The sequence below is a fragment of the Burkholderia sp. BCC1208 genome (genome assembly GCF_902833095.1).
GTDB lineage: Bacteria > Pseudomonadota > Gammaproteobacteria > Burkholderiales > Burkholderiaceae > Burkholderia.
The window spans coordinates 685325-800667 of record NZ_CADFDY010000001.1; the positions used below are offsets into that span (position 1 = coordinate 685325).

Here is a 115343-nt window from a genome sequence, read left to right on the forward strand (position 1 = left end):
TTTTGAGGGAAGTCCGTCCGCACGATGCTGGCCGGCGCCTCGATCGAAATGCATCCACAGGAAAGCCCGCCCGACAGGCCCGCTTTTCTCGTTTCGTTGCCCCTCCGGGGCGTTGCCGGAACGCCGGACCCTCGTCCGCACCGGCATCTGCCGCCTGCATCACGCGGCCCATTCTTCATGAGCGCACTGTCGCGACGGCCCATCGGGCCCGCGTCGAAGCAGCCCCTCGGCCCTTTGCTGCCCCTTGCGCAGTAAGTGCTTGATGGTCTGCCCCGACGCGCCGCACGCGACCCCGCGCTCGCCGGCAAACCGTGTCGGACGGCCTGCCCGTTCCGGCGCTGTCAAAGGAGTGCATGACCTTGACCGCAACACACGTCAGCCCGACCGCTGTCTCTTCCTCCGCTTCGTCGTCCGCCGAAGCCCCGCTCGCCGTGGACGACATCACCGTCGTCGACCAGAGTCTGCTCAAGCGCGCCGTCAGCGCGATGGCCATCGGCAATGCGATGGAATGGTTCGACTTCGGCGTCTACAGCTATATCGCCGTCACGCTCGGCAAGGTGTTCTTCCCGTCCAGCAGCCCGTCCGCGCAGTTGCTCGCCACCTTCGGCACGTTCGCGGCCGCATTCCTCGTGCGCCCGCTCGGCGGCATGGTGTTCGGCCCGCTCGGCGATCGCATCGGCCGCCAGCGCGTGCTCGCCGCCACGATGATCATGATGGCCGCCGGCACCTTCGCGATCGGCCTGATCCCGAGCTATGCGTCGATCGGCATCATGGCGCCCGTGCTGCTGCTCGTCGCCCGCCTCGTGCAGGGCTTCTCGACCGGCGGCGAATACGGCGGCGCGGCCACCTTCATCGCCGAGTTCTCGACCGACAAGCGCCGCGGCTTCATGGGCAGCTTCCTCGAATTCGGCACGCTGATCGGCTATGTGCTGGGCGCGGGCGTCGTCGCGCTGCTCACCGCGTCGCTGTCGCAGGAAGCGCTGCTGTCGTGGGGCTGGCGCGTGCCGTTCCTGATCGCCGGCCCGCTCGGCCTGATCGGTCTCTACATCCGGATGAAGCTCGAGGAAACGCCCGCGTTCAAGCGCCAGGCCGAAGAGCGCGAAGCGCAGGACAAGGCCGTGCCGAAGGCGCGCTTCCGTGAAACGCTGTTGCGCAACTGGCGTGCGCTGCTGCTGTGCGTCGGCCTCGTGCTGATCTTCAACGTGACCGACTACATGGTGCTGTCGTACCTGCCGAGCTTCATGTCGTCGACGCTGCATTTCGACGAATCGCACAGCCTCGTGCTCGTGCTGATCGTGATGGTGCTGATGATGCCGATGACGCTGTACGCCGGCCGCCTGTCGGACAAGGTCGGCCGCAAGCCGGTGATGCTCGCCGGCTGCGTCGGCCTGCTGGTGCTGTCGGTTCCGTCGCTGATGCTGATCCATGCGGGCACCACGGCGTCGGTGTTCGGCGGCCTGCTGATTCTCGGCGTGCTGCTGTCGTGCTTCACCGGCGTGATGCCGTCGGCGCTGCCCGCGCTGTTCCCGACCGAGATCCGTTACGGCGCCCTCGCGATCGGCTTCAACGTGTCGGTGTCGCTGTTCGGCGGCACGACGCCGCTCGTCACCGCGTGGCTCGTCGAGGTCACGCACAACCTGATGATGCCGGCGTACTACATGATGGGCGCCGCGTTGATCGGCGTCGTGTCGGTCGTCGCGCTCGCCGAAACCGCGCGCCAGCCGCTGAAGGGCTCGCCGCCGGCCGTCGCGACGCGCCGCGAAGCGCACCAGCTCGTGCGCCAATTGCGCGAAGACGACGACGAGTCGGAAATCTACGGCGTCGCGACTCCCGCACGCGCGTGAGCGTCGCCCAATGAAAAAGCCCCGGCCGAAGCCGGGGCCCGATCGAATCCGATCCGCCCGACCGGCTTGCGCCGGCCGGGCTTTTTTTCATCCGCGTGCCGCGAACGTGCTCATGCGTGCGCTTCGCAGTGACGGCAGAAGATCAGTGCGCGCGACCGCGACACGGCCGCCTGCGCACCGCGCGCCGCGACGATCAGCCCGACCTGGCCGAGATTGAAATCGCGCTCGACCATCAACTGCGTCAGCGCGGCAAGCGGCAACAACACGGACGGGTGGTACAGGCTCGATTCGATCAGGGCTTTCATCATCGGCTCCATCTGGCAATGCGTGATTCGATGGAGTGGATTCTAGGGATCGGTCGCCTCCGGATAAACAGCGCGAATGCGAAGTCACTTGTCAGCCGTCGAGAACAATCGGCAGCGGCTTGCCGGACAAGGGCGAGCGGCGTCCGACATCGATGTGCGACGGCCCGGCGGGCCGCCGCGAAGCCCAGGGCCCGTTCACGCTGATAACGGACGTGCGCTGGCCCTAGCCAAGCGGCGTTTCGGCGAAGGCCGGCAGCGCTTCCGCCCGCGCGGAATGCGCGGCGAGCGCCGGATAACGGGCCGGATCGATCCGGGCGAGCGCCGGGTAATCGGCGGCCATGAACTGCGTGAAGCGCCACGCCACCGCGACCGTCACGTCGGACTGCAGCAGCCGCGCGCCGCCGAACCAGCCGTTCGCGGCCGCGACCAGCGGCTCCAGTGCGCCGTATGCGGCTTCGAGCTGGCTCAGCACGCGGTCGACCCACGGTTCGTGCTGCTTGTCCGACGGCCGCAGCGCATGCTCGTAGACGACCTGCACGGTTTTCTCGGCAGCGGCCAGCGCGAATCCGATCGGCACCAGCGCGCGCAGCCGGGCATCGACGGCGGCGGGCAACAGGCGCCGCTCCGGCGCGGCCAGGTGGTCGAGATAGTCGACGATCAGCGACGAATCGATCAGGGTCGCGCCGCCGTCGGTCACGAGTGTCGGCGCCTTGACGACCGGGTTGACCGCCCTGAACCGCTCGACCTGACGAAACACCGAGATCGACTCGTGTTCGAACGGCAGGTCGAGCAGCTTCGCCGAAATGGCGACGCGGCGCACGAACGGGGAATCCAGCATGCCGATCAGTTTCATCGCAAACGCTCCGCTTCGAGGGAATGGAACCGACGACTGTAGCAGCGTCGCGCGGCAGCGCCTAGCGTGCCCGTGCGCCTGACGCGCATCGGCCAGCCGCGCATCGGGCTCGCACTGCCCGTCCACTGTGACCATAATGCAGATTCACGCTCGTTCCGCCCCAGGGTCCGCCATGTGGTATGCCGTCGTCGAGCAGCAGCGGGAATGGATGCGCGCATGGCGCGCGGCGACGCGATACGCGTTCGATGCGTGGCCCGCGGCGTCGCTGCCGCATGCCGCATCGTCGTGCTACGACGACCTGTTCGAACCGCTGCTCGGGCCGCAGACCGCGCCGCCGGGCTTCGACCTCGCGTGGCCGGGCGTCAGCGAGCAGGTCGTCACGCACACGCCGTTTTGCGACTTGCGGCGCTTCGCGCATGCCGACGCGCGCCGCACGGTGCTGCTGTGCGCGCCGCTCGTCGGGCATGCGGCCGTGATGATGCGGGAAACCGTCGAAACGCTGCTCGCCGATGGCGACGTCTGTGTGACCGACTGGTGCAATGCGCGCGACGTGCCGCTCGCGGCCGGCCGTTTCGGGCTCGACGAATACGTCGCGATGCTCGACGGCTTCGTCGACACCCTCCAGCGCGACGATCGGCCGCTGCACGTCGTCGCCGTGTGCCAGGCCACCGTACCGGCGCTCGGCGCACTCGCGCTGCGTGCCGCGCGCGGCCTCGCGCCGCCCGCGAGTATCACGCTGATCGGCGGCCCGCTCGACGCGCGGCTGAATCCGAGCGCACTCGGCACCGCGGCAGCCGCCCATTCGCTCGACTGGTGCCGGCGCCACCTGATCGACATCGTGCCGCCCGGCTTCGCGGGGCATGGCCGCCACGTGTTCCCGACCTATCTGCAACAGGGCGAGATCGCGCTCCTGTATCCGCAGCGCTTCCTGACGCTGGTCGAAACCTATGCGCTGGCCGCATCGCGCTTCGACATGACCGGGCTCGCCGACGCCCGGCGGGCACTGCGCGAATACACGGCGCTGCTCGACATGCCGGCCGACTATTTTCTCGACACGGTCGACGTCGTGTTCCAGCGCATGCTGCTCGCGACCGGCGCGTGGCACGTGCACGGCCGGCGCGTCGAACCCGCCGCGCTGCGCGACGTCGCGCTGCTGACCGTCGAAGGCGCCCGCGACACGGTCACGGGCGCCGGGCAGACCCATGCGGCGCTCGGCCTGTGCAGCGGGCTCGCGGCCGACGAGCGCCATCGCGTCGACATCGACGATTGCGATCACTACGGGTTGTTTACGGGGCCACGCTGGCACGGCAACGTCCATCCGGCGCTGCAGCGCGTGTTCGCGCTGGCGGAAGCCCGCCGACCGCGCTCGCGCCGGATCCGTCGGACGTGACGCCGCGTCACGAGCACGCCGCATCGAGCAGCGCACGCACTTCAGCATCGCTCGTCTGCTCGAAGCGCGCGTAGAACTGGCTGATCCCGAAGAACCGGGACGGCTGCGACACCGTGACGAACGCGTCCGCCAGGCCGTCGAACGCGTGCGCGGCGCCCGCCGGCGCGACCGGCACCGCCGCGACGATGCGCGCCGGGTGGCGCTCGCGCAGCGCCTGCAGCGCGACGCGCATCGACGCGCCGGTCGCGACACCGTCGTCGACGACGATCGCGATGCGTCCGTCCACCGCGCGCGGCGGCACCGCGCCGCGGTACAGCGCTTCGCGGCGTTGCAGTTCGGCCGTCTCGCGCGCGATCACGTCGGCGAGCTGCGCATCGGATACGTCCATCGCGCGGATCACCGAACGTTGCAGATGAATCACGCCGCCCGTCGCGATCGCGCCCATCGCGAGTTCGGGGTCGAACGGCACACCGAGCTTGCGCACGACCAGCACGTCGAGCGGCGCGCGCAGCGCGCACGCGACCGGATACGCGACGGGCACGCCGCCGCGCGGCAACGCGAGCACGACTACATCGCTTCGCCCCGCGTATTCGCGCAACGCGTCGGCCAGTTGGCGGCCGGCATCGGCGCGATCGGCAAAACTGCTTTCGGTCACGATCGGCTCCCTGCCGTTGCGCCGGGTGCGCAACCCGCGCCGGCGCCTGTCAACGAGGATGGTTCATCGTTCGCGCCGATGCAAGCAGGGTCACACCGGCGCGCACCGCGCCGTAGGAAGGGTCAGAGGCCGCCGGCCTGCCGGTACAGCCGCCAGAACGACTGCGCGTAGGACTGCGCGAGTTCGGGCGCGCGCCGGAACACGTTCATCGTGTCGGCCTGCTCGGCCGCGCCGTCGGACAGGGTCGTCAACGCGACGCTGTCGTCGACGATCGCGAAGCGCGACGCGGGGCCGCCGTGCCGGGAATCGATCGCGACGTCGATCCCCGCGGATTTCAGATAGCCGGCGCCGCTGTACCTGCCCGCACGCGGCGGGCGCACCAGCACGACGCGCACTTCGATCCCGCGCGCGCGGGCCGAGCGCAGCGCGCTCGCGACAGCCGGCGGCACCTGCGTATAGCCGGCCAGCAGCACGCGGCGCTGCGCCTGTTCGATCAGATCGACGGTCGCGTCGGCCGCTGCGTTGTCATACGAAAAGTACGTGCCGACCGAGGCGGCGTCGGACGGAATCTGGCTGGCGTGGACGCTCGTCGCGCAGCAGAACGCGGCGAGCAGGAAGGCGGCTGGTCTCATGGCGGGCGCCATTGTAGCGACGCCAATTCGCGTGGCAAGGGGCGGCTGCGACGCTGCTGCGCCGGCGCAACACCCGGTGCGAAACCGGTGCCCGGCGACCGTGTTTTCAGCCGAGTTTCAGCCCCGCCGATCAGCCGGCCGCGACGCGCGCGAGCCAGCTCGTCACGCCTTCGACGGAACGGAAATCCGCAAGGCTGCGCGCCGGCAGCGCGGGATACGCGCCAGCGGCCATCTCGGCCAGCGCGCGTCCGGGGCCGAGCTCGAGAAACGCGGTTGCGCCGGCCTCCACGCACGCGGCGAGACAGGCCGCCCACTCGACCGGCTCGGCGATCTGCCGCGCGAGCTTGTCGAGGCCCGTGTCGACATCGAGCACCGACGCGCCGTCGATCCCCGAAAACAGCCGCGTGCCGGGCAACGGCCGGCGCACGGGCGTCGCGGCCAACGTCGCGCGGAACGCCGGCACGGCCGCCGCGAGCCGGCGCGTGTGCGATGCGATCCGCACGCAGACGGGCGCGACACGCAGCGCGCCGGCGCGCGTCGCCTCATCCGCCACGGCATCGACATCGGCGTGCCGCCCCGCGACCACGAACGCATCGCCGGGGTTCGCGATCGCGATGGCCGCGTCGCGACCGTCGCACAGCTGCGCGAGCTGCGGGCGCGTCAGGCCGCGCACGAACACCATCCGCTCGTCGCCGCCGCTCGCGGCGTCCATCTCGCGTGCCCGCGCGGCGGCCAGATCGAGCGCATCGTGCGGGTCGATCATCCCCGCGACGCTCCACGAGCCGACCTCGCCGACGCTGTAGCCCGCGACGCAGCGCCGGCGCGGCCACACCGCATCGAGCAGCGCCGCCGCCGCGAGCGCCTGGACCGTGCAGAGGATCTGCGCGGCACGGTTTTCCTGCAGCGCGTCGGGCCCAGCCTGCCGGACCCACGCGCGCGGATCGTCGCCGAGCAGCCGGCCCGCATGCACGAACAGTGCGTCGGCCTGCGGCGCCGCCCCGGTCAGTTCGAACATGTCGGCGCGTTGCGCGCCCTGCCCCGAGCACAGGATGGCCAGCGTCATCGCGCGTCCCCTTCGGCTTCGAGCGCATCGACGAATACGCTCATCGCGAGCAGGTCGGCCGCGCCGCCCGGGCTCAGCCGGCGCGCGACGAACGCACGATGCGCGGCCGCCGCGCGCAGCCGCCAGTCGCGCGCCCGAACGCCGCCGCGCGCGACGAACGCGCGGGCCGTCGCGCGGGCGAAATCGAGGCCGTCCTGCCCGCCCCGATGCAGCAGATTCGTGTCGTCGAGCGCGGCGATCAGCGCGAAGCACGCGGCGACCCGCGCGGCTTCCGGATCGTCCGGCCGGTCGCGGCGGGCGCGGCGCAGCGCGGGCAGCCCGACCGCGTACACGGACGGGAAGCCGTCGGCCGCCTCGCGACGCGCCCCGCCGACACCGTAGCGGCGGCTGGCGCGCTCGCCGTGGCTGTCCGGCAAACGCGGGCCGCCGAGGATCTCGACGCCCCAGCGACCGGACACGAACGCACCGAGCGTGGTCCCGTCCGGCATCGCGCCCGGCAGCGCGCGCCGGCCGGCGGCCGCGCACAGCAGCCCGAGCCCGAAGATCGCGCCGCGATGCGTATTGACGCCGCCGGTCGCGGCGAGCATCGCGTGTTCGGCACGCAGGCCGATCTTGCGCAGCACGGCCATGTCGGCGTCGCGCGCGCCCGCGTCGGCGAGTTCCGCGAAGTACGGCCGCAGCACGGCGGCGCTGCGCGCGAACGTCGCGGCGTCCATGTCCGCGTGACTGCCGGTGTCGACGTGACTGACGAGGCCCGGCTTCGGATAGGTGTCGATCTCGAGCACGAGACTGCGCTCGGCCAGCGCGGCGATGCATTCGGCATCGGACGGCGCGGCGACGCGGCAGGCAGCCCGGGCGTTCATCGCGCGCCTCCGGTGAATGCGTCGGCGCGCATCAATTCGACGGTCATCGCGGTCTTCACCGCGACGTCGGGCGAGCGCGCGTGCAGTTCGCGCCAATTGACGCCCGCGCCGTCCTCGCGCAGCAGTTCGCCGTCGATGCGCATCGGCGCGCGCGCGTCGATCGCCGCGAGACCGTCGAGCAACGGCGCGAGCGATGCGGGATCGGGCAGCGGGAATACGATGTCGAGATCGGACGATGCGCTCAGGTAAGCCTCGCCGGTCAGCGCCTGCCACGCGAGGCTGCCGAACACGCGGCCCTGCACGCCGCAACGCGCGCCGAGCGCATCGAGCTCGTGCAGCGGCGCCTGCCATGCCGCCGGTGCGGCGGCGAGCACATCGGTCAATGTCGGCAGCGGACCGACCGTCGCGAGCGCGTCGGCGGCCGCGTTCAGCGCGATGCGCCGCTTGCCCGCCGACGGCGGCAGCGGCAGGCCGAGCGGCACGCGGCCGGCATCGGCTTCATCCGGCGACGCGCGACGCACGATCAGCGGCCAGCCGCGTCCGGCCCATGCGCGTACGAGCGGGTCGGCCGCGAGCGCGGGGTCGCGGGCGAATGCCGCGCCCCACCCGGCCGCCGTCAGCGTGACGAGCGTGTGGCGGCGCAGCGGCAGCTCAGCGTGCGGCACGCGCGAGCGCCTCGACGCGACCGGCGACGTCGGTCGCGACCGGCCGGCCGCGCGCCGCGCGCCCGTCGATGCGGTCGGCCGGCTTGCCGAGCCATTCGCCGACCTGTGCGTCGAGCGCGCGGGACGGATCGAGCACGGCGTCGACGGCGCCCATCTTCACGAGGTTGTCGAGCCCCGGCGCGAACACCGGTGTCGAACGCGCCATCTCCTTCAGCACGTCGATCGGGAGCTTGGTCACCCGCGACATCGACGGCAGGTCCATCACCTCCGGCTCGGCGCCCGGCACCGCGAGCAGCGTGCGCGTCGCGAGCGCGGTCGCGATGAATGCGCCAGCAGCCGTGTGGCCGTACAGCACGCCGATCGTCCGGTGCCCGGCGAGATCCGCGTGCATCAGGCACTTCGCGAGATGCGACAGCCCTTCGTTCAGGCCGAGCAATTCGTCGCGCTTGCTCATCCGCTGGCTGTCGCTGTCGACCAGCACGAGGATCGGCGTGTCGCCGCCGCGCGCGACCGTGTCGAGCACGCGCGACGCGAGCGTCAGCGCCTCGTCGATGCCGAACGGCAAGCGATCGGCAACGCCGATCACGTCGACGCGCGCGCCGGCCAGTTCCGCGTGGCCCGTCAGCAGCCCGCCATCACGCGCAATCGAATGGCCCGCGGGAAACAGCGAGTTCAGTACTTCATCGAGCGTCATGCTGGGACTCCTGCAGTTGATCGGCGAGCGTCGCGAATGCATCGTCGGACATGCCCGGAATCGCTTCCGGCGTGTCGGCCCCGAGCGTGCGCCACATGTCGAGCGCGTCCTTGCAGGCGCCGAACCGTTCGACCCGCGCTTCGAGGCGCGCCTGTTCGGCGCGCAGCATCGCCGCATCGAATGCCGGCGCGCGGCCGATCAGCTCGAGCGCGGCCGCGCGGAACGCGTCCGGCGTATCGGCCACGTAACGATCGGCGCCGCCGATCAGGCGTCGGTGCTTGCCGCCCATCGTGCGCCAGATCAGCGCGCGATCCTTCGAGTCGAATTCCTCGACGCCGCGATTGGTCTCGATCACTTCGGGGCCCGACACGCTGATGCGCCCCTGCTCCGACACCGCGAGCGCCGAACAGCACGCGGCGAGCAGGCCGCCGCCGCCGTAGCAGCCCGCGCGCCCGCCGATCAGCCCGATCACCGGCACGCCGGCCGCACGCGCTTCGACGAGTGCACGCATGATCTCGGCGATCGCGAGCTCGCCCGCGTTCGCTTCCTGCAGCCGCACGCCGCCCGTATCGAACAGGATCAGCACCGGCTTGCCGACTTCGCGCGCGGCGCGCAGCAACCCGGTGAGCTTCGCGCCGTGCACTTCGCCGAACGCACCGCCCATGAAGCGGCCCTCCTGCGCGGCGACCAGCACCGGCCGGCCGTCGAGCCGGCCGTGGCCGACCACCATCCCGTCGTCGAACTGCCGCGGCAGATCGAACAGCGGCAGGTGCGGGCTCGTCACGCGCTCGGCCGGCCCCAGGAATTCGCTGAAACTGCCCGCGTCGAGCAGCCCGTCGATGCGCTGCCGCGCCGATGCTTCATACCAGCTCGCCGCGTTCGCGACGAACGCCGGCGCGTCGTGGATCGCGTCGCTCATCATGCGTCTCCCTCGATCGCGCGCACGGCCTGGGCGAGCCGCAGCGACACCATGTCGGGGCGCGCGCCGCCGTCGTTGATCGACAGCCTCAGGCCGCCCGGCGTGCGCCGTTCGACGAAATCCGACACGACCGCCTGCCAGACCGCGCCGAAACCGACGGCCGCGGTGCGGACGTCGATCTCGCATTCGTTGCCCGGCAGCACGCGCTCGACCAGCACCTCGAGATTGCCGGACGCGACCACGCCGACGAGTGCCGCGGCCAGCTCGCCCTTCGCGCGTTCGCGCGCGGTGAAGCGATAGTTCAACTGTTCCATGCCGTCTTCCTCACCAGTTGCGGAACCGGGCCGGCGGCGCATAGAGCCCGCCCGACCAGTGCACGAGATCCTTGATCGAACGCGCGGCGAGCCAGCGGCGGTCGGCGTCGAGCGGATCGATGCCGAGATCCTCCGGCCGGCGGATCACGCCGCGCTCGCGCAGCCGCTCGACCATCTTCCGGTCCCGGCCGCGACCGACGTCCGTATAGCCGGCGACGCCGCGGATCGCGTGCTCGCGTTCGTCCTTGTCGCGGCACATCAGCAGGTTCGCGATTCCTTCCTCGGTGACGATGTGCGTGACGTCGTCGCCGTAGACCATGATCGGCGCGAGGTCGAGTTGCAGCTTGTCGGCGAGCTTCAGCGCGTCGAGCTTCTCGACGAACATCGGCACGTTCTTGTCGCCGAACGTCTCGCCGATCTGGACGACCAGCTTGCGGCCGCGCCGCAGCGCCGCCGGCGTGTCGGGGTCGGCTTGCGCGCCGGCCTTCAGCCACGGCTCGCTCGGATGGCGGCGGCCGCGCGCGTCGCTGCCCATGTTCGGCGCGCCGCCGAAGCCGGCGATCCGCTCGGCCGTGACCGTCGACGAATGGCCCGCCAGATCGATCTGCAACGTCGAGCCGATGAACATGTCGCACGCATAGAGGCCGGCCGTCTGACAGAACGCGCGGTTCGAGCGCAGCGAGCCGTCGGGGCCCGTGAACCACACGTCGGAGCGCGCGCGGATGTAGTCGTCCATCCCGACTTCGGAGCCGAAGCAATGGATCTGCTCGACCCAGCCCGATTCGATCGCGGGAATCAGCGTCGGGTGCGGATTGAGCGCCCAGTGCGTGCAGACCTTGCCCTTCAGCCCGAGCTTCTCGCCGTAGGTCGGCAGCAGCAGCTCGATCGCGGCCGTGTTGAAGCCGATCCCGTGGTTCAGGCGCTTGATCCCGTACGGCTCGTAGATGCCCTTGATCGCGAGCATCGCGGTCAGGATTTGCGTTTCGGTGATCGCGGCCGGATCGCGCGTGAACAGCGGCTCGACGTAGAACGGCCGGCCGGCCTCGACGACGAAATGCACGCGGTCGCCCGGGATGTCGACGCGCGGCACCTTGTCGACGATGCGGTCGACCTGAGCGATCACGACGCCGTCCTTGAACGCGGTGGCCTCGACGACGGTCGGCGTGTCCTCGGTGTTCGGACCCGTGTACAGGTTGCCGTCGCGATCGGCGCTCACGGCCGCGATCAGCGCGACCTGCGGCGTGAGGTCGATGAAGTAGCGGGCGAACAGTTCGAGATAGGTATGCACCGCGCCGAGCGCGATCTTGCCGCCGAACAGCAGCTTCGCGATCCGCTGCGACTGCGGGCCCGAATACGCGAAATCGAGACGCTTCGCGATCCCGCGCTCGAACACGTCAAGATGCTCGGGCAGCACGACACCCGACTGCACCATGTGCAGGTCGTGGATCCTCGCGCTGTCGACGTCGGCGAGCGCCGTCGCGAGCAGGTCGGCCTGCTTCTGGTTGTCGCCTTCGAGGCAGACGCGGTCGCCGGGCCGCAGCACGGCTTCGAGCAACGCGACGGTGTCGCGCGCATCGATCCGCTTGCCCTGCGCGTAAGCCGCGCCGGCCGCGAGGCGTGCATCGCGCGCCTGCCGCGCGTGATTCCATCCCGTCATGAATAGTTCTCCGCTTCGATGGTTCAGCGGCATTCTAAGCCTGGCGCCGCCGCCGATTGATGATGTTGCAGAATGCGACTCAGAGGACGCCGCGATGGATGCGGCCCGCGCGCGGGCCCCATCCATCGTCCTAGGGCCTGTTCACGCTGATAACGGGCTTGCGAACGTGCCTTTCCGCCCGCAGGGCAACAAGAGAGGAGGCGCAATAGCCGTCGCTATTGCAACGACGAACGACGCCGCCATGCGGGCGGAAAGGCACGTTCCCCTGTTTGAAAAAATTCGTTCGCGGGGCTGGCCCCCAGAAGGGCCGATCGCCGCGTCATGCTCCTCGCGAATACGTCGAGTATTCGCTTCGTCGCAATCCTTGCGCTCGGCCCTTCTGGGGGCCAGCGCAAGCCCGTTATTAGCGTGAACAGGCCCTAGGCACCGACCAGCGCGCGCGTCGTGAAGAACAGCAGCGAGGGACCGAGCAGGCAGCCGACGCCGGTATGGAACGTCGCGACCAGCGCGCCGTACGGGACGAGCCGGCGGTCGGTCGCGGCGAGCCCCGCGCTCACGCCGCTGACGGTGCCGGCCAGCCCGCCGAAGATCATCGCGGAGCGCGGCGTCTTCAGGCCCATGAAGTTGGCCGCGACCGGCGTGCCGACCATCACGATGATCGCCTTGACGAGCCCCGTCGCGATGCTGAGCGCGATCACGTCGGAGCTCGCGCCGATCGCCGCACCCGTGACGGGCCCGACGATGTAGGTGACGGCGCCCGCGCCGATGGTCGTCATGCTGACCGCGTCGGTATAGCCGAACGCGCGCGCGATGCACGCACCGACGATGAACGGCAGCACGGTGCCGAGCAGCAGCGACACGACGCCGACGAGCCCGGCCTTGCGCGCCTCGGTCGGCTGCACTTCGAACGCGGTCGCGACGATCGCGAAATCGCGCAGCATCGCGCCGCCCATCAGGCCGATGCCGGCGAACAGCTTGACGTCGGCCAACCCCTTCTCGCCACCGGTGAATGCGCCGCCGACGTACGCGAGCACGAGACCGATGACGATCGCGATCGCCGAGCCGTGCACGCGGCCGAACGTGAGCTTGCGCGACGCGATCGACGACAGCCACATGATCAGGCCGACCAGCGCGAACGACGCGACGAGCCCGTTGTGGGCGACGGTTTTTTCGAGCATTTGCAGCATGGCGGCCTCCGTTATTGTTCTTCGAATTGCGGCACGCCCGCGAAGGCCGTGTCGTCGCGCCCCGTGCGAGCGAGTACCGCGATGCAGCATGCGCAGATCGCGACCGCGCCGACGGCGGCCAGCAGCGCGACCGGGCCGCCCTTCAGCGCGGCGACGACGTTCTGGTTCGCGGCCATCGCGACGACGACCGGGATGTACATCGCGCCCCAGAAACCGACGCCGGCCTCGGTCTCCTTCGGCAGCCAGCCGCGCCGGTGCAGCCACAGGCGCAGGCAGATCAGCAGCAGCATCGCGATGCCGACGCCGCCGACGTTGGTCTTCACGCCGATCGCACTGCCGAGCAGGTCGCCGAGAAACAGTCCGGCCAGGTGGCAGAACGCCAGCAGCGCGGTTCCGTAGATGATCATGAGTCGTCTCCAGTCTCTTCGTGACGGGCGCCTGACGCGTGCGGGAGCCAGGCCCGCACGCCGAACCCGGGCGGACTGCGTGTCTCCTGCGGCGGTGCGCCGCGGCCCGGCGGCTCGTCGTGCGAGCGCGTTCTCGGGGTCGATGGGATGATGCGGTTTCGGGCCGGACGCCGGATGGCTTAGACTGACCGATGCAACCGGCGGCGCGACACGGGCTACGCGTCCGGTGCCCCTCGTTCGCGGAGGCCGCACTGGCGCGTGATCCGATACTAGCGCCGCAAAATCCGGCCATTTATGAAGTTGTCGAAATCGATTCAGTGGATTTAGCAATGCGTCCGTTACCGCCCGAGTTGCTGCGCAGCTTCGTCGCCGTCGCCCAGTCCGGCAGCTTCACCGCCGCGTCCGAGCGCGTGAACCTGTCGCAGTCGACCGTCAGCCAGCATATCCGCCGCCTGGAGGAGCTGCTCGACCGGCCGCTGTTCGAGCGCGACACGCGCAACGTGCGCCTGTCGCAGCACGGCGACGCGCTGTTCCGCTACGCGGTGCGCATCCTCGAACTGATGGACGAGGCCGTCACGTCGGTATGCGGGCCGCCGCTGTCGGGCAAGGTGCGGCTCGCGATGTCGGAGGATTTCGCGTCGGCGCACCTGACGGCCGCGCTCGCGAGCTTCGTGCAGCGCAACCCGGACGTCGAACTCGCGATCTCGACCGGGCTGTCGGGCGATCTGTTCGATGCGCTGGACGAAGGCCGGCACGATCTCGTGTTCGCGAAACGCATTGCCGGCAGCCGGCGCGGCCGCGTGATCCGCAGCGAACCGCTGTACTGGTGCACCGGCCCCGATTCCCGGATCACCGGCCACGAAGCCGTGCTGCCCCTCGCGATGCATCCGGAACCGAGCGTGTCGCGCCGCCGCGTGCTCGAATCGCTGGAGGCCGTCGGACGCCCTTACCGGATCGCCGTCGTGAGCAGCAGCATCGCCGTGTTGCGTGCGGCCGCGAGCGCGGGGCTCGGCGTCAGCGCATTTGCCGGCTACGTGATCCCGGCCGGGCTCGCGCGGCTCGAGGCGGGGCTGCCGGAACTCGGCGAACTCGAATACGTGATCGATCGGCCGGCGGCCGCGTCGCGCTCGACGCTCGCGCTGGAAGCCACGCTGATCGCGGCGGCAGCCGAGTTGTAACGGCGTCGCGCGCAGTGCGCGCGGTCGCGCCCGTACCTGACGGCTTTGCCCGGCACGCGTCATCGTCCGCGCAGCACCCGCTCGCGACAATGGGACCCATCGGAACGCGCCGCGCATCGCCGCGCGCCTCCGGTACCCCGTCCCCTTGATCGGAGCCCGCCATGAAGAACGTCCTGCGATTCGCCGTCGCGACCGCTGCAGCCGTGCTGCTGTCCCCCGCCTTTGCCCAGACCGACGCGTCGGCCCCCGCACAGGGCCTGACACGCGCGGAAGTCGTCGACCAGCTCAGGCAGGCCTATCTCGACGGCGAACTGCCGACGAACGACGGCAACTACCCGCCGAACGCCGCGACCCGCGCGCGCAACCGCGAACTCGTGCAGGCCGTGAACCCCGCGTGGCTGGCCCATGTGCCGCCCGCCGGCCAGGCGACGTCGCAGCAGTGAGCGGCGCCGCCGCCGCGCGCGATCGGATCGGGATCAGGGCAGGAAACTGCGGCGCCGCGCGTCGATCAGTTCGACGAGCAACCGGTCGCGCTCCGCCGCAAGTTCCTGCATCGAGCGCTCGCCCTGGATCGCGCGCAACTCGTCGTTCAGCTTGCGATCGACTTCCGGATCGAACGACGGCGTGCCGAGGTCGTCCCACCAGCTCGTGATCGGCCCCGACAGGTGTTCGAGAAAGTGCGCGATCCCGCCCGCGCCGCCGCCGAGGTGATAGGTCAGGCACTGCCCCATCAGCCCCCAGCGCAAGCCGGGGCCCCACGCGACGGCCTTGTCCGCATCGGCGACGCTCACGACGCCTTCGCCGACGAGGTGATACACCTCGCGAAACAGCGCGGCCGCGAGCCGATTCGCGACGTGGCCGGTCATCTCCTTGTTCAGGACGATCGTCTGCTTGCCGAGCCCGTCGTAGAAATGCTTCACGCGCGCGATCACGTCCTGGTCGGTCGCGTCGCCGCCGACCAGTTCGACGAGCGGGATCAGGTGCGGCGGATTGAACGGATGCGCGATCAGGCAGCGCTCCGGATGCTTCGCGCACGCGGTCTGGATATCGGACATCTTCAGGCCCGACGAACTCGACGCGATCGGCACGTGCGCGGGCAACACGTCGTCCATCTGGCGATAGAGCGCGCGCTTCAGGTCGAGTCGCTCGGGGCCGTTCTCCTGCACGAAGTCGACGCCGTCCAGCGCGCGCACGAGATCGGCGTCGAACGACAGCCGCGCGGCAAGTTCGGCGGCCCGTTCGCCGAGAAACGCGGCGAGCGCGTCGCGCAGCCGCGCATCGGCCTGCGGGGCCGGGTCGGTGGCGACGACGTCGAAGCCCTGCGTCAGGTAGAAAGCGGCCCAGCTCGCGCCGATCACGCCGGCGCCGACGATCGCGATACGTCGAATGTCCATGATTGTCCCGTGTGGTTGGTCTGCGGATATGCCGCGGCGATTGTCGCATCGAATCCCGCGCGCATGCGTCGATGCAGATTGCGCGATCCCTCTTGAAATGCGTGGCGGCGACCACTAATTAAGCGTCGTCGGGCAGTGACTCACGCAACACACCGCCCCCGTATCGACCCAGTGGAGCCACCCGTCGCGCCCGCCGCAGGCGTCGCGCCGTCACGTCTCCCGCGTTCCCTGTTCAGGAGGACCAACATGAGCGGTATCCATCACGGCTATGACCTGTTCGACGAATTCGCCCGCGTGCAACGGCAGGTGGCGAGCCTGCTCGGCGAACGCCCATCCGGCATCCGGGCGGGGCGCCCCGGCGCCTTTCCCGCACTCAACGTCGGCGCCACCGACGATGCGATCGAGATCGTCGCATTCGCGCCCGGCATGGCCGCGACCGACTTCGACGTATCGATCGACAAGGATCTGCTGACGATCAGCGGCGAGCGCAAACCGGCGCCGCGCGAAGGCGACGACGTGCGCACGTATGCGCAGGAGCGCTTTCACGGCGCGTTCCGCCGCGTGGTCGAATTGCCGCGCGATGCGGACCCCGATCAGGTCAGCGCCCGTTACGAAAACGGCTGCCTGCTGATTCGCGTCGGGCGGCGCGAAGCATCGAAGCCGCGTGCGATCACCATTCAGTAACCTTCAGGATACCGACATGAACACGAATCCGACCCTGGCCGAACGCCATCCGAGCACCGTTCACGCTGCCGCCGCCGAAGCCGCCCGCCGGCCGGCGATCACCCCGTCCGTCGACATCGTCGAGGACCGGAGCGGCGTCACGCTGCGCGCCGACCTGCCCGGCGTGCCGCGCGAGAACCTCGACGTGAAGGTGCACGACAATACGCTGACGATCGAAGCCGCGACGCACATCGACACGCCGGACGACCTGCGCATCCGGCACGCTGAAGTGCGCGCGACGCGCTATGCGCGATCCTTCGTGCTGAGCGCCGACCTCGACACGTCGCGGATCGACGCGAACCTGCGCGACGGCGTGCTGACGCTGACGATTCCGCGCCGCGAGGAAATGCGTCCGCGCCGCATCGACGTGACGGCCGGCAATGCGTAAATGTCGATGCGCGTCCTGACGCGACGCGCATGAAAAAGCCCCGCACCGGCGCGCTGCCGGGCGGGGCTTTCTTGCATCGGGCCGCGCGCATTCAGGCGCGCAGACTGCAGGTTCAATCGAAATCGAACAGGTCGAACACCGACTTCTTGCGACGCTGGCCGTCGTGCCGGTAACGCTCGTCGTGCGAGCGGCCGTCGCGCCCCCAACCGTCGTCGCGGCCGCGCGGCGCGGGCGCATCGCGTTGCGCCGGTGCGGGGTCGCGGCGAGCCGGCGCGTCGCCGGTTTCGCGGGCGATCAGTTTGTCGAGTTCGCCGCGATCGAGCCACACGCCGCGGCAGGTCGGACAGTAGTCGATCTCGATCGACTGGCGCTCGGCCATCAGCAGGTCGGGCGTCTTGCAGACAGGACATTTCATCGCATTGCTCCTTTCCGTTCGAATTTCATTCGGATTCCACATGAGGCGCGCGAGCCGGCCGCCGCTGCGGCCGGCGTCACGCGTGCCGCATCAGTCGCGTGCCACGTGCGCCGCTCGCTTCGCCTTCGCGCGCCGCGCCAGCATGTTCATGCCCTCGACGAACGCCGAGAACGCCATCGCCGCATAGATGTAACCCTTCGGCACGTGCGAACCGAACCCTTCGGCGATCAGCGTCATGCCGATCACGACCAGGAACGACAGCGCGAGCATCACGATCGTCGGGTTGCGGTCGATGAAGCGTGCGAGCGGCTGCGCGGCGAACAGCATCACGGTCACGGCGACGATCACGGCGACGAACATGATCGGGATGTGTTCGGTCATGCCGATCGCGGTCACGATGCTGTCGATCGAGAACACGATGTCGAGCATCACGATCTGGCCGATCGCGGCCCACACCGTCAGGCCGGCCGCGCCGGCGGCCCCGCCCGCGCCGTCGCCGTCGTGCGCCACGTGGTGATGGATCTCGGTGGTCGCCTTCCACACGAGGAACAGGCCGCCCGCCAGCAGGATCATGTCGCGCCACGAGAATGCATGGTCGAACAGCGTGAACACGGGTTCGGTCAGGCTCGCGATCCACGCGACGCTTCCGAGCAACGCGAGGCGCATCACCAGCGCGAGCGCGATGCCGAGGCGCTGGGTACGCGCGCGCTGCGCTTCGGGCAGCTTGTTGCTGAGGATCGAGATGAAGATCAGGTTGTCGATGCCGAGCACGACTTCCATCACGACGAGCGTCAGAAGCGCGGCCCAGACGGCAGGGTCGGCGGCAAGCGTCAGCAGGTAGTCCATGGGATGGGCCGATACGAAAGTGGAAAGCCAGATGATATGCCGCCCCATACTTCGAAAAAATCAGAGAGAATCTGACTTTAGGTTCGGTTTTTACGATATATCCCACTCCGATGCTGAATTTTCGACATCTGTACTATTTCTGGGTCGTCGTGAAGGAAGGCGGTTTCGCGCGGGCGGCCGGCCGGCTCGACATGGCCGTGCAGACGATCAGCGCCCAGGTGCGCGAGCTCGAGAAATCGCTCGGGCACCAGTTGCTGCGACCGGCCGGACGCGGCGTGACGATGACCGACGCCGGGCAGGCCGCCTTCGCACGCGCGGAAGTCATCTTCGAGATGGGCCGGCTGATCCCCGACGACGTGCGCGCGGCGGCCAGCCGGCCGACCGTGCGGCTCGCGGTCGGCCTCGCGGACGGCATCTCCAAACTCGCCGCGCACGCGATCCTGGCCCCGGTGCTCGACACGCCCACGCTGCGGCTGCTGTGCCACGAGGGCGAGCACGACGCGCTGCTCGCGGAACTCGCGCTGCATCATCTGGATCTCGTGCTGGCCGGCCAAGGCGCGCCGTCCGGGTCGAACCTGCGCGTGACGAGCGAGCGCCTCGTCGCGTCGCCGGTCGACTGGTACGGGCCCGCGGCGCTCGTCACGCCGGCCGCGCGGCAGCGCTTTCCGCAGTGCCTGGCCGACCTGCCGGTGCTGCTGCCGACCGCGCATTCGGCCTTGCGCGCGCGCCTCGACGTGTGGCTGGAAAGCGAACGGATCGTGCCGCGCGTGGCCGGCGAGTTCGAGGACAGCGCGCTGATGGCCGTGTTCGCGGCGCGCGGCCTCGGCGTGTTTCCGCTGAGCGAACTCGGCGCGAACGATGCGTCGCTGCTGCGCGGGCTCAGGCGGCTCGGGCGCGCGGGCGACGTGACCGAGGAGATCCACGCGATCCGCTCGCGGCGCGGCGAACATCATCCGCTGACGTCGCGATTGCTGGCCGCGGCGCGCGGCGCGCCGGCCGTCTGAAGCGAGCGCGACATCAAACGAAACTATAATGACGCCCCGGCCATACGAGATGCGCGCGCGCCGATCCTGGCACCGCCCTTGCGCCGCCTCTCGCCGAGCCTTCTGAAAGACGCCATGCACAACCGATTTCGCCTGTTTTCCGTTTCGTGCGCGCTCGCGGCCGCGGCCGTGCTGACGGCATGCTCGTCGCCGCCCAAGCCGATCTACCAGCAGGAACAGTTCGACGCGACCAGCAGCCCGTATGCGCATACGTTCCACTCGAAAGCCGACGCAGCCTGCGAGGCCGCGCGGCGCGCCTTGCTGAGCCAGGGCTACGTGGTGTCGTCGTCGCGCAACGACGCGGTCGACGGCAGCAAGAATTTCCAGCCGAGCAACGACATGCACGTCGTGATCGAGTTTCACGTCGTGTGCGCGGATGCGAATGCGGACGGCTCGTCGAGCATCGCGTACGTGAACGCGGTGCAGGATCGCTATACGCTGAAGAAATCGAATACGTCGGCCAGCGTCGGCCTCAGCGTGTTCGGCTCGCTGTCGCTGCCGATCGGGTCGAGCGACGATGCGCTCGTCAAGACCGCGAGCGAGACGATTCCCGCCGGCGTGTTCTATGAGCGCTTCTTCAATCTCGTCGACCATTTCCTGAAGATCGACCCGGCGCGCCGCGACCGCGCGACCGTGAAGGCCGCCGAGAAGGAGCACGTCGCGCCGCTGCCCGAGCCCGCGCCGACGCCGCAGGGCGAACCACTGAAGATGACGACGCCGGTCGTGCCGACGCCGCCCGCGGCGCCGGTGCCGCTTTCGGCGCCGGGTGTCGCGCCGGGGTCGGGCGCGAATGCCGTGCCTGCTGCGGCGGCGTCGGCCGTCGCGGCACCGGCCGCGATGCGCGCTGCCGCGCCGGCGGGGGCGTCCGGGTCGGGGTCGGCTTCGGGTGCGGCGCCCGCGGCTGCGTCCGCACCTACGCCGGCTTCGGCGGCCGGTCCGGCACCCGCGTCGGCGCCCGCTCCCGCGTCGGCGCCCGTGCCGGCACCTTCGTCGACCTCCGGTTCGACGGCAGCGCCGGTCTCCGCGCCCGCGTCTGCTTCGGGTCCGGCAGCAGCGCCGACCACCGCCGCTCCGTCATCGACCGTCCCCGCGCCTTCGTCAGCGGCATCGGCACCCGCGTCGGCATCGGCGCCGTCAAGCGCATCGCCTGCGCCGGCGGCTGCCGCCGCCCCGGTCGCATCGTCCGCGTCGTCCGCGTCGTCCACCGCGAGCGCACCAGCCGCGCACTGATTGCGCAACCGTATGCGTCGCGCGCGGCCGAATGCGCCGCAACGCGACGGTACGCCCCCCTTCCGCGTCATTCCCGGAAGCCGTTCACGCCCATGCGGCTGTACGCCGGCCGCGCGTCGCCGCGCGAGATTGACCGAAAGGCTGACGGAAAGGCAACGTCGACGCGTCGCGATTGGCCACACGCGACCCAAGCCCGCAGTCACCACACGCGACAATCGCGGGCGCCCTGCCATCTCGCGACTGCGCTGCCTGCCGGCGCCCTCGCCTACCGCAACGTCGCGTGCAGCGTCTGCAGATGCTCGACGGTGGTGGTCACGCCACCGCAGACGATCACCGCGATGTCCGCTGCCGACGCGAGCACCGGCACCGGCCGCTCCAGCGCGGCCAGCGCAGCGCCGCACGCAGGCTCGACGACGATCCTGTGTTCGTCGAGAAACCGCAGCGACGCAGCCACCGCGTCGGCATCGGACACGACGACCGGATGAATCGCGTGGCGTGTCGCCCATTCGACTGCCGCGTCGCACGGCCGCTTCGCGCCGAGCGTCGTCGCGATGCTCGCGATTGCCGCCAGTTCGACCGGACGCCCCTGCGCGAGCGAGCGCGCATAGCAGTCGGCGCCCTCCGTCTCGGCCGCGACGACCGGCACGTCGTGCCAGCCGTTGCGCGCGAGCCCTTCGAGCACGCCGCACAGCAGACCGCCGCCGCCGACCGCAAGCACGATCGCATCGGGCTTCGGGCCCACCGTCGCCATCTCGTCGATCATCGTCGCGTGGCCCTGCCACAGCGCGTGGTCGTCGAACGGATGCACGAACGCGTCGTGCTCGCCGAGCGCCGACTGCGCGAACGCATTCGCCTCCGCCCAGCTCGCGCCGTGCACCACGAGTTCCGCACCTTCGACGCGAATCAGCTCGCGCGCCCGGGCCGAGGTGCTTTCCGGCACGACGACGCGCACCGGCACGCCAAGCTCGCGGCCGCAATACGCGACCGCGATGCCCGCGTTGCCGCCCGACGACGACACGAACCGCCGGGCCCCCGCCGCATGGCGTGCTTCGCAGACGGCGCCGATGCCGCGCAGCTTGAACGAGCCGGACGGCTGCAGCGCTTCGAGCTTCAGCCGGATGGTCCTGCCGAGCCGACGGGACGCGATCGGCGAGTGGATATAAGGGGTCGGGATATGCAGCGGCATGGGACGGAACGCAAGGAGGACGGAGGAAACGCACGCGACTCGCGACGACGCGCATGCGGCAATGACGGTCATCGTACGGCAGGCCCGTCATGCTTTCCAATACCATCGAATGGCGTTTGCTATGCTTCGCAGGCATATCCATCTACCGGACCGGACACCGCATGCGCCAGATCGAACTGCGTCACCTGCGCTACTTCCTCGCCGTCGCACAGGCCGGCAGCGTGATGGCCGGCGCCCGCGCGGCCGGCATCGTGCAGCCCGCGCTGTCGCGGCAGATCCGCGAGCTCGAGGACGCGATCGGCACGCCACTGCTGATCCGTCGCGCGACGGGCGTCACGCTCACGGCGGCCGGCACGAGCTTCCTGCACGATGCGACCGGCCTGCTCGCCATGCTGCAGGACAGCCGCGAGCGCGCGTTGCGCAGCGCGGCCGGCCAGCTCGGCGAACTGCGGCTCGGCGCGCTGCCGAACTGCCTGCCGTTGCCGGTCGTCGCGAACGTTCTCAAGGCGTTTCGCGATGCGTGCCCGGACGTGAAACTGTCGATCGCGCCGATGTTGTCGGCCGAACAGGCGAGCGCGCTGATGCGCGGCCAGCTCGACGCCGGGATCATGGCGTGGCGTCGCGAGGAAGCGCCGCACCTGACGGGCGTACGGCTGTTGAGCGACCGTTTCGTGCTGGCGATGCCCGCGCCGCCGGGCGGCCGCTTCGTCGCGCCGCGCACGCTGGCCGAAGTCGGGATGTCGCTGCCGACCTGCGCGATGCGCAGCGCTCGGCCGCGCACCACCGGTTCCTGATGACGCAGTGCCAGCAGGCCGGCTTCACGCCGCGCATCGCGCAGGTCGGCAGCGACATCCCGACGCTGATCGGTCTCGTCGCGGCCGGGATGGGCTGCGCGTTCGTGCCTGAAAGCGCGTCGCCGACCTGCCCGCGCACGGTCCGGCTCGTCGCGCTCGACGAACTCGCGAGCCGCTTCGACATCGAGTTCGTGTTCGACGGCGCGGCGGCGGCACCGTCGCCCGTCGTCGCGCGGTTTCTCGCGGCGGTCCGCGATGCGGCGGGCGAATCGGGCTGAACGGATGCGGACGCATCGGCGCGGTCGGACGATGCGACTTGCAGCGCCGGCTGTCGGACGGGATTCCCGTTTCCGTCATCCCGGCGTTTCCGCGGTTGTTGCGCACTAAACGACACCGTCGTGCCACCGAAAAATCTTTCAGAACGCCGACGGACGGCACCACGACATCGCAATTTTCAAATTGACACCAAAAACGGCCGTTTAACGCCGATTCGAATCGTCATGGCCCGAAATATACTGCGCCCGCATCCAACCCCTCGTGCCAAAGAGAGGATGCGTTTCCGCCCCGGCCACGGTCCCCCTGTGGTCGGGGCTTTTTTGCTGTCGGGCCTTGCAGAGAAAGGCTTTCCAGCCATTGCGCGACGCCGGCCGCAGGCGCTCGCCCATCGCCGGCCGATGCGCCCTGACAGGCCACTCGCGTGTCGTCTCACGGCCGCCGGACGAATTTGCGAGCGTCGCGCAGGACGACCACGCATCGGCCGCGAAGCGTCAGTGAGCCGCGACTATCTGCCCGAAAGCCGCGATTTCACTCATGACGGAAAGCTTTCGAACCCTCCCCGTCGTTCGCCTGTCCCGCCGAAGCACTGCTCATGGGTCGCGCCACACGTCGCCCGCGCGCTGCATTGTTGACATGAAATCAAGATAATTTCGTCCGGATGCGGCTTTTTCCGCAAAAGTAATGCAGGCACACTTCGCGCTGTCCTCAACGGCTTCGTGCCGTTGTCCCCGATTACAGGAGCTCACCGCGTGAACCCCCCGACTTCCTCCCCGTCCCGCGGCGGCGCCGCGCTGCCGCTGCTCGCGCTCGCCGCCAGCGCATTCGGCATCGGCACGACCGAGTTCTCGCCGATGGGTCTGCTGCCCGTGATCGCCGACGGCGTGCACGTGTCGATCCCGCAAGCCGGCATGCTGATCAGCGCGTATGCGATTGGCGTGATGGTCGGCGCGCCGCTGATGACACTGCTGCTCGCGCGCTGGTCGCGCCGCTCCGCGCTGATCGCGCTGATGTCGATCTTCACGATCGGCAATCTGCTCTCGGCCGTGGCACCGGACTACACGACGCTGCTGCTCGCGCGTCTCGTGACGAGTCTGAACCACGGCGCGTTCTTCGGGCTCGGCTCGGTGGTCGCGGCAAGCCTCGTGCCGCGCGAAAAGCAGGCCAGCGCGGTCGCGACGATGTTCATGGGCCTGACGATCGCGAACGTCGGCGGCGTGCCGGCCGCGACCTGGCTCGGCCACATCATCGGCTGGCGCATGTCGTTCGCGGCGACCGCGGGCCTCGGCCTGATCGCGATCGCCGGCCTGTTCGCCGCGCTGCCGAAGGGGGAAGCCGGCACGATGCCCGACCTGCGTGCCGAACTCTCCGTGCTGACGCGGCCCGTCGTGCTCGGCGCGCTCGGGACGACGGTGCTCGGCGCCGGCGCGATGTTCACGCTCTATACGTACGTCGCACCGACGCTCGAACACCTGACGGGCGCAACGCCCGGCTTCGTGACCGCGATGCTCGTGCTGATCGGCGTCGGCTTCTCGATCGGCAACATCGCGGGCGGCCGGCTGGCCGACCGCTCGCTCGACGGCACGCTGATCGGCTTCCTGTTGCTGCTGATCGCGACGATGGCCGCGTTCCCGCTGCTCGCCGCCACGCATGCGGGGGCCGGCGTCACGCTGCTGGTCTGGGGGATCGCGACGTTCGCGGTCGTGCCGCCGCTGCAGATGCGGGTGATGCGCGCGGCCCATGAGGCGCCGGGCCTCGCGTCGGCCGTCAACATCGGCGCGTTCAACCTCGGCAACGCGGTGGGCGCCGCCGCCGGCGGCGCGGCGATCTCGGCCGGGTTCGGCTACGCGGCGGTGCCGATCGTCGGCGCGCTGATCGCCGCTGCCGGACTCGCGCTCGTCATGCTGCAGGTCACGCAGCGCCGCCGCACGCCGGCCGCCGCGAATTCGTGAGCGCGGACGAGCCCGGACTGCCCGGGCTCGTTGCGCATGCATTTTTACGGCCGCGCAATGCGGCCGCTTTCTTTTTCGACCGACTATCAGAATTCCCTTTCCCAGTCAGGGAAAATCCGGAATATCCCGCTCTCCGTACGCCATTCAAATCGAATCGATTCTATCCATCCAAATGATTCACTCCATCGTTTGTAATTTAACTACGCGCATTCATTCTCCATTCTGTCTGCATTCGTCGCTGTATTCCGTGCGGATCGGAAAATCATGCCACCAGAGCCGATTAGCGTAGCTATTTCTGCATTCCCCGGAAAATATTTCATTCGGAAATTGATAATAAAATTAAACCCCGCAATATTTTCCGGCCTTATTCACCAAACCACCCGACCCATCTGTAACAAAATGAAACAGTTCCAGCTTCAAGATTGAAAGACTCAGCAATTCGGATCAGCATTTACCAGCCGTGGCATATGTATGGAGCACGGCATTAAATCCAATGAAAAACCGATCGTTGAGGAATCAGTGTGAAAGTCGCCATCGCATCCACGACATTAGCGCTCGCGCTGTCAATCGGCCTGGCAACGCCTGCTGCCGACGCCGCCACCTATTCGAACGGTACCACGACCGCCACCTTCAACGTCACGCTGACACTCCAGCCGAACTGCACGATCGCCGCGAACCCGCTGGCCTTCGGCACCAACGGCGTGCTGGCCACCGCGATCAACCAGCAGACGACCGTCAGCGTCACCTGCACCAATACGACGCCGTACAACGTCGGCCTCGATGCCGGTTCGGTCACGGGGTCGAGCGTCGCGAGCCGCCTGATGGCCGGCACGTCGACCGGCAACACGACGACGACCGTCGGCTTCCAGCTGTACCAGGATGCCGGGCGCACGACGATCTGGGGCAATACGCAAGGCACGAACACGGTGGCCGGCACCGGCACCGGCGCCGCGCAGGCACTGACCGTCTACGGCCAGGTGCCCGCGCAGGCGACGCCGAAGCCGGACACCTATCAGACGACCGTCACCGCCACCGTCTACTTCTGACCGGCACCGCCACGCATGACCGCATTACGTCGAACGCTCGCCGCGCTGCTGTGCGCGGCCGGCGCCGCGCACGCCGCGTCGCTGCAGATTTCCCCCGTCACGATCGAATTCGGCACCGACGACACGGCCACCGGCATCACGCTGCGCAATCCGGGCGAACGCCCCGTGTACGGCCAGGTCCGCGTGTTCCGCTGGGACCAGGCCGACGGGCAAGACACGCTGACGCCCACGCAGGATCTCGTTGCGAGCCCGCCGCTAATCCAGGTCGGCACGCAGTCGGAGCAGCTGATTCGCGTCGTGCGCGCATCGCGCACGCCATCCGGCATCGAGCAGAGCTACCGGCTGCTGATCGACGAACTGCCGCAGCCCGGCGAAGCGCCGACCAACGGCGTGTCGATCCGGCTGCGCTATTCGATTCCGGTGTTCGTCGAACCGCCGACCCAGGGCGCACCGCACCTCGACTGGGCGCTCATGCGCGGCGACGGCGGCTGGGTGCTGCGCGTGCGCAACGGCGGCGCGCGCCGCGCGCAACTGGCGTCGGTCGAGCTCGTGACCGGCGACGGCCGCGCGTACCCGCTCACGCACGGGCTACTCGGCTATGCACTCGCGGGGCGCACCGGCCAGTGGAGTGTGCCGCTGCCGGCCGGCGTCACGCTCGGCGGCAAGGTCACGGTGCGGGCAGCCGTCAATTCGCAGCCGGCCAGCGCGGTCGTCGCGGTGGAGCCGCCGGGCTAGGTCGCCGGTGCACCGTCGCCCGGCCCCTTCTCCTTCGCCACGCGCCGGCACGTTCCCGCCCGACGGACGCAGAACGTCGCGACGCGCACGGCGCCTCGTGCTCGCGGCCGTCGTGGCCGGCGGCCTGCTCGTGCGCGGCGGCGCACGCGCGGACGAACCGGCGGCGCTCGTGATGACCGACCGCACGCACGACGTGATCCTCGAAGTCAGCGTCAACGGCGAAAGCACGACGCTGCTCGTGCCTTTCCGCGAACGCGGCGGCCACCTGTCGGCGAGCGGCGCCGATCTGCGCACGGTCGGCGTCGCGACCGACCGGCTCGGCATCGCCGACGCGGCGACGGTCGAGCTCGACACGATCGCCGGCCTGCGTTACCGCTACGACGCGGCCCGCCAGAGCGTCGACCTGGAGATGACCGACGCGCTGCGCCGCCCGCATACGATCGACAGCCGCGCGTTGCCGGCGACGGAAGCGGCCACCGCGTCGCGCGGGATCGCGATCAACTACGAGGCCTACGCGCAGACGATCGGCGACCGGCAGTTCTCGCTCTACACCGACGTGCGCTACTTCGATCCGAACGGCGTGTTCAACACCACCGGCACCGCGTATTTCTACAACGGCCAGCGGCGCTACACGCGCTTCGATACGTCGTGGAGCCGGTCGGACCCGGCGCGGCCGAGCACGACGCAGATCGGCGACGCGATCTCGGGATCGCTCGCATGGACGCGCTCGGTACGCCTCGGCGGCTTCCAGTGGCGCAGCAACTTCGCACTGCGGCCCGACCTCGTGACGTTCCCGATCCCGTCGCTCGCGGGCTCCGCGGCGGTGCCGTCGGCGGTCGACCTGTACATCAACAACGTACGCCAGTACACCGGCAACGTGCCGAGCGGGCCGTTCATCATCCACGACGTGCCGGGCATCACGGGCGCCGGCCAGGCGACGGTCATCACGCGCGACGCGCTCGGGCGCACCGTCGCGACCTCCGTGCCGCTCTACGTCGACACCCGCATGCTGTCGGCCGGGCTGTCGAGCTACTCGTTCGAGGCCGGCTTCCTGCGCCGCAACTACGCGCTGCAGTCGTTCGACTACGACGCGCGACCGGCCGTCAGCGGCTCGATGCGGCGCGGCGTCAGCGATACGCTGACCGTCGAAGGGCATGCCGAAGCGACCGCCGGCGTACTCAACGCCGGCGTCGGCGCGCTGATGCGGCTCGGCTGCGCGGGCGTCGTGAGCGGCGCGGTCGCGGGCAGCGTCGGCCGCTATCCGGGCACGCAGGTGAGCGTCGGCTACCAGTTGATCGAACCGCGCTTCTCGATCAACGCGCAGACGATCCGCGCGTTCGGCCGCTACGGCGACCTCGCGTCGCGCGACGGTGCGCCGGTGCCGGCGGCGACCGACCAGGCGACGCTCGCGTTGCCGTTCATGCACCGCCAGACGGTGTCGCTCAGCTATATCGGCTTCCGGCTGCCGCAGGGCCCGAGCGCGCGGATCGGCACCGTGTCGTACACGCTGAGCTTCGGCGATCTCGCGTCGCTGAGCGTGAGCGCCTACCGCGATTTCGCGCAGCAGGGCGCGAACGGCGCGTTCGTGTCGCTGAACATCGGGCTCGGCCGCAACACGTCGATCAACACGACCGTCGGCCGCCAGCGCGGCCAGTCGAACTACACGGTCGACGCGAGCCGCCCGCCCGACTACGACGGCGGTTGGGGCTGGGGCGTGCAGACGGGCGGCACGGGCGCGGTGCCCTACCGGCAGGCGCAGTTGCGCTACCTCGGCCACGCGGGCGAAGTCATCGCCGGCGCGCAGAGCATCGATCGACAGACCGGCGCATCGCTCGACGTCAGCGGCGCACTCGTGTTCATGGACCGCAGCCTGCAGTTGTCGCGCCGCATCGACGACGGCTTCGCACTGGTGTCGACCGATGGCGTCGCCGGCATCCCGGTACTGCACGAGAACCGCGTGATCGGCACGACCGACCGCGCGGGACACCTGCTCGTGCCCGACCTGAACGCGTACCAGAACAACCAGGTCGCGATCGACTCGATGAAGCTGCCCGCCGACGCGCGGATCGCCCGCACGTCGATGACGGTCGTGCCGCAGGCGCAATCGGGCGTCGTCGCGCATTTCGGCGTGTCGCGCTATCGCGCGGCGTCGGTGATCCTGCACGATGCCGCCGGCAAGCCGCTGCCGGCCGGCGCGCGCGTGCATCACGCCGAAAGCGGCGCGGACACGATCGTCGGCTACGACGGGCTCACGTTCGTCGACGGGCTGAAGGACGACAACCATCTCGCGATCGATTACGGCACGCAGCATTGCGTCGCGGAATTTGCGTTCACCGCGCCCGCCAACGGCACGCTGCCGACCGTCGGCCCGCTCGCCTGCAAGGCGGCGCCATGAGGATCGTGCTGCTGCTCGTCGTCGCGTGCGTCGCATGGTGCGGCATGCCGCGTCACGCTCAGGCCGAAACGTGCACGGCCACCGCGTCGACCGTCAACTTCGGCTCGGTCAGCCCGATCTCGCGCGCATCGGTCGCCGCGACCGGCACCGTCAGCATCACGTGCACGTGGTCGGCCATCACGCTGACGCCGAACGTGCTCGTGTGCCTGAGTCTCGGCGGCACGAGTCCGCGCAGCCTCGTCAACGGCACCAACGCAATGCAGTACGACCTCTACCTCGATGCCGCGCACTCCGTCGCGTGGGGTTCGATCTATTCCGGCACGACGCCCGCCTCCGTCACGCTCGTCAAACCCGCCCTCGGCACCAGCGCGAGCGCCACGGTCACGATCTACGGACAGATCACCGCGAACCAGCCGACCGTTCCGACGACCGGCAACAGCACGACCGCCTACTCGCAGACGTTCGGCGGCAACACGACATCGATCAACGCGGGGTTCTACCTGCTCGGCGCGCCGACCTGCGCGTCGTTGACCACGTCGAACGGAACCTTCCCGTTCAGCGCGACGGCGAACGTGATCAACAACTGCAACATCAGCGCGACCAACGTCAACTTCGGCACCGCGAGCGTGCTGTCGGGCGCGCTCGCCGCAACCGGCTCGATCACCGCGCAATGCACCAACGGCGATGCGTGGAAGATCGCGCTGAACGGCGGCGGCAGCGGCAACGTGACGGCGCGCCAGATGCAGCGCAGCGGCGGCGGCGGGACGATCAACTACGGGCTGTACACGGACGCGGCGCGCTCGATCGCGTGGGGCGACGGCACGGGCGGCAGCGCGACGGTCACGGGCGTCGGCACCGGCACGTCGCAGGTCGTGACGGTGTACGGCGCGGTGCCGGCGCAAACCACGCCCGCGCCGGGCAACTACAGCGACACGATCACCGCGACGATCAGTTTCTAGCGGAAACGACGGGACGACGGAGCGCGCGCCGCTCAGAACGTGACGGTCCACGCGGGCGCCGGACTCGCGCCGACGCTGCGCGGCATCGATCGCCGGTCGGGCAGCGGCGCACGGCTCAGCACGAACGGCGTGCCGAGCGCGCAATTGACGCTCGGCATGTCGGCATCGACGGCCTGTCGAACGGCGGGGCCGATCGTGCAGGTTTCCGGAATGGTGAGACTGACGCGCAGCGGAATCGACGGTTCCGCGCCGCCCGCGAGCGGCCCTGCGCCGAGCATCGCGAGCGCGATCGTCGTGCGGGTGATTTGGCCGGGTGTCATCGTGCGGCCCTCCTTCGTGCATCCATCCAGCATATGCGCGAATTATCGGCGTGCACGCGGAAAACTTGAACCGCGCGCACCCCGATCCGGCCCCGCCGCGTCAGTCAGCGCCCCGCGGCAAACCCGCCGAAAAACGCGCGCGCGTTCGCATCGAGACTCTCGAGGTGATAGCCGCCCTCCTGCACGATCACCGTCGGCAATCCGAGCGCGCCGATCGCGCCGCCCAGCCGGCCGAACCCGTCGGTCGTGACCGCGACCTGCGATTGCGGATCGTCCTTGTAGATGTCGAAGCCGAGCGCGAGCACGAGCGCATCGGGCTGGAACCGCGCGAGCGCGCGCAGCGCGTCGTCGAGCCGCTCGAAGAACGCCGACTCCGGCGCGCCGTGCGGCATCGGCAGGTTGAGGTTGAAGCCGTCGCCGGCGCCCGCCCCCGTCTCTTCCTCGTAACCTGCAACGACCGGGTAGAAGTTGGTCGGGTCGCCGTGAATCGACACGTACAGCACATCGTCGCGGCCGTAGAAAATCTCCTGCACGCCCTGACCATGATGCATGTCGGTATCGAGGATCGCGACGCGGCGATGGCGACCCAGCAGCGCCTGCGCGGCAATCGCCGCGTTGTTCAGGTAGCAGAAGCCGCCGGCCGCATCGCGACGCGCGTGATGGCCGGGCGGCCGGCACAGCGCGTAGGCTTCGCGTGCGCCGTCGTTGACGTCGGCCGCCGCGGCCAGCGCGCCCTGCGCGGACCAGTACGCCGCGCGCCACGTGTTCGCCCCCACCGGGCAACTGCCGTCGGCGAGATAGCGCGCGGCTTTCGCGAGCACGCCGCGCAGCGGGTTCGGATCGCGCACGAACACGTTCGACATCACTTCGTCGCCCCAGTCGTCGGGCATCCGCTTCCAGTCGCGGTGCGCCTCCTCGAGAAAGCGCAGGTAGTTCATGTCGTGCACGGCCGCGATCGGCGCGGTGCCGCGGTCGGCCGGCTCGCGCACGTCGAAGTCGAGCGACCGGACGGCCCGGACGAGCCGCGCCGCGCGTTCGGGCACTTCCTGCGGCTCGCGCATCTGGCCGCGCGACAGATAGCTGCGCGGATGGTGCAGCAGTTGTTCGGGATGGAAATAGGTTTTCATGGTGGTCCTCGTCGATTCGCCGTATCAGGCGCCGTGCGTCGCAGCCGGCGCTTCGACGCGCGTCGCGATGCCCGCGCGCGCCAGCACCGCATGGAGCAGCACGTTCGTGCCGCGCGTCACGTCGTCGGGCAATGCATCCTCGGCTTCGTTGTGCGACAGGCCGTCGACGCACGGAATGAACACCATCGCGGTCGGGAAGCGGCGTGCGAGCAGGATCGCGTCGTGGCCGGCGCCGCTCACGATCCGCTCGTGCGTGTAGCCGAATGCGGCAGCCGCCTGCGCGACCAGCCCGACGCAATCGCGGTCGAACGGCGTCGCCGGGCTGCGCCAGCAGGTATCGATCGCCACCTGCACGCCGCGCGCGGCGGCAACGCGGGCGCATGCGTCGCGCAGGTCGCGCTCCATCGCATCGACTTCGGCATCGTCGTGATGACGCAGGTCGACCGTAAACGTCAGGTCGCCGGCAATCGTGTTGCGCGATGCGTTGCGAATCCCGACCTGCCCGATCGTCGCGAGCCCGCGTGGCGCGTAGCCGGCGACGATCCGTTCGAGTTCGAGCGCGATCTGCGCGCTCGCGAAATACGCGTCCTTGCGATACGGCATCGGCGTCGTGCCCGCGTGCGCGGCCACGCCTGTGACCGTCACGTCGAGCCAGCGGATCGCCTGCCCGCCCGTGACGATGCCGATCGTCGTGCCGTTCGCCTCGAGCACCGGCCCCTGTTCGATGTGCGCCTCGAAATACGCGTCGACCGCGCCGCCCGTTGCGCGCGTGCCGCGATAGCCGCATGCGTCGAGCGCCGCGCCGAGCGTGACGCCGTCGGCGTCCTGCTTCGCGAGCGCGTCGTCGAGCGGCAACGCGCCCGTGAATACGGCCGAACCGAGCATCGCCGGCGCGAAGCGCGCGCCTTCCTCGTTGGTCCACGACACGATCTCGAGCGGCTTGTCGGTCGCGATGCCCGCGTCGTTCAGCGTGCGCACGAGTTCGAGCGCGGCGAGCACGCCGTAGACGCCGTCGAAGCGGCCGCCTTCGGGCTGCGTGTCGAGATGGCTGCCGATCAGCACCGGCGCGGCGCGCGCATCGGCGCCGTCGCGCCGGGCGAACAGGTTGCCGACTGCGTCGACGCTCACCGTCAGCCCCGCGTCGCGGCACCATTGCGCGAACAGGTCGCGCCCGCGCCGGTCGTCATCGGTAAGCGCGAGGCGCCGCACGCCGCCGCGCGGGGTTGCGCCGACGCGCGCCATGTCGGCCAGGCTCTGCCACAGTCGGGCGCCGTCGATTTCCAGCAGGTCGTTCATATGCATTCCAGATCGATTCGTTCGTTGAGGTTCAATGCGAGCCGAGCGCTTCGGCGGCGGCCGGCTGCGCGGCGCGGCGCGCATCGAGCGCGACGATGCAGAGCAGCGAAATACCGGCGAGACACGTATAGAACACCGCGAGCGGCCACCACTGCCCCGTGAAGCGATGCGCGAGCCACGTGCCGACGAGCGGCGTCAGGCCGCCCGCGAGGGCGCCGCAAATCTGGTAAGCGAGCGAGATCGCCGAATAACGCACGTGTGCGGGAAACACGTCGCTGACGAAGCCCGCGATCACCGAATAGAAGCCGGCCATGCAGACGACGGCGAGCGCGATGCCGGCGATCAGCGACGCGGACGTGCCGCCCTGCACGAGCATGAACATCGGATACGGCGACATCATTGCGAGCAGCGCCGCGAGTTTCAGGAAGCGCGCCCCGCCGATGCGCTCGGCGATCCAGGCGGCGAGCGGCTGCGCGAAGAACTGGATGATCGCCACCGCGAACAGGCTGTCGAGGATCAGCGAGCGCGATACGCCGACGTACTGCGTCGTGTACGCGATCATGAACGTGTTCGTGAAATAGACGCCCGCGATGCCGATCGTGTTCGCGCCGATGCAGAGCAGCACGAGCCCCGACGCGGAACGGAACACTTCCGCGACCGGCAGCTTCACCGTGCGGTTGGCTTCCTTGACCCGCGCGAATTCCGGCGACTCGTTCACGCCGAGCCGGATCAGGATGCCGACCACGAGCAACACCGAACTCGCGAGAAACGGCAGGCGCCAGCCCCAGGCGAGGAAGTCGGCCTTGTCCATCGACGTGACCGCGCGGAACGCGATCAGCGACAGGATCAGCCCGGCCGGGCTGCCGAGTTGCGCGAACGACGCGAAGAACGTGCGGCGCCCCTGCGGCGCATGCTCGCCCGCCATCAGCACCGCGCCGCCCCATTCGCCGCCGACCGCGATCCCCTGCACGACGCGCAGCGCAACGAGCAGCACCGGCGCGAGGATGCCGACCTTCGAATAATCGGGCAGCAGCCCGACGCAGACGGTCGCGACGCCCATCATCATCAGCGTCGTCATCAGCGCCTTCTTGCGGCCGATGCGGTCGCCGAGATGGCCGAAGATCACGCCGCCGAGCGGGCGCGCGAAGAAGCCGACCGCGAACGTCGCGAACGACGCCATCGTGCTGACGAACGGGTCGTGCGACGGGAAATAGAGTTCGCCGAATACGAGCGCGGCAGCGGTCGCGTAGATGTAGAAGTCGTACCACTCGATCATCGTGCCGATGAACGCGGCTGTCGCGGCACGTGCCGGCTGGCGGGCGGAAGGAAGGGACTGGGTCATGCGGGCTCCTGACGCGCGCCGCGGCAGGGCGACGCGCAATATCGTGGACGGCCGTCTGTCGCGGCCTCGCGCCGCACGCTGCGGCGCCCCTCCTTTATCGGCGACCGCAAATCATTAGTCAAATTTCAAGTTATTATTCGCCGTATAAATTCAACTAATGTCTAGTCTGACGCCTCGCCCGGAGACCCGATGCGCCCCGACCTCGCCCCCTTCCTGAACGACCGCCTCGACTGGAACCTGCTGCGCACCTATCTGGTGATCATGCAGGAGCGCAGCGTGAGCCGCGCGGCTGCCCGCCTGCACGTCACACAGCCGGCCGTCAGCCAGGCGCTGCGGCGGCTCGAGGAGACGCTCGAGCGCCGGCTGATCGAGCGGCGCGGCGCGCACTTCGCGCCGACGCCGGCCGGCGAAGCCGTGTACCGGATCGCGAGCGACATCTACGGCGGCATTTCGCGCCTCGAGACCGAAATCGACGACAGCACGGCCGATCTGACCGGCTCGATCCGGTTGCTGACGGTGAGCCGTATCGAATCGCCCGTCTACGACGAGTTCCTCGCGGATTTCCATCGTGCGTATCCGCGTATCGATCTGCAGATCGAAGTGATGCGCTCGTCGGACATTCTCTCTTCACTGCTGCAGAAGACGGCCACCGCCGGGCTCGGCCTGTGCCGCACGCCGCACGACAAGCTGGAGATGCGCTGCTTCCTCCGCCAGCGTTATGCGATCTACTGCGGCCGCCATCACCGGCTGTTCGGGCAGACGCAATTGCGGATGGACGACCTGCTCGCGGAGAATTTCGTGTCGTTTACGAGCGACCAGATCGGCGACAGCCTGTCGCCGCTCACCGTGTTCCGCGACCAGAAGGGTTTCACGGGGCGCATCGTCGCGTCGTCGCCGAGCCTCGAGGAAGTGCGGCGGCTGATCTTCGCGGGCTACGGGATCGGCTGCCTGCCGGAGCACATCGTGCGCGACGACATCGCGCAACAACGGCTGTGGCGCTTACCGCCCGACGACGGGCTCGTCGATGTCGACGTGTTCCTGCTGTGGCATCGCGATCGCAAGATGAATGCGGCCGAGCACGCGTTTCTCGACGCGATGGAGCGTTGCATGCAGCGCTACTCGCTCGCGGAACGGCTCGGGAAATGACGGCGCGTGTGCGGCGGGCGCATGCACCGGGCACACGCGGCCCGACGCATCGCGTGCGTCAGAAGCGATGCACGATGCCGAGTTGCACGCCGCGCGCATTGGCGCCCGGGTACGCGAGCGGCAGGCCGGGGTTCGCCGCACCGGCGAGCGTGTAGCCGGCCTGGTTGCGATTGCGCAGGTACGACAGCGCGCCGTAGAAGCTCGTGCGCTTCGACAGGTCGTATTCGTACATCAGCCCGAGCTGGTCCGCATTGTTGCCTTGCGACGACTGGTCGTGCAGGTACGCGTAACCGAGCGCGACGGTGTTCGCAGGATTGAACTGGTATTTGACCGACAAGCCGTACACGCGCGAATCGATCCCGAGGTCGGCCCACTTCACCGCGGAAAAACCGCCATACACGGTGGCCTTGCCGATCGCGTACGACGCGCCGGCCATGATCGTGCGATCGGTCGTGGTCGCCGCGGCGTTCTTCAACCACTGGCCCGCGACGAATGCGCCGAACGGGCCATGCTCGTAGGTCAGGTCGAACTGCTGGCTGGAGCCGGCCGAGCGTACGCCGCCCGCATCGCCGAAGCCGAAGTACAGTCCGCCCTGGAAACCGGCGATCTCGGGGGTCTGGTATGACAGCGTGTTGCTCGTGCGGAATGCGAATACGGTCAGGTTGTCCATGCCGGACGCCTGCGTGACGCCGCCGAACGCGTCCTGTCCGCCCTGGTCGTTGAACAGCGGCGAATTCTGCCGGCCCGCGCGGACCTTGCCCCACTGCCCCGCCACGCCGACCCACGCCTGCCGGTTGAACAACGTGCCGGCACTCGCGAGCGAGCCGTCGTTCGGGTTGAAGCCGTTTTCCAGCGCGAACTCGATCTTCTGCCCGCCGCCGATATCCTCGCCGCCCTTCAGCCCGAACCGGCTGCCCCACTGGCCGCCCGAATTGATCGCCGCCGTATAGCCGTTGCCCGTATTCACGTACTGCGCGAATTCGTCGATCACGCCGTACAGCGTGACGCCGTCCTGCGCGAGCGCGGTGCCCGACGCGGCGAGGCATGCGGCCGCCACCGTCATGCGAAGACCGGCATGCAGCGGCCGCGCCCGGGAATCGCCATCGCGGGTTTTCATTTCGTTAGTCATACTATTCAATGGTTAGAGAATGAAGCGATACCGGGCGCAGCAGTCGCTACCGCACCGGTATCGCATGAAAGGGAATGTGGGGGAGCCCGGCGCAGGCGGCGCCCGGCTCGACGCGACGCTCAGGCCGGCGACCTGCCGGCCCGATGCGCGAGACGTGTCGTCAGTGGTGCACTTCGCCGCGTTCGAGCGGCAGGATCAGGCGCTCGGGAATGCTGCGTCGCGACGCGCGGGCGCCGATGTAATACAGCACGGCCGGCACGACGAGGCCGAGAATCCACGAGATGTCGGTGCCGCCGAGCGCATCGACGAGCGGCCCCGTGTAGATGTGCGTCGACATGAACGGCAGTTGCACCAGGATGCCGACCACGTAGATCGTGATGGCCATCACGTTCCAGCGGCCGTAGCGGCCATCCGGATCGGACAGCGCCGGCACGTCGTAGCGCGAGCGCGTGAAGCAGTAGTAGTCGACCAGGTTGATCGCGCTCCACGGCGTGAAGAACGCGAGCAGGAACAGGATGAACGCGGTGAATTCCTTCAGGAACGAATGACGGCCCGCGAGCGCGATCAGCGTCGACACACAGATCATCCCGAAGATGTATACGAGGCGGCTCTTCGACGATACCGCGCCCTTGCCGCGAAAACCGCTGACGATCGTCGCCATCGACATGAAGCTGCCGTACGCGTTGAGCGCCGTCACCGTCACCTTGCCGAACGCGATGCTGAAATACAGCAACGCGGCCACGGCGCCCGTCGAGCCCAGGCCGACGATGTACGACACTTCATGGTGCGCGAACTGGCTGCCGGCGAGCGCGGCCGCGAACACGCCGAACACCATCGCCGCCTGGGCGCCGAGCACCGAACCGAGGCCGACCGCGAGAAACGTCGCGACCGACGACGTCGAGCGCGGCAAGTAGCGCGAATAGTCGGCCACGTACGGGCCGAACGCGATTTGCCACGATGCGGACAGCGACATCGACAGCAGGAAGCTCGCGAGCGAGAAATGCTTGTTCGCGAGCAGTGCACCGATGTCGTGGTTCGCGAACAATTGCGTGAACATATAGACGAACGCGACGATGCCGACCACGCTCGCGATCCGGCCGACGAAGTGGATCGCGCGATAGCCGAACACGGTCAGCACGACGATCACGGCCGCGAACAGCAGGATGCCGGCCGCGTCGTCGACGTGCAGCAGTTGCGCGACGGCCTGCCCGGCCAGCACCGAGCCGCTTGCGGAAAAGCCGATGTACATCAGGCACACGAGCACGATCGGAATCATCGCGCCGTACACGCCGAACTGCACGCGGCTCGAGATCATCTGCGGCAGCCCGAGCTGCGGCCCCTGCGCGCCATGCAGCGCCATCACAGCGCCGCCGACGAGCTGGCCGAGCAGCAGCGCGACCAGCGACCAGAACACGTCGCCGCCGAGCACGACCGCGAGCGCGCCCGTGACGATGGCCGTGATCTGCATGTTGGCCGACAACCACAACGTGAACTGGCTCAGCAGGCCGCCGTGGCGCTCGGCGTCGGGAATGAAGTCGATCGAGCGAACCTCGATCAGTCCGCCGGCTTTTCCACTGGAATTCGTTGACACGGGTCAATCTCCAAAATACTCAGGACCACACATGGTTTGAACGGGACAGGAAGCTGCGAGCCGCCCTTTCGGCTCTAAGGATGCGGGGCGCCGTGGATCGCCGGCATGCGCCACGCACGCACGGTCTGCACGCTGGCGCGCAACAGGCACCACGTGTGCCGACGTTGCCAGCGGATGATCTTGTATATACAACTTGCGAGATATCGGTGATTACCCGGTATCGATCGACTCTCGAAATCGCCCGCACAATCGGGATGTGTTCGATCGGTTTCACTGCAAGCAAACTGTTGGGATGGTGAAAGATCAGCGTAGGCGGGCGATGCCGGATCGCGGGCAGTCATCGTCGCTTTCTTCGCGCCGCCGGATGCCGGCGAGACAACACGGTCGGCAACCGGCGGCGACGATGCAAACGATGTCTTCATCGCAAGTCGGCGCGGGTGGAAGTCCTGCCATTGCTCTGCATGACGAAGCAGCCTTGCGAATCTGACGCGCACCGGCATCCGGCCCACGCACGCCGCCATGCACGCTGCACGCCCCTTCGTCCTCGGGCAGGATCGCGAGCACGACGCTTTCGCCCGCATCGGCGTCGCCGAAGCAGTAACCGACCATGCGTTCGCTCGCGCGACAGATCACCGAACAGTTCGACGGGCTTGACGGCTTCGCAAGCCAATAGCCGGCGCATGCCGCGTGGCGGCGCAGCGCCATCCAAGCCACCCGGTGCCCCCGGTTCAAACGAGCCGCTCCGATGCGACGACCTGCACACCCGGCCGCGCGTCGATCGCGGCGTCGAGCAATGCGCGCGCAATCCGCGGCGCGGGATTCACGCGCCACTTCGCCGGCAGCACCGGCCCGGCGGCGCTCAGCGCGAACACGAACAGCCGTTCGCCGAACCTGAACTCGTCACGACTGCCGCCGATCAGGCCCGGTCGCACGTACGTGAGCGAATCGAACCCGACGCCGGCGAGCGCCTGTTCGACCTCGCCCTTCACGCGGTTGTAGAAGATGCGCGACGCGGCATCCGCGCCGAGTGCGGAATTCAGCACGTAGGTGGGCGTGCCGTGCCGGTGCGCGAGCAGCGCGACCGCGAGCGGATAATCACGATCGACGCGCCGGAACGCCGCCTGTGAACCAGCGGCCCGCATCGTGGTGCCGAGCGTGCAGATCACCGCATCCGCGCGCCACCAGTCGGCCGCGTCGGGCAAATGGTCGAAATCGACTTCCAGCGCGCGCATCTTCGGGTGCGGCGACAACGGCCGGCGCGCAAGGACGATCACCTGATCGACCCGCGCATCGGCCAGCGCGACTTCGAGAACATGGCGCCCGACGAGTCCGGTCGCGCCGACGAGCAGCAGTTTCATGTCCGGTTCTTCCGTGTGGAGCCTGCGTTGGCGGGCCCGAGGCGGCCCGGTTTCCGGCTATCGACATGATCGTCGGTCGACGCGGCGGCGGCAACCCTTCGCACATCTCGCAAAATTACGGCCTCGTCGGGCGCCGTGCCGGGCGTTCGATGCCCGGCACGGCTACGCCATTGCATCGTGCCCGCTCGACGAACGTCCGCGCCGTTCTTCGTCGTAGAGGGAACGGGATCGGGTTGCCGGTGCACCGGCACGCAACGGTAAATTGAGCAACGCTTCGGAAGACGGTGTGCGATGACGATGCCACGCGCACGATCGCAGGCCGCATGTGATTTCGGTGTGACCTCGACGGAACCGGGGAGCAAGCGGCGTCGGCTTGCCGAATCGGATCGGACGAAACGCAATGCAATCGGGACAACTGGATAAGCACGCGGAATGTCGGCATCACGTCATTACGGATACCGAATGAAACCCCGTGAATGACGCCGGATGCCGCAAGCGCCACCGATGCATGCGTCACGCACCGGCGGCACCCTGTCAGGCTTGCACGTCAGATATGCAGCGCGTGTCCGAGCGCACGCAGCGCGGCCTCCTGAAGCGCTTCGCCGAGCGTCGGGTGCGCGTGGATCGTGCCGCCGATGTCTTCCAGCCGCGCCCCCATCTCCAGCGACTGCGAGAACGCCGCGGCCAGCTCCGATACGCCGCGCCCGACCGCCTGCCAGCCGACGATCAGGTGATTGTCGCGCCGCGCGACGACGCGCACGAACCCGTCGGTTGCCTGCAACGTCATCGCACGCCCGTTCGCGGCGAACGGGAACGATGCGCTCAGACAATCGACGCCGGCCGCGTGTGCATCGTCCGGCGACCAGCCGGCCGTCACGATCTCGGGATCGGTGAAGCACACGGCAGGAATCGACGCGGGCGTGAACCGGCGACGCCGGCCGGCGATCAGCTCGGCCACCATCTCGCCTTGCGCCATCGCGCGATGCGCGAGCATCGGTTCGCCGGCGACGTCGCCGATCGCCCACACGTTGCGCATCGAGGTCCGGCATTCGTCGTCGATCCGCAGCGCGCGGCCGTTGCGATCCAGCAGCAACGACTCGAGCCCGAAACCGTCGACGCGCGGCCGGCGGCCGACGGCAACCAGCACGCGATCGGCCGGCAGCGTCTGCTCGGCGCCGTCGGCCGCCTGCACGCGCACCGCGCCGTGCTCGTCCAGTCCGAGCACCTTGTGGCCGAGCCACAGCCGCACGCCGAGGCGCGCGAGCGAATCGGCAACCGGCCGCACGAGTTCGGCATCGTACGCAGGCAGCACGCGCTCGGCCGCTTCGACGACGCTGACGTCGACACCGAGCTTGCGATAGACGATCCCGAGTTCGAGCCCGATGTAGCCGGCCCCGACGACGACCAGCCGCTTCGGCAGCGTTGCGGGCGACAGCGCGTCGGTGGACGACACGACATGCCCGCCGAACGGCATCGACGGCAGTTCGACCGGTTCGGAACCGGTCGCGAGCAACAGGTGTTCGCAACCGATCCGCACCGCATGGCCACCGCTGACGACTTCGACGGTCTTGCCGTCGATCACGCGCGCTTCGCCGTGCAGCACGCGCACGCCGTTCTTCTTGAGCAGCGCGCCGACGCCGCGCGTCAGCCGGTCGACGATGCCGTCCTTCCACGCGACGCTTTTCGCGATGTCGATCTCCGGCGTGCGCACGCGGATCCCGAGCGCGCCTTCACCGGCATGACCGCAGGCCTGTTCGAACGCGTCGGCCACGTGGATCAACGCCTTCGACGGAATGCAGCCGATGTTCAGGCACGTCCCGCCGAGCCGGTCGCGTTCGACCAGCACGGTCGGAATGCCGAGCTGGCCGGCGCGGATCGCGGCGACGTAGCCGCCCGGGCCGCCGCCGATGACGAGCAGTGTGGTGTGTTCGTTCTTCATCGGCTCACTCCACGAACAGCAGTGCCGGGCGTTCGAGCACCGCGCGCACGGCCTGGATGAATTCGGCCGCGTCCGCGCCGTCGACGACGCGATGGTCGAACGACGACGACAGGTTCATCATCTTGCGCGCGACGACCGCGCCGTCGCGAATCATCGGCCGCTCGACGATCCGGTTCACGCCGACGATGCCGACTTCCGGATGATTGATCACCGGCGTCGAGACGATGCCGCCGAGCGCGCCGAGGCTCGAGATCGTGATCGTCGATCCGCTCAACTCGTCGCGCTGCGCACGATTCGCACGCACCGCGTCGGCGAGCCGTGCGATTTCCGTCGAGATCGACCACACGTCGCGCGCTTCCGCATGGCGCAGCACGGGCACCGTGAGGCCGTTGTCCGTCTGCGTCGCGACGCCCATGTGCACCGCGCCGTAGCGCGTGACGACGCCCGCTTCGTCGTCGAAACGCGCGTTGATCTGCGGGAAGTCGCGCAGCGCGATCACCATCGCGCGGATCAGCAGCGGCAGCGGCGTGAGCTTGCCGCGCGTGTCGCCGTGGCGGCGGTTCAGTTCCGTGCGCAACGATTCGAGCTCGGTGACGTCGATCTCCTCGACGTAGCTGAAATGCGGGATGCGGCGCTTCGCTTCCTGCATCTTGCGCGCGATCGCGCGCCGCAAACCGATCACCGGCACGTCGGTTTCGTCGTGGCGTTCGTCGTAGCCGCGCGGTTGCGACCCGTGCGCGGTGCCGCCGCCGGTGCGCGCATACGCATCGAGATCCGCATGCAGGATCCGCCCGGCTTCACCGGTGCCGCGCACGTAGCGCAGCTCGATGCCCATGTCCCACGCGCGCTGACGCACGGCCGGCGACGCGAGCGGCCGCTCGCCTGGTGCGAGCGCCGCGCGCGGTGGCGTGGCCGGTTCGTCGCGGCGCGGTTTCGCCGGTGCGCGAGGCGCCGCGGGCTGCGCAGGCAACTCGGCCGGTTCGGCCGGCGCGTCGGCCGCCGGCTTCGACGGCGCCGTCGCGACCGGTGCGGTTGCTACCTTCGTTTCTCGCACCGGTGCCGCGGCCTTCAGGTTGCCGTCGCCTTCGACTTCCAGCCGAATCAGCTCGCTGCCGACCGCCATCATCTCGCCGATCCGGCCGCCCAGTTCCATCACCTTGCCCGTCACCGGCGACGGGATCTCGACCGCCGCCTTGTCGGTCATCACGTCGGCGAGCGGCTGGTCTTCCTTGATCGTCTGCCCGACTTCCACATGCCAGGCCACCAGCTCGACCTCGGCGATCCCTTCGCCGATATCCGGCATCTTGATGACATGAATCCCCATCTCACGCCTCCAGCACGCGTCGCAACGCTTCACCGACCCGGGTCGGGCCCGGAAAGTACGCCCATTCCTGCGCATGCGGATACGGCGTGTCCCAGCCCGTCGTCCGCTCGACCGGCGCCTCGAGGTGGTAGAAGCAGTGTTCCTGGACCAGCGACACGAGCTCCGCGCCATAGCCGCAGGTGCGCGTCGCCTCGTGCACGACGACGCAGCGCCCGGTCTTGCGCACCGACGCGACGATTGTGTCGAGATCGAGCGGCCACAGCGTGCGCAGGTCGAGCACTTCCGCGTCGATGCCCGTCTCCTCGGCGGCGGCCAGCGACACGTGCACCGTCGTGCCGTACGTCAGCACCGTCACGTCGTTGCCGGGCCGCACGACGGCGGCCGTATCGAGCGGCACCGTGTAGTAGCCTTCGGGCACCGCGCTCGCGGGATGCTTGAGCCACGACGTGACGGGCCGTTCGTGATGACCGTCGAACGGCCCGTTGTACAACCGTTTCGGTTCGAGGAAGATCACCGGATCGTCGTTCTCGATCGACGCGATCAACAATCCTTTCGCGTCGTACGGATTCGATGGCATCACCGTGCGCAGCCCGCACACCTGCGTGAACATCGCCTCCGGGCTCTGACTGTGCGTCTGCCCGCCGTAGATCCCGCCGCCGCACGGCATCCGGATCGTCATCGGCGCGGTGAACTGGCCGGCCGAGCGGTAGCGCAGCCGCGCGCCTTCCGACACGATCTGGTCGGACGCCGGATAGAAATAGTCGGCGAACTGGATCTCGCAGACGGGGCGCAATCCGTACGCGCCCATCCCGACCGCCACGCCGACGATCCCGCCTTCCGAGATCGGCGCATCGAACACGCGCGACTTGCCATATTTGTTCTGCAGTCCTTCGGTACAGCGGAACACGCCGCCGAAATAGCCGACGTCCTGTCCGAACACGACGACATCGCCGTCGCGCCCGAGCATCACGTCCATCGCGGAGCGCAGCGCCTGGATCATCGTCATCGGCTGCGTCGCCGTTCGTGTCTCGTGTTGCACCATGATCACGCTCCCAGTTCCTGGCGCTGACGGCGCAGGTGCGCGGGCAGCTCCTTGTACACGTCGTCGAACATCGAGGCCGGCGACGGAATCCGGTCGTCGGCCAGCGTTCCGTACTTCTCCGCTTCCTTCTGCGCGGCGACCACCTCGGCCTCGAGCTCGGCCGTCAACGCGTCTTGCGCGCTGTCCGACCAGATGCCCTTCACGATGAGGTGGCGCTTGAAACGCTCGATCGGATCGCCGAGCGGGAAATGGGACCAGTCGTCGCTCGGCCGGTACTTGGTCGGATCGTCCGACGTCGAATGCGCGCCCGCGCGGTAGGTCACCCACTCGATCAGCGTCGGGCCGAGATTGCGGCGCGCGCGTTCGGCCGCCCAGCTCGATGCCGCGTAGATCGCGAGGAAGTCGTTGCCGTCGACGCGCAGCGACGCGATCCCGCAGCCGACGCCGCGACCGGCGAAGGTCGTGCCCTCGCCGCCCGCGATCGCCTGGAACGTCGAGATCGCCCACTGGTTGTTGACGACGTTCAGCACGACCGGCGCGCGGTACACGTGCGCGAACGTGAGCGCGGTGTGGAAATCGGCTTCGGCCGTCGCGCCGTCGCCGATCCACGCGGACGCGATCTTCGTGTCGCCCTTGATCGCCGACGCCATCGCCCAGCCGACCGCCTGGATGAACTGCGTCGCGAGGTTGCCGGAAATGGAGAAGAAGCCCGCCTCGCGATCCGAGTACATCACCGGGAGCTGGCGGCCCTTGAGCGGATCGCCTTCGTTCGACATCAGCTGGCAGATCATCCGCTCGAGCGACACGTCGCGTGCGATCAGGATGCTCTGTTGCCGGTAGGTCGGAAAGCACATGTCGCCGTCGCGCAGCGCCATCGCGTGCGCGGTGCCGATCGCCTCTTCGCCGAGGCTCAACATGTAGAAGGAGATTTTCTTCTGGCGCTGCGCGATCATCATGCGTGCGTCGAAAATGCGGGTCTTGAGCATCGCGCGCAGCCCGGCGATCAGCCGCGCATCGTCGAGATCGGGCGCCCACGGGCCGACGGCCCTGCCGCTGTCGTCGAGCACGCGCACGAGGCTGCGGGCGAGATCGGCGGTGTCCGCCGCGGCAACGTCGATCGGCGGGCGGCGGACCGCGCCGGCCGGCGATAGATGCAGATAGGAAAAGTCCGTCTTGCAGCCCGGGCGCCCGGTGGGCTCCGGCACATGCAGACGCAATGGCTCTGACAGGCTCATCGTGTCGTCTCCACGCTCGATTGTGTCTCACGCTGTTTGGGAACGCGCGGGCCGGTTGCCGGCGTGCGCGCGAGCTGACGCGCGGATAAGCACGTCAACCTTGGAAATCTATGCCTTGCAGCGGCGCGCGTCGATGCCCAAGCCGCTCGTTCGTGGTGAGCAGATTTGCCATGGCGAATCGCGGCGGCGCGCGAGGTACGGCCGGCGGAGCCGGCGCGGCCCGGGTTTGCTGCGGTGCAGGGTCGCCAGTCAGCGGCGATCGAGCGTCGGGAAGGATGGATCGGCGCGTCCCGATCATGTGAGGGTACGAAGCAAAAGACCCCGTGAAATCCTGGATTTCCACGGGGTCTTTCGGGTTCGGGCGCGCGTGCGCCCGATTGCGACTTACTGCAACGCGCGATCGATCACGCGTCTGGACGGAACAGGTCGAAGCGGCTGTCGGGCTTCACGTGCACGTAGGCCGACGGGCCGCCCGCGCGAAGAATGATGCCCGCGCCGAACGTGTCGAAAATGCCGTCCTTCAGCAGGTCATGGCGGATATGGACGGCAACGACCTCGCCCAGCACCAGCGTGGCCGGCGTCTCGGTGCCGCGATGATCGCGCAGCCGGATCACGTCGGTCACCCTGCATTCGAAGTTCACGCCGCTTTCCGCGACGCGCGGCACATCGACGAGGCGCGACGGCGCCGCGGTCAAGCCGCCGAGTTCGAATTCGTTCACGTCGTACGGCACGGCGGCGCAGGTCTGGTTCATCCGCTCGGCGAGATCGCGCGTCGCGAGGTTCCACACGAACTCGCCGGTCTCCTGCACGTTGCGCACGCTGTCCTTCGCGGTGGTGCTCGAAAAGCCGATGATCGGCGGGCGATAGTTGAACGCGTTGAAGAAGCTGTACGGTGCGAGGTTGAGCGTGCCGTCGCTGCCGCGGGATGAAATCCAGCCGATCGGGCGCGGGCCCACGATCGCGTTCAGCGGATCGTGCGGCAGGCCGTGGCCTTGCGACGGTTCGTAATAGTGATGGGTCGAGTCGGTCATGACGGGGGGCTTGCGAGAGGCGAACTGCGTTGGAATTCGTCGGTAAGACGCATGCCAAGTATCACATGGCGTCGTTTTCGTCGCAGTGACGCGCATCGCGAACCGCGCTGGCGTGCCGCTGCATGTGCGTGCGCCAAACAAAAAACCCGCGAGCGCTGCAGTTCTCGCGGGTTTTTTACACCTTCGTCGAATCGCGTCAACGCAATCGATGGTGCCGGGGACCGGGCTCGAACCGGCAAGCCAGTTAAGGCGGCGGATTTTCGTCACACTGCTTCTTTCAAAGCCGGCGTCGCGTGCGCGAACCGTTCGTGCGCTGGACTATGCCTTCACCGTCGCGCGCGGGCGTGACCGCTGCCCGTGTGCCTTAGGCGCCCCCCGTCTAGTCTCTACACCTTCCTCGCGGGTGCCGCGAGGCTTGGCTCGGCGTTGCCTCGATGTGCACACATCAGGGGTTTCGCCGAATTTGAAGGGTTCTGCACCGACCGTTTCCGGCCGGGCACTCAATCGTCTAAGTCCGCTATGTTTACCAATTTCATCACCCCGGCAAGAGGGCGGACGCGATTCTACCATTGCTTGGCGCATGCGTTCCCCTATTCCGCCGGGCCGAGCGACCGTCATCGCACCGCTTCCTGCCGCGCATTCGACACCGATACGACACGGCCGACGATTTCGTCCCGCGCCGCCCCCTCCCCCGATACAATCGACCGCGCGCCGTCCGACAGCCTCAACCGTCTGACGTTTGTGTCGTGCTTTTCGCGAAACAAGCGTCGCGTGCGTCATCGCGAAGTCACAAACGTTTTCGATAATTCCCCGGCCGAAAACGTTTACATCGCATGACTTCATGACATCGACCATCAAGGACGTCGCCGCCCTCGCGGGCTTCTCGATCGCCACCGTTTCGCGTGCGATCAACGCGCCGCATACCGTCAGCCCCGCCACGCTGCAGACGATCCGCACCGCAATCGATACGCTGCAGTTCCGCCCGAGCCCGCTCGGCCGGCAACTGCGCGGCGAGCGCACGCGGCTCGTCGGCGTCGTCGTGCCGACGCTGTCGAACCCGGTGTTCGCCGACTGCCTGCAAGGCATCGACGCGCTCGCGACCGCGGCCGGTTTCAAGCTGATCCTGATGACGACCGAATACGACGCGGCGCGCGAGCGTCATGCGATCGAAACGCTGCGCGAGCAGCGCGTCGAAGGGCTGATCCTCACCGTCGCCGATGCGGATACGCATCCGCTGCTCGACATGCTCGACCGCGACGGTCCTCATTACGTGCTGATGCACAACGACACGCAGCGCCGTCCATCGGTGTCGGTCGACAACCGCCGCGCCGCCTATGACGGCGTGCAGCTGCTGACCGCGCACGGTCATCGCCGCGTGCTGATGCTGGCCGGTTCGCTCGCGGCGTCGGATCGCGCGCGCCAGCGTCATCTCGGTTATGCACAGGCACTCGAGGAAATCGGCGTGGCGCCGCTGCCGCCCGTCGAAGTCGACTTCAACGCGCCCGAGCTGCCCGATGCGGTGCTCGCGCACCTCACCGCGCACGCCACGCGTCCGACCGCCCTCTTCTGCAGCAACGACCTGCTCGCGATGGTCGTGATGCGCGGCCTGCGCCGCGCGGGTTTCTCGATTCCCGACGACCTGTCGGTGCTCGGCTTCGACGGGATCGCGATCGGCGAGCTGCTCGCGCCGCCGCTCGCGAGCGTCGCGACACCGAACCGCGATATCGGCCGCCACGCATGGCAGCGTCTCGTCGAATCCATCGGCGGCGCGACGATCGACCGTACCTCGATGATCCTGCCGCATGCGGTGCGCGACGGCGCGACGGTTGCGGCGCCGGCCGTCGAGCTGCACTTGCGCAACGCGTGATCGCAGGCCGCCGCCACGCACACCGATACCACACCACCCCAGCGCTACACCCACTCGCCCGGAGACTCACCGTGTCCTTTCGCCTGACCTCGCTGCTGCGCGCGCTTGCCGCGCCGCTCGCCTGCGCCGCGCTCGTCGCCGCCACCCCCGCGGCCCACGCCGACGAAACGGCGATCTGCTACAACTGCCCGCCCGAATGGGCCGACTGGGCCGCGCAGATCGCGGCGATCAAGCAGAAGACCGGCATCCGCGTGCCGTTCGACAACAAGAACTCGGGCCAGTCGATCGCGCAGTTGATCGCCGAGCAGAAGAGCCCGGTCGCCGACGTCGTCTACCTCGGCGTGTCGTCGGCGTTCCAGGCGAAGGACAAGGGCGTGATCGCGCCGTACAAGCCCGCGCACTGGAACGACATCCCCGCGAACCTGAAGGACCCGCAAGGCTACTGGTTCGCGATTCACTCGGGCACGCTCGGCTTCTTCGTGAACAAGGACGCACTCGACGGCAAGCCGGTGCCGCGTTCGTGGGCCGATCTGCTGAAGCCCGAATACAAGGGCATGGTCGGCTATCTCGATCCGTCGAGCGCGTTCGTCGGCTACGCGGGCGCGGTCGCCGTCAACCAGGCGCTCGGCGGCAGCCTCGACAACTTCAAGCCGGCGCTCGACTGGTTCCATAAGCTGAAGGCGAACGCACCGATCGTACCGAAGCAGACCGCGTATGCACGCGTGCTGTCCGGCGAGATTCCGATCCTGCTCGACTACGACTTCGATGCGTATCGCGCGAAATACAAGGACAACGCGAACGTCGAGTTCGTGATTCCGAAGGAAGGCACGATCGCGGTGCCGTACGTGATGAGCCTCGTGAAGGGCGCGCCGCACGACGCGAACGGCAAGAAGGTGCTCGACTTCGTGCTGTCGGACGAAGGCCAGAAGCTGTGGGCCAACGCATACCTGCGCCCGGTGCGCGCGCAGGCGCTCGGCGCCGACGTCGCCGCGAAGTTCCTGCCGGCGAGCGAATACGCGCGGGCGAAGTCGGTCGACTTCGGCAAGATGGCAGCCGGCCAGCAGGCCTTCGGCCAGCAATACCTGCAGGTCATGCAGTAAGCCGCGGGACGCCACCGATGCTCGACCTGACTTTTCCGCTGCGCTGGCGCGTCGCGCTCGTCGCGCCGGCGCTGGCGGTATTCGCCGCGTTCTGGCTGCTGCCGATGGCGGCGCTCGTGCAGGTGTCCGCCGACGGCGCCTTCTTCCCGCACTACGCGGCGCTGCTCGGCAACGCGCGTTACATGAAAAGCCTCGGCGAGACGGTTGCGCTGTCCGCGGGCGTCACGCTCGCGACGCTCGCACTGTCGACCATTTCCGGCCTGCTGCTCGCGCGCCGCGAATTCGCCGGCAAGCGCGTGCTGCTCGCGCTGCTCACGTTTCCGCTCGCGTTCCCGGGCGTCGTCGTCGGCTTCATGGTGATCATGCTCGCGGGGCGCCAGGGGCTGATCGGCATGCTGTCGACGAAGCTCACCGGCGACAAGTGGGTCTTCGCCTATTCGGTGACGGGCCTGTTCGTCGGCTACCTGTACTTCTCGATTCCGCGCGTGATCGTCACCGTGATCGCGGCCGCGTCGAAGCTCGACGCGTCGCTCGAGGAAGCCGCGCGTTCGCTCGGCGCGTCGCCGTGGCGCATCTTCGTCGACATCGTGCTGCCCGCGCTCGCGCCGGGCCTGATCGCGGCCGGCGCGATCTGCTTCGCGACCGCGATGGGCGCGTTCGGCACCGCGTTCACGCTCGCCACCGATCTGAACGTGCTGCCGATGACGATCTATACCGAATTCACGCTGAACGCGAACATCGCGACGGCGGCCGGCCTGTCGATCGTGCTCGGCATCGTCACCTGGGCCGTGCTCGCGCTCGCGCGCCGCTTCACCGGCCACACCGCCGCTGCCGCGGCCTGAGGATTCCAGCATGCAATCGCTTTCCGGCTCTTCCGCGCCGTCGCCGACCCCGGCTCCCTTGCAAACGGCCCGCGCCGCGCGGCATGCGCCGCGCGCAGCCGGTGCGCGTGCGATCGCCGCGCTGCAATGGGGCGTCACGCTGCTGCTGTGCGCGTTCCTGATCGTGCCCGTCGTGATGTCGGTGCTCGCGGGGCTGACCGTCAACTATTTCCGCGGCCTGTCGAGCGGCCTCACGCTGCGCTGGCTCGAACAGGTGTGGCAGCAGTATCACGGCTCGGTCGCGCTGTCGCTCTACGTCGCGTTCGCGACGCTCGCGATCGTGCTCGCCGTCGGCGTGCCGGCCGGCTATGCGCTCGCGCGCAGCAAGAGCCGCATCGCGCGTGCGATCGAGGAAGCGCTCGTGCTGCCGGTCGCGCTGCCGGGGCTGGCTTCGGCGCTCGCTCTGCTGGTCGTGTACGGCGGCTTCACCGCGTTCCGGATGAGCCTGTGGTTCATCGTCGTCGGCCACGTCGTGTTCACGCTGCCGTTCATGGTGCGCGCGGTGGCGGCCGTCGCGGCCGGCGCCGACCTGCGCACGCTCGAGGAAGGCGCGGCGAGCCTCGGTGCGTCGTTCGTCACGCGTTTCGTCACAATCGTGCTGCCGAACCTGCGGCCCGGGATCGTTGCCGGCGCGCTCGCGGTGCTCACGCTGTCGATCGGCGAATTCAATCTCACGTGGATGCTGCACACGCCCGACACCAAGACGCTGCCGGTCGGGCTCGCCGATACGTATGCGTCGCTGCGCCTCGAAGTCGGCAGCGCATACACGATCCTGTTCCTGCTGATGACGCTGCCGCTGCTCGTCGCGATGCAGTGGCTCGGCGTCGATCCGTCCGGTACGCGCGCGCTGAAGAAGCGCCCGCGCTGACTCTCTTGCAGACATGAAACTCGATTCCACCCCCATCACCCTGACCGGCTGCGCGAAGACGTTCCGCGGCACACGTGTGCTCGAACCGCTCGATCTGTCGATCGGCGCCGGCGAAACGCTCGTGCTGCTCGGACCGTCGGGCTGCGGCAAGACGACCACGCTGCGCCTGATCGCGGGCCTCGACACGCCGGACGCCGGCGGCAGGATCGCGTTCGGCAACGACGACGTCACCCCGCTTCCGATCGAGCGCCGGCAAGTCGGCATGGTGTTCCAGAACTACGCACTGTTTCCGAACCTGACGGTGCGCGGCAACGTCGGCTACGGGCTGAAGATCCGCAAGACCGAACCGCGCGCGTTGCGCGAACGCGTCGACGAGCTGCTCGCGATGATGCGGCTCGATGCGCATGCGGACAAACCGGTCGATCAACTGTCGGGCGGCCAGCGTCAGCGCGTCGCGCTGGCGCGCGCGCTCGCGGTGCGGCCGCGCGTGCTGCTGCTCGACGAACCGCTGACCGCGCTCGACGCGAAGCTGCGCGACGTGCTGCGCCGCGACATGAACACGCTGCTGCGCACGCTCGGCGTGACGACCGTCTACGTGACGCACGACCAGGCGGAAGCGATGGAGCTCGGCGACCGGATCGTCGTGATGGGCGCGGGCCGCATCGAGCAGATCGGCACGCCGCGCGAGATCTACTACCACCCCGCGAACCGGACGGTCGCGCAATTCATCGGCACGCTGAACCGGCTGGCCGGCCAGTGGCGCGACGGCGCGCTTGCGACGACGGGCGGAGCGATCGTCACGCCGCATGCGGCCGACGAATGGTTCTTCCGCCCCGAGGACGCGCAGCTCGCCGATCCCGCGCATGCGCCGCTGCGCGGCGCGGTCGGCGCGTGCGCATTCCTCGGCGAGCGCACGCGGCTCACGATCGAGCATGCGGCACCCGACGCGCTGGTGATCGACGTGCCGGGCCGCATCGCGCTCGCACGCGGTACGGCGGTCGGCCTCACGATCGCGCCGGAAGGCCTGATCGCGCTCGGCGCGTAAGGCGTCGATCGGGCATCATTCACGCAGCACCCCACGGCGGCGCACGCCGCCGGGACAACAACCAGACGATTCCGAGGAACGACGATGCTGCTTGCTCAAATCAGCGATCTCCACATCAAGCGCCCGGGCCAGCTCGCGTACCGGCGCGTCGACACGGCGGCCGCACTCGCCCGCTGCGTCGCGAAGCTGAACGCACTCGTGCCGCGCCCCGACGCCGTGCTCGTCACGGGCGATCTGACCGACTTCGGCCACGACGAAGAGTACGGCAACCTGCGCGGGCTGCTCGCGGCGCTCGAGATTCCGTACTACCTGATGATCGGCAATCACGACGACCGCGCCGGATTGCGCCGCGCGTTCGCCGATCGCGCCGAGCTGCAGGACGGCGAATTCGTGCAGTACGCGCTCGACGTCGGCGCGGTGCGCGTGCTCGCGCTCGATTCGCAAGTGCCGGGCGCGAGCCACGGCGACCTGTGCGACGCGCGGCTCGCGTGGCTCGCCGCGCAGCTCGACGCCGCGCGCGACCGCCCGGTGATCGTCGCGCTGCATCACCCGCCGTTCGCGTCGGGCATCGGCCACATGGACAGGCTGCGTCTCGCGCCCGCCGCCGCCGCGAACCTCGATGCGCTGCTGCGCGGTCATCCGAACGTCGAGCGCGTGCTGTGCGGCCACGTGCACCGCACGATGTTCACGCGCTTCGGCGGCACGCTCGCGTGCGCGGTGCCGTCGCCCGCGCACCAGGTCGCATTCGACCTGCGGGACGATGCGCCATCCGCATTCCGGCTCGAACCGCCGGCGTTCGCGGTCCATCGTCATGCGCCCGATACGGGGATGACGTCGCATCACGTCTATGTGGACGAAGGGGCGGGGCCGTATCCGTTCTATGAGCCGACCGGCGAGCTGGTCGGCTGACGGCGTGAAGCGCGTGCCGTGACGGGCCGCGGCCGGCCCCTTGTGCCGGGTTGCCGGGTTGCCGGGTTGCCGGGTTGCCGGGTTGCCGGGTTGCCGGGTTGCCGGGTTGCCGGGTTGCCGCCGGCAGGATTCACGTCGCTCCGGTATGATCGGCAGCCTCGACCGGCGCCCGGCCCGCCGGCGCACCCGACGCGTGCGCCGCCTGCCGCGCCGCCCCACTCCGTGCCTGCCGTCATGTCCACCACCTCCACCGACCGTCCGACCGATGCCGCCTCGCCCCACTACTCGCGCAGCCTGCTGTTGCTGCTCGCGACGATCGCGGGCGTGTCGGTCGCGAACATCTACTACAACCAGCCGCTGCTCGACAGCTTCCGCTCGGCCTTTCCGGACGGCGCATCGTGGATCGGCGCGGTACCGACCGCGACGCAGCTCGGCTATGCGGCCGGCATGTTCCTGCTCGCGCCGCTCGGCGACCGCTTCGATCGCCGCGGGCTGATCCTGCTGCAGATCGCGGGGCTGTCGATCGCGCTGATCGTGGCGGCCGCCGCGCCGTCGCTGGCCGTGCTCGCGGCCGCGAGCCTCGCGATCGGCATCCTCGCGACCATCGCGCAGCAGGCCGTGCCGTTCGCCGCCGAAATCGCGCCGCCGGCCGAACGCGGCCACGCGGTCGGCACCGTGATGAGCGGCCTGCTGCTCGGCATCCTGCTCGCGCGTACCGCCGCCGGCTTCGTCGCCGAGTATTTCGGCTGGCGCGCGGTGTTCGCCGCATCGGTCGCGGCGCTCGTCGCGCTCGCCGTCGTGATCGTGCTGCGGCTGCCGCGCAGCTCGCCGACGTCGACGCTGTCGTACGGGAAGCTGCTCGGATCGATGTGGCACCTGGCCGTCGAACTGCGCGGGCTGCGCGAGGCGTCGCTGACGGGCGCCGCGTTGTTCGCGGCGTTCAGCGCGTTCTGGCCGGTGCTCACGCTGCTGCTCGCGGGCGCGCCGTTCCATCTCGGCCCGCAGGCAGCCGGCCTGTTCGGGATCGTCGGGGCCGCAGGCGCGCTCGCCGCGCCGTATGCGGGCCGCTTCGCGGACCAACGCGGCCCGCGCGCGATCATCTCGCTCGCGATCGCGCTGCTTGCGCTGTCGTTCGTGATCTTCGCGCTGTCGGGTTCGAGCCTCGTCGGGCTCGTGATCGGCGTGATCGTGCTCGACGTGGGCGTACAGGCCGCGCAGATCTCGAACCAGTCGCGCATCTATGCGCTGAAGCCCGACGCGCGCAGCCGCGTCAACACGGTGTACATGGTGTGCTATTTCATCGGCGGCGCGCTCGGCTCGTCGGCCGGCGTCGCCGCATGGCGCGCGTTCGGCTGGACCGGCATGTGCGCGGCCGGCCTGCTGTTTACCGCGCTCGCCGGCTGGTTCCACCATCGCGGCGGCCGGCGCGGCTGAGCGCGACCGGCCACCGCGGCGTCACGCGTCGGTGCGCGAGGCGGCCGGCTCGGCGGCGGGCGGCGGCGCGAACGCCGGAGCCGGGTCGATCACCGCGCCGGGATCCATCACCGCCGCGGGCGTCGGCACCGCGAGCGGGACAGCGGAAGGCGCGAGGATCGGCGCCGCATCCGGCGTGGCGATCTGCTCCGCGACGGCGGAAGCGTCCGCCGCGACCGCCTGCCCGGCCGCGACGGCCGAAGCACTGCTGGCCGTGGCTGCCGCCGCGGGCCGGCGCGCCGGATCGAACACGAACGACAACCCGACGCTGCCGAGGATCGCGACCGTCGCGACCACGGTCGCCATCGTCACCGGTTCGCCCAGCAGCAACGCGCCGAGCGCGACCGCGACGATCGGATTCACGTACATGCAACTGCTCGCGATGATCGGGCTCGTGTGGCGGATCAGGTAGCCGTACGCAACGTACGCGGCCATCGTGCAGAACACCATCAGGTACACGAACGCGAACACGGGCCCGACGGCCAGTTGTTCGACGCGTTCGCCGAGCAGCCACGCGACGATCGTCGACATCAGGCCGCCGAGGCCGATCTGCAGCGACGTCGACAGAAACAGGTCGGACGGCAGCTTGAGCCGCGTCGCGAGATGCGCGCCGCCCGCCCAGAACAGTGCGCCGGCCAGCACGCAGATGGTGCCGAGCGCCGAGTTCGCCGCGGCCGCGCCGCCCGAATTCAGCACGACGATGCCGACCATCCCGAGCGCGACGGCCGCCCATTCGCCCTTCGTCACCGGCCGCCCGGCGACCGCCGCGATCACGGTCGCGAACAACGGCACCGTGGCCACCATCACCGCGGCCGAACCGCTGCTGACCGTGCGCATGCCGAGCGCGATCGTGCCGGACGACAACGCGACGAGCATCGTGCCGACGATCGCCGAGTTGCGGATTTCCAGCAGCGTCGGCCATTCGGGCTTGCGCCGCAGCGCGAAGATGAACAGGCCGACCCCGCCGAGCAGGTTGCGCAGCCCCGACAGCAGCAGCGGCGGGAACGACTGCAGCGCGAAATGCAGCCCGCTGTAGGTCGAGCCCCAGACGAAATAGATGAAGACGAGCGCGAGCGCCACGCGCCCGCCGCGGCTTTGCGGCAGGCGGATCCGGAACGAAAGGCGGGCGAGGAAATCGAGGAGTCGGTCGAGCGGCGTCATCGCGCGACCCGCCCGCACGTCACGCCGCGTGCTCCGCTGAAAAACGCCGGCGATGCCGGCAAACGGCCCTGACGGGACCGGGAAGGCAGAGCGAACGTGCGGAACGACATGGCAGTGCGAACGGCGACGAAAGAGAACCGGCGAGCGGCGGCAAAGGGGCAAAAAAAACGTGCGCAACCGCTTCGGCTGCACACGCTCGGCATTATGGCATCAAGGATTCGAAAGCATCGCCGGACATGTCTGAAAGCATATCGACTGATGTTTCGGCGCGACACTCGATGTGTCACCTTCAACGAGCGGCCCGGGTCGCTTCAGGGGGCCGGATCGATGCGGACCACCGCGCCGCTTTCGTCGGCCGACAGCACGGTGATGCGTCTCTCGGACAACGTATCGACGAGCGACTTGCCCGGCATCAGCGGCGCGTCCTTCATGCCGTCCTTGCTGCCCGGTGTCGCGTCGACGAGCGTGTTCTGAATGGCGCCGCCCGGATAGCGGACGATCCGCACTGTCACGCCGTTGACGAACGGCGACGTGTCGGGCCAGTCCTCGAACGTGCCCTTCGCGCCCGCCGGCCGGCGGAATTCGAGCAGCAGGACGGAACCGTCCGAGCGCGGCAGACGATAGCCCTGCTTACCCGGCAGCGCGCTCCACAGCGGCGCGAGGCGATACGTACCCGGCTTGGAGAGCAGCGGCACATCCCCTTCGTCGAGCCATCCTGCAAACAGCTGATAATCGACGGGATACATGCGCCGCCCGCCGCCGCCCACCGTGTCGGTCGGGTCGTCGGTGCCCCCCTTCGCGCAGCCGTCGCCGAGCATCACCGCACCGCCCTCCGTCGGACAGTTCTGCAGCGAATCAGGATGCCCGGCGCCGAGCCCGTGGCCGAATTCGTGCGTCCACATCCAGTATGCGTGCCCGGAGCCGTTCGACAGAATCCATTGCCCGGGCCGGGCCGCGAGCCCCGCGAATTTGCATTCGCTCGAGCGCGGATAATCGACGAACAAATAATCGTACTCGGCGGAATCGACACCTCGCGCCAGCGCGGCGGCCCTCGCCTGAGCGAGGATGGCGCCCGACTGGCAACCGGCCGGGAACGCACCGAGATCGACGTTGGCCAGCATCGTGCCGCTCAACGTCAGCTTGCCGTGCGACGCCAGTTTGACGTAGTGCGCGAGCGATGCGAAATCGTCGCCGTCACCGAAGACCGCCTTGCGCGCCGGTTCGGCGGGATTCGCTTGCTGGCCGGTGAAATGCGCGGACAGCAGCAGTACCCGGTGCTCCCCCGTCACGATGCGTATCGGCGACGGCAGTTCGCCGTCATAGGTCCAGCGCGCGACGGGCTGCTCGACGGCCGGCAACATCGCGACGGTGCCGTTCATCGCTTGCAGCGTTGCGCCGCCGCTGATATCCACCCAGTGCTTGTTCTGCATCGTGAAAGCGCCACTCTGGTCGACGTTGGCCCGCCATAGCCGCGTCGTCGGATAATCGTTACCGCCGCACGGCGACAGGTTGACGGGCCCCTGGCTCCACGGAGCCGCGCGCAGGCAGACGTCCCGGCCTTGCGCGTCGGCCAGCACGTTTTTCACCTGGAAATAGCTGCTCGTGGCGCGCACCATGCGCCAGCGCTGCTCGTCCGTGCCCTTGCAGGACTGGAAACCGACGTATGTACCGTTGCTGGTCGACATCGCCAGGCAACGATTGTCGCCCATGGCCAGATTCCTGATCGCAAAGCCCGTGTCGAGTGCGATGGGCGGCTCAGGTGCCGGCGCGGGCGGTTCAGGCGACGGCGCCGGCCCGGTCCCCTCGGGCGGAGCGGGCGACGGCGGCGGCGGTTCGATCGTCCCGGGCGGAGCGGGCGACGGCGGGGGTTCGATCGCACCGGGCGGAGGAGGCAACGGCACGCCGATCTCGGGCGCAATGGGCGGCTGCGGATACGACGGATCGAGCGGCGCGCCCGGTTCATCCGATATCGCCGCACCGTCGGCCACGACCTCCGCCGGCGGCTTGACTTCCTGCTCCTGCAAAGCGACAACGGGGCTTTCGGAATCACCCCCTCCGCAAGCCGACAACGTCAGCCCTGCAAGCACGCAGAGCGCGCCCCACGACGCACCACGCCGTAACACGACAAGATTCATATCGATGCTTCATCACGAATTAAATTGAGAAGGAGATCCGCGAACGAAGCATCCAGCCGGGCCAGCGCCCGGCCTTCAATTCGTAGAACATAGGAACAGGATGGTTCTCGCTGCATCCCCGAAGCGGATCCGTCGATGCATGCCGCGACAAGCAGCGCGGCACCGGCACCCTCGCGCCAACGCGCGACTACCGTTGGACAGATGTTACGGTTCGACACGATCCACTAACAATGAGACGAGTACGAAATCCATGAAGCCTGCAACGCCTGCGACTGCACCAATGCCTGCGGCAACGCACCCGCGCCGCATCATGTCGTGCCCGTCGCGCATATCACGGCGAGCCGCCGGGCGTCACGAGCCGCCGAACCAGTTGTAGCCCTGATCGACCCAGTAGCCGCCCGGGAACGTATCGGTCACGAAGATTTCCATGATGTGCTTCGGGTTCTTGTAGCCGAGCTTGGTCGGCATCCGCAGCTTCATCGGGAAACCGTATTCCGGCGGCAGCCGGCGGCCGTCGTAGTCGAACGCGAGCAGCGTCTGCGGATGCAGCGCGGTCGGCATGTCGATGCTTTCGTAGTAATCGTCCGCACATTTGAAGCCGACGTATTTCGCACCGGTATCGGCACCCGCGCGTGCGAGAAACGCGCCGAACGGCGTGCCGCCCCAGCGGCCGATCGCACTCCACCCTTCCACGCAGATATGCCGCGTAATCTGTTCCGCGTGCGGCAGCGCCCGAAGCTCGTCGAGCGTCCACACGCGCTTGCCCGTCACGCGGCCGGACAGCACGAGCCGATACGTCGATTCGTCGACGTGCGGCACGTCGTCGATCCCGTAGTACGCATTGAACGGAAACGGCCGCGTGATGTCGGCTTCGGTGTAGGTCGGCGCGAGCCGTTCACCGCTAAACAGCCAGGCCTGCACGCGATCGTTCATGCGCGACACTTTCTCGAGGAACGTGTTGACCGACGCATCGTCCTGCAGCGTGCAGCCGGTCAGCATCGTCAGGCCGCCCAGCGTCAGGATGCGCCGGTTGAAGAGCCGCCGCGACGGCATCTCGAGTTCCCGGCGCACGTCGAGTTCGAGCGATTTCCGGTCGAGCGCCCAGCGCGGCTCGCTGCGGTTTTTTTCGGATTCCGACATGATGATTTCCTTCGCCCGCGACGCGCGGGTCAGTGGCCGCGCAGCATTGCGAGCAGCGAGCGCGGCACCAGCAACGCCATCGCGACGTGGACGGCCACGAATGCGACCAGCAGCGACATCGCCCAGAAGTGCACGATGCGCGCGTTGTCGTAACCGCCGAACAACTCGCGCAGCAGCGGAAATTGCACGGACTTCCAGATCGTGAGGCCCGACAGCACCAATACGACGAGATCGGCGATCGCGGTCAGGTACGCGGCACGCTGCACCGCGTTGTAGACGCTCAGGTCGGCGTGCGACAGCCGCCCGCCCAGTGCGGCGCGCACGTCGCGCCATACGGACGCCGGCGTAACCGGCAGCATCTTGCGCGCGAAGCGCCCCGTCGCGACCGACATCGCGAGATAGAACAGCCCGTTGCCGACCAATAGCCACATCGCCGCGAAATGCCATTGCAGCGCGCCGCCGAGCCAGCCGCCAAGCGTGATGCCGTGCGCGAACGTGAACGACGGATAGATCGGCGACGCGTCGTAGATGCGCCAGCCGGACAGCGCCATGAGGACCGCCGCGAGCGCGTTAAGCCAGTGGCTTGCGCGCACCCACCGCGGATGGATCGTCGGCGCGGGCGGCGGCACGCTCGCTCGATCCGTGACAGGAACCGTTTGCATGATGAACACTCCCGGGATGATGCGGCGGGACGCGAGGCGCGCCGGTAACCGGCCGGTCGCGCCCCGCACTCATTCGTCAGTTCGACGGGCTCATGGCGTCCTTCTTCATCGCGTCGTCCTTCTTCATCGCGTCGTGGCCCATCGCGTCCTTCTTCATCGCATGCTTCTTCATGCCGTCCTTCTTCATCGCGCCGTCCTTCGCCATCGCGTCGTGACCCATCGCGTCCTTCGACATCGACATGCCGTCCTTCGACATCCCGTCCTTCGACATTGCGTCGTTCTGCGCGTAGGCGCCCGTTGCGATCGTGGCAAGTGCGGCGACACAGGCGGCGAGGAATACGTTTTTCATGACATTTCTCCGATACATACATGGGTTTGGGAGCCGAATAGACGGAGGACGCCGCCGGAAATGACAGCGATATCGAAAATTTTTTTGAAGCGGAAACAAGGGAGGGAAATGCTGCACTGCTCGCCCCTGCTGTTCGGGACGACATCGCGGGTCGACGACAGCGCTTGCTGCGGCGCACCGCGCGCGCGTGGGCGGCGGCGATCCGCCCGCCGCACGGGGGCATCGGCTTCACCCCCGGTTGAAACCGCCGCCAAGCCGGTGTATCGTGTGCCCTTGCTAACGCGGGGGTCCTGCAATGCGTTCGGTCAAACAACCGGCATTGCGGGTGAGAAATACCCTTTGAACCTGATCTGGATAATGCCAGCGCAGGGAAGCGTACGGATTTCGCCGCCATCCTTCTGACGAAATCCGCCGCCTCACCAAGCCTCGTCTCCTGCTTAGCTCGAGCCCCACATTCGTCAAGGGCTCCGGGCAAGCGCCGACGCGCCTGTCCGGCGCTCACACAGGAGATTGCATGAACGCCAATCCGAAGTTTCTGTCTGCCGACGCCCACGTCGACGCCGCTGCCGTCGCGCCGCTGCCCAATTCGCGAAAGGTTTATGTAACCGGCTCGCAGCCCGACATTCGCGTGCCGATGCGCGAAATCACGCAGGCCGACACGCCGACCGGCTTCGGCGGCGAGAAGAATCCGCCGATCTATGTGTACGACACGTCGGGCCCCTACACCGATCCGGACGCGAAGATCGACATCCGCGCGGGCCTGCCCGCGCTGCGCCAGCGCTGGATCGAGGCGCGCGGCGACACCGAGGTGCTCCCCGGCCTGTCGAGCCAGTACGGCCTCGAGCGCGCGGCCGATCCGGCCACGGCCGAGCTGCGTTTCCCGGGCCTGCACCGCAACCCGCGCCGCGCGCAGCCCGGCAAGAACGTCACGCAGATGCACTACGCGCGTCAGGGCATCATCACGCCGGAAATGGAATACATCGCGATCCGCGAGAACCAGCGCCGCGCCGAGTACATCGAGAGCCTGAAGTCGAGCGGCCCGAACGGCGCGAAGCTCGCCGCGATGATGGGCCGCCAGCATCCGGGCCAGGCGTTCGGCGCCGCGGCCTTCGGCGCGAACGCGCTGGCCGAGATCACGCCGGAATTCGTGCGCGACGAAATCGCGCGCGGCCGCGCGATCATCCCCGCGAACATCAACCACCCGGAATCCGAGCCGATGATCATCGGCCGCAACTTCCTCGTGAAGATCAACGCGAACATCGGCAATTCGGCCGTCACGTCGTCGATCGGCGAGGAAGTCGACAAGATGACGTGGGCGATCCGCTGGGGCGGCGACACGGTGATGGACCTGTCGACCGGCAAGCACATTCATGAAACGCGCGAGTGGATCATCCGCAACAGCCCCGTGCCGATCGGCACGGTGCCGATCTACCAGGCGCTCGAAAAGGTCAACGGCAAGGCCGAGGACCTGACCTGGGAAATCTTCCGCGACACGCTGATCGAACAGGCCGAGCAAGGCGTCGACTACTTCACGATCCACGCGGGCGTGCGCCTGCAGTACGTGCCGCTCACCGCGAACCGGATGACGGGCATCGTGTCGCGCGGCGGCTCGATCATGGCGAAGTGGTGCCTCGCGCATCACAAGGAAAGCTTCCTGTACGAACACTTCGAAGACATCTGCGAGATCATGAAGGCGTACGACGTGAGCTTCTCGCTCGGCGACGGCCTGCGCCCCGGCTCGATCTACGACGCGAACGACGAAGCGCAGCTCGGCGAACTGAAGACGCTCGGCGAACTCACGCAGATCGCGTGGAAGCACGACGTGCAGGTGATGATCGAAGGCCCCGGCCACGTGCCGATGCAGTTGATCAAGGAGAACATGGATCTGCAGCTCGACTGGTGCAAGGAAGCGCCGTTCTACACGCTCGGGCCGCTGACCACCGACATCGCGCCGGGTTACGACCACATCACGTCGGGCATCGGCGCCGCCATGATCGGCTGGTTCGGCACCGCGATGCTGTGCTACGTGACGCCGAAGGAACACCTCGGCCTGCCGAACAAGGACGACGTGAAGGAAGGCATCATCACGTACAAGCTCGCCGCGCACGCCGCCGACCTCGCCAAGGGTCACCCCGGCGCGCAGGTGCGCGACAACGCGCTGTCGAAAGCGCGTTTCGAGTTCCGCTGGGAAGACCAGTTCAACATCGGTCTCGACCCGGACAAGGCACGTGAATTCCACGACGAGACGCTGCCGAAGGATTCGGCCAAGGTCGCGCACTTCTGCTCGATGTGCGGCCCGCATTTCTGCTCGATGAAGATCACGCAGGACGTGCGCGAATTCGCGGCCCAGCAGGGCGTGTCGGAAACCGAGGCGCTGAAGAAAGGGATGGAGGTCAAGGCGGTCGAGTTCGTGAAGACCGGCGCCGAGATCTACCACCGTCAGTAAGCGCGCGCCGCGAGCCTCACCGGCTCGCATCGCGATGCACGCAGCCCGCTTTCGAGCGGGCTTTTTTGCGCATGTCGCGTGCCCGCGGGCCCATGCGAAACAATTGATTACGAAACCGCGCGAGCCTTAACAAGTCCTTACAGCAGCCTCGCAGGACGGCGCGTAAATTGGGGATATGCGCGGCCGGCAGCCGGTCGCGCGCCTTCCGTTCACTACCACAAGGACAACGATCATGAACTCGATTCGGCGTTTTGGGGTATGCGCTCTGCTCGTCGCGACAGTAGCCAGCCTGTCGGCCTGCGATTCGATGTCGCGGCGCCAGCGCGATACGGCAATCGGTGCGGGTGTCGGCGGCGTCGCCGGCGCGGCGATCGGCGGCAACGCGCTGTCGACGCTGGGCGGCGCGGCGGCCGGCGGCATCATCGGTAACCAGGTCGGCAAGTAAGCAGTCTGACATCGGCCGGCTGGGCGTCGTCCAGCCATCGGCCGGTCGGTTCAACGGCGTTTCCGCACCGCGGAAGCGCCGTTTTCGCATGCGGCGCCAAAACAAGCGCGGCCGCCGCCCGGAAATGATCGGTTACCGTTTCTCATACCGTGTCATCGGTACTCGGCCTAAGCTTCAAGCATCTGCCGATGGCCGGCTCCGCCGGAGACACATCATGAACAGGACCTTCGTCGCCGCGGCGCTTGCCTGCACGACGCTCGCCGGCTGCTATTACCCGTACGGCTACTATCCGGGCGGCTATTACACGGCGGCGCCGGTGCCGGTACAGCCCGCGCCCGTATATGTCGATCCGGGCCCCGCCTACTACTATCCGGCACCGGCGTATGCGCCCGCATGGGGCAGTTATTGGGGCCCGGCGCTGTCGCTCAATTTCGGCTTCGGCGGACGCGGCGGCTGGCGTCATCACTGATCGGCCGCGCCGCGCGCGGCCGGCCGTCCGCCGCCGCCGCAAACGGTGCGATTCCCGTTTCTTGTCGTTTCATCCGATCGTGAAACGACGGCGCGGTAACGCGGTGTAAGATTCGTCGCATCCCGTCCCCCGCCCTCGCCGATCGATGTCGCCCAAGAACGCTTTCCTGCTGACCGTGCTCGCTGCCCTCTGGGGCGCATCCTTCCTGTTCATCCGGATCGGCGTGGTCGATTTCGGCGTCGCGCCGCTGATGGCGCTGCGCGTGGGCATCGGCGCGCTGTTTCTCGCGGGCTTCGCGCTCACGCGCTTCAAACCCGCCGATCTGGCCGCCCGGCTGCGCCGTCATGCGGGGCCGCTGTTCGTCGTCGGCGCGCTGAATTCGGGCATCCCGTTCTGTCTGTTCGCGTTCGCCGAGCTGACGCTGTCGGCCGGCGTGACGTCGGTGATCAACGCGACGACGCCGCTGTGGGGCGCGCTCGTCGCTTACCTGTGGCTGAAGGACAAGCTGTCGCTGCCGCGCGCGCTCGGGCTCGTCATCGGGTTTGCCGGCGTGCTCACGCTCGTGTGGAACCAGATCGCGAACGCGCACGGCGACACGGGCGCCAGCGCGACCGCGCTCGCCGCGGCGGCCGCTCTCGGCGCGACGCTGCTGTACGGCATCGCGGCCAACTACACGAAACGCAAGCTCAGCGGCGTCGATCCGCTCGTCAACGCAGCCGGCAGCATGATCGGCTCGACCGTCCTGCTGCTGCCGTTCGCGATCGCGACGTGGCCGGCCGCGCCGGTCGGCGCGCACGCATGGGGCGCGGTGCTCGCCCTCGGCATCGCGTGCACGGGCATCGCGTATTTCATCTTCTTCTACCTGATCGCGCATATCGGGCCCGCCCGCGCGATCACCGTGACGTTCGTGATCCCCGTGTTCGGGCTGCTGTGGGGCGCGCTGTTCCTCGGCGAACACGTGTCGGTCGTGATGATCGAAGGCTGCGCGATCGTGCTCGTCGGCACCGCGCTCGCCACCGGCGTGATCAAGCGGATTCCCGGCGTCCGACCGCGCGGCAGCGAGGCGGCCTGACGATCGGCGCGCCCGGCGCGCACGAACCGTCGTCCGCCGCGCGGCAATGCCGATGGCGGCGCGACGCGGGTGTGCCGACGCGCCGCCGATCGGCACCGCGGCGCGCGGGCATTCGACTCATTCGACTCATTCGTCTGACGGCGGCGGCTGGCCGCCGGGATTTCCCGCATCAGCCTGCGCATCGGGCGGCAGTGACGCACGGTCATGCCGCCGCGCTGTCGCGGGATTGTCATCCGCCACTGCGGCGCGCTTCGTTTCGCGGCGGTCATGCACCGTACGGATGCACGCGGCGCCGGTCGCCGCGCCGCGGTGCGCGGGCCGCAATCGCGGTGTACCGTTCGCGTCTGGAGTTACCCTGATACGCGCGCCGCGGCAATCCCGTTACACTCGGAAAACTCATCCGCAGAAGGCGGTCTCGATGCCCCACGTTCTTTCGCGCCCGCCTGCGCATGCGGCTGCATCGGCGTGGTGGTGCGCCGCCGTCCCGCCGCCCGCTTCCGGGCACCGTTGACATGAAGTCCACCCGCGACCGGTCGCTCGAGGCCCTGCTCGAACGCCTCACGCCGACGCCCCACGGCTGGCTCGCCACCTATCGCACCACGACATTGCGCAGCGTGTTCCAGCCCGTGCTGTCGATCACGCACAAGCGCGTCGTCGGCTACGAGGCGCTGCTGCGCGTCGTCGACGGGAACGGCACGCTGGTGTCGCCCACCGCCCTCTTCGACAAGACGCGCGGCGACGCCGACGCGCTGCTGCTCGACCGGCTCGCGCGCTGCCTGCACACGGCCAACTTCGTCGCGCAGGGAATCGGCGACGGCTGGCTGTTCCTGAACGTGACGCCGCGCGTGCTCGACACGGGCCTCGTGCAGCGCGAGTTCGTCGAGGCGCTGTGCCGGCATTTCGCGCTGCCCCCGAACCGGATCGTGCTGGAAGTGGTCGAACAGCCGGCGCGCGACGAAGCCGCGCTTGCCCGCACCATCGACATGATCCAGCATCGCGATTTCCTGATCGCGATCGACGATTTCGGCACGGGGTTCTCGAACTTCGACCGCGTGTGGCGGGCGCGGCCCGACATCGTGAAGCTCGACCGCTCGCTCGTCGAGCGTTCGACCGCCTCGGCCGACGATCGCCGCATCATGCATCACCTCGTGTCGATGCTGCACCAGGCCGGCGCGATGGTGCTGGCCGAAGGCGTCGAAAACGACGACGCGCTGCAGGCGCTGATGGAAGCCGACATCGATTTCGTGCAGGGTTTCCAGTTCGGTCAGCCCGATGCATCGATCGCGCACGCGAGCGCGGCCGCGCCCGCGATGCTCGATGCCGCGTGGCGGCGCTTCATCGCCCGCCGGCACATGCCGGTGGTCGCTCAGCAGCCGGGCTTCGACGCGATCGAACGGCTCGTGCTCAGCGGCGCGGCCGCGTTCTCGGCGAGCGGCAACCTGCAGGACGCCGCGCAACGCGTGTTCGCGGTGCCGGCCGCGCGTCGCGTGTTCGTCACGGACGAGACCGGCGAACAGTTCCTGCCGTCGATCGGCGCGCCGCTCGACGACAGCCAGGCGAGCGTGACCCGCCTCTCGCCGCTATTCCCGGAAACCCACAGCAACTGGTCGCGGCGCCCGTATTTCCAGCGCGCGATCGCCGCCCCCGGGCGCGTCGCGCTGATGGGCCCGCACTTCTCGCTGACGGAGGGCCGCGACTGCTATACGGCCGCCGTCGCGATCCGCGCGCAGAGCCGGCTCGTCGTGTTCTGCGTCGACTTCGTGCTCGACAGTGCGGAAACCGTGATGCGATAGCCGGCGCGCACGGCGGACGGCCGCGTGCGACGGGCGTCTGCCTTCATTCGTCAGTCGACCACCTTCCCGCGCCCCGACTTCACCACGCTGCGACGCGACTTGTGCTCGAGCCGCCGCTCCTTCGACGCCCGCGTGGGCCGCGTCGCGACCCGGGCACGCGGCGTATACGCGACGCTGCCGATCAGCGTATCGAGCCGCGCGAGCGCGGCCTCGCGGTTCTTCTCCTGCGTCCGATATTCCTGCGACTTGATCACGACGATGCCGTCGCGCGTGATGCGCTGGTCGGACAACGCGAGAAGCCGCTCCTTGAGGACCGGCGGCAGCGACGATGCGCGGATGTCGAAGCGCAGATGAATCGCGCTCGACACCTTGTTCACGTTCTGGCCGCCCGCGCCCTGCGCGCGCACGGCCGTCCATTCGATCTCGGCCGGATCGAGCGTGTAGCGAATCATCATCGCGAAGCCTCCGTGCGGCGCCGGGCGAGCGCCTCGTCGACGCGGGCCGCGAGCCCCGAATCGCGCTGCGTGCGCGTCGCGACCGCCTGCGCCAGCACGCGTCGCGGTCCGATCACCTGCACGCGCGTGCGCGCGCGCGTGACGGCCGTATAGACCAGCTCGCGCGTGAGCACCCGACCGAACGACGCGGGCAGCACGAGCGCGGCTTCGTCGAATTCCGAGCCCTGTGATTTGTGCACCGTCAGCGCGAACGCCGTTTCGTGCGGCGGCAGCGCGGCCGGCGACACCGCGCGCGCGGTGCCGTCCGCGCGCCGGAACCACACGCGCAGCACGCCGTGCGCGTCGGGCAGCGCAATGCCGATGTCGCCGTTGAACAGCCCCAGCGCATAGTCGTTGCGCGTGACCATGATCGGCCGCCCGGTGAACCAGTGCGCGCCGACCGCGAGTGGCACGCGCGCCGCATGCCGCACATGCGCGGCCACCAGCGCATTGACGTGTTCCGCCCCACGCGAGCCGCTGCGGGTCGCGCACAGGATCCTGAACCGGTTGAGCGCGTCGAACAGCGGTAGCGGATCGGGCGCCGGCGCGGCCAGCGCGTCGCGCAGTGCATCGAGGTATGCGCCGAAACGCCGTGCGAGCCGCTCGACCGTCGACGACGCCAGCGTGTCGCCCGCATCGTCGTGAAACGACGCGGCTGCCGAGTCGTCGGCGGGCAGCGCATCGAGCGCCGCCTGCACGTCGCCGCGGCGGATCGCGAGCGACAGCCGCCCGATCGGCGAATCGAGACCGAAGCGGTAATTGCGTTCGAGCCACACGACGCAGTCCGCGAGCGGCGCCGGAGCGGGCATGCCCGCGGACGCGGCAGCGGCTTCGCCGGCCAACGGCGATGCGGCCGCCGTCGCCGACGCAAGCGCCGCATCGCCCGCGTCGAACGGCGCCAGCTCGACGGTGTCGAGCCAAGCGAGTTCGTCGGCCTCGATCCAGGCCGGCGCATTGCCCGGTGCGCCGGCATCGGCCGGTGCCGACTCGGCTGGCGGCGACGGCGCGATGCCGGTCGACGATACTTCGTCGTCCTGCGGTTCGTCGTCGAAGAGCGACGCCTGTCGCACGTCGACTTTCGGCCGAGGCGCCGATTTGCGCGAAACGGGCGCCGATGCCGATGGCGACGCCGGGGCCCGCGCGGACGCGGAAACCGATTGCGCGCGCGCAAGCGCTGCCGGCGCGGCTTCGTCCGGCACCGGCAACGCCGCGACGAACGCCGCCTCGTCGATGCCCAACGCCTGCGCGATGCGCGTGCGGGCCGCGGCGGTGAACGCCGGCCGCGCGCTCAGCTCCGCGAACACGGCGCCGGCCTCGACCGCGGCCAGTTGGTCCTTGTCGCCCAGCAACACGAGCCGCGCGCCCGGCGCGAGCGCGTCGAGCAGATGCGCGGCGAGCGCGACGTCGATCATCGACGCCTCGTCGACGACGATCAGATCGTACGGCAACGGATTGTCGCGATGATGCCGGAAGCCGGCCGCCCCGCCGCCGCCCAGCAGCCGATGTAGCGTGTACGACGTGTCGGGCAGGCGCGCCGCGAGTTCGGGCGGCAGATCGCCGGCGCGCGCGTGCAGCGCCTCCTGCATCCGCTGCGCGGCCTTGCCGGTCGGTGCGGCCAGCGCGATGCGCAGCCCCGGGTGCGCATCGAGCAGACAGGCCAGCACGCCGACGACGGTCGTCGTCTTGCCCGTGCCCGGCCCTCCGCTGACGATCGTCACACGGCCGGTCAGGGCGACGATCGCCGCCACGCGCTGCCAGTCGACTTCGCCGGTGGCCGGCCCGAAGTAACGGGCGAGACTGTCGCGCACCCGGTCGGGCGACAGGCCTTCGTCGGGCGCGGCGACACCGGCCTGCGCGACGAGCGCATCGGCGAGCCGCCGTTCGTAATCGAAATAGCGCGACAGGTACAGGTGATCGAGCCGGTCGACGATCAGCGGCCGTTCGTCGCCGCGCGCGAGCGTGCCGAACGCGACCACGCCGCTCGCGGCCAGCGCCGCGCGCACCTCTTCGAGCGGCGCTTCGTAACGCTGCGCGAGCGCCCCAAGCGCGACGCACACGTGGCCACCGGCGGTGGCACGGCTCGTCGCGAACGCCGCGCGCGCCGCCCAGCGCGCCGACGCGGACGGTGCACCGGCACGTCGCGCGAGGTCGCCCATGCGGCGCGCGAAGCCTTCCGCGAGCGCGATGCCGAAATCGGCCGGCTCGGGCAGCCGCGCGACGAGGCCGCCGGTGAATTCGAGCATGTCGTCGGTCGCGGTCATGCGCGGCCCCCTTCCATCATCCGGTCGAGTGCGTCGACGAGCGCGCGCGCGGGCCGCCGCGAATGCACGCCCGCCGGCTCGCCGCCGCTGCGCCAGCCGGGCCGCACGCCGCGCACGAACAGGTACAGGTAACCGGCGATGTGCGTGTCGTAGTCGTAATCGGGCAGCCGGCCGCGCAGGTAGCGATGCAGCGCGACCGTATAAAGCAGCGCCTGCAGGTGATACGCGTGATCGGCCATTGCGACGTCGAGCGCGCGCGGGCCATAGGCATCCGGCGTCGTGCCGAGGTGGTTCGACTTCCAGTCGACGATCCAGAAACGGCCGTCGTGTTCGACGATCATGTCGATGAACCCCTTGATGAAACCGGCGAGCGTGCCCGCCTCCAGTGCAACGTCCGGATAGCCGTGCGCGACCAGCAGCCGGCGCAGCGCCGTCAGGTCGAGCGACGGGGCCGGGAACAGGAAGCCCATTTCGTCGAGCCGCTTGGCCGGATCGAGATCGGCGAGCCGCATACCCGGCACGAGCTCGGTGTGCACGACGTCGTCGACGAGCCGCACCATCATCGCCGGCAGACGCGTCGCAAGCTCCGGCTCGGCCTCGACCGGCCGGTCGTGCAACGCGCCGAGCGCGGCCTGGTGCCACGATTCGGGCTCCGCGAACCGGCTGAGTTCGAACAGGCGGTGCAGGCATTCGCCGGCCGCCGCACCGCGCGGGAACACGAGGATGTCGTCGTCCGGCGGGGCGGCCACCACCGTATCGGCCAGTATCAGTTCGCCGTCCGGCGTCAGCGCGGCAAGCGCATCGTGATCGGGCCGCAGTTCGTCGTCGGGCACGGCCGCGACGCCCGCCTCCTCGCGTGCCATCGATGCGGTCAACGAGCTGAAGCTCGCCATCCGCCACGCATCGCGCAGTATGCGCGTCGCATGGCGCGCCGCGAGCGTCTGCGACGCGTCGTGCCCGGCCGCGAGACGCTCGCGGCGCGCAGGCACGGGCAGCGGCGCGACGCTCACGGGGCCGCCCGCAAGCGCGCGCCATGCAGCATCGAGCGCGGCTTCGTCGGGCGGCTCGTCGAGCCACGCATCGAACGCATGGCCGGCACCGGCGACGAGCCAGTTGAGCACGCTGCGCCGCGCTTCGCGCGTCGAGCGCGACGACAGGTAAGGCCCGGCGACGACATAGCAGCGATACACCGCGCGCGTGAGCGCCACGTAGACGAGCCGCGCGCGTTCCGCGGCCTGCTCGCGCAGCGCCTGCCGCGCCGCGTGCGCCGACGCCTCGTCGTCGCATCCGTAATGCAGCACCGCATCGCCCGCGTCGTCGTGATACTCGCGCGCATCGGGCAGCGCGGACGAAGGCGGCTCGCGCAGCCCGCCGTCGTTCAGGAACGGACAGAACACGATCGCGTATTCGAGCCCCTTCGACTTGTGCACCGTGACGATCTGCACGAGGTTGCGATCGGATTCGAGCCGCAGTTGCGCTTCCTCGCCGCCGCCGTCGAGCCGTTGCGCGGCGAGCCAGCGCAGCGTCGGCGCGATGCCGGGCTGCGCGGATGCCCGCGCCTGCGTCAACTCGGCCAGATGGTTGATGTCGGTCACGCGGCGCTCGCCGTCCGCACCGGCCATCAGCCGTTCGGCGATCCGCAGCTCGCGCGTGAAGGTGCGCCACATCACCGCAAAACCGCGTTCGCGCCACAGCAACCGATACCGCGAGAAGCGCTCGACCCAGCTCATCGCGTCGGCACTGTCGGCCGCCGACGCACCGGGTTGCGCATCGCCGTCGCCCTGCTCCATGCGCCACAGCGCGCCGGCATCGAGCCCGAACCAGTCGGACGCGAGCGCCGCGCGCAGACGCCGCAGGTCGCCCGGCGCATCGATCGCCGCCAGCACGCGTTCGAGTTGCTCGGCGTCGCCGGTCGAGAACACCGACGCCTGCGCCAGCTCGACGCTGCCGATGCCCCACGTCGCGAGCACGCGCTTCACGAGGCTACCCTGCCGGTGGGTCTGCACGAGCACCGCGATGTTGCCGGGCGACAACGGCGTGTCCCCCAACCGCACGCGCGACTCGCGCGCGCCGCGCATCAGCCGCGCGATCTCGGCCGCGCAAGCCTGCGCAGCCTGCGCTTGCGCATCCCGCTTGAGCAACGTGCCTTCGCCACCCGGCAGCGCCCACACCCGGAAATCGCCGGCCGGGCCCGGATCGGTTTCGTCGACGAACGGCGCACGCACGCGCGTGCCGGCGCGCACCGCGTAATAGTCGAGCCCGTCGAGCACGAATGCGCGCGGATTCGACATGAAGAAGCGGTTGCACGCCTCGACGATCGCGGGCGTCGAGCGCTGGTTGACCGCGAGTGTGTAGCACGCGCTCGCCCGTGCCCGCGCGGCGAGATAGGTATGCAGATCGGCCGCGCGGAAACTGTAGATCGCCTGCTTCGGATCGCCGACGAGGAACAGCGGGCCGGCCGGCGCGAAGATCCGGTCGAAGATCGCGAACTGCAGCGGATCGGTGTCCTGGAACTCGTCGATCAGCGCGGCCGGATAGCGTGCACGCAGCGTTTCGGCGAGCCACGGATGCGCGTGCAGCGCGTGATACAGGTTCGCGAGCAAATCGTCGAACGACACGACGCGCCGCGTGCGCTTGCGCTCGGCCAGTTCGCCCGGCGCCATGTCGAGCCATTCGGCGATCAGCGCGAGCCAGCGCGCGCGCTGGGCGGCCTCGGCAGCGGCCACGGCCGCTTCGAGCGCGTCGGCCACCTCGAAGAACGCGTGTGCGGGCGTCGCGCCGCCTTTTTTCGTCGCCTTCGTCAGCGCGGTTTGCGTGAGCTTCAGTGCGGCTTTCGGCAGCGCGGCCGTCGCGTCGCCCTGCTCGAAATGCACCGCCCACGCGGCGAGCGCATCAGCGACCGCGTCGGGCTTGTGCGAGCGTTGATTGAGCGCGGGCTGCGCGGCGTGCAGCAGCGCATCGATCGCCTCGCGCTCGGCCGCCCACATGCGCGCGCCTTCCGCGAAGCATTCGGCCGCGGCCGCTTCGGCCGATTCGTCCGGCTCGGTCACGCCGTCCCAGCGCAGCGCGGCAAGCGGCTTCTTCAGCCGGCGTGCGAGCTGCGCATCGAGCGCGGCCGGGCCGGCCCCCGATTCGACGAGCCAGGTCGCGAAGCCCGGCCAGCGCGCGGCCGCCGGTTCGACGCGCGTGCGCCAAAAATCCGCGGCGAGTTCAAAGCGCAGCGACGCGTCGTCGGCCTCCATGTCGAACGCGAACGGCATCGCGGCCGCGAACGGCGCTTCCTGCAGCGCGCGCTGGCAGAACGCGTGGATCGTATGGATCGCGGCCTGGTCGAACGCGCGCAGCGCGCGCCGGATCCGCTTCGCAGCCGTCTCGGGATCGAGCGCGCCGCCGTCGCCGAGCGTGGTCTCCCACAGACGCGCGATGAACGGATCGCCGCCGTCGTCGCCCGTGTCGAGCGCGTGCGCCAGCTGCGCGAGCCGGCTGCGAATCCGTTCGTGCAGTTCGGCCGTCGCCGCTTTCGTGAAGGTCACGACGAGGATTTCGTCCGCGCCGAGATCCTTTTCGAGCAGCAGGCGCACATACAGCGCGCAGATGTTCCAGGTCTTGCCGGTGCCGGCCGACGCCTCGATCTGGTTGACACCATCGAGCGGGCACGCGAACACGTCGAGTTCGAGCGCCTGCTGCGACTGCGACACGGCGCTCATGCGACCTCCTTCAGATGCTCGACGAGCGGCTCGAACACGAGCCGCGCGAGCGTGCCGAACGGCTCGTCGAGCGACGGATGCGCGCCGCGCCAGGCGATCGCGATGGCCGGATCGTCGGCTTCGCTCACGACCCGCTCGTTGATCCACACGCTCGCGGCCTTGGCCTCGCCGTCGGACACCCGCGCCCATGCACTGCGCGGGAAAAACCGCAGCGGCATGCGCCGCCCCGCGCGGAACAGCGCGGCCAGCGGCGCGAGCCGTTCGAGCGGCGCCGCGACGGGCGTCAGTTCGAACGCACCGCCGCTGCCGAACCACAGCGTGCGACGCGGGCCGCCGGGCTCGATCGCACAGTAGACGAGATGCGCGAGCCACGCGGAGAGGTAATCGCGCGCACTCGGCCGCGCATAGCGATAGATGACCTGCCCGGCCGGCGTCAGCCGATTCAGCGTGCCATGCAATTCGAGCGGCGCGCCCATCGCGTCGGCCGCCAGCATTGCGTCGTCGGCGCCGAACAGCGCCTGCTCGGTATCGGGCCACTTCGGCACGACAGTGAGCGAGAACGGCCGCCGCTCGATGCCGTCGGCCAGCGCACGGCGCACGTTCGACGCAAGTTGCGTCATCGAACCGAGCGCCTGATCGCGCCATACCGCGCCCGTCGCGCCACCGGGCAGTTCGGGGCTCGCATCCGCAATGCGCAGCGCGTGATCGTGCACGCCGCCGCCGCCCGCTTCGATCAGGAGCGGCAGCACGCGCTCGGCAAGCGCGTCGCTGCCGGCAAAATCCAGCGCGAACGGCTCGGTATCGAGCAGTTCGGCCTGCGCATCGGCCAGCACGATGCCGAGCCGGCCGCGCAGCAACGCACGCGCAGGATGGCGCCAGAAACGTTCGAATTCGCTGAACGCGACGGGCTCGACCGGCTCCGCCGGCAGCGGCTGCGCGAAGAAAGGCTGCTCGCGCGGGCCATCGCGCGATGCTTCGGCGGCCAGCAGCGACGCGAGCGTCGCCCGCTCGGCGTCATACGAAACGAGGTGGCTGCCCGGCTGGAAATACGCGGCCGCGAACGGTTGCAGCGGGTGCTCGACGATGAACGCGCGGCGCGCGGCATCGACCGCGTCCGGTGCGGCGCCGGGCCCGGCCGTGACGTCCGCGAGATGATCGAGCAGTTCGTCGACGAGCGCCGCGGGCGGCAACGGCGCATTGTCGCGAATGCTGCGGCCCGTATAGGCGATCAACAACCGGTCGCGGGCGGCGAGCAGCAGGTCGAGAAACAGGTTGCGCTCGTCGTCGCGGCGCTGCCGGTCGCCCAGCTTCGGCAGCACGGCCATCAGGTCGAATTCGTCCGCGCGCGCGAGGCTCGGCAGCACGCCGTCGTCCATCCCGAGCAGGCAGACGACGCGATACGGCAGCCCGCGCAAGCTCGTCAGCGACGAGAACGTGACGCCGCCCCACGGCACGCCCCCGCGGGCCGGATCGTCGAGCGCCGCGGTGAGCCCCGCGCGGACGACGGCCGCCGGCAGCGCCTCGTCGGGCGCGCCCTCCGTCATCGCGGCCAACATCGCGTCGAGCGCGTCGCGCACGCCGGCCAGCGCATCCGCAAACGCGGCGCCCGAGTCGAAGAAGCGCGCGAGCGTGTCGGCAAACAGTTCGCTCCAGCCGCGCGGCGTGTGCGACTCCGCGAGCCGCCGCGCGAAGCCGTCGAGATCGTCGGTAAACCGTGCGAGCCGGCCGAGCAGTTCGGCCTCGCTGCCCGTGGCCGCCTCGATCGGCAGCCACGCACCGATCGGCGCCGACCCTTCGGGCATCGCATAGCCGAGAAAGAGCCGCGCGAGCGCATCGGAGAACGTATGGCGCGGCGCGGGCACGGCCACGTCGTCGCTCGCGAGCGGCGACAGTCCGCGCCGCGCGCCGGCGGCGGCGAGCCAGGTCTGCACCGTTTCGAGCGCGGCCGCGTCGATGTCGTAGCGCGCGGCCACCGCATCCACGCGCAGCCATTCCACCAGCTCCGGCGCGCCGACCTGCCGCTCCGGCAACGCGAGCCAGTCGAGCAGCACGCGCGCGACCGGATTCGCCTGCGACGGCGGCAGACCGGTGATCCGGTAAGGCACCCGCGCACCACCGCCGCCGGCCGTGCCGAACACCGCGTCGATCAATGGCCCCGCCGCGGCGAGATCAGCCACCGCGACGAGCACGTCGGACGGCTGCAGGCTCGCATCGGCGTCGAACCACGCAAGCAGCCGGTCGTGCAGCACCTCCAGCTGGCGCGCGAGGCTGTGGCAAACATGCACCTCGATCCCGCGCTCGACCGGCGTGTCGCCGGTTTCGGCCTCCGGCTGCAGTTCGAGGATCGCGTTCTGCACGCGCGCCAGCCAGGTGGGCGCGGGATTCTCGACGAAACGCGACGCATCGCCCGACGCGGCGCTTTCGGTCAGTTCGTGCAGCATGTGCAATTGCGCCTGCGTCTGCCTGCCCCATTCGGCGAGCAGCGGATGGCCGACCTCCTGGTAGTCGCGCCGCCCGGCCGCATCGAGCGCCTCGGCATGCGCGGCGGTCACGATGTCGAACCAGAATTCGCGGCACGGGTTCAGCGCGTAGATGCGCACGTCGATCCAGCGCGACAGTTCGCGCAACAGCGCGACGTGCAGCGGCGGCATCGTCGGCAGCGCGAACACGCTGACCGATTCGGGCCAGTCGGCACGCGCGAGCGCCTCGGCATCGAGATGGCGCGCCTCGACGAGGAAGCGGTGCGCCGGCGGCGTGCCGCTGTCGCTCAGCTCGGCGAGCAACGCGCGCCACAACGCGGCCTGCCAGCGCTCGTCGTCGCGTGCGGCGTCGCTGATCCCGCGCGGCGCGCCGTCGCCCGAGAGCACCGATTCGCCGGCCTGCCACGCGGCCAGCCATTCGGGGCGATAGGTCAGGTAGTGATCGAGCACGGCCGCGACGCGGTGAGCCAGTTCGTAGCGCATCGCATCGTCGGAGGCCGACAGATAGGCGGCCAGCCGCGGCGACGCGAGCCACGGCGCACCGTCGGCCTGCGCGAACAGCCGGTAGCAGCGCCACACGAGCCGGTCGGGCGCGAACGGCGAGCGCGCGGGCACCGTCAGCACGCGGCCGATCTGCGCCCACAGCCACTGCGCGAGATACGTGAACTCGACGTTCGCGCACACGCCATTGCGCGCGGCGATGTCGAGCTCGAGGCGGCGGCGCAGCGCCGCGCTCGGCACGATGACCTGTTGCGGCGCCCACGGGCCGCTGCGGGCCGGGAACGCGGCCAGATCCTCGAGCAGCGCGTCGGCCAGCGTTTCGTGACGGTTCGAATAGAAAAGATGGAGCATGAAGCGGGCGTCGGAACCTCGCACCGGCGGGAGCGGGCGAACAGGATCACCAAGGATAGCAAATGGGCCGCCGCCGCGAACCTCGGCCGGAAAGCCAGCTTTTGCGAGCCGCGAAATACGATAGACTCGTCGCCAGTCAATACGCCGCCCCCGGGCGTCTTCGTCTGCCATTCAGCCCATCGATGCGCTATTCGGTCGAAATCAGAAAGTTTTTCTACAGCCAGTACTTTTTCGGCGGCCTGCGGATCGCGGTCGGCGTGTCGCTGCCGGCCGTGTTGTGCCTGATCGTGTTTCACAACCGGGAGCTCGGCTTCACGATCTCGACCGGCGCGCTCGGCGCGTGCGTCGTCGACATGCCGGGCCCGCTCAAGTACAAGCACAACGAAATGCTCGCGTGCAGCGTGATCGGCTTCCTGGCCGCGCTCGCCACGGGCCTCGCGACACCGAACATCTTCGCGCTGTGGCTCACGATCGTGCCGCTCACGTTCGTGCTGTCGCTGATCGTCGTCTACGGCAACCGCTGGCCGCAGATCAGCTTCGCGACGCTCTTCATGATGGTGATGACGCTCGAGGAGAAATTCACGCCGCTGCAGGCGTTCGTCAACGCCGGCTGGATTCTCGCCGGCGGCCTCTGGTACACGTACTGGGCCACGCTCGTGTCGCAATGGCAGGCGCGCCGGATCGAGCAGCAGGCGCTGGCCGAAAGCCTGTTCGCCTGCGCCGACTACCTGCTCGCGCGCGCGCAGTTCTACGATCTCGACGCCGATCTCGACGAGTGCTACCGCAATCTGGTTGCAAAGCAGATCACCGCGGTCGAAACGCAGGAAACCGCACGCGACATCGTGCTGCGCAACCTGCCGAAGCTGCGGCGCGGCAAGCTCGATCCCGGACGCACGACGATGTACAACCTGTTCATCAACAGCGTCGACCTGCACGAGCTGTTCGTCGGCGCACACACCGACTACCCGCTGATGCGCAACACGTTCGGCGGCTCGGATCTGATCATTTTCTACCGCGACCTGATCCGCAAGGCGGCCGCCGATCTCGAGGAGATCGGCCTCGCGGTGCTCGAGAACCGCGCGCCGCATTCGCACGTCAGCGTCAAGGCCGAACTGCGCGCGATCGAGTACGAGATCGAGCTGATGCGCAAGAAGAACTTCGCGGCCACCAACGCGGAGGCGTATGCGGCCGTGCTCGCGACGTTCCGGCGCATCTGGAGCGCGACGCGCATGATCGACCGGATGCGCCGCAACCTGTCGGGCCATGCCGATCCGCAGCAAACCGAACTGAAGATCGACAAGGCGCTCACGCGCTTCCTGCAGCGCCGCCGGATGTCGCCGCTGCTGATCTTCTCGAACCTGAACATGCGCTCGCCGAGCTTCCGGCATGCGCTGCGCGTGACGATCGCCGTGGCGGTCGGCTTCTGGCTCGGCCGGCTGCTGCCGCTCACGAACGCGTACTGGATCGTGATGACCACCATCATCATCCTGAAGCCCGGCTACTCGCTGACCAAGCAGCGCAACGCGCAGCGGATCATCGGCACGCTGATCGGCTGCGCGGCGAGCATCGCGCTGATCTACACGGTGAAGGAGCCGCACCTGCTCATCGCGATCATGTTCGGGTCGATGGTGATGAGCTACAGCCTGCTGCTGTTCAACTATGCGGCAAGCGTCGTGTTCACGTCGTCGTACGTGCTGCTGATGTTCCATCTGCTCGCGCCGGGCAGCATGCGGATCATCGGCGAACGCGCGATCGACACGGTCGTCGGCTGCATGATCGCGATCGCCGCGAGCCGGCTGTTCCCGTACTGGGAATACCGGCTGATGGGCAAGCAGGTCGCCGACATGCTCACGGCGAGCCGCAAGTATTTCGAGGCCGTCTGGCGCGCCGGGCGCGGCATGTCGTCGCCGCCCGTGCCGGCCGCCGACGGTGCGGCCGTCGTTGCGGGCGTAGCCGCGGCGATCGAGACGCCTGCTGCCAGCCTCGACGACGACTACCGCTACCGCCTCGCGCGCAAGGACGTGAACATCGCGTTCGCGAACCTCGGGCAGGCGTTCCAGCGGATGATGATCGAGCCGAAGGCGCACCAGCGCTTCGTGCCCGAGTTGAACGACCTGCTCGTGCAGACGCACGTGCTCGGCGCGCAGATCACGGCCGCCGCGCCGCTGATCCGCAGCGCCTGCGCGGCCGATGGCGGCCTCGTCCACGACGACGCGTTGCAGCGCGGCCTCGCCGCCGTGCTCGACAATCTCGAGAAGGCCGAAGCCGGCGAGCCACCGCCGGCCGACCAGCTCGAAACGTCCAAGCAGATCACGCGCGATCTCGATGCGATGGTCGTGTCCGCGGAAAAATCCGATGCGGTCGGCGCCGAGCTCACGCACGACCTGAAGGTGCTCGCGCACCAGTGCAAGCAGATGCTCGCGTCGTCGCTGCTGATCCGCAAGGATGCGAGCGTGATCCGCCTGCCCGCCTGACCTCCGCCAGTCCGCGCCGGCAGGCCGGCCCGTGCACGTCGCGGCTCGGCCGCCGGCGCGCTCCTGCTCGACGATTACCCCGAAGCATGCCCCACCCGCTCCACGCGGCCCGTGCCCGCGGCGCGCGACCGCCCCACGCCCCATTCCGCTCGCCGCGCCAGTCAGGGAATACCCGATTCCGGTCACCGGGCCCGGCTTGTTATCATTCGTTCACATTCAAGTTGTATAGACAACTTGAGCCAATCGGGCCAGCCTCGCTCGCCCGGTTCGTCGCATAACGATATCGGAGACTCGATGAAAAACTTGCAGCGCCACCTGAGCGCGCGGCACATCCGCTTTCTCGCGCTGGGCTCGGCGATCGGCACGGGCCTGTTCTACGGTTCGGCGTCCGCGATCCAGCTCGCGGGCCCGGCCGTGATCCTCGCGTACCTCCTCGGCGGCGCGGCCGTCTACATGGTGATGCGCGCGCTCGGCGAAATGGCCGTGCGCGACCCCGTCGCGGGCTCGTTCGGCCACTACGCGACCGAGAACCTCGGCCCGTTCGCGGGCTTCGTCACCGGCTGGACCTACACGCTCGAAATGGTGATCGTCGCGATCGCCGACATCACCGCGTTCGGCATCTACATGGGCTTCTGGTTTCCGGATGTCCCGCAATGGATCTGGGTGCTCGGCGTCGTCGCGATCATCTGCGGGCTGAACCTGTGCCACGTGAAGGTGTTCGGCGAGCTCGAATTCTGGCTGTCGATCATCAAGGTCGGCGCGATCGTCGCGATGATCGGCGGCGGCGTCGCGATCCTGCTGACCGGCATGCGCTTCGGTCATTCGGCCGACGTGCCGACGTTCGCGAACCTGTGGAACCACGGCGGCTTCTTGCCGAACGGAATCGGCGGGCTGATCGCGTCGTTGTCGGTCGTGATCTTCGCGTATGGCGGAATCGAGGTGATCGGGATGAGCGCCGGCGAGGCGAAGGACCCGGAGCGCGTGATTCCGCGCGCGATCAACGCGGTGCCCGCGCGCATCCTGCTGTTCTACGTGCTGACGATGGTGGTGCTGATGTCGATCGGCCCGTGGACCAGCGTCGGCGGCGACGGCAGCCCGTTCGTGCAGATCTTCTCGACGCTCGGCGTGAAGTCCGCCGCGACGATCCTGAACCTCGTCGTGATCAGCGCGGCGATCTCGGCGATCAACAGCGACATCTTCGGCGCGGGCCGGATGATGTTCGGGATGGCGCGCCAGGGTCAGGCGCCGCGCGTGCTGATGACGACGTCGCGCCACGGCGTGCCGTGGGTCACGGTGCTCGTGATGGCCGGCGCGCTGCTGGTCGGCGTGCTGCTCAACTATCTGATGCCGAAGGACGTGTTCCTGGTGGTCGCCGCGATCGCGACGTTCGCGACCGTGTGGGTCTGGCTGATGATCCTGCTGTCGCAGGTGGCGATGCGTCGCCGCCTGTCGAGCGCCGAAGTCGCCGCGCTGAAGTTCAAGGTGCCGCTGTGGCCCGTTGCGCCGGCGCTGACGATCGCATTCATGGGCTTCGTGATCGTGATGCTCGGCTGGTTCGACGATACGCGCGTCGCACTGTATGTCGGCGCGGCATGGCTCGCGCTGCTCGCGGCCGTGTTCTACGCACGGATCCGCCCGAAATTCGCCCCCGCGTCACGTTGACGCACGGCTGACCTGCCCATGCGGCGCGCCGGTTCCGGCGCGCCTTCTGCTATCCGGTTGCGCGGCGCCCGTCGCGCCGGAAGCCGCGGAGCGACTCCGTTCGCCTGCCCCGCGCGCGACCCGAGCGGGCCGCGCACCGGCACCTCAGTGCGACGCCGCGCTCGCGGCCTCGGCCGGATGGGCCTCGTCGTACGCGTGCTTCTGCGAAATCGCGTTGTACAGGATCGTCCCGATCACGAGCAGCACGGCCACGACGATCAGGATGCTCACGTTGCGGACAGGGTTCTTCTTGCGCTGATCGTTCATGGTCGGGGCGATTCCGTCTAATTCGTCGAAGCCGGCATTCTACGCGCTTGCGCCCGCGCTGCACCGCCCCGTTTCCAATCCCCTCCCCCGCCTTCCCGGCCGCTTGCCGCAAGCTTTCATTTGATAATCGTTCCCATTTCGATTTAGAATCCAGAATCTTTCGATTTGTAATGTTCCGGATCGCTCGGGCGGCAGGCGCGCCCCGGAACGCTCCCTCGTCCACCTGCCCCACCGGAGTCTTCATGTCGAATCCGCGCACCCGCCTGCTGCCGCTCGCCGGCGCCCTCGCCCTGGCCGCGGCCGCCTTCGCGCCGCTTGCCCAGGCGGCCGAGGAAGTGAGCCTGTACACCACCCGCGAGCCGAAGCTGATCCAGCCGCTCATCGACGCGTTCACGAAGCAGAGCGGCGTCAAGGTCAACACGGTGTTCGTGAAGGACGGCCTGCTCGAGCGCGTGAAGGCGGAAGGCGCGCAGTCGCCGGCCGACGTGCTGATGACGGTCGACGTCGGCAACCTGCTCGACCTCGTCGACGGCGGCGTCACGCAACCGGTGCGCTCGAAGACCCTCGACGACGCGATTCCCGCGAACCTGCGCGGCACGAATGGCGACTGGTACGCGCTGTCGCTGCGCGACCGCGTGCTGTACGTCGAAAAGGACCTGAAGGTCGATGCGTTCCGCTACGAGGATCTCGCCGATCCGAAATGGAAGGGCAAGGTCTGCATCCGGTCGGGCCAGCATCCGTACAACACGGCGCTCGTCGCGGCGATGATCGCGCACGACGGCGAGGCCGCGACCGAGCAATGGTTGCGCGGCGTGAAGGCGAACCTCGCACGCAAGGCGACCGGCGGCGACCGCGACGTCGCGCGCGACATCCTCGGTGGAATCTGCGACGTCGGCCTCGCGAACGCTTACTACGTCGGCCACATGAAGAATGCGGAGCCGGGCAGCGATGCGCGCAAATGGGGCGACGCGATCAAGGTCGTGCGCCCGACGTTCGCGAACGCGAAGAGCGGCGGCACGCACGTGAACATCAGCGGCGCGACGGTGGCGAAGCATGCGCCGCACAAGGCCAGTGCGGTGAAGCTGCTCGAGTACCTGGTATCGCCGGAAGCGCAGGCGTTGTACGCGCAGGCGAACTACGAATATCCGGTGCGCGCGAACGTGAAGCTCGACCCGGTGATCGCGAGCTTCGGCACGCTGAAGGTCGACCCGTTGCCGCTCGCGGAGATCGCGAAGCATCGCAAGCAGGCGAGCCAGCTGGTCGACAAGGTCGGCTTTGACAACTGACGCATCGCCTACCCGCGCCTACCGCGCGCCGCGTCGATCGCTGCCGCGGCCGCGCGCGGGCAGCCTGTGGCTGCTCGCGGCGCTGGCGATCGCCGCGGCTGTCGCGGCACCGCTCGCGGTGCTCGTGGCCGCCGCGTTCGACGCCGATCTCGCGCACTGGCGGCATCTCGCCGAATTCGTGCTGCCGCAGGCGCTCGTCAATACGCTGCTGCTGCTCGCCGGCGTCGGCACGATCGTGTCGCTCGTCGGCACGGGCTGCGCATGGCTCGTCACCGCCTACGATTTTCCCGGCCGCCGGATCCTGACCTGGGCGCTGCTGCTGCCGCTCGCGGTGCCCACCTACATCGTCGCATTCGCGTATCTCGACCTGCTGCATCCGATCGGCCCCGTGCAGGGTGCGATTCGCTGGCTGCTCGGCTTCGACAGCCCGCGGCAGTTCCGCCTGCCCGATCTGCGCTCGCTGCCCGGCGCGATCTTCGTGCTCGGCTTCGTGCTGTATCCGTACGTCTATCTGAGCACGCGCGCGATGTTCGTCACGCAGTCCGCGAGCCTGCTCGAGGCCGCGCGCACGCTCGGCGCCGGCCGCCTCGCGACGTTCTGGCGCGTCGTGGTGCCGCTTGCCCGGCCCGCGATCGCGGTCGGCGTGAGTCTCGCGCTGCTCGAAACGCTGAACGATATCGGCGCGTCGGAATTTCTCGGCGTGCAGACGCTGACCGTGTCCGTCTATACGACGTGGATCACGCGCTCCGATCTCGCCGGCGCCGCGCAGATCGCGCTTGCGATGCTCGCGATCGTCGTCGGCATGATCGCGCTCGAACGCTATGGGCGCCGCCGCCAGCGCTACGCGCATGGCCGACGCATGCGGCCGATCGCGCCGCGCCGCCTGACCGGCGCGGCCGCGCTGGGCGCCGCGGCGCTCGGCTGGCTGCCCGTCCTGCTCGGCTTCGGTGCGCCGGCCGCCTATCTCGCGGTCGAGACCGGCAAGCGGCTGCACCTCGTCGGCGGCGTGTCCGCGCAACTGATGACGGGGCTCGCGAACACGCTGACGATCGCGACCGCCGCCACCGTCGCGACGCTCGCGTGCGGGCTCGTCGTCGCGTGGGCCGCCCGCGCGCAGCGCGACAGCGCGCGGGCGGGCCCTGCCCGCCTGTGCGCGCGGATCGCGAGCCTCGGCTACGCGGTGCCGGGCACCGTCCTCGCGATCGGCCTGCTGATCCCGTTCGCGGCGGCCGACCGGCTGTTCGGCGCGGCGCTCGGCCGCGACGGGCTGCTGCTGATGGGCTCGGCGACCGCGCTCGTGATCGCCTATACCGTGCGATTCCTCGCGATCCCGGCAGGCGGCATCGAGGCCGGCCTCGCGCGCATTCCGCCGTCGCTCGAACAGGCCGCGCGCTCGCTCGGCGAGACGGCCGGCGGCACGTTGCGCCGTGTCCATCTGCCGCTGCTGCGGCCCGCGCTCACGACGAGCGCGCTGCTGGTGTTCGTCGACGCGATGAAGGAGCTGCCGGCCACGCTGCTGCTGCGCCCGTTGAACTTCGACACGCTCGCGACCTGGCTGTATGCGGAAGCCGCGCGCGGCACCTATGAAGAAGGCGCGGTCGCCGCGCTCGCGATCGTGCTGGCCGGGCTCGTGCCCGTGATCCTGCTCGCTCGCACCCGCCACAAGATCGGAGCCTGACACCGTGAACCTGCTCGAACTCGACGACCTCTGCGTCGCCTACGACACGCCGCACGGCCGCCGCACCGTGGTCGACGGCCTGAGCCTCGCGCTGCCGCGCGGTGACATCGGCTGCCTGCTCGGCGCGTCCGGCTGCGGCAAGACCACCGTCCTGCGCGCGATCGCCGGTTTCGAGCCGGTACGCATGGGGCGCATCGTGCTGGACGGCACGCCCGTCGCGGCGCCGTCGCTCGATCTGCCGCCCGAGCGGCGGCGCATCGGCATGATGTTCCAGGATTACGCGCTGTTCCCGCACCTGAGCACGGCCGACAACGTCGCGTTCGGCCTGCGGCGCATGCCGAAGACCGAGCGGCGCCTGCGCGTCGCGCAGATGCTCGAACTCGTCGGCCTCGCCGATTCCGGCGACGCGTATCCGCATGAACTGTCGGGCGGCCAGCAGCAGCGCGTCGCCCTCGCGCGCGCACTCGCGCCGTCGCCGGAACTGCTGCTGCTCGACGAACCGTTCTCGAATCTCGACGTCGATACGCGCGAGCGGCTCGCGTTCGAGCTGCGCGACATCCTGAAGCAGACGGGCCACACCGCGATCCTCGTCACGCACAATCAGGCGGAAGCATTCGCGATCGCCGACCGGATCGGCGTGATGAAGGACGGCCAGCTCGCACAATGGGATACGCCGTACGCGCTGCACCATCATCCGGCCAGTCCGTTCGTCGCGGATTTCGTGCGCCGCGACGCACTGGCCGACGAGCGCGCACGCGCGCTCGCGCGCGGCCGCTGAAGCCGCGCCGCCGGCGCGACGGCCCTGCCCGTCAGGCGGGCTCGGCCAGATCGCGCACGGGCAGCGCGGTCGAATACTTGATCTGCTCCATCGCGAACGACGAACTGACGTCGAACAGCGGCACCGTGCGAATCAGCTGCTTGTAGACGCGGTCGTAGTCGTCGATCCCAGCCACGACGACGCGCAGCAGGTAGTCGGTCTCGCCGCTCATCCGGTAGACCTCGACCACTTCCGGCATGTCGCGCACCGCCTGCGTGAAACGCTGCGCCCATTCCTCCGTGTGCTGGTTCGTGCGGATCGCGACGAACACGGTCGTGCCGACCCCGAGCTTGCGCGGATCGCACAGCGCGACCTGCGCGCGAATCGCGCCGGTTTCCTTCAGCCGCTGCACGCGCTTCCAGCACGGCGTCTGCGACAGATTCACGCGCTGTGCCAGCTCCGCGATCGGCAGCGTGGCATCCGCCTGCAGCAGCTCCAGCAGCTTGCGATCGATGGCGTCCATTTCTCCATTCCCTCGTCGATAGAAATTTATTCTATTCATCCTGCCCAACGGGGAACAATATGAAAACTGCCTCGTTGCGTCGACCGGTGTAAATACCGATCCGTCGTGCACACGACGCTTTCGCCGCGCACTCGCCGCGCCAAATGAAACAGGCGACGCCACCCGGGAGGGCGGAATCGCCTGAAATTGCCGCGCGTCGCGGCTTGCACGTCGCGCGCCGGCCGGCGCTTACCCGCCGCCGGCCGTCATGCCGCTCAATACGCGACCGTCGCGATCTCGCGCACGAAGCTGTCCTGCTCGACGGCGTCGACGAACGCAGCCGCGTAGTCTTCCGCCGAGATCTTGCTGTTGCCTTGGGCGTCCGCGATCAGCTTGCCGACGCCCGTGCGGAACGCGCCCGTGCGCTCGCCCGGCGCGATCAGCGCGGCCGGCGCGAAGAAGGTCCAGTCGAGATCGGCGACCGTCTTCAGGTAGTCGAGCGCGTCGCGGTGCGCGAGCGCGACCGCCTTGTACGCGTCCGGGAAACCTTCGGTGTCGACGAGCTGCTTGCCCGGCGCGACTTCGAGCGAACCGGCGCCGCCCACCACGACGAGCCGCTTCAAACCGGCCTGACGCGTGCCGGCGACCAGCGCCTTCGCGACCGCGACGACCTGCGCCGCATCTTCCTGCTTCGGGCCGTACGCGCTTGCGACGACGTCATGGCCCGGCAGCGCGGCCGCGATGCTGGCGGCGTCGAACAGATCGGCTGCCTTCGCGGTGATGCCGTCGCCGGATGCGCCCGGACGGCGCGACAGCGCCGTGACGCGGTGGCCGCGCCGCACGGCTTCCGCCGCGATGCGCGAGCCGATCATGCCGGTGGCGCCGAACAGCGCGATATTCAACGAACGTTGCGTCATATCGATTCTCCAGAAATAAAAATATGTAACACAGTTAATTACACATAAGACCGAAAAAAACGGGGCGAAGCCCCCGTTGCGCCGATCGCCACGCATGCGCGCCGCCCGGCTTCCTGCTCTGCCCGCCGTCGATCACCCGCCGGCGCGCGCCGCCCGTTGCGTACGCTGTTCCAGGTCCAGCATGTCGGCCGTCACGTCGACCAGCGTGCGCGTGGCAAGCGAAGCCTCCATCGCGCGCTGCGCGTCGCCGATATAGCCGGTCAGCACGCCCTGGATGTGCCGCCCGACGAGACACGCCGGATTCGGCGCCTCGCGGTGCAGCGCGAACAGTTGCGCATCGTCGACCGCGCGATACACGTCGAGCAGCGTGATCTCGGCAGGCTCGCGCGCCAGCAGCGCACCGCCGCCCGCACCGAGCTGCGACGTGGTCAGCCCCGCTGCCGCCAGCATCGACAACAACCGGCGAATCAGCGCCGGATTCGTATTCACGCTGCCCGCGATGATGTCGGACGACAACGGCACGCCTTCCTGCATCGACAGCAAGGCGAGCACGTGAACGGCAAACGCGAACCGGCTGCTGGTATTCATTCGTGACTCACTCGGCGACGCCGGCCCGACCCGCACCCGGCGACATGTGTAACCATCATAATTACATTTTGAGGATCGTGCAAGCCCGCGTCATTCGCCGCTCGCGGGCTTCGCCCCCGAGGCGTTCTGCTGGCTCCACTGCTGGAGTTTCTTGCCGGCTTCGGCGATCTTCGCGCCCGCTTCGGAAGCCGCATGCGCGACGACGGCGGACGCCGCCGCATCGATCTGCGCCTGCACGGCCGACGCGAGGCCGCTTGCGGACAACGGCGGCACGGCCGACGCCGCGGATGCGAGGCCCGCCTTCGCCGCGTTGATCTGTTGATTGACGGTGCTCGCCACCTGGTCGAGCGCCTTGGCGGCATTGTTCGCCGCATCGGCGGCCGCGCTCGCGGCCGTATCGGGTTGCGCGGCCGGCGTGCCGGACTTCTCGCAACCCGCGAGCAACAGCAGCGCACCGGCGGCTACCGCCGCCAGCACGGACCCGGGCACGCGACGCGCCCGCGATGTCTTCATGTTCATCAGCAATCTCCGGTCGCGCGTTGCGCGACCTCGTGGTTGGACCGGTGTCGATGATACCGCCTGTGGAACAGGCTCAATGACGACCCATCATTAAAAATCCCTTTCAATTTCGGACTCGTCTGATTCAATCGCAGGCGCCACGCCTCTAAAGTGGGCACGCTGCAATTCGCTTCGTCCGTGCCCCTTTTCCTCGTCATGGCTTTCCTCGTCGACTGGCTCATCGCCCTGGCCGCGCTGCTCGCCGCCACCCTGTTCCTGTGCCTGCGCGCGCCGTCGGCGCGCCGCCTCGCCGAATCCGGGCGTCCGCGCCGCATCGCATGCGCGCGCCTGCTCACGCAGGCCGTGATCGGTTTCTGGACCGCCGCGCTGATCGTCGCACAAGGCATCCTTGGCGCCGACGGCGACGGTCAGTCCGTCGCGGGCTTCGCGGCGCTCGCGGTCGCCGCGCTCGGGCTGGCGACCGTCGCCGCCTACTGGTCGGCGTGCGCGCTGCGGCTGCGCCGGCCGCCCGCGCTGTTCGCGCGCCACTGACGCGCCAGATCGGTGCACGGCAACGCATCGCCGCGCACCGCTTCATTCGTCGCACGCACCGGTTCGGCACGCGACGCACCACACGCGTGCACCCGGCACGGTCCTTCACCGGCGTCCAGCACGCCCCGATCCCGTGCACGATTCACCGGAATGCCGCATCGCGCCGTATCCGAGCACCAATTCCACGCAGTCGTTCACCAGATTGGCTCGATACTTGCATTCCTTGCCCGTTTTTTGCGCAAGGAAGCTAGAGCATGGATGGTCTGAAATCCGGCGTCGACACACTGTTCCTGTTGATCGGCGCCGTCATGGTGCTCGCGATGCACGCGGGCTTTGCATTTCTCGAGCTCGGCACGGTCCGCAAGAAGAACCAGGTCAACGCGCTCGTGAAGATCCTGGTCGACTTCTCGGTGTCGACGCTCGCGTATTTCTTCATCGGCTACACGATCGCGTACGGCGTCGAATTCTTCGACGACATCGGCACGCTGTCGCAGCACAACGGCTATGCGCTCGTGCGCTTCTTCTTCCTGCTGACGTTCGCGGCGGCGATCCCGGCGATCGTGTCCGGCGGTATCGCCGAGCGCGCGAAGTTCAACCCGCAACTCGTCGCGACGCTGATCATCGTCGGCTTCATCTATCCGTTCTTCGAAGGGATCGCCTGGAACGAACGCTTCGGCGTGCAGGCCTGGCTCACGCATGCGTTCGGTGCGCCGTTCCACGACTTCGCGGGCTCGGTCGTCGTGCATGCGTTCGGCGGCTGGGTCGCACTGCCGGCCGTGCTGCTGCTCGGCGCGCGCCACGGCCGCTATGCGAAGGATGGCCGGATCGCCGCGCACCCGCCGTCGAACATCCCGTTTCTCGCGCTCGGCGCATGGGTGCTCGCGGTCGGCTGGTTCGGCTTCAACGTGATGAGCGCGCAGACGCTCGACAAGATCAGCGGCCTCGTCGCGGTGAACTCGCTGATGGCGATGGTCGGCGGCACGCTCGCGGCGTGGATGGCCGGCCGCAACGACCCGGGCTTCACCTACAACGGGCCGCTCGCGGGCCTCGTCGCGGTATGCGCGGGCTCCGACGTGATGCACCCGATCGGCGCGCTCGTCACGGGCACCGCGGCCGGTGCGCTGTTCGTCGCGATGTTCACCTGCGTGCAGAACCGCTGGCGCATCGACGACGTGCTCGGCGTCTGGCCGCTGCACGGGATGTGCGGCGCGCTCGGCGGTCTCGCGGCCGGCGTGTTCGGGCTGCCCGCGCTCGGCGGTCTCGGCGGCGTGTCGTTCCTGTCGCAGCTCGTCGGCACGCTCGGCGGCATCGCGATCGCGACCGCGGGCGGCACGCTCGTCTACGGCGCGTTGAAGGCGACCGTGGGCCTGCGTCTCGATCGCGAAGCCGAATTCGACGGCGCCGACCTGTCGATCCACCGCATCTCGGCCACACCCGAGCGCGATTGAGCGCGAGCGAGCATCCGAGGGGCATCCAGCGGGCCGCCTGACGGAGGCCCGACGCATCATTACGTTTTCAATTCAAAAAACTTTCATCTAGCATCCCTACACTTCGGTCCAGATTTCAACTTGCCTTCGCGAAGCTTGCTGCTCGCCAGTGTCGCGAAGGCCATTCTTCCAACAACCGAAACTGGACTCCACATGCCCGCGTTGCCCAATGCTGCCCGTCGTCAGGCCCTGAAGATCCTCGCCGGCGCGCCGATGCTTCCCCTTTCCGGCCTCGCGCTGCCGGCCCTGCTGACGGGTTGCGGCGGCGACGACGATCCCGCGTCCACGCCGGCCCCGGTCGCCGCCGCCTATACGTCGGCGGCGTTCTCGGCGATGACCGCGCCGACGCTCGACAACGCGGCCGCGATGGCCACGACGACGGTCGGCTCGACGCTGTCGGTGTCGTTCTCGGACGGCTCGTCGCGCAATTTCAAGCTCGCGTACCGGCCGTTCTTCGTGACGGGCGACATGGTGCCGGACGGCAACGGCGGCACGACGCTCGCGGGCGGCTACTACGACATCAACAACCAGCCGATCGTCGATCGCTCGGTGGCCGGCAAGGAGCGCCAGTTCTATTCCGACTGCCCGGACGGCAGCTCGCTGCTGACGCTGAGGAACGCGAACGTGCCCGGCGTGAAAGGCAACACGGTGTTCGCGGTCGTGCAGTTCGAATATGCGACGCGCGACCAGGCCAGCGCGTCGCAGTACGGCCAGCTGCCGTCGCCGATCGCCGTGCTCACGCTCGACCAGGATCCGGCCACCGGCGCGCTGAAGGTCGTGAAGTACCACAACGTCGACACGTCGAAGGCGCACGGCCTGTGGATCACTTGCGGCGCGAGCCTGTCGCCGTGGGGCACGCACCTGTCGAGCGAGGAATACGAGCCGGATGCGACGAAGGTCGCGACCGACGCGCAGTTCAAGGCGTTCAGCAAGAACACGTTCGGCGACGAGACGAAGGCGAACCCCTACCACTACGGCCACCTGCCCGAGATCACCGTGAACCCTGACGGCACCGGCACCGTGAAGAAGCACTACTGCCTCGGTCGCATCTCGCACGAGCTGATCCAGGTGATGCCGGACCAGCGCACCGTGATGATGGGCGACGACGCCACCAACGGCGGCCTGTTCATGTTCGTCGCCGACAAGGCGGCCGACCTGTCGGCCGGCACGCTGTACGTCGCGAAGTGGACGCAGACGTCGTCGGCCGGCGCGGGCACCGCGACGCTCACGTGGATCAGGATCGGCCACGCGACCAGCAGCGAAATCGAAACGCTCGCGAACACGCTGAAGGCATCGGACATCATGGACCTGGTGACCGCCGATCCGAACGACGCGAGCTACACGAAGATCCACTTCGGCGGCAAGTTCAACTGGATGCGCGTGAAGCCGGGGATGGAAAAGGCGGCCGCGTTCCTCGAGACGCACCGCTACGCGGCGCTGCTCGGCGGCAGCATGGCGTTCACGAAGCTCGAAGGCACGACCGTGAACGCGAAGGACAAGATCGTCTACACGGCGATGTCGCGGATCGAAACGTCGATGGTCAAGGGCAACGCGGTGTCGCGCGACGTCGCGGTCGACAAGAAGATCGCCGCGGGCGCCGTCTACGCGCTGAACCTGAAGGCCGGCCAGCGCGACACGACGGGCGGCGCGATCGACAGCGAATGGGTGCCGGTCGACATGGGCGCGCCGGCCGCGCTGGTCGGCGAGGACCTCGCCGCGGCCGACGCGCTCGGCAACCTCGCGAACCCGGACAAGATCGCGAACCCGGACAACCTGAAGTTCTCCGAAAAGCTGCGCACGCTGTTCATCGGCGAAGACTCGGGGATGCACGTGAACAACTTCCTGTGGGCCTACAACGTCGACACGAAGTCGCTCGCGCGCGTGCTGTCGTGCCCGGCCGGCGCCGAATCGACGGGCCTGCACGCCGTCGACGAGATCAACGGCTGGACGTACATCATGAGCAACTTCCAGCATGCGGGCGATTGGGAATCGCCGCTGCACGACAAGGTCAAGCCGACGCTCGACCCACTCGTGCGCGCGAACTACAAGGATCGCTTCGGCGCCAGCGTCGGCTACCTGACGGCCGAGCAGACCAGCATCAAGCTCGCGAAGGGCTAAAGGCCGCGCGCGAGGGGGGCATTGCCCCTGGCCGGGCGCCCCTAGCCGGGCGTCTTTTCTTCATCACCGTTCATTCGTCGGCGCTCCACGCCGTTTCACGCGCGATGCCCATTGCGGGCATCGCGCTTTTTTTTGCGTGCGGGGATTTCGTGCAAGCGGCGTAAATCGCGCATGCAAGCAGCCGTGAAACTGGCCCGGACGGGCGTTTGCGGCGATCGGAGGATAATACGGGCCTGACGTCCGGGCGGACAGTCGGAAAACGGGCAAAAAAAAGCGCCACGGAGACCGTGGCGCTAAAAAAGTTCTAGCCATTCCGAGGGCCGTGCTAGAACCTGAGAGACTGCGCGAAACATCGTTGCCGGTTAAACTCTTGAAACGATGTTTCGAAAACGTGAGACATTCTTTCCGTTTCCGCCCGACAAGTCAAGCGGTATTTGCACCGGCTCATGCACTTTCCGGTCATGCTCATTTGAGCGTTTTCCCAATAAACCAAGGGTGAACCCGTAAAATCTCATCCAATGACCGGTTCGCCCGCGAAACATGCATCTTTTGACAATAGTCCTACAATACCAACAAAATTGAAATCGAGTTTCGGAATTAGAGAGAATCCCTCGTGTCGACAACTGTAACCTCTCCCGCGTCGCGGGACCGTGAATCGTCGCCCGACGAGATCACCGCCCTCGCCCGCGGTCTCGCCGTGCTGCGCCGCATCGCGGCTGCCGACGCCCCCGTCAGCAACCGCGAACTGACCGAATTGACCGGCATCCCGAAGCCGACCGTCTCGCGCATCACCGCGACGCTCGTCAGCGCCGGCTTCCTGTTCCAGTTGCCCGACAGCGAGCGCTTCGTGCTGACCGCGTCGGTACTCGAACTCAGCCACGGCTTCCTGCGCAACTTCGACATCCGCGCGCGCTCCCGGCCGTTCATGATCGAGCTGGCCGAACGCACGTCGCTGTCCGTGCACCTCGCGGTGCGCGACCGGCTCGACATGGTCGCGATCGACGTGATCCGCCCGCGCTCGGCCGTGCTCGTCACGCGCCTCGAAATCGGCTCGCGGATGGACATCGCGCGTACCGCCGTGGGCCGCGCGTATCTCGCCGCGCTCGAGGACGACGAGCGCCGCCAGTTGCTCGAGTCGCTGCGCACCACCGCCGGCGACGACTGGCCGCACGTGTCCGCGCGTCTGACGCCCGCGCTCGACGAAGCGATGCGCGACGGCCACGCGATCGCGATCGGCGAATGGCGCGAAGGCCTGAACGCGGTCGCGGCCGGTTTCGTCGGCCCGTCGGGCCAGCGCTATTCGGTGAATTGCGGCGGCGCGTCGCACCAGTGTCCGCCCGAATGGTTGCAGGAACATGTAGTGCCCGCGCTGCAGGAATGCATCAAGAAAATCACCCGCGAAATCGGCGGCGCGCCGGCCCGGCGCGTCGAGCTGTAATCGTTTCGTCATCGCCGTGTCGCGTTGTGTAACGACCGTAACCCGTTGAAAGATAGATCGCTGGACTGTAACGGGGACGGCACGTAGGATCATGCCCATCGTCGCGCCGCATTCGCGGTGCGCACCGCTCTTTTCCCGCGTGGATCGGCGGGGCCCCGGACCGAGCCGGGCCGCCCCGTCGCGTCACCCGCACGCCCACGCGCAGCCGAGCAGCCCGATTTCCGGCCCGCCGCGCCGTCTTCCTGACAGAACACGATGGATAACGAACAAAAGCCCACGCCCCCTTCGAAAGACCCCGCACCCACCGTCGCACGGCGCCCGCGCCGCACGCTGCTGATCGGGACCGTCGCGGTCGTCGTCATCGGCGGCCTGTTGTGGTGGCACCCGTGGAACCGCACGCCGGCGGCAGGCAGTACGGCGAAAGGCGCGGGTGCCAGCGCCGCTGCGGGCAGCCACCGCGGCCGCGGCGGCCCTGCTGCGATGGCCAACGTGCCGCAGCCGGTGCAGGTCGCCACCGCGACGCAGGGCGAGATGCCGATCGTGCTGTCCGCGCTCGGCACCGTCACGCCGCTCGCGAACGTGACGGTGAAGACGCAGTTGTCGGGCTACCTGCAGTCGGTGTCGTTCCAGGAAGGCCAGATCGTCAGGAAGGGCGACGTGCTCGCCCAGATCGACCCGCGCCCGTACCAGGTCGCGCTCGAGAACGCCGAAGGCACGCATGCCCGCGACGCGGCGCTGCTCGCGACGGCCCGTCTCGACCTGAAGCGCTACCAGACGCTGCTGTCGCAGGACTCGATCGCGTCGCAAACCGTCGATACGCAGGCGTCGCTCGTCAAGCAGTACGAAGGCGCGGTGAAGACCGACCAGGCCGCGATCGATTCCGCGAAACTCAATCTCACGTATGCGCGCATCACGGCGCCGGTCTCCGGCCGCGTCGGCCTGCGCCAGGTCGACCCGGGCAACTACGTGACGCCGGGCGACGCCAACGGCCTCGTCGTGATCACGCAGTTGCAGCCGATGAGCGTGATCTTCACGACGTCGGAAGACAACCTGCCGCAAATCCTCAAGCAGGTGAACGCGGGCCAGAAGCTGTCGGTCACCGCCTACAACCGCAACAACACGGTGCCGCTCGAGACGGGCTCGCTCGCGACGTTCGACAACCAGATCGACACGAGCACCGGCACGGTCAAGTTGCGCGCGAGCTTCGATAACAAGGAAGGCATGCTGTTCCCGAATCAGTTCGTGAACACGCGGCTGCTCGTCGACGTGATGCGCAACGCGACGATCGTGCCGACCTCCGCCGTGCTGACGGGCTCGATCGGCCAGTTCGTCTACGTCGTGAAACCCGACAACACCGTGACGGTGCGCAAGGTCACGATCGGCCCGGTCGACGGCGAACGCACGAGCATCGTCAGCGGCGTCGCGCTCGGCGAGCGCGTGGTGACCGACGGCTCGGATCGCCTGCGCGAAGGCTCGAAGATCTCGATTCCGGCCGACAAGCCGAAAGGCGCGTCGGGCGCGCACGGCGCTGGTGTGGCGTCGGGCGCGGCGGGTGCCTCGGGCGCATCGGGTGCCGGCGGTCATCGCGGCGGACACAAGCTCGGCGCGTCGCAGGCAGCGACCCCCGCGGCCCAGTAACGCCCGGGCCGCTCGATGAATCCATCCCGCCTCTTCATTCTCCGGCCGGTCGGCACCGCTCTCCTGATGGCGGCGATCATGCTGGCCGGTCTCGTCGCGCTGCGGTTCCTGCCGCTCGCCGCGCTGCCCGAGGTCGACTACCCGACGATCCAGGTCCAGACCTTCTACCCGGGCGCGAGCCCGGAAGTGATGACGTCGTCGGTCACCGCGCCGCTCGAACGCCAGTTCGGGCAGATGCCGTCGCTGAACCAGATGTCGTCGCAAAGCTCGGCCGGCGCGTCGGTGATCACGCTGCAGTTCTCGCTCGACCTGCCGCTCGACATCGCCGAACAGGAAGTGCAGGCCGCGATCAACGCGGCCGGCAACCTGCTGCCGTCCGACCTGCCTGCCCCGCCGATCTACGCGAAGGTGAACCCGGCCGATGCGCCGGTGCTGACGCTCGCCGTCAAGTCGAAGACGCTGCCGCTCACGCAGGTGCAGGACCTGGCCGACACGCGCCTCGCGATGAAGATCTCGCAGATCGCCGGCGTCGGCCTCGTCAGCCTGTCCGGCGGCAACCGGCCGGCCGTGCGGATCCAGGCGAACCCGACCGCGCTCGCGAAGTACGGGATGAACCTCGACGATCTGCGCACGACGATCTCGAACCTGAACGTCAACACGCCGAAGGGCAACTTCGACGGCCCGACGCGCGCGTACACGATCAACGCGAACGATCAGCTGACGAGCGCCGACCAGTACAACAGCGCGGTCGTCGCGTACAAGAGCGGCCGCCCGGTGATGCTGACCGACGTCGCGACGGTCGTCGCCGGCTCGGAGAACACCAAGCTCGGCGCGTGGGTGAATTCGGACCCCGCGATCATCCTGAACGTGCAGCGCCAGCCGGGCGCGAACGTGATCGCGACCGTCGACGCGATCAAGGCGCAGTTGCCGAAGCTGCAGGAAACGCTGCCGGCCGCGCTCGACGTCGAGATCGTCACCGATCGCACGACGATGATCCGCGCGGCCGTGCGCGACGTGCAGTTCGAGCTGCTGCTCGCGGTCGGGCTCGTCGTGCTGGTGATGTACCTGTTCCTCGCGAACGTCTACGCGACGATCATCCCGAGCCTGTCGGTGCCGCTGTCGCTGATCGGCACGCTCGCGGTGATGTACATGGCCGGCTTCTCGCTGAACAACCTGTCGCTGATGGCACTCACCATCGCGACCGGCTTCGTCGTCGACGATGCGATCGTGATGATCGAGAACATCTCGCGCTACGTCGAGGAAGGCGAATCGGGGCTCGAGGCCGCGCTGAAGGGCTCGCGGCAGATCGGCTTCACGATCATCTCGCTGACGGTCTCGCTGATCGCGGTGCTGATCCCGCTGCTGTTCATGGGCGACGTGGTCGGCCGGCTGTTCCATGAATTCGCGATCACGCTGGCGGTGACGATCGTGATCTCGGCGATCGTGTCGCTCACGCTCGTGCCGATGATGTGCGCGAAGCTGCTGCGCCATTCGCCGCCGCCGGAGAGCCATCGCTTCGAGGCCCGCGTGCACCGGTCGATCGACTGGGTGATCGCGCGCTACGCGGTCGCGCTCGAATGGGTGCTGAACCGCCAGCGCTCGACGCTCGTCGTCGCGCTGCTGACGCTCGGGCTGACCGCCCTGCTCTACGTATATGTACCGAAGGGTTTCTTCCCCGCGCAGGACACCGGCGTGATCCAGGCGATCACGCAGGCGCCGCAGTCGATCTCGTACGGCGCGATGGCCGAACGCCAGCAGGCGCTCGCGGCCGAGATCCTGAAGGATCCGAACGTCGACAGCCTCACGTCGTTCATCGGCGTCGACGGCAGCAACATCACGCTGAACAGCGGCCGGATGCTGATCAACCTGAAGGCACGCGACCAACGCACCGAAACCGCCGCGCAGATCATCCGCGACCTGCAGCAGCGCGTCGCGAACATCACCGGCATTTCGCTGTTCATGCAGCCGGTGCAGGATCTGACGATCGACTCGACGGTCAGCCCGACGCAGTACCAGTTCATGCTGACGAGCCCGAACGCCGGCGAATTCGCGACCTGGGTGCCGAAACTCGTCGCGCGGCTGCAGCAGGAGCCGTCGCTCGCCGACGTCGCGACCGACCTGCAGAGCAACGGGCAGTCGGTGTACATCGAGATCGACCGCCCGAGCGCCGCGCGCTTCGGCATCACGCCGGCGACCGTCGACAACGCGCTGTACGACGCGTTCGGCCAGCGCATCGTGTCGACGATCTTCACGCAGTCGAACCAGTACCGCGTGATTCTCGAGTCGGAGCCGAAGGAGCAGCACTACGCGCAATCGCTGAACGACATCTACCTGCCGTCGGCCGGCGGCGGCCAGGTGCCGCTGGCGTCGATCGCGTCGTTCCACGAGCGGCCGTCGCCGCTGCTGGTCGCGCACCTGTCGCAGTTCCCGTCGACGACGATCTCGTTCAACCTCGCGCCGGGTGCGTCGCTCGGCGAAGCGGTCAAGGCGATCGAGGCCGCCGAGAAGGACATCGGCCTGCCCGGCTCGTTCCAGACGCGCTTCCAGGGCGCGGCGCTCGCGTTCCAGGCGTCGCTGTCGAATCAGCTGTTCCTGATCCTCGCGGCGGTCGTCACGATGTACATCGTGCTCGGCGTGCTGTACGAGAGCTACATCCACCCGATCACGATCCTGTCGACGCTGCCGTCGGCCGGCGTCGGCGCGCTGCTCGCGCTGATGATCACCGGGCACGACCTCGACATCATCGGGATCATCGGCATCGTGCTGCTGATCGGTATCGTGAAGAAGAACGCGATCATGATGATCGACTTCGCGCTCGAGGCCGAACGCGTCGAAGGCAAGCCGCCGCGCGAGGCGATCTACCAGGCGTGCCTGCTGCGCTTCCGGCCGATCCTGATGACGACGCTCGCCGCGCTGCTCGGCGCGGTGCCGCTGATCGTCGGCGCCGGCGCCGGCTCCGAGCTGCGCCAGCCGCTCGGGATCGCGATCGCCGGCGGCCTGATCGTGTCGCAGGTGCTGACGCTGTTCACGACGCCCGTGATCTACCTCGGCTTCGACTCGCTCGCGCGCCGCGTGCGCGGCTGGTTCGAACGCCGCGGCCCCGATGCCGGCACGCGCACGGATGCGTAAATGAAACGACCCCCACGCTCACTTCGTTCGCTGCCCCCCAAGGGGGCGGTCGGCACCCTTGGGGCGGCCCAGCGAGTGCCGACATGAACCTGTCGCGCCCCTTCATCACCCGCCCCGTCGCGACGACGCTGCTCGCGCTCGGGGTCGCGCTCGCGGGCCTGTTCGCGTTCATCAAGCTGCCGGTGTCGCCGCTGCCGCAGGTCGACTTCCCGACGATCTCGGTGCAGGCGTCGCTGCCGGGCGCGAGCCCGGAAACGGTCGCGACCAGCGTGACGAGCCCGCTCGAACGGCACCTCGGATCGATCGCGGACGTCTCCGAAATGACGTCGACGAGCACGGTCGGCAACGCGCGGATCATCCTGCAGTTCGGCCTGAACCGCGACATCGACGGCGCCGCGCGCGACGTGCAGGCCGCGATCAACGCGGCGCGCGCCGACCTGCCCGCCGCGCTGAAGAGCAATCCGACCTACCGCAAGGTCAACCCGGCCGATTCGCCGATCATGGTCGTGTCGCTGACCTCGGAGACGGCGTCGCCGGCGAAGGTGTACGACTCCGCGTCGACGGTGCTGCAGCAGTCGCTGTCGCAGATCGACGGAATCGGCCAGGTCACCGTGAGCGGCTCCGCGAACCCGGCCGTGCGCGTCGAGCTCGAACCGCAGTCGCTGTTCCACTACGGGATCGGCCTCGAGGACGTGCGCGCGGCGCTGGCCTCCGCGAATGCCAACGCGCCGAAGGGCGCGATCGAGTTCGGCCCGCAGCGCTTCCAGCTCTATACGAACGACCAGGCGTCCCAGGCGTCGCAATACCGCGACCTCGTCGTCGCCTACCGCAACGGCTCGGCCGTGCGGCTGTCCGATCTGTCCGACGTCGTCGATTCGGTCGAGGACCTGCGCAACCTCGGCCTGTCGAACGGCAAGCGCGCGGTGCTCGTGATCCTCTATCGCTCGCCCGGCGCGAACATCATCGAGACGCTCGATCGCGTACGCGCGGCGCTGCCGCAGCTCACCGCGTCGCTGCCGGCCGACATCACGGTCACGCCGGTGCTCGACCGCTCGACCACCATCCGCGCGTCGCTGAAGGACACCGAACACACGCTGCTGATCGCGATCAGCCTCGTCGTGATGGTCGTGTTCCTGTTCCTGCGCAACTGGCGCGCGACGCTGATCCCGAGCGTCGCGGTGCCGATCTCGATCATCGGCACGTTCGGTGCGATGTACCTGCTCGGCTTCTCGATCGACAACCTGTCGCTGATGGCGCTGATCGTCGCGACGGGCTTCGTCGTCGACGACGCGATCGTCGTGCTCGAGAACATCTCGCGGCACATCGAGAACGGCAAGTCGCGGATGCAGGCCGCGTTCGACGGCGCGCGCGAAGTCGGCTTCACGGTGCTGTCGATGAGCATCTCGCTCGTCGCGGTATTCCTGCCGATCCTGCTGATGGGCGGGATCGTCGGGCGCCTGTTCCGCGAGTTCGCGCTGACGCTGTCGCTCGCGATCGCCGTGTCGCTCGCGGTGTCGCTCACGGTCACGCCGATGATGTGCGCGCGCCTGCTGCCCGACAAGCACGACCCGCACGACGAGGGCCGCTTCGGGCGCTTCCTCGAACGAGGCTTCGCGCGCATGCAGCGCGGCTACGAGCGCTCGCTGTCGTGGGCGCTGCGCCGGCCGCTGCTGATCCTGCTGACGCTGTTCGCGACGATTGCGCTGAACGTCTACCTGTACGTCGTCGTGCCGAAGGGCTTCTTCCCGCAGCAGGACACCGGGCTGATGATCGGCGGCATTCGGGCCGACCAGTCCACGTCGTTCCAGGCGATGAAGCTGAAGTTCTCCGAGATGATGCGGATCGTGCAGGCCAATCCCAACGTGAAGAGCGTCGCGGGCTTCACCGGCGGCACGCAGACCAACTCCGGCTTCATGTTCGTCACGCTGAAGGACCGCACCGAACGCAAGCTGTCGGCCGACCAGGTGATCCAGCAGCTGCGCCCGCGGCTGGCGGACGTGGCAGGCGCGACCACGTTCCTGCAGGCAGCGCAGGACATTCGCGTGGGCGGCCGGCAGAGCAACGCGCAGTACCAGTTCACGCTGCTCGGCGATTCGAGCGCCGACCTGTACAAGTGGGGGCCGATCCTGACCGAGGCGCTGCAGAAGCGTTCCGAGCTGACCGACGTGAACTCCGACCAGCAGCAAGGCGGCATGGAGGCCATGGTGACGATCGACCGCGCGACGGCCGCGCGGTTCGGCATCAAACCCGCGCAGATCGACAACACGCTGTACGACGCGTTCGGTCAGCGCCAGGTCTCGACGATCTACAACCCGCTGAACCAGTACCACGTCGTGATGGAAGTCGCGCCGAAGTACTGGCAGAGCCCGGAGATGCTGAACCAGGTGTGGATCAGCACGTCCGGCGGCAGCGCGAACGGATCGCAGACCACCAACGCGGCCGCCGGCACCTTCGTCGCGACCGCGGCCGGCACGTCGAGCGCCGGCACGGCCACGCAGAGCGCCGCGGCGATCGCGTCCGATTCCGCGCGCAACCAGGCGCTCAACTCGATCGCGGCGAGCGGCAAGTCGAGCGCGTCGTCGGGCGCGTCGGTGTCGACGTCGAAGTCGACGATGATCCCGCTGTCGGCGGTCGCGACGTTCGGGCCGAGCACGACGCCGCTGTCGGTCAACCACCAGGGGCTGTTCGTCGCGACGACGATCTCGTTCAACCTGCCGCCGGGCGTGTCGCTGTCGCAGGCGACGCAGGTGATCTATCAGACGATGGCGCAGATCGGGGTCCCGCCGACGATCGTCGGCAGCTTCCAGGGCACCGCGCAGGCGTTCCAGCAGTCGATGAACGATCAGCCGATCCTGATCCTCGCGGCGCTCCTGGCCGTCTACATCGTGCTCGGGATCCTGTACGAGAGCTACATCCACCCGATCACGATCCTGTCGACGCTGCCGTCGGCCGGTGTCGGCGCGCTGCTCGCGCTGCTGCTGTTCAAGACCGAGTTCAGCATCATCGCGCTGATCGGCGTGATCCTGCTGATCGGCATCGTGAAGAAGAACGCGATCATGATGGTCGACTTCGCGATCGACCAGACGCGCAACAACGGGAAGTCGTCGTTCGACGCGATCCACGAGGCGTGCCTGCTGCGCTTCCGGCCGATCATGATGACGACGATGGCGGCGCTGCTCGGCGCGCTGCCGCTCGCGTTCGGCAGCGGCGACGGCGCCGAGCTGCGCGCGCCGCTCGGGATCGCGATCGCCGGCGGCCTGATCGTGTCGCAGGTGCTGACGCTCTATACGACGCCGGTCGTCTACCTGTACATGGACCGGCTGCGCGTGTGGACCGAGAAGCGCCGCAACCGCCGCGGCAATACCGGCGGGCCGGCGGTCGCCGGCGAGTGATGGCAGCGGCCGCCGGTCAGGCGGCCGCTTTCCTTCCGCGCTTGAACACCGGCGGCAATCGGCTATCGTGAGTCCATGCCCACCGCCGTGCCCTTCCCGGGGACACACCATGAACGTCCAGCTCAACCACACGATCGTCTGGTGTCGAGACAAGCGCGCATCGAGCCGCTTCCTCACCGAACTTCTGGAACTCCCGCCGCCGACGCCGTTCGGCGCGATGCTGGTCGTCGCGCTCGACAACGGCGTGTCGCTCGATTTTTACGAAAAGGCGGGGGAGATCACGGCGCAGCATTACGCGTTCCTGACCGACGAAGCCGGCTTCGATCGCGTGTACGCGCGCATTCGGGAGCGCCGGCTGCCGCACTGGGCCGATCCGGCGAAGCGGCAAGCCGACGATATCTACCGCCACAACGGCGGACGCGGCGTGTACTTCGACGATCCGGACGGTCACTTCCTCGAAGTGATGACGCAGCCGTACGTGCTGAACGGCTAGCGTGGCAGGCCGGCCGGCGTTGCGCCGGCCGGTACCGCGCAGCGCGGGTGCCGACCTGTTTCGGACGACACCCGGCCGGCTGCCGTGACTCGTTACTCGGCGGCAGCCGTCGTCTTGCGCGGACGACGCGCGCGCGGTGCCGCCTTGCGGGCCGGCTTCTTCGGCTTGGCGGCGGCCGGTGCTTCGGCAGCCCCCTCGGAAGTCGCTTCGACCGGCGTCACGTCGTGCGACGGCTGCGCGGCCTCGTCCCGAGCGCCGGAAGCACGACGCGCCGGCTCGGCGGGCGCCGCTGCCGCGTGCCGCTCGTCATGCGCCGCGTCGCGATGCGATTCGTCCGCATGCTGGTCGTGCGCGTGCGCATCGCCGCCATGCGTCGCGTCGCCCTGCGCGGCGGCGTCCGGCTTGCCGGCCGCGTGGCGACCGGTGCCCTTCGCGGCCGCGCCCTTCTTCGCGCCGGTCTTCTTTGCCGCGCTCTTGCGCGCACGCTTGCGGCCATCCTTCGCGTCACCATGCGCGTCGGCCACGTCGGGCGTGTCGTGTGTTTCGCGTGTTTCGCGTGTTTCGGCCGGCGCCGCGTCGGCGACCTCGGCAACCTCGGCGAACTCCGCGTCTTCCACGTCGACCTGCACGCTTTCGTGAACGACCGCTTCCGCCCGCTGCCCGCGACGGCGCGCGCCGCGGCCGGCCGGCGCCGACTCCGCCGCGCGCGTGCCGTGATGGGCGCCGTGGTACGCCGCGCCGCCCTCACCGCCCGTCGCGGCGTGCTCGGCGGCACTCGGCTGGAACTGGCGGGAACGCGACACGAACGCACCCGATTTGTCGTCGCGCCCCACTTCGAGCAGGCCGCGCGCCTGCGCCTCGTCGAGCAGGTTGCCGAACGCGCGGAATCCGTAGTACGACTCGTTGAAGTCCGGCTTGCGGCGCTTGATCGCGCTCTTGAGCACCGACGCCCAGATCTTGCCGACGTCGTCGCGCTCCGACGCGAGCGCGTCGAACGTCTCGACCGCCAGCGCGATCGCCTCCGCCTTGCGCGCGTCCATGTCGTGCTTGCGCGACGGCTCGTCGGGCCGCTTCGCGCCGCCGTTGCTCGCGCGCTGCTGCTGTTCGCGCTTAGCGAGCGCACGCTGCTGCTCGCGCACCAGATCGTCGTAGAAGATGAATTCGTCGCAGTTCGCGACCAGCAGATCCGACGTCGAATTCTTCACGCCGACGCCGATCACCTTCTTCGCGTTCTCGCGCAGCTTCGACACGAGCGGCGAAAAATCCGAATCGCCGCTGATGATCACGAACGTATCGACGTGCGACTTCGTGTAGCAGAGGTCGAGCGCGTCCACGACGAGCCGGATGTCGGCCGAATTCTTGCCCGACTGGCGCACGTGCGGAATCTCGATCAGCTCGAAGCTGGCTTCGTGCATCGACGCCTTGAAGCCCTTGTAGCGATCCCAGTCGCAATAAGCCTTCTTCACGACGATGCTGCCTTTCAGCAGCAGCCGCTCCAGCACGGGCTTGATGTCGAATTTCTCGTACTTCGCGTCGCGCACGCCGAGCGCGACGTTCTCGAAGTCGCAGAACACGGCCATGCTCACATTGTCCAGGGGTAATGCCATGTGTACTCCAACCAGTGGGCCGCCGCGTTATGCACACGTAGCGGCGAAAAATGCATCGCGCACATGATAGCCGGTCGGCGCGTCATTCCCGCATCCGTGTGAATGAATGCACGCCGCTACCCGTGCCGGTACGCCTGAAACCAGTACGCCCGCGCCGGTACGCCCGCGCCGGTATGCCCCTTATTACGCGCCCGCCGCCGGGTCAATTCGACATTACACTTGAGTTATCGATCGTCCGTCCCTATCTGGATGGATGACGCATCGAGCAAGGAGCGGTTTCATGACGACGAAGGTACTGCTGATTGGCGCGACCGGCCGGACGGGCCAGGCCTGCGCGGATCTGCTGCTCAAGCAGCCGGAGTTCGAGGTCACGGCGCTCGTGCGCCGGCACGGCTATGCGCTGGCAGGCGCACGGGTCGTCGAGGCCGATCTGACGAACGATTTCTCGCACGCATTCCAGGGCATCACGCACGTGATCTACGCGGCAGGCTCGGCCGAATCGGAGGGCGCGACCGAAGAGGAACAGGTCGATCGCGACGCGGTCGCCCGCGCGGCCGACTATGCACTCGCCTACAACGCGCAGAAGCTCGTGGTGGTCAGCTCGCTGTCCGCGTACCGGCCCGAGCACGGGCCGGACGCGCTGCACCACTATTCGCAGATGAAGCGCGAAGGCGACGATCGCGTGATCGCGTCGGGCGTCGACTACGTGATCCTGCGCCCGGGCCCGCTCACGGACGACCCGGGCGTCGGCAAGATCGCGCTGACCGACACATGGCTCGAACCCGCTCCGCCCGTCTCGCGCCAGGACGTAGCATGGGCCGCGATCGAGGCGATCAAGCTCGGCATCTCGCGCAAGGTCGTCGGCTTCGTCGGCGGCAGCGTGCCGATCGAACAGGCGCTGCGCGCGTAACGGGCAGTCGTGCGCCGGCAGGCGGCGCATGCCCGTCCCTACGGCCCGCACGACGGGCCGTTCTCACGTGAGGGGCCGCCGCTTACTGCTTCGGATGCGCGTCGGCCCACGCCTTCACGGCGGCGAGCGTGTTCTCGACGTGCTTGTCGGGCGACAGGCTCGTGTATTCGTAGAGAATCTTCCCTTCCGGCGAAATCACGTAGGACACGCGGTTCGCGCGGTCGAGCGCCGGCAGCTTCGCGTCGTATTCGCGGATGATCTTCGCGTCCGGGTCGGCCGCCACCGGGAACTTGCTCCGGCACTCGCTCACCGAGAACTTCGTCAGCGTGTCGATGTTGTCGGCCGATACGCCGATCACCGTCGCGCCGTAAGCCTTGTAACGGTCGACCGCGTCCGCGAACGCATGCGCCTCGATCGTGCAGCCCTTCGTGAACGCCGCCGGATAGAAATACAGCACGACCGGCCCCTGCTTCAGTGCGTCCGCGAGCGAGTACGTGTAAGTCTTGCCGCCCAGCGACGCCTGCGTCGTGAAATCGGGCGCCGCGGCGCCCGGCTTCAGTTCCGCCTGCGCCAGCAGCGCATGACCGGCCACCAGCGCCGCCATGGCGCCCAGCAACAGTTTTCGCTTCATCTGCGTCCTCATTTCTTATAAAGTCAGCCCGATGTGGGCCACGTGGGGCGTTCGCCTGCCGAACACCCGCGTCGATGATCCGGACCCGCGGCAGCGCCGCCCGCGGCCGGCCCGTTAAAGATTCCGCACAGTCTGCCGTTATTCCTTCCGGACAACCGGTTCCAGCCCTTCACGTCAGCGAGAAACATGGAAGCCAACAGGAAACAGACGTCACGCAAGGGCTCCTGGCGCAGCGCCTTGCATACGCTGCGCCGCTTCGCCCGGTCGGGTGGCGCGCTGATGCCCGCGCGCGCCGTCGCGCCGCGCCGCGACGATTCCGTGCGCAACTGGCTGGAACAGACGGTCGGCACGGTGGATTTCCTCGCCCATGTCGACCGCGAACTGCGCTTTCTGTACGTGTCCGACGCCAGCCTGCGCTTCATCGGCTACCACCGCGACTACCTGCATACGCTGACGCTGCGCGACCTGATCGCCGAACAGGATACCCCGGCGCTCGAAGGCCTGCTCGCCCGCGCCGCGCGTTCCGGCCAGGTCGAGAAGGCGACGATGTGCATCGTCAAGTCGCTCACCTACCCGCTGGACGTCGAGGTCCGCGCGTTCAAGAGCCGCCACCACGGCGTCGACGGCTTCGCGATCGCGGCGTTCGACGTGTCGTCGTGGCGCGCGCTCGAGGCACGCCTGACGTACGAAATGCATCACGACCCGATGACGGGGCTCGACAACCTGTCCGCGCTCGTGCCGGCGCTGATGCGCGCGCAGCAGACCGCCGACGAGGACGGCACCTGCGCGGCGCTGCTGCTGCTCGACCTCGACGACTACCAGCGGATCAACCGTGCGCTCGGCTACGACGCGGGCGACCTGCTGCTGCGCGAGACCGCGCAGCGGCTGAAGGCGCTCGTCACGCCGAACGAGCAGCTCGCGCGCGTCGCGAGCGACAAGTTCGCGGTCGTGCTGAGCGCACCGGACCGCCCGCAGGCGAGCCACGCCGCCGATGCGCTCGCGCGCCGGCTGCAGGCCGCGGTGCGCGAGCCCTACGTGTTCCAGGGGCAGACCGTGCACCTGTCCGCGAGCATCGGCATCGCGCTCTATCCCGACGAACGTGCCGCGCCGCATCGGGCGCAGCATCACAGCCCGCTGCTGCGCCGCGCCGACCACGCGCTCGCGCAGGCGAAGGCATCGGGCGGCAACGCACTCGCGTTCCATGCGCCCGTCGACGATCCGGCCGACGCCGAACGGCTCAAGCTCGAAGCCGACCTGTACGACGGCGTGCGCAACGGCGAGTTTTCGCTGCATTTCCAGCCGATCACGCGCAGCCAGTCGGGCGCGGTGGTCGGCGTCGAGGCGCTGATCCGCTGGCGCCATCCGGTGCACGGCCTCGTGCCGCCGGCCACCTTCATCCCGCTCGCCGAATCCATCGGCCTGATCAACTACCTCGGCAACTGGGTGCTCAAGGCCGCGTGCATGCAGCTCGTCGCGTGGGACGGCCAGGGGCTCGCGCTGCAATACGTGGCGGTCAACGTGTCGCCGCAGCAGTTCCGCGACCCGCGCTTCACGCAGAGCGTGCGCGAGGCGATCGCGCTGACCGGCATCGACCCGCGCCGTATCGTGCTCGAAATCACCGAAAGCCTGCTGATGCACGATCCCGCGCACGCGAAAATGCTGCTCGAGGAGCTGACCGGCCTCGGCATCCGCTTCGCGATAGATGATTTCGGCACCGGCTATTCGAGCCTCGCCTATCTGCAGCGCTTCCCGCTCGCGAAGCTGAAGATCGACCGCAGTTTCGTCGAGAACCTGCTGACGTCGCGCAACGACCGCGCGATCGTGTCGGCAGTGGTCGGCCTCGCGCAAACGCTGGATCTCGAGCTTGTCGCCGAAGGCGTCGAGACCGAGGCGCAGCGCGCGCTGCTGACGGAAATGGGCTGCAATCACATCCAGGGCTGGCTCGTCTGCCAGGCGCTGCCGTCCGAGGAGCTCGCGCGGCGCTTCGAGGCGCAGCAACTGCACCTGCACGCCGCCGCCTGACGCGCGCGGCGAACCGAACAGATCCGTATGTCAATCACCGAACACCTGCCCCGCACCGCGCTGCTCGACAAGCTGTGGGCGAGGATGAACGAACGGGGCGATTTCCCGCTGCTGTCGGAATCGCTGCGCGCGACGATGGCCGCGATGAAGAACGACGACCTCGACTTCACCGCGCTCGTGCGCGTCGTGCTGTCGGACTTCGCGCTCACGCAGAAAGTGCTGCGCCTCGCGAACTCCGCGATGTACATGGCGTTCGGCGGCAACATCACCACCGTGACCCGCGCACTGATGGTGCTCGGCATGGACGCCGTCGGCCATCTCGTCGTCGGGCTCAAGCTCGTCGACCATTTCCATCAGAGCACGCCGCGTCGCATCGACGCGAAGCTGGAGTTGAACCGCGCGCTGCTGTCCGGCTGCGTCGCACGCAAGCTCACCGAGCGCGCCGAATTGCGCGCGGGCGAGGAAGCCGTCGTCTGCACGCTGATGCGCCAGGTCGGCAAGCTGCTGGTGGTCTGCTATCTCGACAGCGAATGGGACCGCATCCGCCGCCGCGCCGCCGAGCTGAACGGCGACGAATCGGCCGCCTGCGCCGATGTGCTCGGCGTCGGCTTCGACGAAATCGGCCTCGAGGCGGCCGCGCGCTGGCGGCTACCGGACGAGATCCGCGCGGGGATGGCCGACGACGACGGTCACGCGACCTGTGCCGACGCGTTCGACGATGACGACGGTGGCGGCTGCTGCCCGGCGATCACCGCCGGCGACGGCCCGGCCGACCGCGGCCCGACCGATCGCGGCCCGGCCGACCGCATCCGCTGGCTGCGCGCGGTGAGCCGCTGCTCGACCGACGTCGCAACTGCGCTCGCGATGCCCGCGGGCCCGCAGCGCGACGCGCGCGTCGCGGCGCTCGCGCAGCACTGCAGCCCCACACTCGGCATGGAACCCGCGGCGCTCGTCGAGATCGCCGAGCGCCTCGCGCGCGAGGAAGCGAGCGACACCATGATGCGCGAGATCGTCGAGCTGCGCGCGAACGCCGATGCGATCGCGCGCGCGCAGGCCGAGCCCGAGGCATGCCTCGAAGCCGGCCTCGCGGACCTGCGCGCGCTGCCGTCCGAGCACGTGCTGACGCCGGTGCTCGCGCTCGCGTCGGAAAGCCTCCTGGCCGGCCTCGCCTTCACGCGCACCGTGATGTTCGTGCGTCACGACGACGGCACGTTCGCCGCGCGTCTCGGCTTCGGCCCCGGTGTCGACACGGCGCTCGCCCGGCTGCGCTTCGACGAACGCTTCGAGCCGGACGTGTTTCATCTCGCGATCTCGAACTCGGTCGGCATCTTCATCGAACAGGCGCAGGAGCCGAAGATGATGAAGCGCCTGCCCGCGTGGTATCTCGACGCGTTCGACGACGCGCGCGCGTTCGTGCTGCTGCCCGTGCGCGTCGGCGCGACGAGCGTCGCGCTGCTGTACGGCGACTGGGCCGGCGCGCAACCCGCGCGCAAGATCTCGCAGCAGGAGATGGCCGTGCTCAACGAACTCGCGCGCGAACTGGGACGGTTCTTTCCCGCGCCGCCCGGCTGACGCCTGGCCCGCCGCCGTTTCCGCTCCACGAAAGCAAACCGGCCGCATCAGCGGCCGGTTCTTTACCATCGTGCGCGTACGAAACGCTTACTTGAGCGTGACGGGCACGCTGAAGTACTTCTTCGCGAGGGTGTCGATCGTGCCGTCGGCCTTCAGTTCCTTCAGCGCCTGATCGAGCGCGGTCTTCAGCGCCGCATCGTTCTTGCGCAGGCCGAAGCCGACGCCCGAGCCGAGGATCTCGGTATCGCTGACCGTGCCGCCCGCGAACGCGAAGCCCTGGCCTTGCGGCTTCGTCAGGAAGCCCTTCGAGCCGGCTTCCGAATCCTGGAAGGTCGCGTCGAGACGGCCCGACTTCAGGTCGGCGTACGCCAGATCCTGCGTCTGGTACGGCACGACTTCAACGCCGGCCGGCACCCACTTCTTCTTCGCGTACGCTTCCTGGATCGTGCCCTGCAGCACGCCGACGCGCTTGCCCTTCAGCGATTGCGGGGTCGGCAGCAGGCCGCTGCCCTGCTTTGCGATCAGCTGGTTCGGAATCGTGTAGATCGGATCGGTGAACGCGATCGCGTGCTTGCGCTGGTCGGTGATCGTCATGTCCGAGTTGATCGCGTCGAACTTGCGCGCCTGCAGCGCCGGGATCAGGCCGTCGAAGTCGTTCTCGACCCACACGCACTTCGTCTTCAGCTTCGCGCACACCGCGTTGCCGATGTCGATGTCGAAGCCGGTCAGCTTGCCGTCGGGCGTCTTGTATTCGAACGGTGCGTACGAGGCCTCGACGCCGAACCGGATCTCCTTCAGATCCGCGGCAAACGCGCTGCCTGCCGCCACGGCCGATGCCGCCACCACCGCATGCGCGGCCACTTTACGCCAATCCAACTTCATCAGGTGTTCTCCTCGATACTCGAATGTTCCGGAACTACGGGCGCATGCATCATTGCAGGGTCGGATGCCTCCGGCAATTCCGATGCCGCACCGTGATGCGGCGCAACAGCCGCAAGGCCGCGATTGTACCAATCCGCGCGGCCCGATATGGCGAAGCGGCCGCCGATGCGCGATGCTGCGCTGCGTGCCCGGCGGCCGCCACGCCACCTGTCGAACTTGCAAGACCGTGTCGCAAATACGCAAGCGCGACGTGCGCAGCGCCTGCGCGGCGTGCATGCGTCATCGCAAAAATGAATGGACCGCGGGACGACGCGCGGGCCGCGAGTCGTCGCGGCCCGCACGCGTGCGCATCGATCAGACGAGTGCGGCCAGCGTGTCGCGCGTCGTATCGATGACGAGCAGGCCCGCGCGCAAGCCCGGCTTCACGGTCGGGTTCGGGAACACGATGCGTTCCTCGTCGTGCTTCACCGTGTAGCGGTAGTCGCCGTCCTGCGCGAGCACGGTGCCGCGCGGGAACGCGGTGAAGTTCGCGACGTCGGCCGCGACGAACAGCTCGAGCGCGTCGCTCTGCTTCGTGATCTGGTCGATCACCGTGAAGACGCGCGGCAGCGACGGATGGCCGCCCCCGGCATCGACATCGCGCGAGGCACCCGACACGAGCTTGCGCACCGCGCGGTCGGCCGGCGCGAACCGGCTCAGGTCGTTCTCGCCGAACGGCCGCACCTTGCCGAGCTCCAGCGTGCACGCGAGCGCGCCGCAATGCTCGGCCGTGAAATGCGAATACGTGTTGCCTTTCGCCGTATGCAGCAGCACGGCCGCGATGCGTGCGTCGCCGAGCCATTCGACCATGGCGCGCGTGGGCGGCGTGCCCGTGTGCGGCAGCAGCGCGAATTGCTCGAACACCGATGCGCGAATCGCCGTGTGCATGTCGATGTGCCAGCGTGCGCTGCCCGCCGGCGCCGCCGCGAAGAATGCGGATGCCGCCGCTTCGAGTTGCGCGGCGCGCGGCGCTTCGCGGCTCGCGGGCGCCTGCGCGTGACGACCGCTGAACAGCCGGTTCAGATCGTCGTCGAGATAGCGATCGCCCGCGCGCATCGCCGGCACGTTGCCGAGCACGACGAGCAGCCGGCACGCGAGCGGCAGCGCGCCCGACGCCAGATCGCGCACCAGCATCGACAGCAGTTCGATCGGCGCGGTTTCGTCGCCGTGCACGCCGGCCGACACGAGCACGCTCGTGCGCGCCGCGGCGTCGGCGGCTGCCGGTTCGAATGCGAGCAGCCCGTCGCCGAGCCATTGCCAGCGCACCGCGCCGCTTGCGCAGGCACCGTCCTTGTCGGCCGGTGCACCACCGGCCAGCGTGAACGCGAGAAAGTCGTCGAGCAGCGCGGCGGCCGGCATTCGTGCCTCAGCGCTGGAAGTCATACAGCGAACCGACGCGCAGGATCTGCGTGAGCGCGTCGAGCGCCGTGCGCGACTCGTCGAGCAGCGCCGGATCGGCGAGGTCTTCCGGTGCGAGGCGATCGCGATAGTGCTTGTCGATCCACGCGTCGAGCGACGCGAACAGCGTATCGTTGATCCACACGTTCGACGTGACGGCCGCGCGCTCCGCTTCGGTCAGCACGACGCGCAGGCGCAGGCACGCGGGGCCGCCCCCGTTCTTCATGCTTTCGCGCAGGTCGAACACGAGCACGTCGTGAATCGGGCCGTTGCCGGCCGCGAGCTGGTCGAGATAGGCGGCGACCCTCGCGTTCTCGCGGCATTCCTGCGGCACGACGAGCACCTGCGAACCGTCCGCGCGCGACAGCAACTGGCTGTTGAACAGGTACGACGTCACCGCGTCGTTCACGCTCACGGCCGCGTCCGGCACCTCGATCACGTTCAGGCGTGCGCCGCGCGCGTCGAGCGCGGCGGTCAACGTGTCGTAGATCGCCTGCTTGTTGACGAACGCGCGCTCGTGCGTGAACAGCGTCTCGCGGTTGCCGACCGAGATCACGTCGTTGTGGAACACGCCCGCATCGATCACGTCCGGATCCTGCTGCGCATAGACCGTCGCTTCCTCGGCGAGCCCGTGACGATGCGCGACCGCGCGGCTCGCCTCGAAGGTCTGACGGGCCGGGAAGCGCTTCGGCTCGGGGCCGCGGCGGTATTCGGCACGGCCGTACACGAAGAACTCGATACCCGGCTTGCCGTATTCGGCGCAGAAGCGCGTGTGGTTCGCTGCGCCTTCGTCGCCGAGCGCCGGCGTGCCCGTCAGCGCTTCATGCACCGCGAAGTGCGCGGGGTCCGCAAACAGCGTCGACAGCGTGCGGCGCGTCGCTTCGTGCTCGATCGCGCGATGCAGCTTGCTGCACAGGTTCGCCGGCGTGAAGTGCACGCGGCCGTCGCTCGTATCCGCCGACGGGCTGACGGTGGCCGCGTTCGCGGTCCACATCGCCGACGCCGAGCTCGCCGCGGCGAGCAGCTCGGGCGCCTGTTTCGCGGCCTTCGCGATCACGTCGGCGTCCTTGCCCGAGAAGCCGAGCTCGCGCAGCAGGCGCAGCGACGGCCGCTCCTGCGGCGGCAGCACACCCTGCGCGAAGCCGAGATCCGCGAGCTGCTTCATCTTGCGCAGCCCTTGCTTCGCGGCGGCCTTCGGGTTCGCGGCCGACTTCTCGTTGTTCAGCGACGCCACGTTGCCGAACGACAACCCGGCGTAGTTGTGGGTCGGGCCGACGAGCCCGTCGAAATTGGCTTCTTGTGCGTTCATCGTCGCTCCCTCGATCAGAAATGCAGGCCCGGCGACAGGCTCGCGGGCAAAGTCAGTTGCGTGCTTTCCACCGACGCCATCGGATACGCGCAATAGTCGGCCGCGTAGTACGCGCTCGGGCGATGGTTGCCCGAGCGGCCCGTGCCGCCGAACGGCGCGGCGGACGACGCACCGTTGGTCGGCCGGTTCCAGTTGACGATCCCGGCGCGGATCGTGCGGCGGAAGTGCTCCCACACTTTCGCGTCGTCGGCCAGCAGGCCCGCGGACAGGCCGAACGCCGTATCGTTCGCGCGCTCGATCGCGTCGTCGAACGTCGCATAGCGGACGATCTGCGCGAGCGGGCCGAAATGTTCCTCGTCGGGCAGGTTCGCGACGCCCGTCACGTCGACGATCGCCGCGTTCACGAAGCCGAGGCGTGGATCGCGCTGCGTCATCGCGACGATCGGCTTCGCGCCCTGCTCGATCAGGCGCGACTGCGCGTCGACCAGCTTCGCGGCCGCGCGTGCCGAGATCACCGCGCCCATGAACGGCTGCGGATCGGCGTCGAACACGTCGGCGGTGATCTTCGACGTGACGTCGGCGAAGCGCGCGAGGAAGCGGTCGCCGAACGCGCCCTGCGGCACGAAGATGCGGCGCGCGCACGTGCAGCGCTGGCCGGCCGACAGGAACGCCGACTGGATCGTATGATGCACGGCCGCGTCGATGTCCTCGACTTCGCCGATCACGAGCGGGTTGTTGCCGCCCATCTCGAGCGCGAGCACGATTTCCGGACGGCCGCCGAACTGCTTGTGCAGCAGCGTGCCGGTATCCGAGCTGCCGGTGAAGAACAGTCCGTCGATCTGCCGATGGTTCGCGAGCGCGATGCCGGTATCCTTCTCGCCCTGCACGAGGTTCAGCACGCCGGCCGGCAGCCCGGCTTCCTTCCACACCTCGACCGTCGCACGCGCGACACCCGGTGCGAGCTCCGACGGCTTGAACACGACCGTGTTGCCGGCGATCAGCGCCGGCACGATATGACCGTTCGGCAAGTGGCCGGGGAAGTTGTACGGGCCGAACACCGCGACGACGCCGTGCGGCCGGTGACGCAGCACCGCGACGCCGTCGGCCATGTCCTGGCGCTTCTCGCCGGTGCGTTCCTGGTATGCCTGGATCGAGATGCCGACCTTCGCGGCCATCGATGCGACTTCGGTGCGCGCTTCCCACAGCGGCTTGCCCGTCTCGCGGCCGATCGCGGTCGCGATCGCTTCCTTGCGTTCGGTGAGCAAGGCGGCGAAGCGCTTGGCGATCTCGCAGCGGGCTTCGAAGTCGAGCGCCGACCAGCCGGCGAACGCGCGGCGCGCGCTCGCGACCGCACGGTCGACGTCCGCCGCCGACGCACTTTCGCCCTGCCATGCGATCGCGTCGGTGCCCGGGTTGCGCGAAGCGAAGACGGGGCCCGAGCCTGCGACCCAGGCGCCGTCGATGAAGAGTTCCGTCATGATTCGTTTATCCCTGTTTGACTTTGAGCGGCAGCACGCGAACCGGATCGCCGGCCTTCACGTCGAGCGCGACGGCATCGTCGGCCGACAACACGAACGCGCCGTTCGCGACCACGCCCGGCGCGACGCCGACGCGGAAATCCCCGAGCGACGTGTTCGACACGAGCGACTTCGGCGGATGGCCGCCCTGCGCGTCATCGGTTGCATCCGGCACGCCGATCGCGACCGGCACGACGACGCTCTCGCGCACCGTGCGCAGGTCGTTGACGTGGCATTCGAGCACGGGGCCCGCATCGAAGATGTCGACGTGGTTCTGGTAGCGCAGCCCTTCCGCTTCGAGCATCTTGCGGGCCGGCAGCGTGTCGCGGTGCGTGAGGCCGACCGCGTCCTGCGCGTCCTGCGGCAGCAGGTCGACGTACACCGGGTAGCGCGGCATCAGCTCCGCGAGGAACGCCTTGCGGCCGTGCGAGCTGAGGTAATCGGCCGCGTTGAAATCGATCTGGTAGAAGTGCGAACCGACCGCGCGCCAGAACGGCGACGTGCCGTCCTCGTCGAAGTGGCCGCGCAGTTCCGCGCAGATGCGTTCCGGAAAGCGGTCGCGGAACTGCGCGATGAACATGAAGCGCGAGCGCGACAGCAGGCCGCCGACGCCGCCCGTGCGATAGCGCGGGCTCAGGAACAGCGAGCACACTTCCGCGTAGCCCGTCAGGTCGTGCGAGATGTTCAGCGCGGACATTTTCGTCCACACGCCGAGCTCCTGGCTCGCATGCACGACCGTGCTCACGCGATAGTTGTAGAACGGCTGCTCGAGGCCGACCTGCGTTTCGATCCCGCACACGCCCGCGATGTCGCCCGTCTTCGATTCTTCCATCACGAAGAAGTAGCCGGCTTCACCGGGTGCCGCCCGGCCTTCGAGCGTGCGGCGCGAGCGTTCGATGCGCGCGGCGAGCGCGTCGCGGTCGGGCTTGAACGTGGTCAGGCCCGGCCCGGTTTCCTGCGCGAGCGACACGAGCGCGTCGACGTCGCCCGTTTGTACGACCCGAACGACGATCATGCTGCCTCTCCCGTCAAATCTTCATCGCTGCGGCGGTGCAGCGGCACGCAGCGCACGACATCGCCTTCCTTCACATCGAGCGCCGCGCGCACGTCGCCGGCCAGCGGCGCCTGGGCGCCCCGTGCGTCGGCCGTGTCGCCCGGCAGGTCGGCCAGCACGCAGCGAAACGATTCGCCGCTGCCCGTCGACACCATGTACGCGACGTCGCCCTGCTGATGCGCGGCCTCGCGCACGACGCGTTCCGAGCCGTGCTTCACGCACGCGGTGCGGTCGACCTGCGCGGTCAGCACCGGGCCGGCGTCGAAGATGTCGACGAAGCGGTCGGGCTCGAAACCTTCCTCGAGATGGATGTCGTACGCGAGCAACGCCGTTTCGTTCGGCTCGCCGAGCACGCGCTGCGCGGCTTCCGGCAGCAGCGGCACGTAGAGCGGATAGGCCGGCATCACTTCCGCGATGAACGTGCGGCTGCGGCCCCCCGATGCGATGTCGACGTCGGTGAAGTCGCGGCCGAAGAACTTGCGGCCCACCGCTTCCCAGAACGGCGATCCGCCGGTGCCGTCGCTCACGCCGAGCAGCAGCGTGAACACTTCCGGCGTGAATCGGCGGCGGTTCGCGGCGATGTACATCATCCGGGCGCGCGAGATCAGATGCGCGGCCGCGTCGCCGCGCAGCGACGGATCGACGTAAAAGCCCGCGAGCCGGCTCTTGCCGGTCAGCTCGTGCGACATCGTGAGCGCGTGGATCTTGCGGTTCACGTGCAGCTCGCGCGACGCGTGGATCAGTGCGTCGTTGCGGAACGCGTAGAACGGCTCCGAGTAGCCGGCCGCGGCCACGATGCTCGCCGTGCCGAGCAGCTTGCCGGTCGACGAATCCTCGAGCACGAAGAGATAGAACTCCTCGCCGGCGAAATCGACGTCCGCGCGAAACGAATCCTCGGAGAGCGCCACACGCGCTTCGAGCGCCGCGCGGTCGTGCGGCAGCGAGTGCAGGACCGGCTGCGCGGTGCGCGCCATGTGCGCGAGCGCATCAAGATCCGTGAGTTTGCCGGGGCGAACAAATAGCATCGTCGTTCCTGTCTGCGATGGGGGCGCCGATCAGCGCGCGGTGGCTTCCTGTGCGGCGAGCACTTGTTCGACTGCCTTCTCGAAGCGCTTCATGCCTTCGTCGAGCAGGTCCAACGGGATCACCAGCGACGGGACGAAGCGCAGCACGTTCGGGCCGGCGATCAGCATGATCAGGCCTTGCTCGGCTGCCGCGTTGACGAAGTCCTTTGCGCGGCCGTCGAATGCGGCGGTGAGTTCCGCGCCGACCAGGAGGCCCTTGCCGCGGATGTCCTTGAAGATGCCGAAACGCGCGTTGATGCGTTCGAGCGCGCCCTTCAGTCGCACGCTGCGTTCGCGCACGCCTTCGAGGAGTGCCGGTTCGCCGATCAGTTCGACGACCTTGTCCGCGATCGCCGACGCGAGCGGGTTGCCGCCGTACGTCGTACCGTGCACCCCGACCTTGAAGTGCGCGGCCAGCTCGTTCGTCGTCAGCATCGCGCCGATCGGGAAGCCGTTGCCGAGCGCTTTCGCGGTCGTGAGGATGTCCGGCGTGACGCCCGTGTCCATGTAGGCGTAGAACTGGCCCGTGCGGCCCACGCCCGTTTGCACTTCATCGAAGATCAGCAGTGCGTCGTTGGCGTCGCACGCTTCGCGCAGCGCCTTCAGGAACGCCGGATCGGCCGGGATCACGCCGCCCTCGCCCTGCACCGGCTCGACGATCACGGCACAGGTTTTCGGGCCGATCGCGGCCTTCGCGGCTTCGATGTCGTTGAACGGCAGGTGCTTGATGCCTTCCGGCACGGGGCCGAAGCCTTCCGAGTATTTCGGCTGGCCGCCGACGCTGACCGTGAAGAACGTGCGGCCGTGGAACGACTGCACGAACGACACGATTTCGAATTTATCGGCGCCGTGGCGATCGAATGCGACGCGGCGCGCGAGCTTCAGCGCGGCTTCGTTCGCTTCCGCGCCCGAGTTCGCGAAGAATGCGC

The 115343-nt window shown here is 68.7% G+C and carries 95 protein-coding genes, 1 pseudogene and 1 riboswitch (1 of these 97 cut by a window edge); of the genes and pseudogenes, 43 read left to right on the forward strand and 53 right to left on the reverse strand.

What is annotated here, in order from left to right:
* Window positions 1-353: 353 nt before the first annotated feature.
* Window positions 354-1844: a glycine betaine/L-proline transporter ProP gene (proP, locus tag HWX09_RS03075; RefSeq protein ID WP_027784069.1), complete on the forward strand. Its 1491-nt coding sequence runs from the start codon at window positions 354-356 to the stop codon at window positions 1842-1844.
* 110 nt (window positions 1845-1954) lie between these two features.
* On the opposite strand, the gene HWX09_RS03080 is transcribed toward proP, so the two are convergent.
* Entirely contained in the window at window positions 1955-2152 is a 198-nt protein-coding gene (locus HWX09_RS03080) for a hypothetical protein (RefSeq protein ID WP_034185467.1), read from the reverse strand.
* Between the two features lie 220 nt (window positions 2153-2372).
* Entirely contained in the window at window positions 2373-3002 is a 630-nt protein-coding gene (locus HWX09_RS03085) for a glutathione S-transferase (RefSeq protein WP_027784067.1), read from the reverse strand.
* 172 nt (window positions 3003-3174) lie between these two features.
* Between HWX09_RS03085 and HWX09_RS03090 the strand changes: the two genes are divergently transcribed.
* Entirely contained in the window at window positions 3175-4392 is a 1218-nt protein-coding gene (locus HWX09_RS03090) for a polyhydroxyalkanoate depolymerase (protein WP_027784066.1), read from the forward strand.
* A gap of 7 nt (window positions 4393-4399) precedes the next feature.
* On the opposite strand, the gene HWX09_RS03095 is transcribed toward HWX09_RS03090, so the two are convergent.
* From HWX09_RS03095 to madL, 11 genes are all read right to left on the reverse strand, one after another.
* Window positions 4400-5047: a phosphoribosyltransferase family protein gene (locus HWX09_RS03095; protein ID WP_027784065.1), complete on the reverse strand. Its 648-nt coding sequence runs from the start codon at window positions 5045-5047 to the stop codon at window positions 4400-4402.
* A 122-nt stretch (window positions 5048-5169) separates the two neighbouring features.
* The gene (locus tag HWX09_RS03100) at window positions 5170-5691 is read right to left on the reverse strand and encodes a phospholipase D-like domain-containing protein (protein ID WP_027784064.1); all 522 of its coding nucleotides are present in this window, start codon (window positions 5689-5691) and stop codon (window positions 5170-5172) included.
* 118 nt (window positions 5692-5809) lie between these two features.
* Window positions 5810-6742 carry an acyltransferase domain-containing protein gene (locus HWX09_RS03105; RefSeq protein ID WP_027784063.1) on the reverse strand — a complete coding sequence of 311 codons (933 nt, stop codon included), beginning with the start codon at window positions 6740-6742 and terminating at the stop codon, window positions 5810-5812.
* A complete protein-coding gene (gene mdcB, locus HWX09_RS03110; RefSeq protein WP_027784062.1) occupies window positions 6739-7605 on the reverse strand; it encodes a triphosphoribosyl-dephospho-CoA synthase MdcB in 867 nt (288 codons plus the stop codon). Before mdcB ends, HWX09_RS03105 begins: the two co-directional genes overlap by 4 nt.
* Window positions 7602-8270: a malonate decarboxylase holo-[acyl-carrier-protein] synthase gene (gene mdcG / locus HWX09_RS03115; RefSeq protein ID WP_027784061.1), complete on the reverse strand. Its 669-nt coding sequence runs from the start codon at window positions 8268-8270 to the stop codon at window positions 7602-7604. The genes mdcB and mdcG overlap by 4 nt, the downstream gene beginning before the upstream one ends.
* Window positions 8257-8964, reverse strand: a complete 708-nt coding sequence (gene mdcE / locus HWX09_RS03120) for a biotin-independent malonate decarboxylase subunit gamma (RefSeq protein WP_027784060.1) — start codon at window positions 8962-8964, stop codon at window positions 8257-8259. The genes mdcG and mdcE overlap by 14 nt, the downstream gene beginning before the upstream one ends.
* Window positions 8951-9886, reverse strand: a complete 936-nt coding sequence (locus tag HWX09_RS03125; protein ID WP_027784059.1) for a biotin-independent malonate decarboxylase subunit beta — start codon at window positions 9884-9886, stop codon at window positions 8951-8953. The genes mdcE and HWX09_RS03125 overlap by 14 nt, the downstream gene beginning before the upstream one ends.
* Complete coding sequence (mdcC, locus tag HWX09_RS03130; protein WP_027784058.1) at window positions 9883-10197, reverse strand: malonate decarboxylase acyl carrier protein; 315 nt, start codon at window positions 10195-10197, stop codon at window positions 9883-9885. The genes HWX09_RS03125 and mdcC overlap by 4 nt, the downstream gene beginning before the upstream one ends.
* 10 nt (window positions 10198-10207) lie before the next feature.
* Complete coding sequence (mdcA, locus tag HWX09_RS03135; protein WP_027784057.1) at window positions 10208-11854, reverse strand: malonate decarboxylase subunit alpha; 1647 nt, start codon at window positions 11852-11854, stop codon at window positions 10208-10210.
* A gap of 419 nt (window positions 11855-12273) precedes the next feature.
* Window positions 12274-13041 (reverse strand): malonate transporter subunit MadM, encoded by a 768-nt coding sequence (gene madM / locus HWX09_RS03140; RefSeq protein WP_027784056.1) that lies wholly within the window; start codon window positions 13039-13041, stop codon window positions 12274-12276.
* Window positions 13042-13052: 11 nt separating this feature from the next.
* Window positions 13053-13448: a malonate transporter subunit MadL gene (gene madL, locus HWX09_RS03145; RefSeq protein WP_006485307.1), complete on the reverse strand. Its 396-nt coding sequence runs from the start codon at window positions 13446-13448 to the stop codon at window positions 13053-13055.
* Window positions 13449-13777: 329 nt separating this feature from the next.
* Between madL and HWX09_RS03150 the strand changes: the two genes are divergently transcribed.
* Together HWX09_RS03150 and HWX09_RS03155 are read left to right on the forward strand one after the other, a co-directional pair.
* Window positions 13778-14626 carry a LysR substrate-binding domain-containing protein gene (locus HWX09_RS03150; RefSeq protein ID WP_027784055.1) on the forward strand — a complete coding sequence of 283 codons (849 nt, stop codon included), beginning with the start codon at window positions 13778-13780 and terminating at the stop codon, window positions 14624-14626.
* A 161-nt stretch (window positions 14627-14787) separates the two neighbouring features.
* Window positions 14788-15069 (forward strand): DUF4148 domain-containing protein, encoded by a 282-nt coding sequence (locus HWX09_RS03155; protein WP_027784054.1) that lies wholly within the window; start codon window positions 14788-14790, stop codon window positions 15067-15069.
* A gap of 33 nt (window positions 15070-15102) precedes the next feature.
* Here HWX09_RS03155 and HWX09_RS03160 read toward each other — a convergent pair whose 3' ends face one another.
* Entirely contained in the window at window positions 15103-16020 is a 918-nt protein-coding gene (locus tag HWX09_RS03160) for a 3-hydroxyacyl-CoA dehydrogenase NAD-binding domain-containing protein (protein WP_027784053.1), read from the reverse strand.
* 246 nt (window positions 16021-16266) lie between these two features.
* Here HWX09_RS03160 and HWX09_RS03165 point away from each other — a divergent pair, with 246 nt between their 5' ends.
* Both HWX09_RS03165 and HWX09_RS03170 read left to right on the forward strand, forming a co-directional pair.
* The gene (locus HWX09_RS03165) at window positions 16267-16704 is read left to right on the forward strand and encodes an Hsp20/alpha crystallin family protein (protein WP_027784052.1); all 438 of its coding nucleotides are present in this window, start codon (window positions 16267-16269) and stop codon (window positions 16702-16704) included.
* A gap of 16 nt (window positions 16705-16720) precedes the next feature.
* Entirely contained in the window at window positions 16721-17131 is a 411-nt protein-coding gene (locus tag HWX09_RS03170) for an Hsp20/alpha crystallin family protein (RefSeq protein WP_027784051.1), read from the forward strand.
* A 112-nt stretch (window positions 17132-17243) separates the two neighbouring features.
* On the opposite strand, the gene HWX09_RS03175 is transcribed toward HWX09_RS03170, so the two are convergent.
* Window positions 17244-17546, reverse strand: a complete 303-nt coding sequence (locus HWX09_RS03175; protein WP_027784050.1) for a zf-TFIIB domain-containing protein — start codon at window positions 17544-17546, stop codon at window positions 17244-17246.
* 90 nt (window positions 17547-17636) lie between these two features.
* The gene (locus tag HWX09_RS03180) at window positions 17637-18392 is read right to left on the reverse strand and encodes a TerC family protein (RefSeq protein ID WP_027784049.1); all 756 of its coding nucleotides are present in this window, start codon (window positions 18390-18392) and stop codon (window positions 17637-17639) included.
* 110 nt (window positions 18393-18502) lie between these two features.
* On the opposite strand from HWX09_RS03180, the gene HWX09_RS03185 reads away from it, so the two are divergent.
* Complete coding sequence (locus HWX09_RS03185; RefSeq protein ID WP_027784048.1) at window positions 18503-19396, forward strand: LysR family transcriptional regulator; 894 nt, start codon at window positions 18503-18505, stop codon at window positions 19394-19396.
* 114 nt (window positions 19397-19510) lie between these two features.
* Window positions 19511-20665, forward strand: a complete 1155-nt coding sequence (locus HWX09_RS03190) for a DUF2242 domain-containing protein (protein WP_027784047.1) — start codon at window positions 19511-19513, stop codon at window positions 20663-20665.
* Window positions 20666-20930: 265 nt separating this feature from the next.
* On the opposite strand, the gene HWX09_RS03195 is transcribed toward HWX09_RS03190, so the two are convergent.
* Window positions 20931-21851, reverse strand: coding sequence for a pyridoxal-phosphate dependent enzyme (locus HWX09_RS03195; RefSeq protein WP_027784046.1), 921 nt, complete (start codon window positions 21849-21851; stop codon window positions 20931-20933).
* Window positions 21852-22012: 161 nt separating this feature from the next.
* On the opposite strand from HWX09_RS03195, the pseudogene HWX09_RS33800 reads away from it, so the two are divergent.
* The 6 genes and pseudogenes from HWX09_RS33800 to HWX09_RS03225 all read left to right on the forward strand — a co-directional run bounded on the left by HWX09_RS33800 (window position 22013) and on the right by HWX09_RS03225 (window position 30005).
* Window positions 22013-22923, forward strand: a pseudogene (locus tag HWX09_RS33800) (LysR family transcriptional regulator).
* A 747-nt stretch (window positions 22924-23670) separates the two neighbouring features.
* Window positions 23671-24870, forward strand: coding sequence for an MFS transporter (locus tag HWX09_RS03205; protein ID WP_027784045.1), 1200 nt, complete (start codon window positions 23671-23673; stop codon window positions 24868-24870).
* A 533-nt stretch (window positions 24871-25403) separates the two neighbouring features.
* A complete protein-coding gene (locus HWX09_RS03210) occupies window positions 25404-25916 on the forward strand; it encodes a spore coat U domain-containing protein (protein ID WP_051421413.1) in 513 nt (170 codons plus the stop codon).
* Window positions 25917-25931: 15 nt separating this feature from the next.
* Entirely contained in the window at window positions 25932-26651 is a 720-nt protein-coding gene (locus tag HWX09_RS03215; protein WP_027784043.1) for a molecular chaperone, read from the forward strand.
* Window positions 26652-26748: 97 nt separating this feature from the next.
* A complete protein-coding gene (locus HWX09_RS03220; RefSeq protein ID WP_230469127.1) occupies window positions 26749-29046 on the forward strand; it encodes a fimbria/pilus outer membrane usher protein in 2298 nt (765 codons plus the stop codon).
* On the forward strand, window positions 29043-30005 hold the full coding sequence (locus tag HWX09_RS03225) for a spore coat U domain-containing protein (protein WP_027784041.1): 963 nt from the start codon (window positions 29043-29045) through the stop codon (window positions 30003-30005). The genes HWX09_RS03220 and HWX09_RS03225 overlap by 4 nt, the downstream gene beginning before the upstream one ends.
* 32 nt (window positions 30006-30037) lie before the next feature.
* Here HWX09_RS03225 and HWX09_RS03230 read toward each other — a convergent pair whose 3' ends face one another.
* The 4 genes from HWX09_RS03230 to HWX09_RS03245 all read right to left on the reverse strand — a co-directional run bounded on the left by HWX09_RS03230 (window position 30038) and on the right by HWX09_RS03245 (window position 34090).
* Window positions 30038-30325 carry a hypothetical protein gene (locus tag HWX09_RS03230; RefSeq protein ID WP_155257346.1) on the reverse strand — a complete coding sequence of 96 codons (288 nt, stop codon included), beginning with the start codon at window positions 30323-30325 and terminating at the stop codon, window positions 30038-30040.
* Window positions 30326-30429: 104 nt separating this feature from the next.
* Window positions 30430-31452 (reverse strand): histone deacetylase family protein, encoded by a 1023-nt coding sequence (locus tag HWX09_RS03235; RefSeq protein WP_027784039.1) that lies wholly within the window; start codon window positions 31450-31452, stop codon window positions 30430-30432.
* A gap of 24 nt (window positions 31453-31476) precedes the next feature.
* Window positions 31477-32748, reverse strand: a complete 1272-nt coding sequence (locus tag HWX09_RS03240; RefSeq protein WP_027784038.1) for a Zn-dependent hydrolase — start codon at window positions 32746-32748, stop codon at window positions 31477-31479.
* 31 nt (window positions 32749-32779) lie between these two features.
* Window positions 32780-34090 carry an MFS transporter gene (locus HWX09_RS03245; protein WP_027784037.1) on the reverse strand — a complete coding sequence of 437 codons (1311 nt, stop codon included), beginning with the start codon at window positions 34088-34090 and terminating at the stop codon, window positions 32780-32782.
* A gap of 189 nt (window positions 34091-34279) precedes the next feature.
* On the opposite strand from HWX09_RS03245, the gene HWX09_RS03250 reads away from it, so the two are divergent.
* Window positions 34280-35236 carry a LysR family transcriptional regulator gene (locus HWX09_RS03250; RefSeq protein WP_006481805.1) on the forward strand — a complete coding sequence of 319 codons (957 nt, stop codon included), beginning with the start codon at window positions 34280-34282 and terminating at the stop codon, window positions 35234-35236.
* A 58-nt stretch (window positions 35237-35294) separates the two neighbouring features.
* On the opposite strand, the gene HWX09_RS03255 is transcribed toward HWX09_RS03250, so the two are convergent.
* From HWX09_RS03255 to HWX09_RS03295, 9 genes are all read right to left on the reverse strand, one after another.
* The gene (locus tag HWX09_RS03255; protein WP_230469126.1) at window positions 35295-36353 is read right to left on the reverse strand and encodes a porin; all 1059 of its coding nucleotides are present in this window, start codon (window positions 36351-36353) and stop codon (window positions 35295-35297) included.
* A gap of 172 nt (window positions 36354-36525) precedes the next feature.
* Window positions 36526-37956: a cytosine permease gene (locus HWX09_RS03260; RefSeq protein WP_027784035.1), complete on the reverse strand. Its 1431-nt coding sequence runs from the start codon at window positions 37954-37956 to the stop codon at window positions 36526-36528.
* A 303-nt stretch (window positions 37957-38259) separates the two neighbouring features.
* Window positions 38260-38661: a hypothetical protein gene (locus tag HWX09_RS33440; RefSeq protein ID WP_199779065.1), complete on the reverse strand. Its 402-nt coding sequence runs from the start codon at window positions 38659-38661 to the stop codon at window positions 38260-38262.
* Window positions 38662-38684: 23 nt separating this feature from the next.
* On the reverse strand, window positions 38685-39314 hold the full coding sequence (locus HWX09_RS03270; RefSeq protein WP_027784034.1) for an NAD(P)H-binding protein: 630 nt from the start codon (window positions 39312-39314) through the stop codon (window positions 38685-38687).
* Between the two features lie 547 nt (window positions 39315-39861).
* Complete coding sequence (gene lpdA, locus HWX09_RS03275; RefSeq protein ID WP_027784033.1) at window positions 39862-41253, reverse strand: dihydrolipoyl dehydrogenase; 1392 nt, start codon at window positions 41251-41253, stop codon at window positions 39862-39864.
* Window positions 41254-41257: 4 nt separating this feature from the next.
* Window positions 41258-42577, reverse strand: coding sequence for a dihydrolipoamide acetyltransferase family protein (locus HWX09_RS03280; RefSeq protein ID WP_027784032.1), 1320 nt, complete (start codon window positions 42575-42577; stop codon window positions 41258-41260).
* A 1-nt stretch (window position 42578) separates the two neighbouring features.
* Window positions 42579-43619, reverse strand: coding sequence for an alpha-ketoacid dehydrogenase subunit beta (locus tag HWX09_RS03285; protein WP_027784031.1), 1041 nt, complete (start codon window positions 43617-43619; stop codon window positions 42579-42581).
* Window positions 43620-43621: 2 nt separating this feature from the next.
* Complete coding sequence (locus tag HWX09_RS03290; protein ID WP_027784030.1) at window positions 43622-44854, reverse strand: 3-methyl-2-oxobutanoate dehydrogenase (2-methylpropanoyl-transferring) subunit alpha; 1233 nt, start codon at window positions 44852-44854, stop codon at window positions 43622-43624.
* Between the two features lie 404 nt (window positions 44855-45258).
* Window positions 45259-45885 (reverse strand): flavin reductase family protein, encoded by a 627-nt coding sequence (locus HWX09_RS03295; RefSeq protein WP_027784029.1) that lies wholly within the window; start codon window positions 45883-45885, stop codon window positions 45259-45261.
* Between the two features lie 841 nt (window positions 45886-46726).
* On the opposite strand from HWX09_RS03295, the gene HWX09_RS03300 reads away from it, so the two are divergent.
* The 7 genes from HWX09_RS03300 (at window position 46727) to HWX09_RS03330 (ending at window position 53989) form a co-directional block, all read left to right on the forward strand.
* On the forward strand, window positions 46727-47752 hold the full coding sequence (locus HWX09_RS03300) for a substrate-binding domain-containing protein (protein ID WP_027784028.1): 1026 nt from the start codon (window positions 46727-46729) through the stop codon (window positions 47750-47752).
* 71 nt (window positions 47753-47823) lie between these two features.
* A complete protein-coding gene (locus tag HWX09_RS03305) occupies window positions 47824-48852 on the forward strand; it encodes an ABC transporter substrate-binding protein (protein ID WP_027784027.1) in 1029 nt (342 codons plus the stop codon).
* 17 nt (window positions 48853-48869) lie between these two features.
* Window positions 48870-49694 carry an ABC transporter permease gene (locus tag HWX09_RS03310; protein ID WP_027784026.1) on the forward strand — a complete coding sequence of 275 codons (825 nt, stop codon included), beginning with the start codon at window positions 48870-48872 and terminating at the stop codon, window positions 49692-49694.
* Between the two features lie 10 nt (window positions 49695-49704).
* Complete coding sequence (locus tag HWX09_RS03315; RefSeq protein ID WP_027784025.1) at window positions 49705-50601, forward strand: ABC transporter permease subunit; 897 nt, start codon at window positions 49705-49707, stop codon at window positions 50599-50601.
* Window positions 50602-50614: 13 nt separating this feature from the next.
* Window positions 50615-51646, forward strand: coding sequence for an ABC transporter ATP-binding protein (locus tag HWX09_RS03320; protein ID WP_027784024.1), 1032 nt, complete (start codon window positions 50615-50617; stop codon window positions 51644-51646).
* 84 nt (window positions 51647-51730) lie between these two features.
* Window positions 51731-52555, forward strand: a complete 825-nt coding sequence (locus HWX09_RS03325; RefSeq protein WP_027784023.1) for a phosphodiesterase — start codon at window positions 51731-51733, stop codon at window positions 52553-52555.
* Between the two features lie 234 nt (window positions 52556-52789).
* Window positions 52790-53989, forward strand: a complete 1200-nt coding sequence (locus HWX09_RS03330) for an MFS transporter (RefSeq protein WP_027784022.1) — start codon at window positions 52790-52792, stop codon at window positions 53987-53989.
* Window positions 53990-54010: 21 nt separating this feature from the next.
* On the opposite strand, the gene HWX09_RS03335 is transcribed toward HWX09_RS03330, so the two are convergent.
* The 5 genes from HWX09_RS03335 to HWX09_RS03355 all read right to left on the reverse strand — a co-directional run bounded on the left by HWX09_RS03335 (window position 54011) and on the right by HWX09_RS03355 (window position 59475).
* The gene (locus tag HWX09_RS03335) at window positions 54011-55189 is read right to left on the reverse strand and encodes an EamA family transporter (protein WP_027784021.1); all 1179 of its coding nucleotides are present in this window, start codon (window positions 55187-55189) and stop codon (window positions 54011-54013) included.
* Window positions 55190-55500: 311 nt separating this feature from the next.
* Entirely contained in the window at window positions 55501-57324 is a 1824-nt protein-coding gene (locus HWX09_RS03340) for an RICIN domain-containing protein (protein WP_230469125.1), read from the reverse strand.
* A gap of 351 nt (window positions 57325-57675) precedes the next feature.
* Complete coding sequence (locus HWX09_RS03345; RefSeq protein ID WP_027784019.1) at window positions 57676-58464, reverse strand: molybdopterin-dependent oxidoreductase; 789 nt, start codon at window positions 58462-58464, stop codon at window positions 57676-57678.
* Between the two features lie 29 nt (window positions 58465-58493).
* Window positions 58494-59126, reverse strand: a complete 633-nt coding sequence (locus HWX09_RS03350; protein ID WP_027784018.1) for a cytochrome b/b6 domain-containing protein — start codon at window positions 59124-59126, stop codon at window positions 58494-58496.
* A 76-nt stretch (window positions 59127-59202) separates the two neighbouring features.
* Window positions 59203-59475, reverse strand: coding sequence for a pentapeptide MXKDX repeat protein (locus HWX09_RS03355; protein ID WP_027784017.1), 273 nt, complete (start codon window positions 59473-59475; stop codon window positions 59203-59205).
* 273 nt (window positions 59476-59748) lie between these two features.
* Window positions 59749-59865: riboswitch (TPP riboswitch) on the forward strand.
* 124 nt (window positions 59866-59989) lie between these two features.
* Here HWX09_RS03355 and thiC point away from each other — a divergent pair.
* The 5 genes from thiC to HWX09_RS03380 all read left to right on the forward strand — a co-directional run bounded on the left by thiC (window position 59990) and on the right by HWX09_RS03380 (window position 65700).
* On the forward strand, window positions 59990-61921 hold the full coding sequence (thiC, locus tag HWX09_RS03360) for a phosphomethylpyrimidine synthase ThiC (protein WP_027784016.1): 1932 nt from the start codon (window positions 59990-59992) through the stop codon (window positions 61919-61921).
* Window positions 61922-62153: 232 nt separating this feature from the next.
* Window positions 62154-62366 carry a glycine zipper 2TM domain-containing protein gene (locus HWX09_RS03365; protein WP_011545020.1) on the forward strand — a complete coding sequence of 71 codons (213 nt, stop codon included), beginning with the start codon at window positions 62154-62156 and terminating at the stop codon, window positions 62364-62366.
* Window positions 62367-62580: 214 nt separating this feature from the next.
* Window positions 62581-62835, forward strand: a complete 255-nt coding sequence (locus HWX09_RS03370) for a hypothetical protein (RefSeq protein WP_027784015.1) — start codon at window positions 62581-62583, stop codon at window positions 62833-62835.
* Window positions 62836-62980: 145 nt separating this feature from the next.
* Entirely contained in the window at window positions 62981-63907 is a 927-nt protein-coding gene (locus HWX09_RS03375; RefSeq protein ID WP_027784014.1) for a DMT family transporter, read from the forward strand.
* A gap of 512 nt (window positions 63908-64419) precedes the next feature.
* A complete protein-coding gene (locus HWX09_RS03380; protein ID WP_027784013.1) occupies window positions 64420-65700 on the forward strand; it encodes an EAL domain-containing protein in 1281 nt (426 codons plus the stop codon).
* A 50-nt stretch (window positions 65701-65750) separates the two neighbouring features.
* Here the strand turns inward: HWX09_RS03380 and arfB are convergent, their stop codons facing one another.
* The 4 genes from arfB to recC are packed head-to-tail and all read right to left on the reverse strand — an operon-like array spanning window position 65751 to window position 75494.
* Complete coding sequence (arfB, locus tag HWX09_RS03385; RefSeq protein ID WP_027784012.1) at window positions 65751-66155, reverse strand: alternative ribosome rescue aminoacyl-tRNA hydrolase ArfB; 405 nt, start codon at window positions 66153-66155, stop codon at window positions 65751-65753.
* The gene (locus HWX09_RS03390; RefSeq protein WP_027784011.1) at window positions 66152-68455 is read right to left on the reverse strand and encodes an AAA family ATPase; all 2304 of its coding nucleotides are present in this window, start codon (window positions 68453-68455) and stop codon (window positions 66152-66154) included. The genes arfB and HWX09_RS03390 overlap by 4 nt, the downstream gene beginning before the upstream one ends.
* Window positions 68452-72162 (reverse strand): exodeoxyribonuclease V subunit beta, encoded by a 3711-nt coding sequence (gene recB, locus HWX09_RS03395; protein ID WP_027784010.1) that lies wholly within the window; start codon window positions 72160-72162, stop codon window positions 68452-68454. The genes HWX09_RS03390 and recB overlap by 4 nt, the downstream gene beginning before the upstream one ends.
* A complete protein-coding gene (gene recC, locus HWX09_RS03400; protein ID WP_027784009.1) occupies window positions 72159-75494 on the reverse strand; it encodes an exodeoxyribonuclease V subunit gamma in 3336 nt (1111 codons plus the stop codon). Before recC ends, recB begins: the two co-directional genes overlap by 4 nt.
* A gap of 182 nt (window positions 75495-75676) precedes the next feature.
* Here recC and HWX09_RS03405 point away from each other — a divergent pair, with 182 nt between their 5' ends.
* Both HWX09_RS03405 and HWX09_RS03410 read left to right on the forward strand, forming a co-directional pair.
* Window positions 75677-77968, forward strand: a complete 2292-nt coding sequence (locus HWX09_RS03405) for an FUSC family membrane protein (protein WP_027784008.1) — start codon at window positions 75677-75679, stop codon at window positions 77966-77968.
* Between the two features lie 294 nt (window positions 77969-78262).
* The gene (locus tag HWX09_RS03410; RefSeq protein ID WP_027784007.1) at window positions 78263-79630 is read left to right on the forward strand and encodes an amino acid permease; all 1368 of its coding nucleotides are present in this window, start codon (window positions 78263-78265) and stop codon (window positions 79628-79630) included.
* A gap of 144 nt (window positions 79631-79774) precedes the next feature.
* Here HWX09_RS03410 and HWX09_RS03415 read toward each other — a convergent pair whose 3' ends face one another.
* Entirely contained in the window at window positions 79775-79936 is a 162-nt protein-coding gene (locus HWX09_RS03415) for a hypothetical protein (protein WP_006476417.1), read from the reverse strand.
* 242 nt (window positions 79937-80178) lie between these two features.
* Here HWX09_RS03415 and HWX09_RS03420 point away from each other — a divergent pair, with 242 nt between their 5' ends.
* Genes HWX09_RS03420 through HWX09_RS03430 form a run of 3 tightly spaced genes read left to right on the forward strand, consistent with a single transcriptional unit; the run spans window position 80179 to window position 83678 of the window.
* Complete coding sequence (locus HWX09_RS03420) at window positions 80179-81222, forward strand: Fe(3+) ABC transporter substrate-binding protein (protein WP_027784006.1); 1044 nt, start codon at window positions 80179-80181, stop codon at window positions 81220-81222.
* Window positions 81223-81262: 40 nt separating this feature from the next.
* Window positions 81263-82900: an iron ABC transporter permease gene (locus HWX09_RS03425; protein WP_105132429.1), complete on the forward strand. Its 1638-nt coding sequence runs from the start codon at window positions 81263-81265 to the stop codon at window positions 82898-82900.
* Window positions 82901-82904: 4 nt separating this feature from the next.
* The gene (locus tag HWX09_RS03430; RefSeq protein WP_027784004.1) at window positions 82905-83678 is read left to right on the forward strand and encodes an ABC transporter ATP-binding protein; all 774 of its coding nucleotides are present in this window, start codon (window positions 82905-82907) and stop codon (window positions 83676-83678) included.
* Between the two features lie 31 nt (window positions 83679-83709).
* Here the strand turns inward: HWX09_RS03430 and HWX09_RS03435 are convergent, their stop codons facing one another.
* The 4 genes from HWX09_RS03435 to HWX09_RS03450 all read right to left on the reverse strand — a co-directional run bounded on the left by HWX09_RS03435 (window position 83710) and on the right by HWX09_RS03450 (window position 86183).
* Window positions 83710-84180, reverse strand: a complete 471-nt coding sequence (locus tag HWX09_RS03435; RefSeq protein ID WP_006484401.1) for an Lrp/AsnC family transcriptional regulator — start codon at window positions 84178-84180, stop codon at window positions 83710-83712.
* A 254-nt stretch (window positions 84181-84434) separates the two neighbouring features.
* Window positions 84435-85076: an NAD(P)H-binding protein gene (locus tag HWX09_RS03440; RefSeq protein WP_027784003.1), complete on the reverse strand. Its 642-nt coding sequence runs from the start codon at window positions 85074-85076 to the stop codon at window positions 84435-84437.
* A gap of 132 nt (window positions 85077-85208) precedes the next feature.
* Window positions 85209-85664 (reverse strand): Rrf2 family transcriptional regulator, encoded by a 456-nt coding sequence (locus tag HWX09_RS03445; protein WP_027784002.1) that lies wholly within the window; start codon window positions 85662-85664, stop codon window positions 85209-85211.
* 90 nt (window positions 85665-85754) lie between these two features.
* Entirely contained in the window at window positions 85755-86183 is a 429-nt protein-coding gene (locus HWX09_RS03450) for a hypothetical protein (RefSeq protein WP_027784001.1), read from the reverse strand.
* 195 nt (window positions 86184-86378) lie between these two features.
* Here HWX09_RS03450 and HWX09_RS03455 point away from each other — a divergent pair, with 195 nt between their 5' ends.
* The 8 genes from HWX09_RS03455 (at window position 86379) to HWX09_RS03490 (ending at window position 100409) form a co-directional block, all read left to right on the forward strand.
* Complete coding sequence (locus HWX09_RS03455; RefSeq protein WP_027784000.1) at window positions 86379-86714, forward strand: hypothetical protein; 336 nt, start codon at window positions 86379-86381, stop codon at window positions 86712-86714.
* A gap of 254 nt (window positions 86715-86968) precedes the next feature.
* The gene (locus tag HWX09_RS03460) at window positions 86969-88162 is read left to right on the forward strand and encodes an ammonium transporter (protein ID WP_027783999.1); all 1194 of its coding nucleotides are present in this window, start codon (window positions 86969-86971) and stop codon (window positions 88160-88162) included.
* 192 nt (window positions 88163-88354) lie between these two features.
* Complete coding sequence (locus HWX09_RS03465) at window positions 88355-90319, forward strand: alkaline phosphatase PhoX (protein ID WP_027783998.1); 1965 nt, start codon at window positions 88355-88357, stop codon at window positions 90317-90319.
* Between the two features lie 613 nt (window positions 90320-90932).
* Window positions 90933-91757, forward strand: a complete 825-nt coding sequence (locus HWX09_RS03470; protein WP_027783997.1) for an IclR family transcriptional regulator — start codon at window positions 90933-90935, stop codon at window positions 91755-91757.
* Between the two features lie 255 nt (window positions 91758-92012).
* Window positions 92013-93395: an MdtA/MuxA family multidrug efflux RND transporter periplasmic adaptor subunit gene (locus tag HWX09_RS03475; RefSeq protein WP_027783996.1), complete on the forward strand. Its 1383-nt coding sequence runs from the start codon at window positions 92013-92015 to the stop codon at window positions 93393-93395.
* Window positions 93396-93410: 15 nt separating this feature from the next.
* On the forward strand, window positions 93411-96524 hold the full coding sequence (locus HWX09_RS03480; protein ID WP_027783995.1) for an MdtB/MuxB family multidrug efflux RND transporter permease subunit: 3114 nt from the start codon (window positions 93411-93413) through the stop codon (window positions 96522-96524).
* Between the two features lie 83 nt (window positions 96525-96607).
* Entirely contained in the window at window positions 96608-99916 is a 3309-nt protein-coding gene (locus tag HWX09_RS03485; RefSeq protein WP_027783994.1) for an efflux RND transporter permease subunit, read from the forward strand.
* Between the two features lie 109 nt (window positions 99917-100025).
* The gene (locus HWX09_RS03490) at window positions 100026-100409 is read left to right on the forward strand and encodes a VOC family protein (protein WP_027783993.1); all 384 of its coding nucleotides are present in this window, start codon (window positions 100026-100028) and stop codon (window positions 100407-100409) included.
* Between the two features lie 92 nt (window positions 100410-100501).
* Here HWX09_RS03490 and HWX09_RS03495 read toward each other — a convergent pair whose 3' ends face one another.
* On the reverse strand, window positions 100502-102016 hold the full coding sequence (locus HWX09_RS03495) for an NYN domain-containing protein (RefSeq protein ID WP_027783992.1): 1515 nt from the start codon (window positions 102014-102016) through the stop codon (window positions 100502-100504).
* A gap of 280 nt (window positions 102017-102296) precedes the next feature.
* Between HWX09_RS03495 and HWX09_RS03500 the strand changes: the two genes are divergently transcribed.
* On the forward strand, window positions 102297-102926 hold the full coding sequence (locus HWX09_RS03500) for an SDR family oxidoreductase (protein ID WP_027783991.1): 630 nt from the start codon (window positions 102297-102299) through the stop codon (window positions 102924-102926).
* 82 nt (window positions 102927-103008) lie between these two features.
* Here HWX09_RS03500 and HWX09_RS03505 read toward each other — a convergent pair whose 3' ends face one another.
* Window positions 103009-103557: a peroxiredoxin gene (locus tag HWX09_RS03505; RefSeq protein WP_027783990.1), complete on the reverse strand. Its 549-nt coding sequence runs from the start codon at window positions 103555-103557 to the stop codon at window positions 103009-103011.
* Between the two features lie 279 nt (window positions 103558-103836).
* On the opposite strand from HWX09_RS03505, the gene cdpA reads away from it, so the two are divergent.
* Together cdpA and HWX09_RS03515 are read left to right on the forward strand one after the other, a co-directional pair.
* Window positions 103837-105579: a cyclic di-GMP phosphodiesterase CdpA gene (gene cdpA, locus HWX09_RS03510; RefSeq protein ID WP_193727275.1), complete on the forward strand. Its 1743-nt coding sequence runs from the start codon at window positions 103837-103839 to the stop codon at window positions 105577-105579.
* Between the two features lie 27 nt (window positions 105580-105606).
* Window positions 105607-107151: an HDOD domain-containing protein gene (locus HWX09_RS03515; protein ID WP_027783988.1), complete on the forward strand. Its 1545-nt coding sequence runs from the start codon at window positions 105607-105609 to the stop codon at window positions 107149-107151.
* 87 nt (window positions 107152-107238) lie between these two features.
* On the opposite strand, the gene HWX09_RS03520 is transcribed toward HWX09_RS03515, so the two are convergent.
* The 7 genes from HWX09_RS03520 to HWX09_RS03550 form a co-directional block, all read right to left on the reverse strand.
* Window positions 107239-108033, reverse strand: a complete 795-nt coding sequence (locus HWX09_RS03520; RefSeq protein ID WP_027783987.1) for an ABC transporter substrate-binding protein — start codon at window positions 108031-108033, stop codon at window positions 107239-107241.
* Between the two features lie 354 nt (window positions 108034-108387).
* Window positions 108388-109431 carry a succinylglutamate desuccinylase gene (astE, locus tag HWX09_RS03525; protein ID WP_027783986.1) on the reverse strand — a complete coding sequence of 348 codons (1044 nt, stop codon included), beginning with the start codon at window positions 109429-109431 and terminating at the stop codon, window positions 108388-108390.
* Window positions 109432-109438: 7 nt separating this feature from the next.
* Window positions 109439-110779 carry an N-succinylarginine dihydrolase gene (gene astB, locus HWX09_RS03530; protein ID WP_027783985.1) on the reverse strand — a complete coding sequence of 447 codons (1341 nt, stop codon included), beginning with the start codon at window positions 110777-110779 and terminating at the stop codon, window positions 109439-109441.
* Between the two features lie 14 nt (window positions 110780-110793).
* Complete coding sequence (gene astD / locus HWX09_RS03535; protein WP_027783984.1) at window positions 110794-112257, reverse strand: succinylglutamate-semialdehyde dehydrogenase; 1464 nt, start codon at window positions 112255-112257, stop codon at window positions 110794-110796.
* A 7-nt stretch (window positions 112258-112264) separates the two neighbouring features.
* The gene (gene astA, locus HWX09_RS03540; protein ID WP_027783983.1) at window positions 112265-113311 is read right to left on the reverse strand and encodes an arginine N-succinyltransferase; all 1047 of its coding nucleotides are present in this window, start codon (window positions 113309-113311) and stop codon (window positions 112265-112267) included.
* On the reverse strand, window positions 113308-114375 hold the full coding sequence (aruF, locus tag HWX09_RS03545; protein ID WP_027783982.1) for an arginine/ornithine succinyltransferase subunit alpha: 1068 nt from the start codon (window positions 114373-114375) through the stop codon (window positions 113308-113310). The genes astA and aruF overlap by 4 nt, the downstream gene beginning before the upstream one ends.
* 30 nt (window positions 114376-114405) lie before the next feature.
* Window positions 114406-115343 carry the 3' portion of an aspartate aminotransferase family protein gene (locus HWX09_RS03550; protein ID WP_027783981.1) on the reverse strand. 295 nt of this gene lie beyond the right edge of the window, so the window shows 938 of its 1233 coding nt (coding positions 296-1233); its start codon lies beyond the right edge, outside the window; the stop codon is at window positions 114406-114408.

Bases quoted from the DNA above. Each gene is read 5' to 3' on its own strand.
- HWX09_RS03175 (WP_027784050.1), bottom strand. From the start codon at position 17,546: ATGAAATGTCCTGTCTGCAAGACGCCCGACCTGCTGATGGCCGAGCGC.
- HWX09_RS03225 (WP_027784041.1), top strand. From the start codon at position 29,043: ATGAGGATCGTGCTGCTGCTCGTCGTCGCGTGCGTCGCATGGTGCGGC.
- HWX09_RS03185 (WP_027784048.1), top strand. From the start codon at position 18,503: ATGCTGAATTTTCGACATCTGTACTATTTCTGGGTCGTCGTGAAGGAA.
- lpdA (WP_027784033.1), bottom strand. From the start codon at position 41,253: ATGAAGAACGAACACACCACACTGCTCGTCATCGGCGGCGGCCCGGGC.
- HWX09_RS03505 (WP_027783990.1), bottom strand. From the start codon at position 103,557: ATGAAGCGAAAACTGTTGCTGGGCGCCATGGCGGCGCTGGTGGCCGGT.
- HWX09_RS03345 (WP_027784019.1), bottom strand. From the start codon at position 58,464: ATGTCGGAATCCGAAAAAAACCGCAGCGAGCCGCGCTGGGCGCTCGAC.
- HWX09_RS03495 (WP_027783992.1), bottom strand. From the start codon at position 102,016: ATGGCATTACCCCTGGACAATGTGAGCATGGCCGTGTTCTGCGACTTC.
- HWX09_RS03300 (WP_027784028.1), top strand. From the start codon at position 46,727: ATGACATCGACCATCAAGGACGTCGCCGCCCTCGCGGGCTTCTCGATC.
- HWX09_RS03485 (WP_027783994.1), top strand. From the start codon at position 96,608: ATGAACCTGTCGCGCCCCTTCATCACCCGCCCCGTCGCGACGACGCTG.
- HWX09_RS03475 (WP_027783996.1), top strand. From the start codon at position 92,013: ATGGATAACGAACAAAAGCCCACGCCCCCTTCGAAAGACCCCGCACCC.
- HWX09_RS03330 (WP_027784022.1), top strand. From the start codon at position 52,790: ATGTCCACCACCTCCACCGACCGTCCGACCGATGCCGCCTCGCCCCAC.
- HWX09_RS03270 (WP_027784034.1), bottom strand. From the start codon at position 39,314: ATGAAACTGCTGCTCGTCGGCGCGACCGGACTCGTCGGGCGCCATGTT.
- HWX09_RS03285 (WP_027784031.1), bottom strand. From the start codon at position 43,619: ATGGTGCAACACGAGACACGAACGGCGACGCAGCCGATGACGATGATC.
- HWX09_RS03445 (WP_027784002.1), bottom strand. From the start codon at position 85,664: ATGAATACCAGCAGCCGGTTCGCGTTTGCCGTTCACGTGCTCGCCTTG.
- HWX09_RS03515 (WP_027783988.1), top strand. From the start codon at position 105,607: ATGTCAATCACCGAACACCTGCCCCGCACCGCGCTGCTCGACAAGCTG.
- HWX09_RS03310 (WP_027784026.1), top strand. From the start codon at position 48,870: ATGCTCGACCTGACTTTTCCGCTGCGCTGGCGCGTCGCGCTCGTCGCG.
- HWX09_RS33440 (WP_199779065.1), bottom strand. From the start codon at position 38,661: ATGGCGCTGCGCCGCCACGCGGCATGCGCCGGCTATTGGCTTGCGAAG.
- HWX09_RS03100 (WP_027784064.1), bottom strand. From the start codon at position 5,691: ATGGCGCCCGCCATGAGACCAGCCGCCTTCCTGCTCGCCGCGTTCTGC.
- HWX09_RS03450 (WP_027784001.1), bottom strand. From the start codon at position 86,183: ATGAACATGAAGACATCGCGGGCGCGTCGCGTGCCCGGGTCCGTGCTG.
- HWX09_RS03165 (WP_027784052.1), top strand. From the start codon at position 16,267: ATGAGCGGTATCCATCACGGCTATGACCTGTTCGACGAATTCGCCCGC.
- recC (WP_027784009.1), bottom strand. From the start codon at position 75,494: ATGCTCCATCTTTTCTATTCGAACCGTCACGAAACGCTGGCCGACGCG.
- HWX09_RS03155 (WP_027784054.1), top strand. From the start codon at position 14,788: ATGAAGAACGTCCTGCGATTCGCCGTCGCGACCGCTGCAGCCGTGCTG.
- HWX09_RS03460 (WP_027783999.1), top strand. From the start codon at position 86,969: ATGGATGGTCTGAAATCCGGCGTCGACACACTGTTCCTGTTGATCGGC.
- HWX09_RS03520 (WP_027783987.1), bottom strand. From the start codon at position 108,033: ATGAAGTTGGATTGGCGTAAAGTGGCCGCGCATGCGGTGGTGGCGGCA.
- HWX09_RS03480 (WP_027783995.1), top strand. From the start codon at position 93,411: ATGAATCCATCCCGCCTCTTCATTCTCCGGCCGGTCGGCACCGCTCTC.
- mdcA (WP_027784057.1), bottom strand. From the start codon at position 11,854: ATGACGGGATGGAATCACGCGCGGCAGGCGCGCGATGCACGCCTCGCG.
- recB (WP_027784010.1), bottom strand. From the start codon at position 72,162: ATGAGCGCCGTGTCGCAGTCGCAGCAGGCGCTCGAACTCGACGTGTTC.
- HWX09_RS03410 (WP_027784007.1), top strand. From the start codon at position 78,263: ATGAAAAACTTGCAGCGCCACCTGAGCGCGCGGCACATCCGCTTTCTC.
- HWX09_RS03230 (WP_155257346.1), bottom strand. From the start codon at position 30,325: ATGACACCCGGCCAAATCACCCGCACGACGATCGCGCTCGCGATGCTC.
- aruF (WP_027783982.1), bottom strand. From the start codon at position 114,375: ATGCTATTTGTTCGCCCCGGCAAACTCACGGATCTTGATGCGCTCGCG.
- astE (WP_027783986.1), bottom strand. From the start codon at position 109,431: ATGCCGGCCGCCGCGCTGCTCGACGACTTTCTCGCGTTCACGCTGGCC.
- HWX09_RS03250 (WP_006481805.1), top strand. From the start codon at position 34,280: ATGCGCCCCGACCTCGCCCCCTTCCTGAACGACCGCCTCGACTGGAAC.
- HWX09_RS03190 (WP_027784047.1), top strand. From the start codon at position 19,511: ATGCACAACCGATTTCGCCTGTTTTCCGTTTCGTGCGCGCTCGCGGCC.
- madM (WP_027784056.1), bottom strand. From the start codon at position 13,041: ATGCTGCAAATGCTCGAAAAAACCGTCGCCCACAACGGGCTCGTCGCG.
- HWX09_RS03455 (WP_027784000.1), top strand. From the start codon at position 86,379: ATGGCTTTCCTCGTCGACTGGCTCATCGCCCTGGCCGCGCTGCTCGCC.
- HWX09_RS03375 (WP_027784014.1), top strand. From the start codon at position 62,981: ATGTCGCCCAAGAACGCTTTCCTGCTGACCGTGCTCGCTGCCCTCTGG.
- HWX09_RS03365 (WP_011545020.1), top strand. From the start codon at position 62,154: ATGAACTCGATTCGGCGTTTTGGGGTATGCGCTCTGCTCGTCGCGACA.
- HWX09_RS03435 (WP_006484401.1), bottom strand. From the start codon at position 84,180: ATGGACGCCATCGATCGCAAGCTGCTGGAGCTGCTGCAGGCGGATGCC.
- HWX09_RS03195 (WP_027784046.1), bottom strand. From the start codon at position 21,851: ATGCCGCTGCATATCCCGACCCCTTATATCCACTCGCCGATCGCGTCC.
- HWX09_RS03240 (WP_027784038.1), bottom strand. From the start codon at position 32,748: ATGAACGACCTGCTGGAAATCGACGGCGCCCGACTGTGGCAGAGCCTG.
- HWX09_RS03125 (WP_027784059.1), bottom strand. From the start codon at position 9,886: ATGATGAGCGACGCGATCCACGACGCGCCGGCGTTCGTCGCGAACGCG.
- HWX09_RS03420 (WP_027784006.1), top strand. From the start codon at position 80,179: ATGTCGAATCCGCGCACCCGCCTGCTGCCGCTCGCCGGCGCCCTCGCC.
- astB (WP_027783985.1), bottom strand. From the start codon at position 110,779: ATGAACGCACAAGAAGCCAATTTCGACGGGCTCGTCGGCCCGACCCAC.
- HWX09_RS03150 (WP_027784055.1), top strand. From the start codon at position 13,778: ATGCGTCCGTTACCGCCCGAGTTGCTGCGCAGCTTCGTCGCCGTCGCC.
- HWX09_RS03440 (WP_027784003.1), bottom strand. From the start codon at position 85,076: ATGACGCAACGTTCGTTGAATATCGCGCTGTTCGGCGCCACCGGCATG.
- astA (WP_027783983.1), bottom strand. From the start codon at position 113,311: ATGATCGTCGTTCGGGTCGTACAAACGGGCGACGTCGACGCGCTCGTG.
- mdcB (WP_027784062.1), bottom strand. From the start codon at position 7,605: ATGAACGCCCGGGCTGCCTGCCGCGTCGCCGCGCCGTCCGATGCCGAA.
- HWX09_RS03105 (WP_027784063.1), bottom strand. From the start codon at position 6,742: ATGACGCTGGCCATCCTGTGCTCGGGGCAGGGCGCGCAACGCGCCGAC.
- HWX09_RS03295 (WP_027784029.1), bottom strand. From the start codon at position 45,885: ATGACCGACTCGACCCATCACTATTACGAACCGTCGCAAGGCCACGGC.
- cdpA (WP_193727275.1), top strand. From the start codon at position 103,837: ATGCCCGCGCGCGCCGTCGCGCCGCGCCGCGACGATTCCGTGCGCAAC.
- proP (WP_027784069.1), top strand. From the start codon at position 354: ATGACCTTGACCGCAACACACGTCAGCCCGACCGCTGTCTCTTCCTCC.
- HWX09_RS03490 (WP_027783993.1), top strand. From the start codon at position 100,026: ATGAACGTCCAGCTCAACCACACGATCGTCTGGTGTCGAGACAAGCGC.
- astD (WP_027783984.1), bottom strand. From the start codon at position 112,257: ATGACGGAACTCTTCATCGACGGCGCCTGGGTCGCAGGCTCGGGCCCC.
- HWX09_RS03085 (WP_027784067.1), bottom strand. From the start codon at position 3,002: ATGAAACTGATCGGCATGCTGGATTCCCCGTTCGTGCGCCGCGTCGCC.
- HWX09_RS03080 (WP_034185467.1), bottom strand. From the start codon at position 2,152: ATGATGAAAGCCCTGATCGAATCGAGCCTGTACCACCCGTCCGTGTTG.
- HWX09_RS03370 (WP_027784015.1), top strand. From the start codon at position 62,581: ATGAACAGGACCTTCGTCGCCGCGGCGCTTGCCTGCACGACGCTCGCC.
- HWX09_RS03355 (WP_027784017.1), bottom strand. From the start codon at position 59,475: ATGAAAAACGTATTCCTCGCCGCCTGTGTCGCCGCACTTGCCACGATC.
- HWX09_RS03170 (WP_027784051.1), top strand. From the start codon at position 16,721: ATGAACACGAATCCGACCCTGGCCGAACGCCATCCGAGCACCGTTCAC.
- HWX09_RS03500 (WP_027783991.1), top strand. From the start codon at position 102,297: ATGACGACGAAGGTACTGCTGATTGGCGCGACCGGCCGGACGGGCCAG.
- HWX09_RS03315 (WP_027784025.1), top strand. From the start codon at position 49,705: ATGCAATCGCTTTCCGGCTCTTCCGCGCCGTCGCCGACCCCGGCTCCC.
- HWX09_RS03415 (WP_006476417.1), bottom strand. From the start codon at position 79,936: ATGAACGATCAGCGCAAGAAGAACCCTGTCCGCAACGTGAGCATCCTG.
- HWX09_RS03320 (WP_027784024.1), top strand. From the start codon at position 50,615: ATGAAACTCGATTCCACCCCCATCACCCTGACCGGCTGCGCGAAGACG.
- arfB (WP_027784012.1), bottom strand. From the start codon at position 66,155: ATGATGATTCGCTACACGCTCGATCCGGCCGAGATCGAATGGACGGCC.
- madL (WP_006485307.1), bottom strand. From the start codon at position 13,448: ATGATCATCTACGGAACCGCGCTGCTGGCGTTCTGCCACCTGGCCGGA.
- HWX09_RS03350 (WP_027784018.1), bottom strand. From the start codon at position 59,126: ATGCAAACGGTTCCTGTCACGGATCGAGCGAGCGTGCCGCCGCCCGCG.
- HWX09_RS03280 (WP_027784032.1), bottom strand. From the start codon at position 42,577: ATGGGGATTCATGTCATCAAGATGCCGGATATCGGCGAAGGGATCGCC.
- HWX09_RS03335 (WP_027784021.1), bottom strand. From the start codon at position 55,189: ATGACGCCGCTCGACCGACTCCTCGATTTCCTCGCCCGCCTTTCGTTC.
- HWX09_RS03340 (WP_230469125.1), bottom strand. From the start codon at position 57,324: ATGAATCTTGTCGTGTTACGGCGTGGTGCGTCGTGGGGCGCGCTCTGC.
- HWX09_RS03290 (WP_027784030.1), bottom strand. From the start codon at position 44,854: ATGAGCCTGTCAGAGCCATTGCGTCTGCATGTGCCGGAGCCCACCGGG.
- HWX09_RS03160 (WP_027784053.1), bottom strand. From the start codon at position 16,020: ATGGACATTCGACGTATCGCGATCGTCGGCGCCGGCGTGATCGGCGCG.
- HWX09_RS03325 (WP_027784023.1), top strand. From the start codon at position 51,731: ATGCTGCTTGCTCAAATCAGCGATCTCCACATCAAGCGCCCGGGCCAG.
- HWX09_RS03380 (WP_027784013.1), top strand. From the start codon at position 64,420: ATGAAGTCCACCCGCGACCGGTCGCTCGAGGCCCTGCTCGAACGCCTC.
- HWX09_RS03180 (WP_027784049.1), bottom strand. From the start codon at position 18,392: ATGGACTACCTGCTGACGCTTGCCGCCGACCCTGCCGTCTGGGCCGCG.
- mdcC (WP_027784058.1), bottom strand. From the start codon at position 10,197: ATGGAACAGTTGAACTATCGCTTCACCGCGCGCGAACGCGCGAAGGGC.
- HWX09_RS03235 (WP_027784039.1), bottom strand. From the start codon at position 31,452: ATGAAAACCTATTTCCATCCCGAACAACTGCTGCACCATCCGCGCAGC.
- HWX09_RS03245 (WP_027784037.1), bottom strand. From the start codon at position 34,090: ATGACCCAGTCCCTTCCTTCCGCCCGCCAGCCGGCACGTGCCGCGACA.
- mdcE (WP_027784060.1), bottom strand. From the start codon at position 8,964: ATGACGCTCGATGAAGTACTGAACTCGCTGTTTCCCGCGGGCCATTCG.
- HWX09_RS03255 (WP_230469126.1), bottom strand. From the start codon at position 36,353: ATGAAAACCCGCGATGGCGATTCCCGGGCGCGGCCGCTGCATGCCGGT.
- HWX09_RS03090 (WP_027784066.1), top strand. From the start codon at position 3,175: ATGTGGTATGCCGTCGTCGAGCAGCAGCGGGAATGGATGCGCGCATGG.
- HWX09_RS03390 (WP_027784011.1), bottom strand. From the start codon at position 68,455: ATGACCGCGACCGACGACATGCTCGAATTCACCGGCGGCCTCGTCGCG.
- HWX09_RS03215 (WP_027784043.1), top strand. From the start codon at position 25,932: ATGACCGCATTACGTCGAACGCTCGCCGCGCTGCTGTGCGCGGCCGGC.
- thiC (WP_027784016.1), top strand. From the start codon at position 59,990: ATGAACGCCAATCCGAAGTTTCTGTCTGCCGACGCCCACGTCGACGCC.
- HWX09_RS03465 (WP_027783998.1), top strand. From the start codon at position 88,355: ATGCCCGCGTTGCCCAATGCTGCCCGTCGTCAGGCCCTGAAGATCCTC.
- HWX09_RS03405 (WP_027784008.1), top strand. From the start codon at position 75,677: ATGCGCTATTCGGTCGAAATCAGAAAGTTTTTCTACAGCCAGTACTTT.